The organism is Paenibacillus sp. RUD330, assembly GCF_002243345.2.
Taxonomy (GTDB): domain Bacteria; phylum Bacillota; class Bacilli; order Paenibacillales; family Paenibacillaceae; genus Paenibacillus_O.
This window is the reverse complement of record NZ_CP022655.2, coordinates 1402165-1517507: the sequence shown is the minus strand read 5'-3', so window position 1 is coordinate 1517507 and position 115343 is coordinate 1402165. Positions and strand designations below refer to the sequence as shown.

The following is a 115343-nucleotide window of genomic DNA, read 5'->3' as shown; positions in this document are numbered from 1 at the left end:
GAACTTCGGTTACGGCTCCACCATAGCGATCTATATCGTCATTTTCGGGGTCATCCTGTCCTTGATTACGAACCGTCTCCTCAAGAGAGAAGAAGTCACATATTAAGTTGCAATGGGGTGGAAAGTGAATGCAGCAAGTCAATCCTGCCAATACCGTACCTGTGACGAGAGGCCGCGCCGGCAAGCGATTCCCGTTCGGGATGGCCTTCGTTTATCTATGCCTTTCCTTATGGGCGCTCACGACGATCTATCCGCTCATCTGGATCATCAACAATTCGTTCAAGTCGTCCGACGAGGTCATGGACAATTCGTTCAAGCTCGCGATTCCTCCGGATAAGCTGAACTACACGAACGCTTTCGAGAGCATCAGCATCGGCCGGGCCTATGCCAACAGCTTGATCATGTCCGTCTCCGTCGTCGTGCTCGTCTTGATTGTCGCCGGGCTCGCAGCCTATATTCTGTCGCGCTTCAAGTTCCGCGGACGCAACCTCATCAACTCGCTGCTGGTCGCGACGCTGCTCATACCGACCTTCGCCACCGTCGTGCCCGTGTACGAGCTGCTGATCAAGTGGAAGGTGGTCAACACCTACTTCGGCCTCATTCTGCCTCAGACGGCAGGCAATCTGTCCTTCGCCATCCTCGTCATCGCCGGGTATCTGGCTACAATCCCCAAGGAGCTGGAGGAAGCCGCCTTCATCGACGGCTGCAACCGGTTCAACATGTTCACGAAAATCTTCCTGCCCGTAGGAAGGCCGGTCTTCGCTTCGACGAGCATCTTCGTCTTCCTGTGGTCCTACAATGACCTGTTCTCCGCCATCATCTTCGTCAACAAGGATTCGGTGCGGCCGATCGTAGCGCTGCTCGCCCAGATCAGCTCCCAGTACGGCACCGACTTCGGCCTCATGGCCGCCGCAGTCGTGCTCACTGTCATCCCTGTCCTGATCGTGTACCTCTTCATTCAGAAGTACATTGAAAAAGGAATGACCGAAGGCGCGATCAAAGGCTGATTCCATCGCAAATACAACTAACCTCGCGGTCGAGACCGCGAGGTTAGTTCGTCTTTAAGGTCCTCCATGAAATCATGAGGCTTGCTGCTAGCTCGATCCGTCTTCCGTGACCTCATCGTCCCCGGAAGGAGCGGACTTGGGTCGATTCTCCGCAGCCTGGGGAGGGAGGCCCTTGAGCCTTCCGTTTTTCTTCAGCGATTCGCGGAGCAGATACTCGATATGCGCGTTTACGCTGCGGAATTCGTCGCCGGCCCATTTCTCCACGGCCTGGTACAGCTCCAGGTCCAGGCGCAGCGGAAACGCCTTGCGTTCTTTGGCCATTAGGCGGCTGCCCTAATTGTAAAGCGTACCGGTATTGATGACCGGCGTCGTTCCCCGTTCGGAGACGATGGCAACCATAAGATTGTTGATCATCGCCGCACGCCGTTCGTCATCCAGTACGATTCCGTGGTGCTTCAGCTGCTGCAGGGCCGACTCCACCATGCCGACAGCACCATCTACGATTTTTTGCCGGGCCGCTACGATGGCTTCCGCCTGCTGGCGCTGAAGCATCGCCCCGGCGATCTCGGCTGCGTAAGCGAGGTGGGAGAGACGGGTTTCCAGCACCTCCACGCCGGCAACGCTGAGGCGGTCCTGCAGCTCGGAGAGCAGCCGGCCGGAGATTTCGTCCGCATTGCCCCGGAGCGAGATGACGGAGTTGTCCTCGTACGTGTCATACGGATATTGCGCCGCGATATGGCGGATCGCCGTCTCGCTCTGGATTTCCACGAACGTCTCGTAATCGTCGACGTCGAATGCCGCTCTGGCCGTATCCGTCACCTTGAACACGACCACCGCGGCGATCTCGACCGGGTTGCCGGATGCATCGTTGACCTTGAGCTTCTGGCTGTTGAAGTTTCTGACTTTGAGCGACATCCTGGATTTGACCGTGAACGGAACGACGATCCACAGCCCGCTATCCGACACCGTTCCTTTGTAACGTCCGAAAAACGTGATGATCTTCGCCTGATTCGGCTGAACGACCGTAAGCGAGCTGAACGCCACGAGCGCCAGCAGCAGCAGGACGACGCCCAGCACATTCATGCCCGTCGATCCATCCTCGGCATTGCCCGACACAAAGCACCAGATTGCTGCCGCAAGCGCTGCGATAGCAGCCAGCGTCGCCAGGAAACCGTTCGCATGCCAAGCCTGATGTTCCTTCATCCCCATCACACTCCATATCAACTTGATATAATTATGATATCACTTTTTCTTTAAAATGGAAATATAAAAATCCTTCCATATCGGAAGGATTTTTACCGCACCAGCGGAAGGATTTCTATCGCACCAGCGAAGGGATCTGATGCTGCTTCCATCGCCCCTCTTCCATCAAGAGGGCTGTGTGCCGTCCGTCTGATGAGCCGGATCCTTCGGCGCGGGAAACTTCAGCTTGCCTTGCTCATGCAGGCTTTTCAACTCGTCGCGAAGCTGCTGCTCGGACTTGCCCTCGACTTTGATGCCTTGCTTGGCGGCGAATTCCTTCATTCTCGCGAAGCGCTTTTCTTTCATGCTCGCTTTGAAGGCCGTCCATTTCTCCGGCTGCTTTTCTTTGGCCGCATGAACTTCCTGGCGAAGCTGCGCCTCCGTCTTGCCGTCGGCCTTGATGCCGAAATAGGCCGCGGCTTCCTTCAGCATGGCGAGCTTCCGGGCTTCGCGGTAACGGTCATGATGCGGATGGCCCTTCGGATTCCGCAGATCTCCTTGATGGTTGTAGCGATCCGGAGCGCCCATATCCTGCGATGCATGCGGAGATGCCTGCGGAGATGCCGGAGATGCCTGCGGCGCGGCGCAAGCGGCGGCTGGCAGGGCAAGAGCGGCAAGCAGCAAGGCAGCCGCTGTCCAGGTTGATTTCATCGATGCTGTCATCCTTTCGGTCTTGGATTCCTTCCTTTTGTATGCTCCCCTATTATTGTTTAATTATTCCAACCTTTCTTAAATTCAAAAAAGCGTCCCCGGAGGGACGCCCGCTGCTGTATGAAAAGGAATGGATCTTATACGGACTGGCTCTGGAGCCGCTCGCTGAACTGCTGCTCCGTCAGATTGTCCTCCAGCACTTCCGCCACGGGAATTTCCGGACAATCCGCCTTCGTGAACGATTTGCCTTTGAGATAGTAACCGCTCTTCCTTGCAAGGGAGTAGAAGCTGCACAGCTGATCTGCAATCTTGACCGCCGCTTCTTCCGAAGTGGCGCTGGCCAGGTTGTTGCCGAAGCTGAGCGGATTTTTGGAGCTTTGAATATTGACTCGGTACGGAGCAACAGAGTCCGACTCTTCATGCTTGACCAGAATCTCGATGTCGGAGCAAGTATTTCGATATTTGATGGTCATCATCAACACCGCCTGTTAAGACCTCATTCGAGGTAGATTCGGTCAGTGCATTCCAGCGCTGCCGTACTAGCTATTACACGGCTCAGGCAGCTGTTAAACAGCGTGCCCAAGCCTCCCGCCAACATTTCCGGCCGCATGCCGTCACAGCCGCTCCCTGCGGTTGTCCTCCCGGAGAAGGTCTCCCATCCAGCCTTTCGTCCGCATCCAGAAATATACGCCGACCGTAGCCGCCAGAATGACGGCAAGCCCGAATACATAGCCGAGCTTCCATTTCAGCTCCGGCATCTGCTCGAAATTCATTCCCCAGATAGCGCCGATCGCCATCATGGGCGTGCAAAGAATCGTGAATACGGTGAGCGTCTTCATGATTTCGTTGCCGCGGTAGTTCGAGATATTGTCCTCGAGCAGAAGCAGCGACTCCACCTCCTGCCGGTACTCCTCCTGCAGCATGATCATTCTCTGCAGACGCGAGTTGAACGCCTGGTGGATGAGGCTCTCCTTCATCTCTTCGGGAAACGCCTCTTCAAGAGCGAACCGGATTTCGCGGACCGGCCTCGTCAGTCCGGTCCAGTGGAGCAGGCCGTAGCGGAGCTCCAAAATGCGGTGGAACATGTATCCGCCGTTGCGGTCCCGGATATTCTCCTCCATCTCGCGCAGCTTCTGCTCGAAGTTGTCCATCCCGTCGAAGAAAGGCTCCATGATGCCGGCAAGCAGCTTGATGAATCCGTCCAGAGCCGTCTCCGTCTGCTCGACTTCCGCAAAAAAATGAGCCGCTCCTTCGCAGCCGTCGACAATATTCTCTTCTTGAAAGCCGATCGTATATAGATTGCGGTGCCCCAAATAGAAATGCATCGTGCAATTGCTTCCCTGATCGTCATCCGCTTTTCCGACGACGAGCGTCCCGAACACCGCATTGCGTTTGCCTTGGAAGGAAACAGCCGCAAGATGGTTCACCTCCCGGTCCCTGCTCCTGTCGATCCATTTCCGGACAGCCTCGTCCTGCCGCCACATCTCCGCAGCCTGCGCGCTGTCGTCGCTTCGATGCCATGTCCAGCCCGAGCTTTCCGCCGCCGGACGCTTCTCCTCGTTCCCCATCCTGATCCCACTCCTGACTAGCTGCATCTTGACCTGACTATCCTTCCTTTACCCTGCCCCGCCGCTCCCGGAATCAGTTGGAGGGATGGCAATGATTGAAAAAAAAAGCCCCGCAAGCGGGGCTTCGATTCTCAGCCGATAATGATTCGGCCTTCCGGATATCGGAACGGCTCTTTTTTGGATTTGGAGCGGATCGCGAACGCCAAGGTCAGCAGTCCGAGCCTGCCGGCAAACATCAGGATGATGATCACACCCTTGCCGACGGGGGTAAGATCCAGGGTGGCTCCGAGGCTGAACCCGACCGTGCCGAACGCGGACACGGCCTCGAAGAGAAGCACAAGGAAGGAGGCATTTTCCACGGTCGTCAGAATCATCGTGGAGGCGACGATAATGATGACCCCCATGAGCGTGACCGTGATGGCCCGATACAGCTCCTTGGCGGCAATCCGGTACCGGAAGATAACCGCATCCTCGCGGCCGCGCAGAATCGCATGGATGCCGGCAAGCAGCACGACGAAGGTGGTCAGCTTGATTCCTCCCCCTGTAGAGCCCGGCGCGGCTCCGATGAACATGAGGATGATCATCAGAAGCTGGGTCGCCTGACGCAGCTCCTCGATCGGCACGGTGTTGATTCCTGCGGAGCGCAAGCTGAACGATTGGAAGAAGCTGGCCCAGATCTTGCCGTTGAGCCCCAGATCGCCGAAGCTCCTTGTATTCGTAAATTCAAAGATGAAGAAAAGAATGGCGCCGCCCAATGTGAGGACGACAGAAGCCCATAACACGACCTTGCTGTGCAGGGAAATTTTGCGCCTCTCGGGAAACCGGATCAGATCCGCCATGACAATGAAGCCGATGCTGCCGAAGAAGATGAGCGTCATCGTAATCAGGTTGATGGCGGGATCGCTGACGAACTGGCTCCAGCCCCCGATAATTTCAAAGCCGGCATTGTTGAACACGGAAACGGCATGGAATACGCCGAAGTAAGCCGCTTTGGACAGCGGCATGGAGTCCATCCAGATGAACGTGTACAGCAGCGCTCCGACTCCTTCGATAGCGGCGGAGAACAAAAAGATCCTTATTACGAGCTGAACGATTCCGCTCATCTCCGTCTGATTGAGGGACTCCTTGAGCACGAGACGGTCACGGAGCGATATTTTGCGGCCGAACGCCAGGGCGAACCAGGTGGCGGCCGTCATGAAGCCCGTCCCTCCCAGCTGGAACAGCACGAGCAGCACGATTTGTCCGAACAAGGAGTATTCGGTGCCTGTGTTCATAATGGTCAGCCCCGTCACGCATGTGGCCGATGTCGCCGTGAACAGCGCATCCAGAACAGGGATCCGCACCCCGTCAGCCGAAGCGGCAGGGGTGGCGAGAAGGATCGTGCCCAGCACGATCAGAGAAAGGAATCCGCCCGCAAGCACCCTCGGAGGGGTAAGGTAGGCAGAGCGGATATAACGATTGGACAGCACGGCTCGAAGCCCCTTTCCGCTTCATTTCTAAAGCTTGCGCTGCAAAGCCGTCACAAGCTGTTCGGCCAGGGCATGCAAAAAGCAGCCCACATCAATGCGTGGACTGCCTGCCCATGGTCCAGTCAAAATCCAAATATCGGCCGATGATCGCTTCAAGCATCTCCAGCCGGATCGGCTTGCTGATATAATCGGTCATTCCGGCTTCCAGGCAGCGCTGCCTGTCTCCCGGCAGCACGTTGGCCGTCATCGCCACGATGACCGGCTGCTTGCCGGCACGCGCATCCCCGTTGATCAGCCTCGTCGCCTCAAGTCCGTCCATGACCGGCATTTTCATATCCATGAAGATCATATCATAGAATCGTTTTTTTGCCATCGCCACGGCCGCTTCCCCGTTCTCCGCCACATCCGCTTCGATGCCGAGCCGGTCGAGGAGCTTGAGGATCAGCTTCTGGTTCACGTCGTTGTCCTCGGCGACGAGAACCCGGGAACGCTCGCTCGGCGCCGGCACGCCTCGATCTCCAGTGCCGAGCGTGAACGGCAGGACGTTGGCCTTCAAGACAAGGCGGCTGTCGACGCCCGTCTCGCTGGCCGCCGTAGTCTCGGTATAGGTCTGGCTGAGCATGGCGGAGAAAGAAAAGGAATCCGAATGAGGAGGAGCTTCCCATGGACGGGAGCCGGGCAGCGGATTGTCGTCGGCTTGATCTCCCTCCAAAGCGGGATAACATTCCTCCATTTGCTTGAGACGCACGGTAAAGGTGAAGCAGGCTCCTTTGGGCTCATTGGCGCACGCCTCGATCGTCCCGCCCATCAGCTCCACCAGATTTTTGCAGATGGCTAAGCCAAGTCCGGTTCCACCGTACTTGCGGGTCATGGAGGAATCCAGCTGGGAGAACGGCTGGAACAAGAGCGGGAGCTTATCCTCGGGAATGCCTACCCCGGTATCGCTCACCCTGAACTGGACAGCGATGCCATCTTCCTGGCGGTCGGCATGACCGAACGACTCCTCGGCGAGGCGCACGTCGACATCAATATGCCCTTCATGCGTGAATTTGATCGCATTGCTGATCAGGTTCATCAGAATCTGGCGCAGCTTGGTCACGTCTCCATACAGATACTCCGGCAAATCCGGGGATATCGAACAAAGAATATCGAGATTGCTCTCGCGCGACTTGGCGATGAACAGATCCAGCGATTCGTCCACGCAGCTCTTCAGATCGAAAGGAACCATCTCCAGCTCCAGCTTGCCGGCTTCGATCTTGGCGTAGTCCAGAATGTCGTTGATGACGCTGAGCAGGCTGTCGCCGCTCTTCAGGATGATTTCGGCGAAATCCTTCTGCTCCTCGTTCATCTCCGTCTCCATCAGGAGATTGGTCATGCCGAGAATGCCGTTCATAGGCGTGCGGATCTCGTGGCTGACCATCGCCAGGAACTCCGTTTTGGCTCTGTCGGCCACTTCCGCCGCTTCCTTGGCCGCAAGAATTTCCGCCTCCGACTTCTTGCGCTCGCTGATGTCGCTGACCGTGCAGGCGAAGATGACTTCCTCATCCACCAGCGTGCTGCCCAGCTTGATCTCCGCATGGAAGACGCTGGCGTCCTTGCGGCGCGGCATGACCTCGATCAGGCGCCCGGAAGAGGTGCCGTCCATCGCGGCTTCGCCCATGATGTCCAGCTGCCTGACGCATATGCCCGGGATAAGCTCGTCGATCTGCTTGCCGATCACTTCTCTTTCCTGATACTTGAACATCGGAAATACCGACGGATTCACCGTCAGAATGATCCCGTTCTTGTCGAACGTGATCATCGTGTCCATGGAAGTCGAGCTGATGACGCTCTTGACGGCTTCCGACTTGGTCAGCTGGTAGGCCGTCCGCATCAGCTCCTTGTTCATGCGCTCAAGCTCCTGCGTCTGCTGCTGGAGCAGGACGGCTTGCTGCTGCAAGGTTTTGTTGCTGACGTACATCCGGACAAAGCCTTCGATTTTGGAGCGGAAAATCTGGGGAACGAAGGGCTTCAGCATATAGTCGATCGCCCCGACGGCGTAGCCGGCGAACATATGCTGGGCTTCCTTGCTCGTCGCCGACACGAAAATGATCGGAATCTCCTTGGTCTTGTCCCTGGATTTGATCATTCGAGCGGTTTCGAAACCATCCATGCCGGGCATCTGGACATCCATGACGATGACGGCAAAATCATCCTTCAGAAGCGCCCGCAGCGCCTCCTCGCCGGAAAGGCATTTGACGAGGTTGTAGTTGAGATCGCCAAGGACGGCTTCGATGGCCAGCAAATTTTCGGGGTAGTCATCGACCAGCAGGATATTGATAGGCCCGTCATAAGAGATCATGGTTTCCCCCCTCCCTTGTCTGTGGCTTTACTTGACTTTGCGGTAGATCCGGTTGATCAGGTCCAGGTCGTCGAACTGGTCCGCATGCCGCGTGAAGTTGATGCTTTCCTTGGTGCCCAGCAGCAGCACGCCGAACATGCTGAGACTGTCGTAGAGCAGCCCATGCACATGGTTCTGGAGATCCTTGTTGAAGTAGATCATGACATTGCGGCACAGGATGACATGAAATTCGTTGAAGGAGCCGTCCGTGACCAGATTGTGCTGGGCAAACACGATGTTTTTCTTCAGGAAGCTTTGGAAAATAACCGATTCGTACTTGGCCGTGTAATAGTCCGAGAAGGACTCCTTGCCGCCGCCGTCCTGGTAATTGCGCGTATACTGCTGCATCCGCTCGATCGGGAATACGCCCTGCCTCGCGACGTCGAGAACGGTCGAGCTCATATCCGTGGCGTAGATTCTCGTACGATCGTAAAGCCCTTCCTCATGCAGCAGGATCGCCATGGAGTAGACTTCTTCGCCGGTCGAGCAGCCGGCATGCCAGATCCGAATGAACGGATACGTCTTGAGCAGCGGAACGACATGTTTGCGGAACGACTTGAACACTTCCGGATCGCGGAACATCTCGGTGACATGGATCGTGAGGTCCGACAGGAGCCTTTCCATGCAGCCGCGGTCGTGGATCACCCGGTCCGTAAGCGCCGTGATCGTCGTCAGCCGTTCCGCATGCACCCGATGCCATATTCTTCTGCGGATCGAGGCATAGGCATAGTTCCTGAAATCATAGCCATAGAGCCTGAACATGGCCACGAGCAGCATCTCGATCTCCAGCTGTTCTCTTTCGTCCGAATCGCTCGGACGAGGTTTGACGCTATTTATACAACCACACCCTCATTAATGAAAGAAGTTGATCCACGTTGACCGGCTTGGCGATGTAATCGCTGGCCCCGGCTTCGATGCATTTGTCGCGGTCGCCCTTCATCGCCTTGGCGGTGACGGCGATGATCGGCAGCTTGTCGTAGCGGGAGTCGGCGCGGATGAGCCTCATCGCTTCATATCCGTCCATTTCCGGCATCATGATGTCCATGAGGACGAGATCAAGATCGGGATTCTTCTCGATCTGCTCGATGGCCTCCCGGCCGTTCTCGGCATAGGTAATGTTCATCTTATACCCTTCCAGGACATTGGACAAGGCGAACACGTTGCGGATATCGTCGTCGACGATGAGAACGTCCCTGTTTTCGAAAATGGTCTCCACGCTGTGAAGCTTGCGCAGCACGCTGCGCTTGTCTTCCGGCAGCTCGGCTTCCACCCTGTGCAGGAAGAGCGTCGTCTCGTCAAGCAGCCGCTCCGGCGACTTGACGTCCTTGACGATGATCGTCTCGGCGTATTTCTTGAGCATCATTTCCTCGCGCTTCTCGAGATCGCGCCCGGTGTAGATGATGATCGGCAGATCATGCAGCTCCTCGTTGCGCCTGATCTGGTCCAGCAGCTCGAAGCCGGTGATGTCCGGCAGGCCGAGATCGAGGACCATGCAGTCGTAATGATGCTCGCTCAGCTCCTTGAGCGCGTCGCGTCCGGACGATACTCCCGTAATGACCAGATCGTCGTGGCCGATGAGCTCCTCGATGGCGTGGCGCTGGATCTCGTCGTCCTCCACCACGAGCAGGCGTTTCATGTTGCGCTCCATGAACAATCCGATCTGCGTGAACAGATTGTCGAGATGCTCCTTGGAGACCGGCTTCTTGAGATAGGCGATCGCTCCGAGCGCGAGGCCCTGCTGGACCTCGTCGATAACCGAGATCAGATGGACCGGAATATGGCGAGTGTTGGAATCGTTCTTCAGATGATGGAGGACGGACCAGCCGTCCATGACCGGCATCTGGATATCCAGAAGGATCGCATCCGGCAGATACGTCCGCGCATAAGACAAGCCTTTGTCTCCCTGTCCGGCCACGATGGCCTTGAAGCCGCGCGAGCGGGCGATATCGACGAGAACTTTGGCGAAAGCGACGTCGTCCTCGACGATCAGGACGACCTTGTCCCCGTCCTTCAATTCCTTGAGGTCGTCCTCCACATCGAACGCATGGCGGGTAAGCTCCGGCTTCATCGGCTTCCGTTCCGCCGGGATGACCGGCGACGGAAGGGCTGCCGCCGCTTCGTCCATGCCGCTGAACGAGCTTCTTGAGACTTCGAAATCGGTTCCCTCGTTCATTTTGACGAGATGGAATTCCGGCAGCGTGAGCACGAAGACGCTTCCCTCTCCCGGCTTGCTCGTCAGATGGATGTCTCCGCCAAGCAGTCTGGCCAGATCGCGGCTGATCGCCAGGCCAAGTCCGGTGCCGCCGTATTTGCGGCTCGTCGTCCCGTCGACCTGCTGGAAGGCTTCAAAGATGATCGCTTGCTTGTCTTCGGGGATACCGATGCCCGTATCCTTCACTTCGAACGAAATCCAGCTGCCCTGGGCGCCTTCCGGCATCTCGTCCGGAGTGGACTTGCGGATCAGCATGCTGATGGAGCCCTGGGTCGTGAACTTGAACGCGTTGGACAGCAGATTGCGCAGGATCTGCTTGACGCGGTGGCTGTCCGTAAACATTTCCGCGGGCACGTTTTCCTCGGTGTTCGTATGGAACGGCAGCTCCTTCTGGATGCTGAGCGGCTGGAAGCTGCGCATGGCGTATTGCTCGAGATCCCGCAGAGGCACATGCTCGGTTACGACATCCATCTTGCCTGCGCCGATCTTCGACAGGTCGAGAATTTCGTCGATCAGCTTGAGCAGGTCGCTGCCCGAAGTATGAATCGTCGTTGCGAATTCAATCTGCTTCTGAGTGAGATTACCGTCCTTGTTGTCCGACAGCATTTGGGACAGAATAAGCAGGCTGTTGAGCGGTGTCCGCAGCTCATGCGACATGTTGGCGAGAAACTCGGATTTGTATTTGGAAGCGAGGCCGAGCTGAACCGTCTGCTTCTCGAGCGCATCCCTCGTCTGCTCGATCTGCTGGCTGTGCCTTTTCGTCTCCTTCATCTGAAGCTCCAGCAAATGGGTCTTCTGCAGCAGCTCCTCGTTCGTCTGCTCCAGCTCTTCCTGCTGGCTCTGCAGCTGCTCCTCGGAAGCCTTGAGCGCTCTCGTCTGCTCTTCGAGACGGTCGTTGGAGCTGCGCAGCTCCTCCTGCTGGCTGATGAGCTCTTCGGATTGGGATTGGAGCTCCTCGCTCATCGTCTGCGACTCGCGCAGCAGCTCCTCGATCCGGATCCTTCCGAACAGGTTGTGGAGCACCATGCCGGCAGATTCGCCGATCTGCTCCAGCAGCTCGTGGTGCAGGCCGGTGAACGACTGCAGGCTTCCGAGCTCAAGCACGGCCACGACGGAATGCTGATAGTGGACCGGCAGCAGATAGAGCTCCCGGATCTGAGTCTGCCCGATGCCCGAGCGGATGTTGAGATATCCTTCCGGCACTTCCGTCAGATGCATCGACTTGTTGTCCGCCGCGCTCTGGCCTACGAGTCCTTCTCCGAACCGGAAAGAAGAGGCCGTTTCGAGGCCTTCCGTTCCTGCATAAGAAGCGCGCAGCGTAAATGTCCTGCCTTCTCCCAGATGATCGCGGATATAGAGCGCTCCGTAGGACGCTCCCGTAAGCGGGGCGACGGCGGAGATGAATCTCTCCGCCAGATTTTCCAGTTCGGTGATGCTCTGAACGCCAACGATGACGTTGGCCAGGCTCGTTTTGAGCCAGGTCTGGTCCTGCATCGTCTGATTGTATATTTTCTCCGCCCGCGTCTTTTCATCCAGATCGTCCGCGAGCTTGTAGAAGGAATCGGCGACCTCCTTGAACTCTCCCTCTTGCACGATCGCATCCAGGCGCGTCTCCCGGGTCGATTCTCCCCGAGAGAACCCGACGATAGCGGAGGAGAGGAACCGGAAGCCGCGGTTGAGCGTCTTCGTATTCCAGATGATGATGAATAGGCCGAGCAGGACGCCGGCAATCGTGACGGCAATCATGATGTTGGTCGTCGATTTGTTGTCGTTCCTCGTCTGCTCGACCAGCTGATCAAGCGCCCGCTGATGGTAGGCGACCATATCGTCGGCATTGTTGACTAGCGTCTCCTGGTAGCGGAGACCTTCGCTTTCCCGCAGCGCCACGGCCGCAGCGCCGTTGCCGTCCTCCACCAGCCTCATGGCCCGGTCGACATAGGAGAAGAAGTCCGCCGTGCTGGATTCCATCTTGTCCAGCATCTGATATTCGGAATCGGAAGAGGCGATGCCTTCGAGGCTTTTGATGGCGGCCTGGACCGACTCTTTGTTTTTTTGAATGTTGTCGCGGTTTCGCTCGACCGTTTCCTTCGTGGGCACGGTCAGAATGTTGACCATGTATTTGGCCACATTGTTCACGTTGCCGCGCATGCTCGTGGTCGTAGCAACCTTGGTGTATCTTTGGTCGTAGATTTCGTTCAGCTGATTGCTGAGATTGAACAGGTTGCGTATTCCCGCGCTGCTGAGGACAATCATGATGGCAAGCAGGATGACAAACCCCAGTTGAACTTTTGTCCGTATTTTCATGTTGACCGATCACCGAATCCTCTCTGGGCAATTGTGGATGAGCTGTATATGCAGAGAACCTCAATCTTTCACTCTATGAATATATGAATGCATTTTCTCTATGAACGCATTCACTCTAATACAATTGTACAAATAATAGAGCCGGGAGTCATCCTCTCTCGACGTATTGGCAGCATTTCCTGGTCAACACACGAATCGGCCGCCTCCCTCAAGGGTTGCGACCGGACGTTGAATCAAAGTTTTCTATTCTTTACCCTGACGAAATGGGATTGAATCACCTTTTCGACAGAAATCTATGTTTTTTTCATCGGCGATTCTTCTATTCCATGTCCGCCCAGAAGAAGTCGACGGATAGGACCTGCCCCGTCTGCTGATTCAGGAACAGCTTGGCGGCAAAACCGTTGGCATCCACATATCCGACGCCATCCTCGGCCTTGTACTGAGGCTCTCCATAGCGGCTTGCCCAGCCTTCCAGAGTGACGGGAAGCTCTTCCTCCCCTACCCGAACGGATCCGTTCGAGGAGGGCACGCTCACATAATCCACTTCCGTGCCGGTGAAAGCGATGTTCATATCGGGATAAGTCCAGCGAGTCTGCTCGGCGAGAAGCTCATCCTGAGCCGCTTCGAGCGGAAGTCCAAGCTCGGAGACGATCTGCTCCTTGTCGTCGGTCAGGCGGACTCCGTTGATCGTGCCGAAATCCATCGTCTCCGGAACGGCATTCGCCGAGGCGGACGATTCCTCTTTCAGCAAAGCGATCACAGCGGGAGGAGCAGGCTGGCCGGCTGCCGTTTCCGTCTCCTTGGCCGGCGCGGCGGCAGACGGCAACGATGCGGCGGGACGGGTCAAGGAAATCGCCATTCCTATAACCAGAAACAGGCAGGCAACCGAAGCCGTAATGATCGTCTTTTTCACATTGCTTCCTCCCTTTCCACAAGCTGCTGATCCAATAGTATCCATTAACCAGCCGCCTCAGCGCGCGAAACAGCAAATAAGCCTGCCGGAAGCCGGCAGGCTGGTGATCCTCTTACTCGGCTTTTCCTGTATGTCCCGCCTCCAGGGCGGCAAGCCGCTCCAGCACTTCGGCGCGCGAGAAATGCTCTCCGATGAACACGATGGCGTCGCGCGCGCTCTCGGCCGGAGATAGAGGCATGAAATCCGTCTCCCTGTACGCGAATTGAAAATGGTACCGGCTGGCGGTGTCGGCGAACGTGACGATTCCTTTCGCCCGATAAACGTTGTCGGGCAGCGACAGAAGCATGCTTTCGAAATCCATGCTGTCGTAGGGCCGCTGCGGATAATAAGTCACTGCCATCAGATGCTCATGGGCATGCTCGCGGCCGTGCTCCTTCCTGGCGTCGGATGCATCCCCTGTGCCTCCATGCGCCCTCGTGGCGACCTCCTCCGGCTTCAGGGCAGCTCCGGGATCAGCCGACAGCACGCTCTCGATCCATTCCGCATCTGCCCCGCCATGCCGGACGGTGACGAGCGTAGCATGGAAATTGAGCTCCCCGATCCGCTGCTGAACCTCGACCAGCTCCTCGGGATGAAGCAGATCGGCTTTGTTCAGCACCAGCTTTGTCGCGCAGCGGATCCCGTCCTCCATCAGCTTCATCGTGCGCCGGCTCCCCTTGAGGCGAAGCATGCCCGGACCATCGACGACGGTCACGACAGCGGACAGGTAGAGAGCTTCATGCAAGGCGGCGTCCATTACGCCTTCCACCAGCTCCAGCGGATTCGCCGCTCCGGTAGCTTCGATGAGAATGATATCAGGCCGCTCCTTCCTCGCCAGCAGCACCAGCTCTCCGGCCAGATCGCCCTTCATCGTGCAGCAGATGCAGCCGTTCAGCATTTCCTTGAGCGGAACGCCGGAATCGAATCTCGCTCCCTCCAGATGAAGGTCTCCCAGCTCGTTCAGAACGACGGCCGGCTTGATGCCGGCTTCCCGGCAGCCGTCCAGCAGGCGTGTCAGCAAGCTCGTCTTGCCGCTGCCCAGAAATCCGGCCAGAACGACGACCGGTACAGGAGTGACTTGTTCTTCCATTCGCTTCCCCATCCTCTTCCGCTAATCGTCTTTGAACCTATCCAGTATACCGGATTCCGTTCCGAAGGCACAAAAAAACGTCCGGCCGGATCGAATCGATCCAGCCGGACGTCCCCGCTTCGCGGGCGGCTCAGTGAGGCTTGGCGATGACCAGGATTTTCCCTTGGTCGAGAACTTCCTCGTAACGTTCGGCTTCCATTTCGGTCAAGCCTACCGACTCCAGCTTGGAGCGCAGCGCGTCGCCGCGGGAGCGGAACATATTCGCCATCGAGTCGAATACGCCTTCCTCCTGCATCCCGATGCTGTTCGCATCGGAATTTTCGGCCAGGCGGTCCGTCTGGTCTTTATCATGGGCAAGCACATAAATCTCGTCCTTGTCATATCCGCGGCGGTTAAGCTCGCGTACTGCCGACATAGCGTCCATTCCGCTCTCTACAACTTGAATGCTTGGTTTCATGTGTCTATCCCTCCAATGGTATGGTTGTCGGTTCGGCCCCGCCGTGGCAGGGCGTTCAAGCTTACAGGTTTGTACCCCTGCCCCGATGCACATGAAACATTCCGCTTGGCGCCGCCAAGGAGGCCATTCGGACTCCTTTCAGATTAAAATGCCTGCGGAAAAACTCAGAAAAAGGATATCATTGGAATTTTCTCATCTTGGTTTCAAAGATTTTCTGGCCGTTTACTTATACCGTATAAAGAATTCGAACGAGACAACGGAGGTAACACAGATGAATGTGAACAACGAATGCATGGCAATGCTCCTCGCGGGAGGAGAAGGAAAACGGCTGGCGCCGCTGACGAACCGGCTGGCGAAGCCGGCTGTTCATTTTGGCGGCCGCTACCGCATCATCGATTTCCCGTTGAGCAATTGCGTTAACTCCGGAATCGGCAGCGTGGGCATCCTCGCTCAATACATGAAGCAATCCATCAGCGGCCACGTCGGCGATGGCTCCGCTTGGGACAACACCGACATCACGATCCTCAATTCCGAGGATCAGAAGACCGGCTACAAGGGAACGGCAGACGCCATTTTCCAGCACATCGATTTCATCGATTCCCATCAACCGGAGCATCTGCTCGTCATCTCCGGCGACCATATCTACCAAATGGACTATAAGGAAATGCTCAGCTTCCATAAAGCCCGCGGCGCGGCCGCCACGATCGCCGTCAAGGAGGTTCCTTGGGCGGAGGCTTCCCGCTTCGGACTCATGAATACGGATGACCGGCTGAACATTACGTCCTTTGAAGAAAAGCCGGCCAAGCCTCAGAGCAACCTGGCTTCGATGGGCGTTTATATTTTCCGGTGGGCCGATCTGCGCGAAGCGCTCATTCTGGATGCCATGCGCGCCGATTCTTCCCATGATTTCGGCAAGGACATCATCCCTTCCCTCCTGGCCTCGGAGGAAAAAATCATCGCCTTCCCATTCAAAGGCTACTGGAAAGATGTCGGTACGCCGGGCAGCCTGTGGGAAGCCCATATGGATCTGCTTCAAGGCACGATCGACCTCAATCGTCCCGAGTGGCCGATGTATACCCCTTCCCTTTCGGTCAGCCCAGCCATCTACGTGGAAGGCAAAGGGGAAGTGAGCAATTCCATCGTCCAGCGGGGCTGCCGGATTCAAGGAGATGTGGAAGGGTCCATCCTCTTCCACAGCGTCCAGATCGGAGAGGGCAGCACGGTGACGGACAGCATCATCATGCCGGGAGCGAGAATCGGCCGCAATGTGAGCATCCACCGCGCTATCATCGGCGAAGGCGCTTATGTCGCGGACGGTTCCTCCATCGAGAGCAGCGATGACAACCTGACCGTCATCGGCGCCGGCGAATTCCGCTACAGCCGCTCCCCGCTCCGCAGAACCCGCCCGTCGGCTATGCTGGGAGACGTCCGGACTGGTTCTTGATTTTCAACCCCTACGAAAAAGACGAAAAAGTCTGCCTTTACGGGCAGACTTTTTGTCGTCGGCGTCAAAATATATCCATGCTGAGGTATCTCTCTCCGCTATCGGGGGCCATGCACAGAATTCGCTTCCCCTTGCCGATCCGGCGCGCCTCCTGAACCGCCGCCCAGACGGAGGCTCCACCCGATGGACCGAGCAGGATGCCTTCCTTGGCTGCAAGCTCCCTGCATGCGGTGATGGCCGCATCGTCCCCGACCTGCACGATGTCGTCGTAGACATCTGTATTCAGGATCGGAGGCACGAAGCCTGGACTCGTACCGACCAGCTTATGGGGTCCGGGCTGGCCTCCAGAGAGGACGGGAGATCCTTGCGGCTCCACGACAAGAATGCGCAATTCCGGCAGCAGCCTGCGAAGCTCTTCTCCCGTTCCGGTAATCGTCCCTCCGGTGCCGCTGGAGGCGACGAACACATCCATACGGCCTTCCATCTGCTCCATGATCTCCAGCGCCGTCGTCCCCCGATGGGCATCCGGATTCGCGGGATTCTCGAATTGAAGCGGAATGTAACTGCCTTCGATTCCTTGCGCCAGCTCCTTCGCCTTGGAGATCGCTCCCGGCATCCTCTCCGCCGCCGGCGTCAGCACGACCTCGGCTCCGTAAGCGCGCAGAATGCCGATCCTTTCCTTGCTCATATTGTCCGGCATGACGAGAATGGACTTGTATCCTCTTGCCGCCGCATTCATGGCGATGCCGATGCCGGTGTTGCCGCTGGTCGGCTCGATGATCGTTCCCCCCGGCTTCAGGAGACCGTCCCTCTCCGCTTGCAGCACCATATTGGCGGCGGCCCGGTCCTTCACGCTTCCGCTCGGATTGAACTTTTCCAGCTTCACGTACACCTCGGCGTCCTCGGGACCGACAAGCCGATTCAGCCTGACTGCCGGGGTATCTCCGATCAGCTCGGTGACGGAATTCACGATTCTGGGAGGCATTGGCATCTTCCTTTTGTTCAGATTCAAGTGGATTTATTATGAATGGTACAGGAATGGCCACGGATTCTCAAACGCCGGTCAAACCCTACGGACAACGGTGGTCATCTAGCAATCAACCCAACAAAAACGGGACCCCGAAGGGTCCCGCAATTTTTGCCGCATCATGCTTGGTGGCCGGGCACTTACATCATGCCGCCCATGCCGCCCATTCCGCCCATGTCAGGCATGGCCGGTTTGTCTTTTTCCGGTTTGTCGACGACAACCGCTTCAGTCGTCAGAACGACAGCCGCAACGGAAGCGGCGTTCTGCAGCGCGGAACGCGTTACCTTCGTCGGGTCGACAATTCCGGCTTCGAACATGTTCACCCAGTCGCCGGTAGCGGCGTTGTAGCCGATGCCGATGGCTTCTTTTTTCAGACGCTCGACGATGACGGAGCCTTCGACGCCTGCGTTGGTCGCGATCGTGCGGACCGGCTCTTCCAGAGCGCGCAGGATGATGTTGACGCCGGTTTTCTCTTCGCCCGTCACGTCCAGAGCTGCAACAGCTCCGTATACGTTCACGAGTGCCGTGCCGCCGCCGGATACGATGCCTTCTTCCACTGCTGCACGCGTGGAGTTCAGGGCGTCCTCAATGCGGAGCTTGCGCTCTTTGAGTTCCGTTTCGGTCGCTGCGCCGACTTTGATGACAGCAACGCCGCCGGACAGCTTGGCCAGGCGCTCTTGCAGCTTCTCGCGGTCGAAGTCGGAAGTCGTTTCTTCCAGCTGCGTGCGGATCTGCTTCACGCGCACATCGATGTCGGTTTTGTCGCCGGCGCCGTCAACGATGATCGTGTTTTCTTTGGTTACGCGGATTTGGCGAGCGGAACCGAGCTGCTCGACCGTCGTGGACTTGAGGTCCAGACCGAGCTCTTCGGTGATTACTTGGCCGCCCGTCAGAGCGGCGATATCGCCCAGCATCGCCTTGCGGCGGTCGCCGAAGCCAGGAGCTTTGACGGCTACGCAAGTGAAGGTGCCGCGCAGGCGGTTGACGATCAGCGTAGCTTGAGCTTCGCCTTCAACGTCTTCAGCGATGATCAGCAGCTGTTTGCCGGATTGAACGACTTTCTCCAGTACAGGCAGGATCTCCTGGATGTTGGAGATTTTTTTGTCGGTGATCAGGATGTACGGGCTGTCGAGGACAGCTTCCATCTTGTCCGTATCCGTGATCATGTATGGAGATACGTAGCCGCGGTCGAACTGCATGCCTTCAACCACTTCGAGCTCCGTGTAGAAGCCTTTGGATTCTTCAACCGTGATGACGCCGTCGTTGCCGACTTTTTCCATCGCTTCAGCGATCAGCTGGCCGACTTCGTCGTCGCCGGAGGAGATGGCCGCAACCTGTGCGATGGAATGCTTGCCTTCGATCGGCTTAGAGATGTTCTTCAGCTCTTCCACAGCGGCGCGGACAGCTTTCTCGATGCCTTTGCGAAGAACGATCGGGTTCGCGCCGGCCGTTACGTTCTTGAGGCCTTCGCGGATGATCGCTTGAGCCAGAACCGTAGCGGTCGTCGTGCCGTCGCCGGCAACGTCGTTCGTTTTCGTTGCGACTTCTTTGACCAGCTGGGCGCCGGCATTTTCGAACGGGTCTTCCAGTTCGATTTCTTTGGCGATGGATACGCCGTCATTCGTGATCAGCGGGCTTCCGAATTTCTTCTCGAGCACCACATTGCGGCCTTTAGGACCGAGCGTTACTTTTACTGCATTTGCAAGAGCGTCGACTCCGCGCAGCATGCCGCGGCGTGCGTCTTCGCTGAACTTGATTTCTTTTGCCATCGTCCATTACCTCCCGGTATATAGTTGTGGATGGAATGCGTTAAGTATGAAAATCCGATGTATAGCGAAGCTTCGCTGCAAAACCTTGAAGGTCTTAGCCGAAGATCGCGTGGATGTCGCTTTCTTTCATAATCAAATACTCTTTGCCCTCGTATTTGATCTCCGTTCCTGCATATTTGGAGAAGAGCACGCGGTCGCCGACTTTCACTTCCAGCTCGACGCGCACGCCGTCCTTCAGCGCTCCGCTTCCTACAGCAACGATTTTGCCTTCTTGCGGCTTTTCTTTCGCCGTGTCCGGCAGCACGATACCGCTGGCGGTAGTCTCTTCTTTAGCGATCGGTTCTACCAATACGCGTTCACCCAAAGGTCTGATCATGAAAAAATAGCCTCCTTAATTAGAATTTGTCGTTTTTTGTTAGCACTCGTAAGCCCTTAGTGCTAATAACATGTTTTATGATACTCAACTTGGGACCGGATTTCAAGTGGGAGGCATCGATTTTATGTGAAGTTTACCTCCCTTTTCACGCAAACAAATAGCCGCCGGCTGGGCCGACGGCTAACAGAGGGGAATGAACGTCATTTGTTGGAGGAATCTTCGAGAGCTTCAAGCTTCTCCGTGACGAGATGAAGCGCCGCTCCGGAGGTGTAAATGAAGACGCTGCCGATAAGGAATCCGATGCCGACCATCAGGGTCATATTCGTGTCGCTGAAGTGAGTGATGTCCCACAGGCAAGCCACAACGCCGATCAACAAGCAGGTCCAAGCCATTATATTCATGAATTGGAAGAGACGATCGACCGCGGTTTTGCTTTGCTCGATTGGCTTGACAGAAATCATCTTGGCCATGAATGTCACATCCCGTTCAAAGTTGTAAGTGGTTTCATATCTATACTATACCACATTCCGCCTAAATATGTTCAAATATTTTTCACTTTTTGATCAAATATTGGACATCGATTCGTCTCATATGGCATGAAAGGCGCATTCATCAGGCTTGACTAGCTCGAAGTCAATCCTTATCCCCTCTTTATCTTGTCCGATTCTTGTCCGAATGATGACGTTTCGGAAAGCGGGCAACAAAAAAAGCCTGCCGCATGGGCAGGCTTGATGCAGGCTTTCTATTTGCTTGCAGCGACAGCGTATTCCTGTTCGAACCGCGCGTCCTTCTCCTGCTGGCGCTTGTAGATCCGGGCGCACATCAGGATGCTCAGCTCGTAGAGCAGGATGAGCGGAATCGCCACCAGCGTATCGGAGACGACATCGGGCGGAGTGACCGTGACGCCGATGAACACCATGATGAAGTAGGCGACTCTCCTCATCTTCCGCAGACCGCCCGGCGTCAGAATCCGGATCGCGGTCAGGAACATGAGCAGGAGCGGCAGCTCGAACAGAAGCGAGATCGGCACGATGATGTTCACCATGAACGTCAGATACTGCACGATGCCGTACGTTTCTTCGAGTCCGAGGCTTCGGGCGACCTTGGAGGTGAAGTGGAATGCCATCGGGAACACGACGTAATAGGAGAACGCCAAGCCGAGCAGCAGCATGAACAGCGCATAGGGAACGTACCGGAGCGCGGCACGCTGCTCATGCACGCGAAGAGCCGGCTTGACAAAGGACCAGAGCTGGAAAAAAGCGACCGGTACCGCAGGAACGAGCGCGATGATGAAAGCGAACTTCATGTAGATTCCGATGCCGTCCCAGAGGGAGAAGGTATGGAAGCCTCCGATCTCCTTGGCCTGTTCCGTGGACGTCAAGTAGTTGTACATCGGTTCGGCGAAAAAGAGGCCCAGCATCAATCCCGCTATGAGCACCAGCAAAATCACGAAGATCCGCTTGCGCAGCTCTCCCAGATGGTCCATGAGGGACATCAGGCCTTCTTCCCGCAGCCGCGAGCGCTGCCCTGCCTTATTCCCCGTGGGGCTGGCCATACGTGATCCTCCTTACATGTACATGTTGAATCATGCCGGCTGTCCGCCGGTTATTCCGGAAGACGCTTCGAATCCGCGCGGACAGGCTCGCTGCCGGATACTTCTCCGTCCACTTCGATGCGTGACGCGGCGTCGCGGCGCGCAGGCTGCTGCTGGTTGTCGTCTTCCATCAGATCGCGGGCGCCGGCCTTGAACTCCTTCAGCGTGCGGCCGAAAGCGCGGCCGAGCTCCGGGAGCTTGTTGGGTCCGAACAGCAGCAGGGCGATAACGGCGAGCAGCAGGAAGCCTGTAGCTCCAATTCCACTAAACATGATGAATGATTCCTCCTCTGGATTTCGCGAGAATCTCGCTGGATGTCTGGCGTCTCCAGTCATCCTTCCTTCCAGGAGCCATCACGCCTGAAGGGAAGGATGCTGAAGACGGTCGGGATTGCGCGCCGCGGAAGCTTCAGCAGCCGTAAAGCCCGCCGTAGCCCATCGCGGCAATATCTTCCTTGACGATCTTCTCCCCGGCCAATATCCGGGGAAGCAGCACATCGAATGATGTATAGGGGTCGTGCATGACGCAGCCCGGAAGGCCCAGCACAGGCGTATCTCCAAGATAGCCGATGAGCAGCATCGATCCCGGCAGCATCGGCGTTCCGTAGCTGACGATGTCGGTGCCGGCCGAGCTAATGGCGCCCGGCGTGCGGTCGTCGGGGTCGACGGACATGCCGCCTGTAAGCAGTATCATATCATACTCTTTATTTTTGTACTCAAGGATTTTCCTTGCGATGGCGTCCTTGTCATCCGGCAGGATCGACTGCTCGGCGACCGCCGAGCCGAGCGCCTCGAGCTTCGCCCGAACGGCAGGTCCGAACCGGTCCTGAATCCGTCCGCTGTGCACTTCTCCGCCCGTCGTGATCAATCCGGCCCGCATCGGACGAAGCGGCTTCACCTCAATCGGAGCCCTGCCGGTAGCGGAACGATATTCGGCGGCGAGGCTTTCCACGGCCTCGATCCTGCTTTGGGACACGACGAGCGGAATGACGCGCGTCGCCGCGAGCTGCCCGCCCGCTTCGACAAGGCGGTTGCCTCGGATGGTGGCGAGGGCGATTTCACCGAGCGCATTGACGGCGTTCACATAATCGGAATCGATCTTGGCGAGTCCCTGCACCAAGGACTTGACCGCCACCTTCCCCTCATGCGGCTCGCCGATCCGCGTCCCTTCTCCCTGAAGAGCCCTGGCCATCCTCAGCGCCGCATCGTCCTCGTGCAGCTCGTCCTCGGCCAGCTCCATGACATAGATATGGGCTTTGCCGATATCCAGCAAGGCCGGTATATCCTCCGCTTCAATGACATGGCCTTTCTTGAACAGCCTGCCCTTGAAGCTTCCGGGAACGATCCGCGTCAGATCATGGGCCAGCCGAAGGCCGAGAGCCTGCTCGACAGGCACTTCGCGCAGCTTGGTCCTCATGGTCATCCTTCATGCTCCCCTTCCCGGCCCGATACGATGCCGAGAGCATGAGGCAGCTGGTCGATGACCGCCATCAGGCATTCATGGACGCCTTTGGGGTTGCCCGGCAGATTGATGACCAGCGTCCGGCCCCGGATGCCGCTGACGCCTCGAGACAGCATCGCCCTGCGGGTACGCGACATCGTGCTGCTGCGCATCACTTCCGATAGGCCGGGAACCAGCCTCTCGACGACCTTGAGCGTCGCCTCCGGCGTCACATCCCGCGGTCCGAGCCCCGTGCCGCCGGTCGTAAGCACCAGGTCGGCCTGATAATAATCCGTCATTTCGATCATGGCCGCCATGATTTCGTCCTGCTCGTCGGGCACGATCCGGTAATCCACGATATCCCCGTGCAGCTCCTCCTCGACCAGCTCGCGGATGACCTGCGCGCTCGTATCCTCCCGCTCTCCCCTGAAGCCCTTGTCGCTTGCTGTGAGAACCGCTACCTTCCAACGCATCTGACGTTCCTCCCGTCCCCTGTCGCCGTTCTTATCCTCGCATGAAATCCCCGTTTTTGCCGCCTGACTTGGATACAAGCTCGGTCGGACCGATCGCCATATCCTTCTGCATCGCCTTGCACATGTCGTACACGGTGAGCGCAGCGGCGGATACCGCCGTCAGAGCTTCCATCTCCACACCGGTCACGCCCTTGGTCTTCACTGTCGCTTCGATGAAGAGCTTGTCCCTGCCATTGTCCGAGAAGGCGATGTCGATGCCCGTGAGCGGGAGCGGATGGCACATCGGAATCCATGAAGACGTGTTCTTGGCGGCCATGATTCCGGCCACCTGAGCCACGGCCAGCACATCTCCCTTGGCGATGCCGCCGGACTTGATCCTGGCGAGCGTATCCTCCGCCATCTGCACGGTAGTCCGCGCCGCAGCCGTTCTTGACGTCGTCTCCTTGCCCGTCACGTCCACCATCCGGGCCCGTCCCTGTCCATTGAAATGGCTCAGGCTGTCCGCCCTGCCTCCATCCCCGCCAGCCGGCAGCCTGTCATCTGCAGTCGTCATCCGTTTCCCCAGCTCCCTTCAACTGCCCGATATCCGCCGTCAAGCGAACCATTGAATGCCCTCTTCCGTAATGAGGCCGTCCAGCCTGGCGTCATGCGGCTCCATCGGTACGGCATCGACGATCTGAAAAGCGAATCCGATGCCGATCCACGGAGGAGGCTCTCTCCCGGCCGACCGGGCTGCATGCTCGAGCTTGATTCGGTAGCGGTCGTAATAACCGCCGCCGTAACCGAGCCGCCCCCCCTTGCCGTCGAAGCCGGATCCCGGCACCAGCACCGCATCCGGCAGAAACCCTTCCGGCAGCGCCGGCGCGGCGGCCGGGTCGGGCTCCATGATTCCATAGGCTCCGGGCTTCAGCTCCTCCCAGGAAGCAAGGCGATGCAGCGTCATCGACCGATCCGGCCGCGAGACGCGGGGAACGAGGACATCGATTCCGGCTCGCCAAGCCCATTCGATCAGCGGAGACAGGTCCAGCTCGGAGCGGAAAGCCGCATAGGCCGCCAAGCTCGTGCAGCTGCGTTCCTGCAGCCATTCCGCCGCCCGCAAGCATGCAGCCGCCGATGCGGCGCTTCTTGCTTCGGGTGAGGCGGAATCCCGGATGTGGAGAAGCCGTGCCCTTGCCGATGATTTGTCGTCTGTGTTAGTGCCCATCGTTCGAAGTAACCCCTCGCAGGCTCTTGGTCATAATTGTCTATAGTTTACCACTGAGACCTTTGTTTCGCCAATAAGGGTCGATTATGGCAATCAATTGCGTTATTCTTAATAGAAGAAGAACGATTGAAAGGAACTAGGGTTCTATGCTGCTGCAAGTAAACGATCTGACCAAAAGCTACGGCATCACAACCATACTCACCCGGATCTCCCTGCAGATCCAGGAGCGCGAGCGCATCGGACTTGTCGGGGTGAACGGCGCCGGCAAGTCGACGCTGCTCCAGATTCTGGCCGGCGTCCAATCGGCCGACAGCGGCGTCATTCACCGCGCCAAGGAAACCCGCATCGGCTATCTCGCCCAGAACAGCGGCCTGCAGTCGGGCAAGAGCATCGGCGAGGAGATGCGCCTGGTTTTCGCCCATCTCGTGGAAGCCGAACAGGAGCTGCGCAGGCTCGAGCATGAAATCGCCGATCCTTCCCTTCACGGGGATGAAAAAAAATACAACGACACCCTCGAGCGCTACGCCCGCAGATCCGACTGGTACCGGGACCAGGGCGGCTTCGAGATGGAGACCCGCATCAAAAGCGTGCTCCATGGCATGGGTTTCGGGGACACGGATCCCGCTACTCCGGTCTCGACGCTGAGCGGAGGACAGAAAACCCGTCTCGCGCTTGCCCGGATCCTGCTTCAGGCCCCCGACCTGCTGCTGCTGGACGAGCCGACCAACCATCTGGACATCGCGACTCTGACCTGGCTGGAGGATTATTTGCGCAGCTATTCGGGCGCCATTCTCATCGTCTCCCATGACCGCTACTTCCTGGATGCTACGGTCGGCACGATCATCGAGATCGAGCGGCACCAAGCCCGCCGTTATGCGGGCAATTACTCCCGCTATGTCGATCTCAAGGCGGCGGAATACGAATCGGCCATGAAGCAGTACGAGAAGCAGCAGGACGAGATCGCCCGCATGGAAGAATTCGTCCGCCGCAACATCGTGCGGGCATCCACGACCAAGCGCGCGCAGAGCCGCCGCAAGGCGCTTGACCGGATGGAGAGGATCGACCGCCCCGCGGGCGATCTCAAGCGGGCCAGCTTCCGCTTCGAGATCGAGCGCGCGACAGGCCGCGACGTGCTGGAGGCGCTGGATCTGTCCGTCGGCTTCGGCGACAGCGTCGAGCCGGTCTTCCGCGACGTCACGCTGCGCCTCGAGCGCGGGGAGACCGTCGCCCTCGTCGGCCCGAACGGCATCGGCAAGTCCACCCTGCTCAAGGCGCTGATAGGCAAGCAGGAGGTGCTCTCCGGCACGGTCCGTTGGGGCACCCATGTGAAGCTCGGCTACTACGATCAGGAGCAGACGGAGCTGAGCGGGACCAATACCGTCCTTGAAGAGGTATGGAGCGCCTTTCCCGGCGTGGAGGAAGCCAGGATCCGGACGATCCTCGGCAACTTCCTGTTCAGCGGCGACGATGTCAAGAAGCGGGTCGGCGCCCTCAGCGGCGGCGAGAAAGCCCGCGTCGCGCTCGCCAAGCTGATGCTTCAGCAAGCGAATGTCCTTATATTGGACGAGCCGACCAACCATTTGGATCTATTCAGCAAGGAAGTGCTGGAATCGGCGCTGCTCGACTATGAGGGCACGCTCCTGTTCATCTCCCATGACCGGTATTTCCTGAACAAAATCGCGGAACGCATGGTGGAGATGAGCCCGTCCGGTACGGTCGACTACCTCGGGAATTACGACGACATGATGGAGAAAAAGAAGGAGATCGCGGAGCTCCTGCTTGAAGCTCGCGAGGCCGCGCGCCCCGCAGCCGGCGCCTCTGCCGAAGGCGGCTCGACGGCTCCGGCCGGCAGCGCCTCCTCTTACGAGGCCGACAAGCAAGCTCGCCGCGACGAGCGGGCGAGGCAGCGCCGGATCGAGCAGCTTGAAGCCGACATCGCCTCGCTGGAGGCCGAATCCGAACGCCACGAGGAACAGCTGGCGGATCCTGGAGTTTATCAGGACTACATCCGCCTTCAGGAAGTTCAATCCAGTCTGGACGCCGTCCGGATCCGCCTGCAGGCCGCATACGAGGAGTGGGAAGGACTTCTTGCCTGAGCGAAAGCCAGGCGGCGATATGCCGGTTCCTTCCGCTCTGATCAGCAAAAGAACCTTTCCGCCTCGGAGCCGAAGGGTTCTTTTGCACTGGAATTTGCAGCAGGCACAGAAAACAGTTTCAGTCCAGCCCTTGCAATCTGCTCATTTCAGGCGTATAATAAGTCCTATTGATTAACCCGCCTATTCCCCTTCTTTAGGAATCGACCATAACCCCCGATTCCGCCGTTTCTTGTTTCCCTTTTGATGAGACTGGCCTTAAAGAAATTCTGATTCACGCTGGCGCGGTCATTGGAGCCGCAAGGACGGAAGAGAGGTAGGGCTTCCGTTGTTTTGGAATGCGCAGTACGTAGAGAGCAGGACCAAACAAGCAGTTGCAGATGGAAAAGAAGCAGGAATGCAGTCGTTCTTCCGGGCCAAGCGCCGATCACCCGGTTGAATGGGTCAATCATAGACACGGACGCAGCAAGCTCCGTACATCAGGAACCGGCATGCCGGTAAGCCGCATGAGGCGCACGCAATTTAAATAGAAGGCCCTCCGCCTGAGCCCGCAAGGGGCCGGGAAGAGGGCCTTCGTCCATTTCCGGCTGCCGCTTCCAGTTATGCACAGCGTTATCCACAACCCTGAATAAGTTGTCAGGCAATTCTGTTTTGAAATTCAATTCAGACTCCGCTTTGGACATGGATCTCCAGATCGGCATCCATCGAAGAACGAAGCCCCAACGAAATTATCCTCACTATCCACATTGTCCACAAGGCAGCATTGAAAAAAATATCCCCATTTTCTGCACAGCGTTGTTCCAGCAGGCCGCAGCGCAATTGTCCACAAAATAAAGTTGGGCAGCAGCATCTTTCAGCGGCCGGAAGGCAGGCCGCCGCCTATCCTGCCTTCCCCATTTCTAGCCGCTTCTGGCCGCGCATCGTTCCGAAGCTAATTCACGCCCGCTTGCCTTTTCGCCGCTCCGCTCCGGCTCATCACGGCTGCATTGCATGCCGAGACGTAAGCCTGCGCCGCAGCCAGGACGATGTCGTCATGAACCGCCGTGCCGCGATAACGCTCTCCGTCCATCAGGACCGACACGACGGCTTCTCCATGGGCATCCTCTCCTGTAGAGAGGGAATGCAGCTCCAGGTCCTCCAGCTCCGAGGCGGCGGGAATGCCTTGGCGGATGCAGGCGATGACAGCTTCGAGAGGGCCGTTTCCGGCCGACGTATACGTATGCTCGCGTCCATCCTGCTCCCTCAGCGTGACCGTCGCCATGCGCGTGCGCTGGCTGCCTGCCAGCACCTGCAGATCGACAAGCACATAGGGATCCGGCTGGGTTTCGGTCTGCTCCCCGGCGATCCGGATCAGCTGCTCGTCGGTGACGATTTTCTGGGCGTCGGCCTTGGCCTTGAACGCTTCGTACACCTGCTCCAGCTGCCCGCTGTCCAGCTCGATGCCGAACTCCGCGAGCCGATGCTTGATCGCATGCCGTCCGGAATGCTTGCCGAGCACGATCATGCTGCGCGGAATGCCCATCGTCTCGGGGTCCATGATTTCATAGGTGTTCCGGTTTTTGAGCAGGCCGTCCTGGTGGATGCCCGACTCATGCTGGAAGGCGTTGCGGCCGACGATTGGCTTGTTGAACGCGATCGGAAAATGCATCATCCGGCTGACGACGCGTGAAGTCTCGAAAATTTCCGCGCGGTTGATGTTGGTGCCGACTCCAATGACCGGACCCCTCGTGTCCAAAATCATCGCCAGCTCCTCGACGGAGCAGTTGCCGGCCCGCTCGCCGATTCCGTTCACGGTCACCTCCACCTGGGAAGCGCCCGCCCGGATCGCCGCCAGGCTGTTCGCTGCGGCGAGGCCGAGGTCGTCATGGCAATGGGCGCTGTAGCGGACGCCTTCTCCGCCCCTTGCTCCCTGCCGTACGACGGTGAACATCTTGGTGATTTCTTCGGGAAGCGCGTATCCGAGCGTATCCGGCAGATTGATGATGGTGGCGCCGGACTCGATCGCCGCTTCGACCAGCTCGGTCAGAAAAGCCAGGTCCGTGCGGGTCGCATCCATCGCCGAAAATTCGATCTCCTCGACGAATTGCTTGCCGTACGCCAGCACCTCCCGGGTCCGCGCGACGACCTGCTCCCTCGTCATCCGCAGCTGATGCTGCAGGTGGATGTCCGAGGAGCTGATGAAGATATGCAGACGGCGCCTTGCGGCATCGGCGGTCGCCTTGACGGCCGCATCGATGTCGCCGCGCACCGCGCGCGCGAAGCCTGCGATCTCCACCTGCTGCAGCTCCCTCGAGATCTGCTGGACGGCCGCGAATTCGCCGAGACTGGATACCGGGAAGCCCGGCTCGATGATATCGACGCCAAGCTTCGCCAGCTGCCGGGCGATGATGATCTTCTTCTCCGGGGCGATCGCGGCACCCGGCGATTGCTCCCCGTCTCTCAGCGTCGTGTCGAATATGTGGATCGTTCTGTTTCCGGCTGCGTTCATCATTTGGAATCCCTCCGAGTTTGGTTTGGTTGAACGAAAAAAAGCCCGCCGTCCCTCGCGGAAGACAAAACCTTAACGTTCTGTCTTCCGCAAGAGACGACGGGCTGAAAAATCGGCCACGCCGCGGTACCACTCTTGTTGTCCGTCCTTGCCGAGGCAGCCTGATCAGGCGCGGCGGCAGGAGCGGACCCGCTCATGCTCGCCCGCGCGCCGGGCTTCATGACGAAGCGCAGCCGCAGGCGGCTTCCCGATGACGGGGGACAGCCGTAACCGGGTACCGGCTCGGCCGCAGCGGCCTTGCCCTCCCCGATTCCGCTCCCAGGCGAGTTCGGATCGGCCCTTCGGCTGCGTCGCACCTTGCCGCAGCTCTCTGAAGGTTCCGGACCGGTCCTACTGCTCCTGATCCTAGCGTTTGGATATGAAGTGAAGTTGTCGATCAGCTGTACCCTGCCAGATGGATGCAAAAAAAGCCTGCCGCCTCTATGCAAGAGACGACAGGCTATGCCCGCGCGGTACCACTCTCGTTGACGCCGCCATGAACGGCGTCCCCTTGATTGCGATTGAGCGCCGTCCGGACGGCGCTCAATCGCAAAGCCGATGACGGGGCCAGCCGTAATGCCCTGCGGCCGCGTCGCAAGCTCCTCCGCCTCGAGGGCGTCCGGCTTGCGAACGTTGCGTTTCCGTTCAGGCATTCCGCTCCCAGGAGAGCTTCGGAAGTCCTTCGGCTGCGTCGCACCTACCCGCAGCTCTCTGCCGGCATCCCTCTCGGGCATGCCCTTCCAGGACGTTCCTACTGTTCCTGTTCACAGCGTTTACACTCTATGGCTGCTCAGCAGCAGCATCCAACTGTTGAAATTGAGTATATCGACGGCGGCGCCAGCTGTCAAGCCTGGGATCGGAACATGGGCAGCATCGTTCTTTTCGCGGCTTTGATAGATGCCCGGGAAATCATTTGGATCCGCTCGATTTCCGGCATCGGCATGGCATCCCCATGCCCGATCCGCCGCCGGAAGAGCATGGCGTCCCTCCTGTCCGGGGTGACCGGGCAGGGAGGCTATGGTAGAATAGGACCCACACCGGAAATGGATGCAACATGTTCCAGTCTTTTGCCGTCATAGACTCCGTTGAGCAATACCGCAATGATCAAGAGGTGATTCCAGCATGAACCAAGACACGCCGGCCGTCTATTCGCGAATGGAAGCGGCCGTTCCCCGACGCACTGCCCGCAGGTCCCCCGTTCCGTTCCTAATCGCCTGGCTCCTCATCACGGCTGCAGGCATAGCCGGAGCCTGGTTCTATACGCAGCACTTGCAGCAGCAGATGTCCATGCAGATCCAGCAGCAGACCGACATGCAGATCGCCGAGCTCCAAGCCAGGTACGACGAGAAGCTGGACAAGCTGGAATCGGGCTACCAGACCGAGCTCGCCGCCTTGAACAGCAAGGTGCAGAGCCTCAATGAGCTGCTCGCCTTCACCCGCGACAACGCCAGCGACAAGACCGACAACAGCAACAAGCTGTTCACCCAGCTGAGCGAAGTCCAAAAACGGCTCGACGAGCTGAAGAAAAACCTGGATGTGCTGAAATAATGCGGGGCATCGACGTGCGCGTCGTCAATCGGCGCATGCTGCTCATGACCGCCCCTTTCCTTGGCGCGCTTCTGCTCCTGCTTCTGCATCAGCCTGAGGTGAGGCTTCCCGGCTCGACGGCCTCCGTTCCCGCAGCGCCCAAGGATACGTCCGGACAAGTCCAGGCCATCGGGACCGGCTTCGAGCAGGCCAAGACCAGCGCCGTCCACACGGCCGGCTCCATCCAGAAAGCCGCTGCGCTGTACAGCCAGACCAGCCAGAGGATGAACGCCATTGCGGGCATGGCTCGTTCCCAGAGCGGCCGTCCGCTCGCCGTCTATGACCGCCGCATCAGCATTCCGCTCGGAAGTCCTTCGGAGACGGTCCAGACGGACAAGCTTACCGCACAGCTGTATTTCATCAAAGCCCAGAACTTCAACGGCTACGCGCTCAAAGTGAGGCTCAAGCAGGAGGGAGCGATGAAGCTGGCGATCGGCGGAGACAAGCCGGGCCGGGCGGAAACGACGCTCGCAGCCGTCAAGCGCTACAATGCCGTCGCCGGCATCAATGCCGGCGGATTCGCCGACGACGGCTCCGGCCGCCGGTACCCGCTGAGCACAACCGTCATGGAAGGCAAATACATCGGCGGATTCGAGCCGTCCTACAAGGATCTGTTCTTCGTCGGCCTGAACAAGGAGCGCAAGCTGATCGGCGGAAAGTATTCGAGCCGCGAACAGCTGGACCGGGAAAACCCCGACTTCGGCGTCTCGTTCGTCCCGGTCCTGATGAAAGGCGGCATCGCCCAGCCGATTCCGCTGAAGTGGCAGCTGAGCCCGCTGCGGGCGCCCCGAACCGTCGTCGCCAACTACAAGGACGACCAGCTCCTGTTCATCGTCGTGGACGGCTACAACGAAACCGGCAGCTCCGGGGCGACGCTCGGCGAGATGCAGATCCTGCTTTCCCGGTTCAAGGCCGTGGACGGCTACAATCTGGACGGCGGCGGCTCCTCGACGCTCGTATTCAACGGCCGCATCGTCAACCATCCGTCGGACAAGAAGCTTCGTCCGCTTGCGACGAATTTCCTTTTCTTCTCTTGAACCGCCAAGGGGCGGCCGGCCAAGTCATTCCACCGGCTTGGGTTGCTGCCCCTTTTATCCGGAAAGCAAAGAGGCTGGCGCCTTCATGGCGCCAGCCTCTTTGCTTGAAAGAAAGTTATTCGGCCGCCATCGCGGACCTGGCCTCGCGGACGGACCACTCCTCGAGCGACAGGCCGGGATCGGCCTTCAGGTCGAAGCCGGTGAACTGGCTCCGCGTCCACTTCAGATGGGCGGCGGCGCCGATCATCGCGGCGTTGTCCGTGCACAGCGAATGCGGAGGAATGAGCAGCGGCAGCCCCTCCGCCGCGCACAGCTCTTCAAGCCGGCTGCGCAGGCCGCGGTTGGCGGCGACGCCGCCGCACAAGAGCAGCTGCCGCGCGCCGAACTCCTTGGCGGCACGGATCGCCTTCACCGTCAGCACTTCGATGACGGATTCCTGGAAGCCGCGCGCAAGCGCAGGCACGTCGAGCTCCAGCCCTTTCATCCTGGACTGGTTGATGGCTGACAGCACGGCGGACTTCAAGCCGCTGAAGCTGAAATCGTAGGAGCCCGGCTCCAGCCAGGAGCGCGGCAGCTCGGCTGCATGCTCCGCCGCCGCTGCCTGCCGGTCGATATGGGGACCGCCCGGATAAGGGAACTTCAACGCCCGGGCGACCTTGTCGTAAGCCTCGCCGACCGCGTCGTCCCGCGTGCGGCCGACAATGCGGAAGACGCCCTCCTCCTCCAGCATCACGAGCTCGGTATGGCCGCCGGATACGACAAGCGCCAGGCATGGATATTGGATCTCGTGCACGAGCGCATTGGCGTAGATATGTCCGGCGATATGGTGGGTGCCGATCAGCGGCACGTCGAGCGCCATCGCCAGGCTCATTCCGGACACGATGCCGACGAGCAGCGCGCCGACAAGTCCCGGGCCCTGGGTGACGGCAATGGCGGACAGATCCTTCGCCTCGATGCCGGCTTCGGAGATCGCCTGCTCGATGATCAGCGTGATGACTTCGACATGCTTGCGGGAGGCGACCTCCGGCACGACGCCGCCGAACTGGCGATGCGTCTCGATCTGGCTGGAGACGATGTTGGAGAGGATCTCGCGTCCGCCGCGGATGACCGCTGCGGACGTCTCGTCGCAGCTGGTCTCGATGGCTAGAATAAGTTCGTTTTCCCTGTTCCGCTGTGCGCTCATTGGGCTTGTCCCTCCGCTTGCGGCTGCCCAAGCTCCGCCCACATGATCAGGGCGTCCTCGTTGTTGTCGGAATAATAGCCCGGACGGATGCCGGACGGTTCGAAGCCGAATTTGCGGTACAGCGACTGCGCCACCTCGTTGGTTACGCGGACCTCCAGCGTCATCCGGACGGCTCCGAAAAAGACCGCGAGCTTCTTCAGCTCGGACAGCAGCCGCGCCCCCAGCTTGCGTCCCCGAAACTCCCGGCTCACCGCGATGTTGGTCACATGGGCCTCGTCCATGATCAGCCACATGCCGCCGTAACCGATGATTTCACCATGCAGCGTCATGACCATGTACCGCGCGAAATGGTTATGGGTAAGCTCGTTCACGAAAGCATCGGAGGTCCACGGAGAAGTGAACGCTTCATGCTCGATGGCGATGATGGACGGGATGTCGTCGAGCTTCATCGACCGGAACACCAGGTCATCCTCGCCGGATGCAGCGTGAAGCTGCATGACGTCGTAATCCGCCATCGTTTTACGCCTCCCCGGGTTTCTCCAATAATTTAGCTTCCGCTTCAGCCAATTGCGTGTAGTTTGGAACAAATGCGTGCGCGTCATCTGCTTCACCTCCGGCTAACCGCCTGCTTCCCAGCCAGGCTGCGCTGCGGCCTTCCATGACATGAGGCTGCCTTGCGACGGCAGGAGCTCCGCCGGGCAAGCCCGCAAGGAGGGACTCCAGCATCGAGATGGATTCCTCATGCTTTTCCAGGTCTCCCGTAAAGACAATCCGCTCCGGTCTCCCGCCGGCATCCGTATCCTCCAGCCGTTCATAGAGCCTGCGCGCCCAATCCGATGCGAGCCGGATGGCGTCCGTTTCCAGACGCAGCCACCCATCCCTATCGGAAGCGGCAAACAGAGCCGTATAGGCTTGTCCTCTCCGGGCGTCGATCAGGGGAACGGTCCATGCCGATTCAACCGCATCTGCGCTCTCCTGCACTGCGCTGTGCCGATTCCTGTCCGCAGCCGGCTCAGCAGCGCCGCGCCGCGCTCTCTCGGTGCCCGCTTGCACGCTGGACTCCGCGGGCTCCGCCGAACCGGCGACAGCTGACATCGCCCCATCCGCCGCATCGCCATGGCTGGCAGCAGCCTCCGAGCGTCGGCCGGCATGCTCGCGCCATGCCCCGACGGCCATCGCCTCCAGCGTCGACACGCCGACGATCGGCAGCTTCCAGGCCCAGGCCAGCGTCTTCGCGACGGATGCCGCGATGCGGACGCCCGTATAGGAGCCCGGGCCGATGCCCGCAGCGATGCCGTCCAGCTGCCCGGGGGAGATGCCGGCATCGGCGAGCAGCTTCTGCACGGCCGGCACGACATGCGCCGAATGGTTGCGCTCGGCCGGCGACTGGACGCTGGCGAGCACTTCGCCGCCCCGCATCAAGGCGGCGGCAAGCACCGCCGTCGACGTGTCCAGCGCCAGGACGAGCAGCTCTTCCCTCGGCTTGGCCTGCTGCAAGCCCGTCTCCGCTGCGCCTTCAACATGCGGAAGGCTCTCCGCGCCGGCCTCTGCGGCCGGATCATGCTCCTTCATTGCCCTGCTCCTCCCTCTCGGCGATTAGCCTGCACCATTCCGCATAAGGGAGTCCGCGGCCTTCCAGCCGTATCCGCCGATCGCTGCCTCCCAGATGCTCGATGTACAGCTCCAGCCTGGATTCCGGAAGCAGCTCCGGAATCAGGCTCGCCCACTCCACGAGGGAGACGCCGCTTCCGTAGAAATACTCGTCCAATCCGAGCTCGTCGGCCTCTTCCTGCGACAGCCGATAGACATCCATATGGTACAGCGGCATCGTTCCGCTGGCATACTCTTTTATAATCGTAAAGGTCGGGCTGTTAACCACGCCCTGCACCCCGATCGCGGCGGCGAACGCCTGCGAGAACCGGGTTTTGCCCGCGCCAAGATCGCCATCCAGCGCGATCACCGTTCCGGGAGCGGCCCATGCGGCCAGCATTTCCGCGAGCCGGACCGTGTCCGACTCCTCCCGCGCGCGCCAACTGGCTGTTGCTGCGGCCTCTGTCATCTGTGTATCCCACCTTGCTTATGTTCCGCTTTCATCCGCTTCCGGAATCTTGTTCTCATTATATCGGCCCCCTTCTTCTGCCGCAACCGCGGCCGGGCGGGCCCGCACGGACATCCCACCGCCATGGCGGACAGCAGCATGCCGTCCTTCGCGCCCGAGCCGTCGATGCTTGAGCCTGCATGACGGCTGCGCGCAGAAAAAAACTCCGCAGGCAGTGTCTGCCTTGCGGAGCATGCGTCCTGCCGCCGAGCGCGCTAATGTATGTCGCGCTTCTTGAAGCGGCCGCCCTTGACGTCGTGGATATTGCCGACGGCCAGGAAGGCGCCGGGGTCCATGTCGGTCACGATCGACTTGAGCTTGGCTTCCTCGAGGCGCGTCACGACGACGAACAGCACTTTCTTGTCGCCGCCGGTGAAGCCGCCTTCGCCGTTGAGATAAGTGACGCCGCGGCCCAGACGGCTCATGATGGCTTCGCCGATCTCGCGGTACTCGTCGCTGATGATCCAGACGGCCTTGGATTCGTCGAAGCCCTCGATGACGATGTCGATCATCTTGTAGGCGATATAGTAGGCGATGAGCGAGTACATCGCCCGGTCCCATGAGAACACGAAGCCCGCGCTCGACAGGATGAACAGATTCGCGAACATGACGATCTCGCCGACCGAGAAAGGCAGCTTCTTGGAGAGGAGGATCGCGACGATCTCCGTCCCGTCGAGCGAGCCGCCGAAGCGGATGACGAGGCCGACCCCGACTCCGAGCACCATGCCTCCGAAGATCGAGGCGAGGAACTCGTCGATCGTGAGCGGATCGACTTCATGCAGCAGGTAAGTCGTCAGCGACATGACGGCTACTCCGTACAGAGTCGACAGCGCGAAGGTCTTGCCGATCTGCTTATACCCCAGGAAGAGGAACGGAAGGTTGAGGAGGAAGAGGAACAGTCCGAGAGGAACGTCCGTCAAATAAGAAAGCATGATGGAAATGCCGGTGATGCCTCCGTCGATGATGTTGTTCGGCACCAGGAAAATCTCCAGGCCTACCCCCATCAGGACGGCTCCGACGGTGATGAACAAGACCCGCTTGAACACTTCAAAGAATGGCAGCTTGAGATGCTGCCCCTGCGCTGTTACCATGCCCCCACACCCTTTCAATCTGTCTTGCTTATGACCTTTATACTAATTATAAAGTATTTTCGCTCTAAATTAAAGGAAAAGGGTGGATTTAGCTAATTTTTAACGTATTTCCCCACAAAAAGACTCGTTATCTCCGGTTATCGATGGTTATCTTTCTTTATCTTGATTTTAACCCTGACATGAACGTCTAAGGCTTGTATCCCCATCTATCTATATGTATTTTCGCCCCTTCCCGTTATTCCGATCATTTGGTATCGTTGGGAATGCCGGACATTTCCGGCGAAAGGGGAAACAGCCATGTCAGCAGACCGTCACAAGCCGTCATCACCGCCATCGGCTCGCGACCAGCACGAGGTCGACCTCGCGAGGGGAACCTGGTCCCGCAAGCCGGCTACGCAAGTGCAGCCGAACCGCAAAAAAGAACAGCGCCGCTCCTGGTGCCGCAAAGGCAACGGGAACGACGCTGTTTTTTTGTGTCCGCAAACTCATCGCGGACCTCAGTTTTCTCTGTGCGGCTGTCCTTCATGAAGCTGGTCGACCGATACGGTCTGCGTGTTCTGAGGGGTCGTGCCGACCTGCACGGTCGCCATGCCGTTCGCCTCGTCCACATTCTCGATCCAGACCGAGTGCCCGCCCAAGTGGACGGCCACCATATCCTTGGAGCCGTAGATTTCCATCGCTCTTTTTACATCCACCGCGAATTCCCTCCTATTCTCCGTCCTCTGCTTCTTCCTTCAGCATCATCGTATCCGTCGTCGATTCTCCGATATGGCCGTTGTGGATCGTGACCTGACCGCCACCAAGACCTTCGCCCACCATCCGGTCGATATCCATCTCGTAATCGACCCTGCCGCCATGGTCGGCCGTCCGGCCGACGCCGGCATCCGTCATCGTGCGCGCTCCGCCTTCCTCCAGCGAGCCGTCCAGCTCCGTGCTCATTTCGGCAGCCAGATCCGGAAGGCTCTTCTCGTCGCGGCTGCTGGCCAGCATATGGCGGCTGTCCAGCCTGCGCTCGAGATGGCGGCGTATTTCCTGCTCGTCCATTCGCCTCACGCCTCCTTCCCGGGGCTGTCGTCAGCCTTAATGAGAAATATGCCCGCAGCAGCCGGGCTTCATGCATGGGAACCCCCTCCGGATGGGCACACTGGTAGGAAATAATAATGCCGGAGCTCCGGCTGCAAGGAGGCGCGACAGCTATGCATACCGTATGGAAGGGCGCGATCAGCTTCGGACTGGTGCATGTGCCCGTCAAGATGTTCTCCGCCACAGAGGACAAGGACATCTCGCTGCGCATGCTGCATTCCGTCTGCGGCAGTCCCATCGCTTATGTGAAGGAATGCCCCGTATGCGACAGGCGGATCGAAACGAATGAAATCGTCAAAGGTTACGAATACGAGAAGGGCCGCTTTGTCACCTTTGAAAAGGAAGAGTTGGACCAGCTCGGCGGAGAGAAGTCCAAAACGATTCAGATCATCGATTTTGTCGCCCTGGAGGAGATCGATCCGATCTATTTCCAGAAAACCTATTACCTCTCGCCCGATCAGGCGGGGGGAGGAGCCTACTCGCTGCTGATGGAAGCGATGAAGGAATCCGGCAAGATCGGCATCGCCAAAATTTCCATCCGCTCCAAGTCAAGCCTCGCCGCGATCCGCGTGCTCGACGGCTGCCTCGCGATCGAGACGATCTTCTATCCCGATGAAATTCGGCCGATCCAGCAGGTTCCGAACCTGCCCGGAGCGGTAGCGCTGAATGACAAGGAGCTGTCGATGGCCAAGCTCCTCATCGATCAGTTGACGACGCCGTTCGAGCCCGAAAAATACACCGACGATTACCGGAGCGCCATGCATGATCTGATCCAAGGCAAGATCGCCGGCGAGGAAGTCCGCATCGCGCCGCAGCAGGAGCCCGCACATGTGCTGGATCTGATGGCCGCCCTGCAGGCAAGCCTGGAATCGGTGAAAGGTCCTGCCGCAGCCCCCGTGCTCGATACCGGTGCCGCGGACAAGCCCAAGAAGAAAGGCGCGAAAACGCCGGCAGCCGGCCTAGCGGACTCCGGAGAAGCCGACAAGCCCGCGAAGAAACCCGCCAAGCCGCGCGCCAAGAAAACCAAGGAATCCGGCGCTTCCTGATGCGCGCCGCGAAAGGCGGCCTCCCCCTTGGCCTGACGGCGCCGATGGCGCCCATAACGAGAGCCGATCTTCCGCAGGGAGAAGACTGGGGCTACCAGATCAAATGGGACGGCGTCAGGCTGCTGGCCGACATCGGCCCGGACGGCAAGGTTCTGCTGTATTCGCGCCAAGGATTGATCAAGAACAACATTTACCCCGAAGTTGTCGTCCTAATAGAGAAGGCCGCTCTCGGCCGCTGCATCCTGGACGGAGAGCTGATCGCCTGGACGGGCAGCAGGCCCAGCTTTCAGAGGGTGCTGCAGCGCGAGCGCATGCGCGGCAAACAGGGCGGAACCCGGCTGACGCCGCTCCGCAATCCGGAGGTGCCGGCAGCGGCAATGGCGATGGCCGGCGGCGATGGCGGCAAGCAGCTCGCCCCCGGCGGCCTGTCCGGCGATGGCGGCAGTCTGCTGCGGCCGCAGGCTTCGCAAGAGCAGCCGGTTTCCGGCAGCCTTGCCGATTATGCCGGTCTTCCGCAGCGTTCCCGACAGCAGCCCGACTTAGGCAGCGAGGCCGATTCCGCACATCAGGCGCAGCCTCACGCCGGACTCGCCTACGTGCTGTTCGATGTGCTGGCGGCGGGAGACCGCGATCTCAGAGGCCTGCCCTACCTGCAAAGGCATGAAGTTCTCCATCGCATCTCTCCGGGGCTGCCGGACGGCATGCTGGTCACGGAGCTATACCGCGACGGAGAAGCACTGTGGCATTGGGTCGCGGAAGCCGGCTGGGAAGGCGTCGTCAGCAAACGCCTGAATTCTCTTTATAAGGAAGGCAAGCAGCACAAGGACTGGTTCAAGAAAAAAACCGCCCTGCTGCTCGATGTCGACATCGTCGGACTGAAGATTCGGGATGGAATGGCCGCAAGCCTCGTCATGAGCGCCGACGGGCTGTATTTCGGCAGCGTATCGCTTGGACTGACCGGCGAGATGCGCGCGCTCCTGACGAGCCAGCTTGTGCCGGAAGGCGCATTCGCCGGCGGCTCCCTGCAGGCCGGAGCTGCCCTCCCCTTCGCCGCTCTGCCTGATGACCTGAAAAAGGAACGGGTCGTCTGGCTTCATAATCCCTTTCCTTGCACAGTGACCGGGCTGGAGATCACCGAGGCCGGACAGCTTCGCCATCCCAAGATCGCCGGATTCGGCCGCCGGAGAGGAGAGTAGAAGTCATGCCAGCATCCAAGGGCTATCGCAGCGAAAAGGGAAGCATCACGCTTGACGGCCACCAGCTGACGATTACGAACCCGTCCAAGCCGCTGTGGCCGGAGATGGGCATCACCAAGCTCATGTATTTGGAGAAGCTGGTTCAGCTCTCTCCCTTCCTGATCTCGCATTGCCGCGACCGTCATTTGACGACGATCCGTTATCCGCACGGCATCCATGACAAGTCCTTTTACCAGAAAAATTGCCCCGAGCCGCGCCCCGAGTTCGTCCGGACCCGGTCCGACGGCAGCATCGATTATGTCGTTCTCGACTCGCTGCCGACCTTGATCTGGCTCGGGAATCTGGCTTGTCTGGAATTCCACGCTTCCTTCGACCTGGCGGACGACCCTCAGCATCCGACCGAATGGGTCATCGATCTCGATCCTTCCGTGGAAGAGGAGCCGAGAATCATGGAGGCGGCATGGTTGGTCGGCGAGCAGCTGAGGGGCCTTGGCATCGAATCGATCGCCAAGACGAGCGGCGCTACCGGCGTGCAGCTCATCGTGCCGCTGGCGGACCGGCTGAGCTTCGACGAGCTGCGCTCGATCGGGCTGTTCGTCGGGGGCTATATGACCCAGAAGCATCCCAAGCTGTTCACGGTGGAGCGGCTCAAGAAGAACCGCGGCGATCTGATCTATTTCGATTACCTGCAGCATTATCAAGGCAAGACGATTGCCGCTCCCTACACGCCGAGGGCCAGAGCCGGGGCGACCGTCTCCACTCCGCTGGAATGGGACGAGATCAGGCAGGGAGCGCAGCCGCGCGACTTTCACCTGCTCAATATCCACGATCGGCTCCAGCAGCGCGGAGATCTTCTGGCGCATGCTCCCAAGCAGGCGCTGCAGCCTATTTTGGATTTTTTGAAAAGCAGGACACCATAACCAAAATATGCTATAATGTGCTACATTATGTATCATTTAATGAAAACATACGAGGTGAACGGGCTTGAGTCTGGCTGTCGTCAAAGTGATCTGCTATAGCTGCGGGAATGCGGATTCTTGCCCTTCCCTTGAGGACAAGCTCGGCTTATCCGACCCGGCTTCGAGAGAGCAAATAGCCGCCGGCTTGGAACGGAAAGCCTTGTTCCACACCTGCAGCCTCTGCGGCACGCTGTTTAGAATCATAGAAGCGGATCTTGCTCCTCGGCCGCCTGCGCTCTGAAGCTTCGAGCCGCCTGCTTGCCGGCCGCGCCATGCCTTCTTTTCGGCCGGCTCCTCCCGGGACGGCTTATGCCGGTTGTTAAGCCGGCATCCTACAATAGCGGCGACAGCATATGCGCCGCCACTTCCGCCGCCTTCTGCGTCCACGGACGCGCCTCGAATTCGCCGAGCTTCAGCTCGTAGCAGTCCTTCAAGTCAAGCATGAAGTCCTCCTCCAGCCTTCCGATCGCCTTGCTTCCGAACAGATTCGCATTGATCTCGAAATTGCTGAAGAAGCTTCTCATATCCATATTCGCCGTTCCGACCGACGCCATGAGCCTGTCCACAATCATGACCTTCGCGTGGATGAAGCCTTTGCGGTAGCGATAGATGCGGACGCCCGCCTCAAGCAGGTCCTGGACATAGGAGAGCGAAGAATAGAGCACCAGCCTGGAATCCGACTTGTGGGGGAGGATGATCCGGACATCCACGCCGCTCAGCGCCGCGGTCCGCAGTCCCATCAGGACGCTCGGGTCGGGAATGAAGTACGGCGTTGCGATGTAGAGCTTCTCCTTGGCGGCGCTGATGGCGGAGAATACGCTCTCCAGAATGGAGTCCGCGCTCGTATTCGGCCCGCTGGCGACGATCTGGACCTGCTCGCTGCCGCTGCAGCCATGCTCGGGAAGATAGGCGGGATGTTCCAGCTTCTCCCGCGCCGTGAACCACCAGTCCCGCATGAACACCAGCTGCAGGTAATAGACCGCGTCCCCTTCAATCCGCACATGCGTGTCGCGCCAGAAGCCCAGCTTCGGGTTTTTGCCGAGATATTCGTCCCCGATGTTGATTCCTCCTACGAACCCGATCTTCCCGTCGACGACGACAATCTTCCTGTGGTTCCGGAAGTTGACGCGCTTGTCGAAAAAGGCGATGCGCGGGGCAAGGAAGCATTGCATCTTCACGCCTCCGTCCAGCAGCTCCTGCACATAGGCGTTGCGGAGCTCCAAACTGCCGATTCCGTCGTAAATGACTCTGACCTCGACGCCTTCGGCGGCTTTGCGGAGCAGCATCTCCTTGAACCGGCAGCCGATCTCGTCATGGCGGATCGTATAATAATCGAGATGAATATGATGGCGGGCCGAATCCAGCGCCTGCAGGATCGAGGCATAGGTCGGCTCCGCGTTGGTGAGGATCTCCGTCCGGTTGCAGCCGGTGACCGGCAGCATCGAGAAGCTGCCGAGCAGGTTGAACAGCCGCACCTCATGCTTGAAATCCGGATTCTCCATGTCTCCGGGCCGATGGACGAGAGCGCTCTGCCGCAGCGCCTTGAGCTGGACCTCATGGGCGATGACGCCCCTTCGCCGGACCGTCCGCCTCGTCTGGTACTCGCGCGCGACGAAGTAGTACATAACAAAGCCGATGACGGGCAGCACGAACAGGATGAGCAGCCAGGCGACGGTCTTGCTCGGCTGGCGGTACTCGAGAATGAGGATCGTCATGATTTGAAAAAGAAAGATGAGCAAGGCAAGCACGAGCCAGAACATGAGGCACCTCTTTTGCGGATTGGCGGATTGGCGGAATCGGATCGGACTCATCCGTCATTCGTTATTTTACCTGATGGAGGGAGCCCTTTTCTATCGCAGAGTATATAGATGGCGCATGAACTATCCATTGTACGTAGTATCAACGGCAGGCAGGATTTTCAAGCATTCGGCGCAAGATAATGCAAGGCTGGGGATGTCTCCTTTCTTCGGGAAATGGAATGAAGGACTCCCTAAAGGAATACATACTACATAGCATGAATTCATCCAAGGGAGGCGGATATCGATGTTCAAGGAAAACAAGCGCTGGTCGGCTTCGGACACGTTGATCGGCCAGGGAACGCGTGCGGAAGGCACCTTATCCTGCCAGGCAAGCCTGAGAATCGAAGGCGAATACCGCGGAGACATCAATTGCAAGGAAGATGTCATTATCGGAGAAAGCGGCGTGGTCCGCTCCAACATTTCGGCCAAGGACGTTACGATATCCGGCAAAGTGTACGGCGACGTCGCGACGACCGGACGACTGACGATCATGTCCAGCGGCCAGCTCCACGGCAGCGCGACAGCCGCCTCGCTCATCGTCCAGGACGGCGGCATTCTCAGCGGCAGCTGCCGCATGGAGCGGCAGGCTGAACCGGCCGCTCCGGCCGTCCGCGATCCTGCCGAGCCTTCGGACGAGGCCGGGCGCGATATCCGCGAAGTGCGCGAGGCCGCCCGGGAAAGCTCCGTGAAGGAGCGGCGCCAGGCTGGATGATGACAAAAAAAGCCCAGCATCGGCTCATCGGCCGATGCTGGGCTTTTTTGAATCAGCCTTTCATCATGTCGCTCATCAGGTCTCGGCCTGCGTCCAATTCCTCGTTGTATTTCTGGCGGTATTCCTGGATGATTGTCGTGCTGTAGCCGTACTTGTTCAATTCGGCTTCCACTTGGGAGACAAGGGAATCAAACTGCGAGCTGAAGCTGGCCAGCGATGCTTCGCCCTGCTTCTTCAAAGCGGCTCTCCTCGCTTTGTCCGAGGTGTCCACGTATTGCTGCCCGAGCTTGAGGAAAGTCGTTTTGGCGTTCATATACAGGGTCTGAAGCTTGGCGTCCGCCCGGAATTTGACATCCTCGTAAGTCGGGGCAGAAGGCATCACGATGCCGCCGCCTGCCGACCCTCCCGAAGCGTTGCCTGTCGAACCGGAACTGCCGCTGCCAGCGTCATTGCCGGAAGCAGGATCCTCCGGCTTAGGCTCCTCCGGCTTTTCGGCGGCCGGTGCCGGGGAAGTGATCGTGATCCGCTTGCTGGAGCTGTCCCATTTCACATTCATGCCCGTGCTCTCGCTCATGAAGCGGATGGGAACATACAGGCTGTTGTTCAGCATATAAGCGGTTTGGCCGGCGGGGAGCTGTTTTTGGGCTCCGTAGAAGACAAAGGACGCTTTAGCCGGCGAAATCGACAGCTTTTGATTTCCGATTGAAGCCGGCGCTCCGGAAGCACCGATCGCATTCAGAAAATACTCCCTCAGCACGACCAGCTCTTTGTCTGTAGGCTTGGATACCGTTACTGTGGATGTCGAGGCATTCCATTGAACGGATTGGAGCAGTCCGTAAGCGATATACCGGATAGGAACATAGGAAGTGCCCTGGTAGGTGAACAGATATTGATCGCTGTGCATCTGCAGCGTTCTGCCGTCAAAAATCGTCTCATAAGCAACAGATTGCGTTTTTACCGTAGACGCGGCGGCTTGCGCAGAGAGCGGTTGCGCGATGAAGGCGAGCAATGCCGCCAGAACTCCGATTTTCAATCGATTCCACATCATAAATCCCCATTTCTATTATTAAATCCAAATCCTTGGTCATTCTCCCCAGTGCGAAGCTCTGAGCTCCGTCCTCTCTGCTGGAGAGAGCGTTTGATAATGCTTCAGGAAGCGCTCATACTCTGCGGCGACCTCATCGATAACTCCGTATTTCTTCAGCTCGCCGTCATGAAGCCAGAGCCCTTTGTCGCAGAAGCTTTTGACTTGCGACAGAGAATGGCTGATAAAAAAGATCGTTTTGCCCCGTTCCTTGAACTCATTGATTTTGGCCAGACATTTGTCGCTGAACGTCTGGTCCCCTACGGAAAGAGCCTCGTCGATGACGAGAATGTCAGGATCGATATGAATGGATATCGCAAATCCCAATCTGGCCTTCATACCGCTGGAGTAGGCTTTGATCGGTTGATGAATGAATTTCCCCAGCTCGGCAAACTCGATCACGGCCGGCGTTATGGCTTTGATCTGCTGATGGGACAGCCCCATCATCAACCCTTTCAGCTCGATATTTTCAAGGCCGTTGAGCTGGTTGTTCAGACCGGAGGATATCGCGATTAGCGCGGCGTTCCCGTTGATATGAACCGAACCGCTGGAGGGAATCGTCACTCCGGCAATAAGGTTGGACAACGTGCTTTTGCCGGCGCCATTCAGCCCTATGATTCCGACTACATCGCCCTGGTCGACCGCAAAAGTCAGACTGCGCAGAGCCTGATGAACAGGGAAATCCTTCTTGATATAAAATAAATCCCGAATCTTTTCATTTATGCTGGAATGCAGACGAAAAGATTTGCTAACCTCTTGAAACCGGACTTGATGCACGCTTAGTCAACACCTCTATTGGTAATCCATGAAATGCTTGCGGAAACGAACATGTATGAATGCTCCCCATACAAACAACAGTGCTACTCCCAGCCAAAACCCGGCGGTGTAGGCCGTGGCGATATGAAATTGATTGAAAAGCATCGCGTTGCGGTATCCATCCACTAAGTAAGTGACGGGATTGTATCGGATTACTTTTTTCAGCAGCTCCGGCGTCTTGGAGTTTACCGTCCACATGATCGGAGTAATGAAGAACAGAGCTCTAGTAACCGCGCCGATCACAAACCTGAAGTCGCGGACAAATGCCGAAACGGTCGAGGTAAACAACGCCAATGCGGATAAAAGGGACACGGATGCGACCAGATAATAGAAGATTCCCAGATAAGATAATCCGAAAAAGCCGTATTTCATGATGACCGCAATCAAAACCATAACCAGCATGATCATATGAGAGATCAGCTGGGTAATGATGGTGATGGAAGGAAGCACGCTCAGGGGAAACTTCATTTTGGATACATGGCCTAATTGCGAGCTGACTGAATTCGCTCCCTGCACGATTCCTGAGCCGATAAACAACCAGGGAACAAGGCCGCAGCTCAGCCAGAGGACAAAAGGAACTCCCGCTACGGAAGCTCCCCCACGGATCCCCAATCCAAAAACGACCCAATAGACGGCCAATTGGCTGAGCGGATTCAAAAGCACCCAGAGCAAGCCTAATCGATTGGACATGTAAGTGGACTTCAGCTGAAACAAGGCGATTCTTACGATCATATAGCGGTTTTTAAAGTGTTCCTTTGCTACGATGTTCAAAAAACTCATGCAATCACGGTTTCAAGATGATTTACATACTGATACAAATTTCCGAAATTGATCGTTTGCATGCCTTGAGCATTCTCCGCCTTCACGCTGTTTCTCGTATCGAACAGCATCCGGTTCCTCATTCCCTTCACATACGGACTGAAGTCCATGGCCCGGAATTCGGTATGATCTGTCAGAAGAAGAATAAGATCGGCATCTCTCATCGCGTCCTCGGCCGAAACAAACCGCGGATCTATAGTCCTTACATGCGGATCATGAATCGACAAGCTGAAGCCAGCCTCCGACAGCAGCTCTACGATTTCCATAGCAGGACTTTCCCGGATGTCGTCCACATCCGCTTTATAGGTAACTCCCAACACCGCTATTTTCGGATTGTGGATTCCCCTGACCAGCTTCTCCGCATTTGCCGCCACGTAGTGAGGCATGGATGAATTGGTCTCTCTGGAAAGATGAATGATCTTGGCCAGATCCGGCGACTTGGCGACGATGAAATAAGGATCAACCGCCAAGCAATGTCCGCCTACACCCGGTCCTGGCTCTAAAATATTAACCCTAGGATGTTTGTTTGCCAGATCAATTACTTCTAGTACATTTAAATCAAGATAGTTGCATATTTTAGCAAGTTCATTCGCGAAGGCTATATTTACATCTCGAAACGTATTTTCAACTAACTTAGACATTTCAGCCGTTCTTACATCAGTTTGATGTATCTCGCCTTCACAAAAAATTTTATAAATTTCAGTAGCTTTCTGAGAGCATTTAGTTGTGACTCCGCCAATGATTCGATTGTTATTGACCATTTCTCCTAAAATATTACTAGGGAGAACTCTCTCGGGACAATGAGCTAAATAGAAATCCACACCAGGTTCATAATTATATTTCCTCATAAAGGGTATTACTATTTCATTTATTGTCCCTGGAGCAATAGTTGATTCTATTATTATAGTATTTCCTTTTTCCATTACAGATATAATACTCTGCAACGCATTTATAATATAGCTATAATCAAATAATCTTTTCTCATTTGAAATATATGGTGTTGGAACTGCGATTATAAACACGTCCGCTTTTTGTGGAATTACAGAAGCAATAAGACGTCTTGATTTATGAGCTTCGAGATAAGCTTCTTGAAGACCTGGTTCGTTTGTTAGCAAAGAACCTGAATTTATGTTTTGAATTAGCTCTTCCTGAATATCTATCCCTATTACTTTAATATTATTTTTTGCAAACATTAAAGCAGTAGGTAACCCGATGTACCCCAATCCATATACAGATATCTTCATTTTTACCCTTCCTTTATAAATCCATATAGCATTTCACAATTAGTCTTATTTACATTTTCAATATATTTAGACTTATCAATTTTTTTTACCGGCTTTCCATCATTGAAAATAATTTTTTTAACTTCACCTACTAATTCAGTAATAGATTGAACAGGTTTTCCAGGTATAACCTCATCTAATGTATTGGGATTCAACGGCATATTATTTTCAAAAAGATAATTAATAACAGGTTTATTTAAATAAATAAAATCATATGAAATACTTGAATAATCAGTTATGAGCATACAGCAGTCTTCTATATGTGCTCGTATATCAATATCATTGAAGCTATGGATATTAATCAAGGGAGATCTAGATAATTGCTCCTTCCAATTTATTTCTGTTTTTAACAAATCACAAGTTCTGGGGTGGAGGCATAAATCGATAGTGAATTTATATTTTTTTAATACCGATAAAAACTCATTATTATTTAACAATTCAATAATTGATTTTAAATATCTACTTTCTTTTAAATCAGTAACATTTTTGATGTTCTTTCTCCACGTAAATGAAACCATGATTCTTTTAAAAGAATTGCTATTATTATCTTTTAAAGAGTCAAATCTTGATAAACCAAAATTTAAAATATTACTCTCATTGAAACCAAAATGATTCTTCAATATATCTTTTTCAATCTTATTACTGGATATAATATAGTCTGCATAATCTTTTTTATAATGATATATTTCATCAACCTTGCTTTGTAAAATAACCCCATGCTGAATGAAAATTCTTTTAGGCTTTCTCCGTAGATGCTTAATATTCGAAGGCAATAAAATATTCACATTATCACTACTAAGAATAAATTTAGCATTCATTGATAATATAATATGCTTCAGACTATAATAATCAACTACGTTTCCAAGACCTTTAACTTTTTTAAAATCCGGGCTCTTTTTATTGATAACATAGTGCACTGGATATCCTTGATCTCTACAATGCTTGAAAAACCAGTATCCGGTATCATTTGCAGTATTACAGTTCTTCTCACCAATTAATATAATATTCTTTTTCCTAAAGAGAAATTTCGAGAATTCTTCTGTTAGTACAGCAAATCCTAATTTGAATTTTCTTTTAATATCAATTCCATTATTCATTTTTATTTGTTTTAAAGAGTATTGTTTGTTTCTAATATTAGAAATTATTTTTCTTTTTAATAAATTTATATCCTTTTTATATATAATACTTAATGCTCTTTTTTTATATAACGGTATTATCTCGCAATTTAATTTTTTAATTTTAAAATAAGAGTTCTTAAAATCATAAAGGACTTTTTTTCCATTAAAAATCAAATCGGTTTTTCTTTTGATATTTAAAAAAGTGGTTTCAATAGAAAATTTATAATGACCGTCATCCATATGTTCTGTAAATTCAAATTTAAATTTATATCCTCCATGACCATATTTTTCATTTGACGTCGATAGTAAATTATTAAAGAAATATTGAGCTTTCAATCTGTATTCTTTTTTTGTTTTTGTATGATATATAACAATTTCATGATTGATATCATTTTTAGAATTAATAGAGAAATTTTTATGGAATGCAAGTCCTTCGATACACATCATATTTTTATCAATTCTTATATCAGTGATTTCATTAACCAAATTACTTTTAGATAGGTATTCTGTAACATCGATACTTTGAACGCTATTTCCAAATATAAATTCTAAATAAATATTCTCATTTTTGGTTTTAAAAATAAAGTTACCATCAAAATCATAATCATATCGACGAGCATTAAATTCAAAATACTCCACAAAATAATAGAGTTCGTCTATTTTACCTTCCGACAGAAGCTTTAATTTCACGTAATTAATCATTGTATATACACGTATTATTTTCTTTGAATGATCTATTTTCTTATTCAAGATATTACTCAATAATAATAATATTCCTCTTCTATCTTCAATTGGATATTCCATAATTTGATTAATACGCAGTATAACATCCGCTATGTTTGATTTCACAATTTTCAATAAATAAGCTTCATAATTATTAATCCTAAATCTATTTAGATCGATAATATCATATATCCGTAATATTGAGGTATGCAATCCTGTAATATTTTTAAGAGATTTTTCTTGTGTAGTTGACAAATTATTTAAGTTCTGCCTAGTTCTATAGTTATAAACAAAGTCATTTACAAAGATAGTTTTTTTAGATTTAAATGAAGCATCTACAGCAAATAATCGATCTTCTCCATATTTTATTTTTTCAAACTTTATATTCCTTATCAATTCTGATTTAAATAATTTACCACAAGCACTGGGATAGTGATATAAAATTGGATGTGTGGTTATATGAATTTGTTTGGTATCGCTTATAGATTGTTCGAACTCATATCTTTCCTTATATTTAGCAGCGACTTTAGATGAGTCAGTAAATTGGTTATTTTTAAATGACAACATTTTTCCAATAACTTGATCTGCTGAATAATTTGTAGCATATAAATGAAGCAAATTCAATGCATTCTCTGATAGAGTATCATCCCCATCTAAAAATAAGATATATTCCGAGTCAGCTAATTCTAATCCTATGTTTCTTGGAATTGAAGGAGTACCGCTATTTTTAATGAATTTATAAGTGATGTTACTATATTTCCGAGATAAACTTTTAACTATTTTTTGAGTATTATCTAATGAACCATCATCCACAATTATAATTTGAAAACTTCCAGAAAAATTTTTTTGATTTATAACAGATAATACTGCTTCATTAATATATTCCTCTACATTATACGAAACAATTATTATAGCAATATCATATTTATTTTTCGACTCTTCATCTCTTATCATTTCTAATTCTTTAATAAAACGAGATATGTAACTCTTATTTTTCTTTGCTGGATTCAATGTTTCTATCTCATCAAAGTCTGTATAATTATCCTCTTTGATTTTAATATGTTGATAATATTCCAATTTTCCTTTTATATATTCATAGCAAGTTTTTAATAGTCTATTTTTCTTTTTTATATCAGATATATTCTTAGGAGTCTCAAGTTTATTATTCCTTAATATACGCTCGGATAAATACATCTCATGAAGAATAATATTTTTCCCGAAATTAATTTTAGCTTTTTCAATAAATTTATCCGCACAATTTTTCCAAAAATCAAAATCAATATCTTCTCGTTTAAAAAATGAAAAATTATTTTCTACTTTGAAATGTGTATCCTTTAATAACCAGCTGTCTAATAAAAATGTATTATTAATTGAAATCAAATCATATCGTTCATCTAACAAATCTATTAATAGATAATCGTTTTCGGAAGAAAGTTGTTCAATGCTATCTAAAAATGTTTTGTTTATTTCATTTTTCAATAATATGCTCTTTGAATAATTTTTGTAATCATGTTTATTTAATATTAGATCTGTTTTCGGAGAAGTTGCACTAACAATAGAATTTAGACTGTAGTCTATATTAGTGTATATTCGATCTATATTTATATTTTGAAATATCGACCCTGACTCATAACCTATTGTAATGATATTCATTTTGACCATCCTTCTAAATTCATAAACCACTAAGTTCTAGAATTATTTTTTTTGATATATCATGTTCATTTTTAATACTATACCTAGCAACATTGTTTTCGAGAGATTCTTTAATCTTATTTATTAACTCAGCTTCATTTTTACAGACTTGTTTCGATTCAATCTCAATTATACCTTTATTGTAATGTCTCGAGAAAAACTCATCGTAATCAAATTGATAAAACAAAACTTGCTTATTCATATAAGCAAAATCATAGGATACCGTTGAATAGTCCGTTATCAACAGCCGATGGCTTTTAAGGAGTTGTTGAACCGTTTCCTGACCCTGCCTGACGATTCTAATCCGCTCATGAATGAATGGGATATCTCCTAAGAGCTGCTGGACTTTGTAATGGGGATAGAAGGTCATGACAAGGTTCCTTCGTTCCAAAAGCTCATGAAGCTCTTTGCTTTTTAAAAAGGCCATATAGGTCTGAAAATAATTGGATGCCTTAAGTTGGCTCCCTGTTTTGATCCAATTACGCCAGGTAGGCATTAACAAGATCTCATTTCCTTGGCTTACATCCTCAAGCGCGTCCCATCTAGGCAAACCTGTTACAACTACTTCCTTGTCTTGATATCCAAATTCACTTAAGATATGATCTCGTTCGTTTTCTGAAGAGGTTACAAACAAAGAATAGCCGGTACGGTTTTTATGCAGGGAGTGGTTGACCCTGCTAACTCCAATTACTCCATGCTGCAAAAACACCTTTTTATTTTTCTGCCAATGAGGATAGTATTTCAAAATGTTTTTGTAGGCTGCAGTATACATATTGGCTGATTCAATATAACTGTTAAGAGTCATCGTACAGGCTAGCAAATATAAAGTATGCTTAAGTGAGCCGAAATGAATGATATTGCCGAATTCTTTTATTTTTTGATAATCTTTCGATCTTTTATCAATGACATAATAAATATTGATTTCCTTTTTGTATTTCCTTATATAACTAAACAAGTGGAAGGAATTATCCTGAGCAGTATCTCTTCTCTCACCGATCAGCCATATCCGTTGGCCTCTTAATAAACGGCCTAATAATTTTATTAGAGCAATGCTGAAAAATGTGTGGAAATCCCTTTTTTTCAGAAAGCTTATATCATATCGAAAGTCTTTCTTGAAACCGTTTATGAGCTGCCTGATATTCGTCCATTTGTTTACTCGCTGAATTTCAAGACACAAAAAGCTCCCCATCTTATATTTAGGGGAGATAAGAAATTCATTTGCTATAACGGGTTTTAGGGAATTCCTAAGCTGAGACAAAGGGATGTATACCGGAGATTCTATCCATTGATCATGCATCTGTACTCCAATGAAAAAATCCCACTCTCCATACCCAAGATCCTTCACGTTGATTTCCAGGGTTTCAAAGCCTGCCTCATTATAGTCGACTCGATTTTCCGCATGTAGAAAAGTTACATCGGTACGTAGAGCTGTCGTTAAAGGAATCCTCTTCTGAACCTCGTTGTTCCGGATGACCAGATATCTTTTATAGGCATCTGCTGGAATATGATGTATGAAAGCATAGCCTCCGATATATATTTTCATATCATCTTGTTTTACTATTTCAACTCGATGTATGAGTTTATGCTTCCAGATTTTCAAAATAGACTCGTATGATTGAAAATAAGTATAAAGGGGATGATAGTATGCGCCTTCATGTGCTATATAAGCTGTTTCAAACTTGTTATCTTGCATAACAATGAACAGTTTTTCTAGTGAACTTATATCCTTATTCAATATAATTTTCACAAGCAACTGTTCTTCTAGTTTCAGTTCATTCATTTGCATGCCAAATTTCAGGACTTGAATAAAAGTTTCAGTCAAGATAAAAAGGTGATGAGGATCCCTCTGTATCGTTGGCTTTTTCATTTCAAAAATCGAGTTCAAAAAATATTTAAACTGGCGAAGTTCAATGGTAGAAAGAAGATGACTTACATTCAAATCCTCATATAATAGCTTGATTTTCATCTGTAATACAATTAACCGATCAAATAGCGATGTCTCATTCACTCGGGATAAAGTGATCTCATCCTGAAAACGTCGGTAATGGAGGACTATAATCTCTTTGACTAATGTATTACGAGATAAATAAAGCGCTCTTTGACTGAACAGCAAATCTTCACCGAGCATCATGCTTTCGTCAAAAAAGATTTGATGTTTCAACAACAGACTACGTTTAAACAACTTATTACAAACGGATGGCGACAAGTTGAGTTCAGGATTCTTTGAGATATGCCTAATAATTTGCTTGTTATTCATACTGAACATTCGCTTTAAATAAGGAATTGTCTCCTGCAACTCCTCCTCATTGAAACGAATGATGCTTCCTATCGCAGTGTCAGCATCTTCTTTCTTGCACAACTCATACAAATGCATGAGACCTTCTAAGTCCATCCTGTCATCTGCATCCAAAAAGATGATGTAATGTCCATTCGCAGCTTTTATCCCTTGATTTCGGGCAGCGCTTACTCCACGATTCCGCTGAAGAATATACTTAAGCCTAGGATAACAATTCGCATATGGTCTGAGAATTTCAAGACTAGTATCCGTAGAGCCATCATCTACGATAATAATCTCTGCCCCTTGATTTAGACCCTCAATTACCGAATCAAGACACTCTGCCAGGTAGGAGCCTTTATTAAAGCTAGTAATAACAATACTCAGTTTTGCAGAATTCACACTGTTCATCCCCAGTTAATTTTAAACACGATACTTGTTCATTTGCTTAGCTTACGAGTGCATAAATCTCAATCAGCTTTTCCTTCTCGTTAAGCCAATTATATGTGGAGCGGGCTTGCAGGCAATTTAGTTGCATTTTTTTATGTTCATCTGGATTCCTCAACAGATGGTTCACACCTTCTGCTATTGATGCCGGGCTATGGGAGTCGACACAGACACCGACCTCTTCCTCCGTGACAACACGCTGAATTTCCGGAAAGCTGCAAGCAACGACCGGAACAGTGCTCATGATATATTCAAATAATTTGTTGGAAGAAGCTGAGTAATGATTAAAGCATATATTGTTCAACAATTGAAAACCTAAATATGCATTTTGAGTATAATGATGGAGATCAGACAATGGGACTTTAGGCAAGAACTTTACTCGGTCTTCTAAGTTCATTTTAGCCACCATTTTCACTAGATCAGGTTTTAGCCGGCCATCCCCTATCAACACCACTACGCCTCTATCCATTAGCGGTACAGCTTGAATAAGCTTGTCCAGCCCTCTTCCTATCTGAATACCGCCTTGATACAGCAGAATGGGTTCATCTACAGGCACATTAAGCATGGAATACAGATCAATTTTTCTTTTCGTTTCTGATTTGCTTGGAATAGGATAGTTGTGCAGCACTTTAGGATAGAACCCATATAATTGCTCAGAATATTGAGCTCTCGTGTGATTTTCAGTTATCATGACATCAACTTGCTTTACAAAGAATTTCTCCGCTATGCCGTATAGTGGGCTGTTATATCCGGTACGGCTCGTTTGTACTTCATGGGAATCATAAATCCACTTTCTCTTTTTCAAAATACGAGCGCATATATAGCCTTGCGGTAAGGTATTGAGATCATTGGAATGATAGATATCATACTTACGTGATATTCCTTTTGCAATCATCTGCAAGGCTATAAGCATCCTTAAATAAGCTGTTCTCAGCTTCTGTGGAAACATCAACAACCCCATAAGCAACAGCATAGCCATCCATAGTGGAAAAAAGAAAAGACCTGCAGCGAGAACTGTGCAGATCAGCAATTTACACACGAAGTGTTTGTTCCATATTTTTTTCAAATGAAAAGCCGTTCCACTGATAAGATTTAGATAGAGGAATCGATTTCGAACGCGAATAACTTTAAATCCTTCTGGCAGCATTTCTTCGTAAGGAAGACCATGAGTATGAATTGCAATTAAATCAACATCATATCCAAGCTCCGCCAGTGTACTGCATTCCCGCATAACTCGAGCATCATTTGTAAAGTGGTTCCAAACGAACATGCACACTCTCTTGTTCATACTTCTTCTCCAATACTTCTGTCAGTACCTGAATATTGCGACTCCACTTGAAATTTTTTTCTGCGTAGCGGAGACCGTTATTCCCTAACTGAAGCCTTAAATTTGAATTTGTTTTTAGTTGTAGAATATAATTCACCAGTTCATCAGAGCTGCTCTTTTCAGCAACATACCCACACTCCGCTGCTTTAATCGTATTCGCAGCATAGCCGCCTACTGATCCGATAATCGGTTTTCCAGCGCTCATATAATCAATGATCTTTCCAGGCAGCACTTTTTCAAACACTTTATTATCCGTTAAGCTCACAAAAGCAACATGTGCCGCTTTAATGATTTTCATCGTTTCAACTTTGCTAGCAGCCTTGAGTATTTGAACGTTGTCGAGCTTAAGATCCTCTATCTTTTTCTTTAGCTCTTCACATCGATAGCCATAGCCAATAATTTTAAATTTGATATCGCTATTCATTTGCAAATGTTGAGCGATCTCAAGCAAAATATCCAAATCTTGCGCCAATCCTATGTTGCCGCTATAAACGACCGTGAAGCTGTTATCATCAGCTATTTCATCACTCTCTAGGAGAAACTCCGAATCCGATAATGAATTAGGCATAAAACTGACCTTATCTTTTGAAACTCCTCGTTCCAACAAATCAGGAACAAATCCCTCGCTGTTTACAATAATATGTTCTGAATCTCGATACATTTTTTTTTCAATCAAATAAGCAATTGAAGCAAAAGGCTTAACGGATGATAAACCAATCCCTTTGATAGAATCTGACCAAATATCACGAATATCAAGAATAAGAGGACATTTAAGCATTTTTTTCGCGGCAATTCCTGCCAAGGCAACGAAAATCGCTGGCGTTGTTGCAAGAACAAAATCATATCCAACGGGTTTTAATCTTTTAAGCTCTCTTTGAAACTTATAATTCATTTCTGCATACAGAAGCAAGCGATTAAAAATATTATGAGTATACCTTCTGGCTCTTATTCCAACTCGTATAACCTCATGATTCCCGTTTTTTTTATTCCAATATTTAAAATCCTTATACATATTTCGATTGGGATAGCTTGGATCAGTAGTCAACACCGTTACATGATGTCCACTCAACCTCAACTCGCTTACGATATTTGTCATTCTATTTGCGGCACTACCGATTTCCGGGTAGTAATTTTGTGTTATGATCAATATTCTTTTCACCAACTACTACCCCCTTTTAATTGTTATCTCCGTTGAAGCACCAGCTATAAATTCTAGGATTAAACGAGTTAGAATACATAGCTGGGGCTTCACTAAAAAAATTTGGGCATTCAACCCGCCCTCACATCATGCCCTCGACGATGAACGTCTAAGGTCTCCTAACCCACAGCATGACCGAGTGTCTCCAGTGATAAAGGTACAGGAGGCATTACCTTACATTCCTTTACTTGCCGTTTTCCTGTTTGAGCAGCCGTTCTTCCTGCTTGATCACTTCTTCGTAATTCCGGCCTTGGCTGACGCCATATTTCTTGGCGATTGCGATGAGCTCGTCATACTGCTCCGGGGTGACTTTATCATGAATGATGGCGCGGGCTTCCCGTTTCTTCTCGCGGGTCAAGCCTCCTTGGGCCAGCTGCTGTAGCTTGCGGATGTCGCTCAGGCTCAGCTTTTTCAGGAGAATCGCCATGACGTCCATTTTGTCCGAAACCGAGACATCTTCCTTTATTTCCTTGATTTTTTCTCCGGTCAGATTGGCTGTATATCCTTTTGGATCTTTGGCCGCTTCTTTTTTCGCTGCAGGAGCTTTTTCCCCCGACGAAACGGTATCTTGGGCTGCTTTTTGCACGTTTCCGTCCGCCTGCTTCTCCTTTGAGCCTTCATCTGCGGAAGTTTCCGCTGGCGCAGTCGTTTCCCCTGATTTGCCGACGGCAGTCGCGACGACCTGCTCGGACATGGAATCAAGAAACTTATTCAAGAGATAATTTGTCGTTGCAATACCGCCGGAACCGAGAGCTGCAACAACGACTCCCGTCCACACCAGTACTTTTGTCTTTTTTCGCATGGGCTTTCCTTCCCTGTCGGAATGATAGCCAGCCGACAGCTAAAGTTTAAAAAGTCTTCCTCTTAGGAGAACAAACAAAAGAGGAAGACGGCGACTATTTTATGCTTCAACCAAAGTGAAGAACATTATTTGACTTGCAGTGCCCGGTAGATCATGACGGCCGCTTCGGCGCGGCTGGCATTAGCGTTCGGCTTGAAGTAGCCATTGTCCCCGATGACGATGTTGAGGCTGGCTGCCAGAGCAGCGCCTTCTCGGAGGGAAGCGTTGATGCTGGCGCCGTCTTTGAACGCAGCCAGATTCGTGTCCGTCCCTGCCGCGGCTTCCTTGCTGATCTTATTGCTTGCTTTCAGCGTGCGGGATACCATCGTTGCCATCTCGGCACGGGTGATCGGAGCGTTCGGCGCAAAGAGCGAAGCCGTCCGGCCATTGATGATTCCTTTGTTGACGGCGTACCCGACATACGGAGCAAACCAGGATTGGCTTGGAACATCGCTGAACGAGCCCGCTTCCGATTTGCCCTCCAGATTGAAGGCATGAATCAGCATCTTCGCAAACTCGGCCCGGGTAACGGTGCCCTTAGGATCGAAGCTTCCGTTTCCTCTGCCTTCAATCGCGCCTTTGGCGGCAAGAACCTCGATTTGCCTTCCAGCCCACGCTTTTACGGAGAGAACATCGTTGAAAGCGACTTTGTTCTCCAAGACAACATAAGAAGAGAAATGATTGCGCGGCTCAACCAAGTAGTCCCCGTTCAGCTCCCCGCCCTGGAATTTCAAGCTCCCGTTATCGATGCGGGCTGCGCTGAGCAGCTCCTTGTCCACTCCAGCCGAAGCTGCAACCGGAATCCACAGGCTGATCGGATGATCAAAGCTCTCCGTCGCAACTCCGCCAAGGGTAAGGCTGAAGTCATAAACGGGAGAAACGGCCTTGTACGCTTTCAGACTGGCTTGCTGAGAAGCATCCTGCTGCTTGATCGTGAAGGCAAACGATTTTTGGAACTCATCCGCACGAGGGAAGGATGCGGTCAAGCCATTCACGGTTACATCCAGAGAACCGAATGGAATCGCTCCCCACTTCTGCATGGATGCTTCCGGAATCTTGAGCGTGACCGTTTCCTGGGCTACATTCCCTAAATCAATCTTGAATGCGACGGATGGAAGGCTTTCCTTGGAGCCCGCTTTATTCAGGAAATCAGCAAGCTTGTCCAGAATAGCCTTTGCTTTGTCCAGCAGATCGTTCAGCTCAGGACCCAGCTCTACCAACGCCTCGCTGCCGGCAACTACGGCAAGCTTGGATGCATCCAAGGTTTGAACTTTCTTCAGCTCTTCATTGGCCAGCTGGACGGCTTGCTTCACAAGCTCCTGCTTCTCGGAATCCGATGCATTGGCCAGCTTTTGGAGAAGCTGGTTGAAGGTCGAATCCAAATCCGATGCAGGAGGCGTGACGATAACCGTTGGATAGGTAGGATTTACGGGTGGATCTACAGGATTTACGGGATCTACGGGATCTACAGGATCTACAGGAACTCCCGGATTTGCAGCATCCAGATCAAGAATTTTGAAATAAGCTTTGACCAGTGAATTGACGGCAGCGCTATATACAGGCTCGCCGATTGCATCCCTGATGTTGTTTTTTACTGCCTTCAGATCCTCGGAATTGATTCCGTAGTGATTGAACAGCTTGTTTACCGGGCTGTTTTCTTCTTTTCGAACGTCAGCCAGCAGCGATTCCAAAAACGCCTCCTGCTTGGACTCGTCCTTGGTCAGAGCAGAGAGTTCAACGGCGCTCAAGGCAAGCAGCTTGGTCTGAGCGAGGTCTTGGATATGTACGAAGTATTCGATTACAGCGTCTACACTTACACTTGTATCCAGTCCGGCTGCAGAGGAAAGTTCAACAAGAACCTTTCGGTACGCCTCATTGCTGCGCAGCTTTTCGAGGAATGCGCCTTCTGGATCATAGTTCAGGTAGAGGATTTCATTTGCCAGATCTCCGAGAACATGCTTCTGATCTTCCGTAAGATTGAATTTCCCCATTACCGGCCGGATCAGATCATGCTTGCTGTCGTCTGGAACCGCTTGGATAGCCTTTAACGCGGCCTCAAGATTTTCTTTCCCCGCAGCATCGAGAGCCTCGTGCAATTGCTTGATTTTCCCCAGCACATCCGTCTGTGTCGTACTGCTCGCTGCACGGACAACCGGGACACCGAGCAGTTGAGAAACTCCATTCGTAGAAAGAGGAATTCCTGAGAGACCGCCCGCCAGCACAGTAGCAGCTACTGTACATTTAATTATATTTTTTCCAACTTTATTTTTACTCATCTCTTCACCCCATTTGTTGTATATATGGAAAATTAATCTTAGGCCATACTAGCACCATATTTAGACAATGGTCAAGGAAAAATCCCGATTTATTATATTTCTTAAGTCCTAAAACGAGTCAGACAACTAGGGATTAACGCCTATATATCGCTATGTTATTATGTTTATTTCAATATTTGTATGGTCGAATTCTCCTATTTTTCGCATTCGTTCGAATCATTAAATACAAATAATTATTATATAAATTAATCTATATTTTTAGGATTTCAACATTTTCAGATTGATTATTTAACATTAATTCATGTTTTTTAAGGAATTGAAAATTTCATTCATTACTTCTTTAAAGCACCGAAAAAAGCCTCCAGGACGATGTCCGCCCCTCCTTAACAGGAGAAACCGACATATCCGGAGGCTCACTTATTTTTTTCCATAAAATTACTTAAGTTTATCGGTTAAACAAAGCCGTCAAGCGGCGACATCCCGTCTCGTGAACACGAACCATGACAACGCCATGAAGATGACATAATAGCCGGCAAGGACGGCGAGAGAGAAGCCCAGCGTCATGCCGTCGCTCGTCCCGCTGGAGCCCATGCCGATGTATCGGGTCAGATCGAGATGCTGGAACAGCACGTAATCGACCCATTTGCGGTCGATCAGCCCGAACAGCTGGCCGAGCGTCTTGCCCATCAGCACGACGAACAAGGAAAGTCCGATCGCCAGGGCGCCGCTGCGGAACACCGAGGAAATCATGAATGCCAGCGTGACGGTCACGATCAGGGAGATGAACTGCATGATGAAGGACTGATTGAAATACGACCAGGCCGACATCGCAGGGTCCGTAGCTCCGAACACTTCCGCCGCCTTGACGCCTTTCTCGTAGCCGAAGAAGATGATATTGACCAGCAGCAGCGCGGCATACAGCAGCGCCATGCTGAAAAATCCGAACAGAAGCGTCGCCGCGTACTTGGACAGCAGAATCTTCGAACGGGACCATGGGCGGATCAGCAGCAGCTTGATCGTTCCCGCCGTGAATTCTCCCGCGACGATGTCAGCGGCGACAATGACGGCGAAAATGCTGACCAGCGGCATCATCACGATCGTCTCGATGCTGAGCATCTGCCACATGGAAGGCGTATTCGTACTGGATGCATAGGCGATTCCCGATACGGCGGCAACCGCAAGTATCATGAGTCCCCACATGATCCATACCCGGGCGCGCCGGTAGATCTTCATGTTCTCGTTGAGCACGAGATTCCCGAAATCAAACAACCGACTCACCTCCCGTGACTTCCAGGAATTGATCCTCGAGCGACTTCGCCTTGGACCTGATTCCGTATACCCGGATGCCTGCCTTCACCAGAAGAGCGTTGAGCTCCGCTATATCCTCGCGCAACGCGTCGATGACCAGCAGGCCGTCCCTTACCGTTGCGTGGATCTCCCTGCCCCCGTCATCTCCGGCAGGACGGATCGACTGGCGGATGACCGCCAGCGCATCGTCCGGACGGTCGAGCTCGAACTGGACCGGTACGGGCACCGCTTCCTGAGTCCCCCCGCCGCTGCGCAGAGAGCGGATATCGATCAGCTTGCCTGCCTGGATGATGGCGACCTGATCGCACATCAGCTCCATCTCGGAGAGCAGATGGCTCGAGACGAACACCGTAATCCCTTCCTCTTCGGCGAGCCTCCGCAGGTAATCCCTCAGCTCCCGGATGCCGGCGGGATCAAGGCCGTTGGTCGGCTCGTCCAGGATCAGCAGCGACGGCTTGTGCAGCAGCGCCTGGGCGACGCCGAGCCTCTGCCTCATGCCCAGCGAGTAGGTCTTCACCTTGTCGTGGATCCGCTTGTCCAGCCCCGCAAGACGAATGACTTCGTCGATGCGGTTCCGCCCGACTCCCGGAATCATCCGAGCGAAGTGAAGCAGGTTCTGGTACCCCGTCAAGTATTTGTACATCTCCGGGTTCTCGACGATGGCCCCTACATGGCGGATCGCCTTCTCATAGTCCGTGGCGATGCTGGCTCCGCCGATGCGGATCTCGCCTTCCGTCATTCTCATCAGGCCCACCATCATCCGGATCGTCGTCGTCTTGCCCGATCCGTTCGGACCGAGAAAGCCGAATACTTCACCCCGCGGCAAATCCAGAGTGAGGCCGTCGATAATGGTCTTGCCGCCTATTTTCTTGGTCACGTTCCTGAATTGAACGATCGCGCTCGTCTCCAAACTTGCACCTCCTCATCGACCTTCCAGCCGTTTACATATCCTGTTGTATTATAGACCATCAAGCAGGGTAAGTGGAACCTGGACCTTGGTCGGGAAAGCATTCCCCAGGCTGCCGCACGCATGCAGGAGCGGATCCGGGCAAAAAAAAACCTGCCTTGCTCAGGCAGGATCAGCCTCTGAGTAAAGTCAGGCAGTCAGAATCTTGCCGCGCCCGATAAATCCGCTTCCCTCTCTCGTCCTGCGCTCCGCAGGCAAGGCCACGATCTCGATATGGGCAACGCCGCTGTCCGAATCATCCGCATCCTGGCTCAAGGCGCAGGAACGGCAGTAACCGAGACGGTAGGAACGGCGGTAGAAACCGGTTTTGAACAGCATCTCCGCTTCCTGGCGGGACATCAACTTCTCGCAGCATACGCAGTGGAATTGCTCAGTCAAGCTGCATCTCTCCTTGGAGTAAAAATAGGACGGCTTGGGTTACGAAATGTATCTGATTCCTGGGCCAATAGCTCAGGATTCGCGGGCGACTGCTTCTTCTCGGCTGTAACCCCGCCATGACTATGACCTCATCCGACGACATCAACGACAGGATTTTGCTGCATGACGGACAGCTGTATACGGCTCGTAATCAATCTCATTCATTGTTACGATTTGTATCATAGCTCCTTCTATAATTTATGACAAATCTCGATTCCCGTCAAGGGCTAAAACTCATTTTTTTGTCGAATGCCTCTATTGGATGAATACGCTTACATATTTGACGAAAATAGCCGGATTCCTTCTCGGGATAATAATATATCAAAAAGCCCCGTATGCAATACCGTTAGGCATTGCATACGAGGCTCTGCGGTTCATTTCTACAGGCTCCATTCTCGTCCTCAGCTGATCTTGCCCCACTGCTCCCGGCTGTTCCGATCCATCCGCTCCAGCCCGGACAGCTCGTACCGCCGCTCGTCGTCGTCCGTCACGATCCATCTGTCTTCGGACAGCTCATGGATGCCTTCATGGAGGATGCTCATGCGCAGCGTGCTCGGTCCATAATCCGTCTCGACCGACCAGATCCACTCGGAGCCTTTTTTGCGGATGGCCACGATCCGCTCGATCCTGGGAATGATGTAGCTTCGCTCCAGCTCCAGGACGGCGGCCTGGCGGCTCTCCTCCTCCAGCAGATCCAGCTCGGCCAGCAAAGCGATCTCCATGTTGTCCTCGCAGGATCGGATGGAGATGAGCCGATCCGGCAAGGAGTAGGGGAAGCAGCGGACCAGCTTCACCCTTCCCATCTGCTCGCCGCCGCGCACCGCCTTCAGATAGCCTTCGCGGTTGTGGTACAGCAGCACGTCGTCCGGCTTGGAGCGGTTCATATAAACGAGATTGTTCGTCATTCCTATCCCACCTCCGAAGGCGACTCGGTCATCTGCTTCTGCGACTCGACCAGCCTGTAATAGGTTCCTTTGCTCTTGTACAGCTCGTCATGCGTGCCTGTCTCGGCTATGCGGCCGTTATCCAGCACGATGAGCCGGTCCGCCCCGCGGAGCGTGGACAGCCTGTGCGCGATCGCGATCGTCGTCCTGCCGCGGATCAAGCGGGCAAGAGCTTCCTGAATCTCGCGCTCCGTCTCGGTATCGACCGAAGCTGTCGCCTCGTCGAGGATAAGGATCGCCGGATCGAGCAGCACGGCCCGCGCGATTGCGATCCGCTGCTTCTCCCCGCCCGACAGCCGGTGCCCGCGCTCCCCGACCCTCGTCTCGTAGCCTTCGGGAAAGCCGCAGATGAAGGAATGGGCGTTGGCGATCCGAGCCGCCTCGATGATCCGCTCGGGAGTCGCGTCCTTCATGCCGTAGGCGATATTCTGGGCGATCGTGCCGTCGAACAGAAAGGTTTCCTGCAGCACGACCCCGATATGGGAGCGCAGGCTCTCCTGCCGGATATCCCGCAGATCGACCCCGTCCAGGCAGATGCGGCCGTCATCGGGATCGTAGAAGCGGCAGACCATGTTGATCAGCGTCGTCTTGCCCGCTCCGGAATGGCCCACCAGGCCGACCATCTCGCCGGGCCGGATGGCGAGATCGATTCCCTTGAGGACCGTCCGCTGCTTGTCGTAGCCGTACCTCACGCCCTCGAACCGGATCTCGCCCTGGACGGCCGGCAGCGGGGAAGCATGCTCGCTGTCCGGAGTGTCGCTCGGCGCGTCCATGATCTCGAAGATCCGCTCCGCCGATCCCATGACGCGGTTGATCATCCCGAGCGAAGCGCCCATGAACTGCAGCGGGCCGAAGAACATGACGAGGTAGGAAGCATAGGCCGTCAGCGATCCCAGCGACATGCTGCCGTCGAGGACATGCCTGCCGCCCATATACCAGACGAGCAGCCCGAAGGCCGCAATGACGAGAGAGAAGACGGGCGAGATGCCGATCCACATATTGCCCATGGAAATCATCTTCTTGACGAGCAGATCGTTGGCTTTGCCGAAGCGCTCCTTCTCCCTCTTCTCCTGGGCGAACGCCTTGATGACCCGGATGCCTTGGAGCGTTTCCCCGATGACATTGTTGACTCCCATCGTGCCCATCCACTGCGAGTACCACATGACCTGCACGCGCGGCCACAGCCAGAGCATCCCGAGAGCGAGGAAGGGAAGCGGAATCAGGATCATCCAGGTCAGAGGCGCGTTGAGGTAGAACAGCAGGCCAAGCACCCCGACCGCCATCAGAACCTGCGACAGGATCTGGATGAATCCCTCCGTCAGGAACTGCTTGAGCTCCTCCGTATCGTTCTGGACGCGCCCGATGAACTGGGATACCTGCCTCCGGTCGAAAAATCCGAGCGACAGCCGCATCAGCGAGGCGAACGCATCCTTGCGGATATCGCCCATCAGCTTGCCGCCGAAGCGCAGGCCGATATAGCTTCTGGCCATGGACAAGCCGGTTCCGGCCAGATGGGCGCCGGCCATCGCGCCGATGAGCAGGAGAAGCGCCGATGCGTTTCCGCCCAAGGTGAAGTTGTCGATCAGGAGCTTCATGAGATAGGTGGGGAGCAGTTCGAGGAGAATGCTCAGCAGCAGCAGGATGCCGCTGGCCTTCATCAGCTTGCGGTGAGGCGATGCATAAGCGAGTATGCGCCGGAACATCTTGGCCTTGTTGCTGCAGCGCAGGCACTTGGTCCGCCGGTGCAGCAGGCGCCTGCCGCAGACGGCGCAGGCTCTGCCCTCCCGCTGACGGGCGTCCGCGCCAGGCTCGCGCTCGGCTTCGCCGCCGTGGCCATGCCGCCCGCTGACGGGCGGTGGCGCGGACGTCTCCAGCAACGCGGAGAAGCCCGGAACAGGCACCGGCTCGTCGAGCCAGGCCCGGATGGCCGGCATCGCCTTGGCGCATGCCTCCGCATGGCCGGAGGAGAAGCGGCCCGCCTCCCGCATGCCGTCCCTCGTCATCAGGATCAAAGCGCCGCCAGACAAAGCCTGGCGGAATTCGATATCGTCGATCGTCCCTTTGGGGTATCTGCGCTGCAGCTGCCCCCTGTCGTTCAGAACCGCGACCTCCCGGTCGGTGAACAGGATGAGATAAGACTCGAATTGGCGCGCCTCGTTGATGTCCCCGCTCAGCTTGAGCCAGGCTCCATCAAGCCTCTGCCTGAGAGCGGAGGCCGCTCCCGGCGCCTCGCCTTCGAGTGAAGCCTTCTGCTGCTTCGGTGTCCTTGCCATATTGCTACCGGCCTTTCCGCGCTCAGCTCCGGCGCACTAAGATGTGGAGCGGTAGAGAGGCTTCCTGGACATGCTCCAATTGCCCAGCCTGCGCAGCACCTTGCGCGTCAGCGGGATGCGAAGCACGAGCAGGCGCAGCGCCCGGGAGCGGAACCCGCTATCCAGCTTCCATCCCGAGCCGCTCCTGACTCCCGTCCACTTCGCCAGAATCGCTCCGGCAGGCACGGGATCATCCGGGATGAAGCTCGTATCCCCCCGGAACAGAAAAACATCGTCTCCGTCTTCGCTTCCTATGGCGACCAGCCTGTGTCCGGTCATGATTCCATAGGCGTTGACGAACAAGCATACATCCCCTACGGCCAGATCCGCGACATCCGTCGTGACGAACCGGCTGACATCGCCTTCCTGGATTAGGGGATACATGCTCATCCCGAAGGACGGCAGCTCGATGCTGCCGCGCTTGCGCAGCAAGGCGGCAACGATCGGAGCCATATCCTCTCCCCTGCTATCCATGCGTGACCAGTCCCACTTTGATCAGCTCCGCGATGAACGCCTCCGCATCCCTCCTGGCGACCTCGCGGTCCACATCGTACTCGGAGGCGATCCTGTCGATGAGCCGCTCAATCGTGTTGTGATGCTCCAGCTGCTCCCAGATATAACCGCCCAGCTCGTTGACCTTGGTAATGGAATGGCTGTCGAGATCAAGCAGCACCCATTCCCCGTCCATCTCCGCCGACTCGACGGATTCCTGCCGGCGCAGGATCCGGCCTGCCGATATCGTCATGAAATCTGCCCCCAGAACGCATCGTTTTTTTGAAAATAGAGATTGTACGCAGGCACCTTCTCGACGACCTCGCGGCATGCCGCGATCATCTTGCCCGTCTCCAGCTTGCTGTGCTTCCAATAGAACACCTTGTCCATAAGGCCGATCAAGGTGTCCACCTTGCCCAGCCGGACTCTTTGCACATCCGGCGACTGGATGAGGAAATGGATGCCGCCAAGCGGGCAGCTGCTCGCCTCGCCCCGCTCCTCGTTCTCGCTGCGCAGCGGCGAGTCCTGAATGACGATGCCGCCCTCGCCGTCGAACAGCAGCAGAGTCGCCTCGTCGGACAAGATCGGCCGCGGCGCCGACAGCTCGGCGACCGTGGACTTGCCGGCGCCGGAGTGGCCGACGAAGATCCATGCCTTGCCGTTCTCCACGACGCAGGAGGAATGGATCAGCAAGCCTTTGCGACGGTGGATCAGCCAGGCGCTGTACCAGGCGATGAGCGCATGCTTGAGCGCCAGATCGTCGAATACCTTCAGATCGACGCTGCCGTAATCGGCCGAGACTTCCATCCGGTAGTCGATCCGCTTGTACGTCACCGTCTCGCCGTTGTCTTCGATCTCCACGGGACCGTCATCGTACATGGAGCCGTAGAAATCCGTTATGTACAGATGGATCGATTCGACGGCTTGGCCGCTGCCGTCCGTCGGCTCATCCGTTTCTTCCGGGAACCGGCTGGCGATCCATTCCTTCAGATGCTCGGTCTGGACGGTGAAAACAAGCCGGTGATCCCTGATTCTCGACGTATACAGATACATATTGTATCACCCCATATGTGACAATTCGCCGCATCGATGCTCCGAGAGAGGGGAACGGCGGCTAGAAGCCCGTTCCCCCTCAGGATTGCCGGTGCGGTGGATTACTTCGGACCGTCGTAACGGTCCAGATACCCGAGCGGCTTGCTGCAGCCGCAAGGACTGCCCGGGTTCGAGCCGTAGAACAGCTTGCAGATGAACGGCTTCATTCCTTGGCTGACACACCATTTGTAGAACCAGTTGTTGCTGATATTGACGGTTCCGAACTCGACCGTCTGATGCATAAGTACAGCTGGAGCCATATACGGCTTCATCGACATCCACCTCATCCAGAAAGCTGATCAACCTATTTTTTCGGAATCCAGCCTTCTGGGAAATCAAGCGGAGTCGAGATGCCTGATGCTCCTTTGGGGCCGATATTGCCATAAAACAGCCTGCAAATGAACGGCTTGAAGTTGTAGCACTTGCACCATTCATAAAAGAAATTATTGCTGATATTGACGGTGCCGAACTCAACCGCCTGATGCATGATGATCCGGGGAGACTGATACGACTTCATGACACCCACCTCGCGTCCCACTCCTATTGGTTCGGCTCACTTAGGCGTTCCCTTCACACCGTCAAACGGTGTATGGATGCCGTTCGCTCCGCCGATGCTTCCGCTGCCGTAGAACAGTCTGCAAATAAACGGACGGAAGTTGAACTGCTTGCACCACTTGTAGAAAAAGTTGTTGCTGATGTTGATCGTTCCGAATTCAACGGATTGATGCAGGATGACCTTAGGAGGATTGTACGCCTTCATGATTCTCCACCTCCTTTCTCCAATTTACGATACATTTTGTATCACGTCAAGAGGATTCCTTCAAGGAATTCCCTTGATATGACCAGAGGATCTTCCATTCATCGCCTTCCTTCGCCGCGTAGACCGTCTGCTCGAGATCGAAAACGCCAAAACTGCTCTCGTACAGCATCGTCACCGGCACGGCATAGACCTCCGGCAGCGCCGGACTGTCCGCGCTCATCTGCCAGCCGTTCACCGTCTTGCCGCCTCCGAGCTTGAAGCTGAAGGTCTTGACGCCGAAGTCCTGCATGAATACATGGGCTCGCTTCTGGATGTAGCTGTCCTTGGTGAAATGCTCCTTCATCTGGGAATGGAACAGCTCCCAGGACCCTCCGAAGTTGCCCTCCCGCTCCATCGTATAGAAGCTCTCCACGACTTCACGGGCGTCCCCCGAACCGTTCCCCTCCGCCAGTCCCGATATGCCCCTGACCAGCATCCAGGCCATCAGCAGCCCGGCTGCCGCAAGCAGCAGCTTGAAGACCGGAAATCTCCTTCTTCTCCGGAACAACGACATGACCCCCTGTCCGCCAAAAGTGCCTTAGGATATGCGGCCGGACAGGGATCTAGACCAGCGGAGGCCGATCGAGATGCTATATAGAATGAAGACCCCGAGGCTGCCGCCGATCAGATCGATCAGCACATCCTCGGGGTTCGGGGTACGCATGGTTGCGAATTGCTGGTTCAACTCGTCGCCGCAAGCGACCAGCAAAGTGAGCGCGACGACGTTGAACAGAACAATCGGCGGATAGATGCGGTAGGACCGCTGCAGAGACCAGGCCATTCCTGCAAGCACCGCATAGACGAACAGATGCGCCGACTTGCGGAAGATGAACTCCAGGACGTCGTAAGGATCGGCGGCCGTGTCATACTCATGCCCGTTGTAGGTGAACCCGAGGTCGGGCAGGAACGCCGCCGCCTGCTCGGCTGTGAAGCTCCTCTCCAGCGCGGGCTTGATCGTCTGCGTCTGGTAGGACTGCGAAGAGAACAGGAAGATCAGGGCAATCCAGGCGGCCAAGGACAACCATAACACCGGCTTCAGCCATGCGGCGCCGGCAGCAGACGGTTTCTTGGCCATCGCTGGCGCGTAGGCTCCCTTCATCGGCTGAGATCCCCCTTTCGACAGGTGAACGTCCTAATTCAACGAAGGCTGTGCCTCCTGCTCCTGATGCTTCTTGAGCAGCTCGTGGATCTTGTCCCTCTCGCCTTGATCAACGATGTAATACCAGATTCCGTTCATCATCTTGCCTTGGCCGCTGATCTCCTGCTGCTGGATCTTCTCGATCTTGGGCCGGTAATTGATCAGCATCTCCTTCATCGTGTCGAACGAGATGTCCGTCTTCACGTTGCTGCCGATCTCCTCCAGCATGTCGCTGGCCTTCGTCAGGCTGCTGACCGTAAGGGCGTTCTTCATCACCTGCTGGATGATATCGCGCTGGCGGGCCGTGCGGCCGAAGTCGCCTCGAGGATCGTCGTAGCGCATGCGGGAGTATAGCAGCGCGGATTCACCATCCAGCTTCAATTTGCCCTTGTCGTACTTTTGCCCGTCAATGGTGAAGCTGAACGGATTATTGACTTCAACTCCGCCCAACAAATCGACGACTTTAACGAAGCCTTCCATGTTGACCTTCACGTAGTAGTCCACCGGGAAGTCCAGAAAGCTCTCTACTGTCTGCACGGACATGTTCACGCCTCCGAAGGCATAAGCGTGGTTGATCTTGTCCTCGACATCGCGGCCGACGATGGTCGTCCTCGTGTCCCGCGGAATGCTCACCATGAGCAGGTCGTTTTTCTGCGGATTAGCCGCGAGCAGCAGCATCGTATCGGAGCGGCCTTGATCGCCGGGACGTTGGTCCACCCCCATTACGAGAACGGTGAAGGGCAGATTATCCGAGCTCACGGTCTGCGCCGTTTTGGCCACACCCGGATCCTTGCTCACGTAATTCGTGCGGCTGGTCGGCTCATAGACCTTGTGGGCCGTCCCCTTCAAGTTGTTGTAGAGGTACCAGCCGAAGCCTGCGACGGCAAGCCCTGAAATTAGCAGGACGGAGAGAACGGAAATCAAAACCCTCTTCTGGATGGTGCTCATCAGGTGTCATACTCCTTTGTGCCGGCTTTGTGCGCCCCAGAACTAAAGAGATGCTTAAGCCGATTACGATAGATTCGCATGTACAAAACCATCAAATGGCCTTCTTTTTTTTCTCTTAACTGAGTCTGGGCATAATCTTTTGGAGGGAATACTAGAAACCGAAGATGTTTAAACATACTGAATACCGAGTCATACATTACAAATAAAGAAACGAACCGAAATAAAAAATAGCGTTTACTTTTGATGCCTAATCCTGCTTCTCTCATAAGTTGTTCATTCCATAACGGCCAATGTTTTTTCGTGGGAAGATGTTCGACCAGATTCAAAGATGGAAATAATTTGTATACTAATGTTAAAACTATTATGAGTTTTGATTCATTCCCATCTTGCTTCGATTTATTCAACAATGAACTATAATTAAACTTTCCTTTTGATTGAACGATTAGTTGTGCTACATCAATAATATATTTTAGTGATAACATTTGATGATTAAATCCATGTATACAAATATGATAAATACTATCTTCATAATTCAATTCTTTTACGTAATTTCTGGAATTGATAGCAATTGATCGTTCCCAAAAAGGTTCCATAACTGTTTTGGAATCGTGATAACGAAGTATATTCCAGTGAAGTTCTACAGATAAAAAAGGGAATAATGGATTTTCATAAGATTTATTAAATACTAAATGGAAGTGATCATTATCAGGTACTTGATCTTTTATGAAAGATAGATTTACTAGAAGATCTGTAGCTGTTTGTATATCATTTTCTCTCACCAAAATATCAACATCAGTGGTTGGCCTTGCAGCAAAATGACCAAAAAAGCGTTCTGCTAAGATAGTGCCTTTAAGCGGGATAACTTCAATTCCAACTTCTTCAAATGCCTTAAGCATTTTTTTTTGTTCAACTCTAATAAGCATATTCTGAAAAAGAATCCGTTCAGCCTCGTTTTTAAGCTCCTGTACAAACCAATCAGGTACTTCTTTCAGTCTTCCCCTAGTACGTAGCAAATGATAAATTTGACTACCTATAAAGGAGTTCTTAATGTCGATCCAAGCAGAATACCAACCCTCTTCACTAATACTTTCAAACGCGTGTTCTCCATAGATATCATCCAATATTTGGATTATCTCACTTCTACGCATGAGGCCTCCAACGAGTATATTGATTTTTTAACCTAAAATAAAAGTGCGGGGCTTTGCTCTTTTACGCCTTTGTTCAGATTCGGCCTGCCGACGGAATAATAGATGAAGGAAGTATCCGCGAGCTCTTCTTCCGTGAATTGATTTCTGCCATCGATAAGAACAGGCCGCTTGAGCAGCGTCTCCAGTCTCGAGAGCGGGAATTCTCGGAACTCGGCCCACTCCGTAAGCAAGCAGAGAGCATCCGCTCCGGAAGCGGCTTCTTCCGCCGAGGAGCAGTAGCTGACATCCGGTTCATCCAGCAGGCTGCGGAAGTTGTCTTGAGCGACAGGATCATAAGCACGGATTTTTGCCCCTTTGTTCAGCAGGGCCTGAATGATTTCGAAGGCCGGCGCATCGCGCACGTCATCCGTCTCCGGCTTGAAGGCCAGGCCCCAGATGGCGACCGTTCTGCCGCCCAGATCGCCCAGAGTCGCTTCCAGCTTCCGGATGACGTTGAACCGCTGATCGCGGTTCACATCCACGACCGACTTCAGCAGCTTGAATTCGTAATCCACATGTCCGGCGATCTGAATGAGAGCTTCGGTATCCTTGGGGAAGCAGGAGCCGCCATACCCGATGCCGGCCTTGAGGAAGGACGGCCCGATCCGATTGTCGTATCCCATGCCTTCCGCCACCAGCGTCACATCGGCTCCGACCTTCTCGCAGATGTTGGCGATTTCGTTGATGAAGCTGATCTTTGTCGCCAGGAAGGCATTGGAGGCGTACTTGATCATCTCCGCGCTGCGGATATCCGTGACCAGGATTTTGTCCGTAAGCGGTCGGTGAAGAGCCTTGAGCCGCTCCTTCGCCATGACGCTGTCAGCGCCGATGACGATTCGATCCGGGTTGAGCGTATCCCTTACTGCAGAGCCTTCGCGCAGGAACTCGGGGACCGAGGCGATATCGAAGTGATGGATCGAGTATTCAGCCAAAATGGAACCGATTTTTTCATTCGTCCCTACCGGAACCGTGCTCTTCGTGACCACGATTTTGTAGCCGTTCATCGCCATCGCGATTTCTTGCGCGGCTTGCTTGATATAGCTTAGATTCGCCTCGCCGTTCGGAAGAGACGGCGTGCCTACAGCCAGTATCACGATATCCGACTGCTGGACGGCAGCGACCAGATTCGTCGTGAAGCTGAGCCTCCCTGCCTCGGTGTTCCGTTCGATCAGCTGCTTCAGCCCCGGCTCGTAGATCGGCACCTCGCCCTGCTTCAGCATCTCGATTTTGGCCTCGATCTTATCGACGCAGACCACTTCGTTGCCGAGCTCGGAGAAGCATACTCCCGATACGAGGCCGACATAGCCCGTTCCAATGACAGCCAGTTTCATCTCTTTATCCGCTCCTTATCCGATATGCTGCACATACTGCAAAATGTCTTCCCAGCTCATGCACAGCCGGACGATATCCTCCTCGACCAGCTCCTGGCCGCTCTGGACTTCGATCATCTCCAGATTCGTGACGGCTCTGACGCTATGCATCATTCCTGCCGGAACGAGCACCACATCACCCGGAAGAAGCTCCCGATGCTTGCCGTCCAGGATGAGCTCGCCGCGGCCGGAGGTAATCGTCCACACTTCGCTGCGCCGGGTATGATACTGATAGCTGAGATTCTTCCCTTCCGCTATGCGGATCCGCTTGGTCAGCACCTCGCGGCCGTCGTCGTACTTGACGTAGTCGACCACCTTGTACAAGCCCCATCGCCGCTCTTCGAACATGGGACGCTGATCCTGGCCTCCGTTGACGTCCTTGATCCGCGAGCTCACAGACTTCTCCGATACGAGAATGCCGTCCGGGCTGGCCGCCACTACGATGCCGGAAAGGCCCATGACCGTGATGGGAATGTCCAGCTCGTTGATGAGATGGGTATCCTTGCAATCCTGCGTGACGATGCCCTTGCCGATTACGCGATCTTCCATCTCGTCGGTCAAGGTGTTCCAGGTACCCAAATCCCTCCACACGCCTTGATAAGGCGTCACGACCATGCGGTCCAGCTTCTCCACCACTTCATAGTCAAAGCTGTTCTTGGGCAGCTTGCGGTACTGCTTCACCATCTCGTCGTAAGAGATCGGGAGATTCAGCGAGATAAGCAGGTTGATGATCCGGTCCAGCCGAAATGCAAAAACCCCGCAGTTCCAAAGCGCTCCCTGCCCGATCAGAGCAGCGGCTTCTTCCCTTAGGGGTTTTTCCTTGAAGCTGTTCACCTGTTGATATTTATGCTCGGCATTTCCGGATTCACGAGGAACGATATAACCGAAGTTTTCGGAAGGGTGATCCGGTACGACACCGATCAAGGCGAGCTCGGCATCCGTTTCCTGAATCGCCTCTTCCAGCTTCCGTATGGATGCGTAAAAGGAGTCATCCACATAGGGATCGACCGGCATCACCGTGACGACTTCATGCAGAGATACGCCCACGACCGAATACAGGTAGACAGCAGCCAACGCGATAGCCGGGAAAGTATCCCTTCGCTCCGGTTCCACAATGATCGGAACGGCGGCTCCCAATTGGCTCTGCAGCACTTCGACTTGAGAGCGGCTGGTTGCGATATAGCTGTCTCCGGCCAGGCCTGCTTGTGCCAATTGCCTCCACACCCGCTGCACCATAGACTCATTCGCTCCGTCCTCCCGCTTGAGGAGAGGGAGAAATTGCTTGGAGCGCAGATCATTGGAGAGCGGCCATAACCGCTTACCCGATCCGCCCGACAGCAGTACCGTTTTCATCGTTGACCTCCTTTGATTCCAGCGCCAGGAATTCCTTCAAGCCTTCTCTCCAGTTCCTCATGGCCGGGAACCCGTTCTCCGACAAGGATTGGTGCCGCAGAACGGAATAGGCCGGCCGCTGAGCGGGACGAACGAATCGACTGCTGTCTACCGGAGCAAGCTCTACCTTCAAGCCGGCTTCCTCAAAGATCACTTGGGCGAATTCATACCATGAACAAGAACCGGAATTAGACACATGATAGGTTCCATAGCGATCGGTTTGAATCAATCTCCAGATACTCTCGGCCAAATCGACCGTAAATGTAGGGCTCCCGAACTGATCCTCAACGACGGTCAACGGTTTCCCTTGACGGCCCAGAGTCAGCATTGTCTTGACAAAGTTAGAGCCGTGAAGGCCGTATACCCATGAGGTGCGGACAATAAAATAACGTTTCGTCGCAGCCTTCACAAGCGTTTCCCCTAACAGCTTAGAAGCGCCGTATACGTTGATCGGGTTCGTCGCCGCAGATTCGGGAATCGGCTCGTCGGCAGTTCCGTCGAACACATAATCCGTACTCACGTACACCAGCTTCGCCCCAACGAGTTCAGCCGCTTCCGCCAGATATCCGGATCCGCGGCCATTCACTTGCTCAGCCAGCTCACGCTCCGTCTCGGCTTGATCCACCTTGGTATATGCACCGCAGTGGACAATAATGTCCGGCCGCAAGGCTTCCACAACCTCCAGAACTTCCCCGCGATTGGTGAAATCCAGCTTCTCTCGGCCGAAGGCGTGGACTTCATATCCCGCTTCCGACAAGAGAGAGGCCATATCCGTACCCAACTGGCCTCTGGCGCCTGTTACGATCACCCTGGTCTCAACCATGCGCAACGGGCTGCCTATACCGGATATCGTAGCTTTTGAGATATTGACCCGATTGGATATCCCTCCACCATTTCTCGTTAGCCAAGTACCAGTCGATCGTTTCCACAATTCCGGTCTCAAAGGTGTACTTAGGTTTCCAGCCAAGCTTCGTTTCCAGCTTCTCCGGATCGATGGCATAACGGCGGTCGTGGCCTAGACGGTCTTCCACGTAAGCGATCAGATCCTTGGATTTGCCCAGGCGCTCCAAAATCAGCTCCACGATCTGGAGGTTGGTCCGCTCGTTATGGCCGCCAATATTGTAGACCTCGCCTGGAACGCCCTGGTGCAGAACCAGATCGATAGCTGCCGCGTGATCCCTCACATGCAGCCAATCCCGGATATTGAGCCCATCCCCGTAGACAGGAAGCTGCATGTTGTCGAGAGCGCGGGTAATCATAAGCGGAATCAGCTTCTCCGGGAAATGATATGGCCCATAATTGTTGGAGCAGCGCGTAATATTGACATTCAAGCCATACGTTTCATGGTAGGCGCGGACAAGCAGATCGGCCCCTGCCTTGCTGGAGGAGTAAGGACTGTTCGGAGCGAGCGGCGTCTCCTCCGTGAAGTATCCTGTTTCCCCCAGGGAACCGTACACTTCATCCGTAGAGATCTGAATATACTTGCTTATTCCGTACGCTCTTGCGGCCTCCAACAGAACCTGTGTCCCGGAAATATTGGTCGTCACGAAAATTCCGGGATCGCTTATGCTCCTGTCCACGTGAGACTCGGCTGCAAAATTGACAATTGCGTCGATGCGGTGTTCTCGCAGCAGATGCCGGACAAGGGCTTCATTGCAGATATCGCCTTTCACAAAATAATAATTTCCGCTCTCATCGAGATCCGACAAGTTATCCAGATTGCCTGCGTAAGTAAGCTTGTCGATATTCACGATCCTGTACTCAGGATGTTCTTCATGCATATGGCGGATGAAATTGCTGCCGATAAAACCAGCGCCGCCTGTGACCAGTAGGTTCATCTCTCTACAACTCCCTAAAAGTTATGTTCAGCTTCGTGAATTCCAGGATGGATCTTATCCTTATCCGAGAGTACGACTCGATCGGTAGGCCAATCGATTCCAAGAGCCGGGTCATTCCACAGAATGCCGCGGTCATGCTCCTTGGAGTAGTATTCATCCACCTTATATACAACCTGTGTATTGGAGACGAGGGTACAGAAGCCATGAGCAAATCCGCGCGGCACGAGAAGCTGACGCTTATTCGCTTCGCTGAGAATGAACCCTTGCCATTGCCCATACGTAGCCGAACTCTTCCTCAGATCCACCACCACATCATAGATGGCTCCGCTGATCGCACGCACCAGCTTGGTTTGGGCCTTTGGATTCAGCTGATAATGAAGCCCGCGAAGCGTTCCCGCCTCTTGGGATAAGGAATGGTTGTCTTGGATGAAGTTATGCTCGATTCCCGCTGCCCTGAATTTCTCTTCATTGTAGCTTTCCGTAAAAAAGCCCCGATTGTCACCGAACACATCGGTCTCGACAATCAGGACTCCCTCGAGCTTGCTTGGTATGATTTTCATCTTGGGTCCGATCCTCTCTACACGGATGCCAGCTTGCGGCCGAAGTTCAGATCGAAGGTATGGTTGCGGACAAGCTCATTGGCATGGGCCCAGGACTCATGCGTACCCGCATCCGTCCACCATCCATCCAGTACATCGTAGGTGAGCGAGCCTTGCTGGATATAAGCATTGTTGACATCCGTGATCTCCAGCTCGCCGCGTCCGGATGGTTGAAGACCTTTTACGATCTCAAATACATCATTGTCGTACATGTAGATGCCGGTTACTGCCATCGAGCTCTTCGGCTGCTTCGGCTTTTCTTCGATAGACCGTATCAAGGTTCCGTCCAGCTCAGCAACGCCATAACGCTCCGGATCGTGAACTTCCTTGAGGAGAATCTTGGCCCCTCTGCCTTGACGCTTGAAGTTCTCCACAAATGGCTTCATGTCATCCTGGAAGACATTGTCGCCAAGAATAACCGCCATCGGCTCGCTTCCAATAAAGCTGCGCGCCAGTCCGAGAGCTTGCGCGATGCCTCCAGCCTGATCCTGCACTTTGTAGGAGAAGCTGACGCCGAATTCATATCCGCTCCCCAAAAGATTAACGACATCGCCCATATGGTCACGTCCCGTGACAATGAGGATGTCGTCGATTCCAGCTTCTTTCAGTTTGTAGATCGAGTGGTAGATCATCGGATATTGGCCAACCGGCAACAAATGCTTGTTGGTCACCTTGGTTAAGGGGTAAAGCCTGGATCCTGTTCCGCCTGCTAGGATGATGCCTTTCATAGAAATCCCTCCTAGAAATTCACTTGCTTCTTATTCTTCTTATTTAGTAGCAATTCATAAAATTCCATTGATATTTTTCTGTTAAATATTAAATTAAGGAAAAAGTAGAAGACTCCTGAAATGCAAATTGTAATAAATAAATTCAAAGTTTGATCGATTACAATATTATCAAAAAAGTATCCCACCAAAAACATACATATTGAAATTAAAAAAGGCTTTAATACAGAATAAATATATTCCTTTAAACAATCGCCAATTAATCGTTTTACAATGAAAAAGTAATTTAAAATAAATAATAGCCCTTGTCCAATTACCAATGACCAGCACATACCGATAATTCCATTAACGGAAGATCCGATATACAAAGAAGGCACAAGTGAACACATTGTGATTAACGTCCAATAAAATCCTAAATCTGCTCTCCCATTAGAAACAGTCAGTGTAGTATTAGGACTTATGGTTGAGCGCAACAGCCCCATTAAACTTAAGATCTGTATGATTTCAATAGCTGGAGACCATTTTTCTCCAAAGAAAAGAGGGATAAAAAGAGGTGCCACAAGTATAAAGCCAAAGTATATAGGAAAGTTAATTACGCTCAAATAATTAACAATACTTAAATATCCTTTCTTCAATTTATCTTTGTCATTTCTAACTCTCGAAAATAGTGAAACAGCAATATTTGTAACTATTGGATTTATTTTTAGAACAGGTATTATTATTAATTGATAAGCGAAACTATAAAAACCTAGAACTTCTGTACCATATATCTTTCCTATAATCATTTTATCAATATTAGTACTAAAGAAATGTACTGTTTTTTCTCCGATCTGAAAGGCTCCAAAAGCAAGATTTTCTTTTATATCATTAAAATTAAAATAGAACGCATGTCTCCATTTTCTCCCTCCATAAAAGCAAAGTAAAAGTGCTTTTATGACCGAAATGGTCATTTGCCCATAGACTAAAGACATAACATTAGGATTAATAACAGCAGTAATAATTGCAACAAAGAAACCGGAGAAGTTACTAATCATGTCTATTTTCGCTAAGAAATTAAAATGAAGATTTTTTTGAAAGAGGACTTGGAATTGCTGGCCAAACGGAATAATCAAAAAAACTATCGAAATCATAATCAACGGGAACGTCAACCGCGTCTCATTATAAAAGAATGAAATTATAGGAGCAGCAGCTATAAGAATAATGGTTACGATTAATCCCGAAAAAAGATTGGCAAAATATAAGCTAGATAGATTTTTGGAATTTAGGTCATCGCGTGCTAAAATGACGTTTGATATACCTGCATCGCTGTAAATATTGGCAAAACCAAGAACAACTTGAATGATCCCCATTATCCCAAAATCAACTGGACTTAATATTCTTGACAATATGACTAGCTGAAGAATTTGAATTGCTGAAACAGTCAAAGTAGATAGTGATGTCCATTTGGAACCTTTCATTCCTTCACTTTTTAAACTCATCACATCACCTTATTCAAGAATAACCCCATGCTGCTCTCACGGTTTATTACTTTAAGCCAAAGCTCTGCATTAATCTCATCAGTATAAATACTCTTGGTTTTTTGAAAAGATCTTTCTGCAAACAACTCAATTAGCTCTGGATTTACTATTAACTTCTTCAACTCAATAATATATGCTTCACTATCGTCTACAGGCTCGATTAGTATTCCATCTACATTATGAGAGATAATCATGCTTGGACCTACTGATCGAGATGCGATAGGCACACAACCACAAGCCATTGCTTCAATTAGTACAATTCCAAATAGTTCTTCCCACTTAGGATTATTAATTTGAGATGGTAAAATAAGTATATCATTCATCTTATACATTTTTGCCAATTCATTTTGATTGCTAAATTGACCAAAGTATTTAATGTTACTATTTCCAAGAGACTGATTTATAACTTCATCTCTTAATTCTCCCTCTCCAATTATATTCCAATTAATTTGCATTCCATTATAAACTTTGTAACGATTTGCTAGATCTAGAATAATGCGAATTCCTTTTTCTGGTATCAACCGACCTACATAAAGAATATTCAGTTTATTCTCTTCTCTTTTTAATCTGTCTGTAATATTGAAACACTCAGGATTAATACAGTGCGGAATAACGGTAATATTATTGGTATACTGCTGTAATCCTTTTTTCACTTCTTCGGTTACAGCTACAGCATTTATATTTGATAAAAAGATTCGCCAAGCTTTTAATTGGTTTTTTAAATAAATTTTCCTTGGATATCTAGATAAATCCCAATATGGCCAAGAAGAATAGTAAATTACATTATGATTAAACTTTATTAAGAGTAAGAAATAGATTGAAATATGATAAGGAGCTGCGCCAATTATCACATCCTTATTTCTTGTGAAAGACAAATAAAATAAGAACATCATGTTCCTAAATGTCCTTATTACATTTTCGATATTTTTATTTCTAATAGCTTTGTACATCATATTAAACACTGAGAATTCAATCGATATAATTTGATCAAACATTTTATTTTCTTTGTTCATATAATATAATGAATCAAAATGTCTTGGAGCACCAAATTCATGCAATATATATAGCTTTTTATTCATTTTATAAACCCGTCCCTAATACTAAAAATTTGACTTATTATAAATCGGATGTTTACCCATTTTGAATTCAAAACTATCTTTTAAGGCTTTAAATATGTACCAAACTCTTTCTTTTTTTCGATTTTGCCTCTTTATAAAAACTAATACTAATTTGTATAGAAACTTTAAGAGTAAGAAGAAAAAAGCTGTAAAAACTCTATAAGAAGGTTGGGTATTCTTTATTAAAGCAAATGCATTTCTAACAGTGTAATATGATATGAAAGGTGATGGATTTTTTTCTCCTCCAGATGATGCCGACACCTTATGAAAGACCACCGATTTAGGAATATATACCGTTTTCCAACCTGCTTTTTTAATTCTAATGTTCCAATCAGTTTCTTCGTAATATAAGAAGTAGTCTTCTTTCATTAACCCTACTGTATCTAATACTTTTCTTTGTACTAATAGACTACATCCTGTAATATACTGACTGTCTTTTTCAATGTTGAATTGATTATATATATCTTCTCTTCCCATTCCAACATGCCCAACTTTTCCGGTAAAGAGGTTTACCTTACCTCCGGCAAACCATATTTTATTAGTCCCGTAATATAATATTTTCGAACCAGTAATACCTATTTTATCGTCTTTTTTTAATGCTAAAAGTAATTCGCTTAATGCATCTTCCTTTACGACAGTATCAACGTTAAGTAACCAAAAATAATCATATCCCATCTTTAGTGCAGCATTAATTCCGATGTTGTTTCCACCAGCAAAACCAAGATTTTCAGGGGACTTAATTAATGTAATTTTTGAATCTGCAGTAAAAACATCATTGAGCAAACTCCAAGAGTTATCCATAGAATCATTATCAATTAAAAATATATGAAATTGTGAGTGTATCATCTTTTTAAGTGATTCTACACAGTCATAAGTATCCTTAAAGCTGTTCCAATTAAGCAGAATTATTGCTACATTATCTTGCATACACTTCATCCTTTTCGAAAGAAGGGTTAATATTTAATTGATGTTCTTTATATTCCTTCGTAATAATATTGTAGAATTCTTCTTTAAATCTCTCGACAGAGAATCTCTCTGCATTAACTCTGCAATTAATTGGATTAAATTTTGTTATATTCTTTTCAAAAACCCTCACTGCTTGGATTATTGATTCTGTATCGTGAGAATCAAAAAATATTCCAGTAGGATTCTTTTTCCCTAATTCAATAACTGTTTCTGTAGAACCGCCTTTCCCAAATGCAATAACAGGAGTTCCACAAGCTTGTGCTTCAACTGGAGTAATCCCAAAATCTTCTTCTGCTGCAAAAATAAAAGCTTTAGCTCTTTGCATGTGCTCTCGTAATATTTCAAAGCTTTGATAACCCAACATTTTTATATTGGAATATCCATTAACAATTCGAGCAATTTTTTTAAAATCTGGTCCATCACCAATAATGATTAACTTTTTATCAGCCATCTCAGTAAAAGCCTGTGCAATCAAATCCATTCTTTTATAAGGAACCATTCTGGAAGCTGTCAGATAAAAATCGCTTTTCTCCAAACACAACTCAAAATCCTCAACATTAACTGGTGGATATACAACTTGTGATTCACGGTTATATACTTTCTTTATTCTTCTTGAAATAAATCGAGAGTTAGAAATAAAAAAATCGACACCATTAGAGGTGCGATTGTCCCATAATCTAATTTTGTGCAACAAATATTTAATAACAATTGACTTGAATCCTTTATTATTTCCAGACTCTTTCAAGTATTGATGTTGTAAATCCCATGCGTATCTTATAGGCGAATGGACATATGAGATATGCAGTTGATCAGGCCCTGTAATTACTCCTTTAGAAACTGCGTAAGAACTAGAGATGATTAAATCATATCCAGATAGATCTAATTGCTCGATAGCAATAGGCATAAGCCCTATATAACTTCGGTAATATTTTTTCGAGAATGGTAGCTTTTGAATGAAAGTGGTAGTTACAATTTTATTTTTAATAAAAGTTCTATTCTCACCAAGAAAATCAATCGTACTAAATATATCGGAGTTCGGAAAAAGTTCCACGAATTGTTCTAAAACTTTTTCTGCCCCCGCATATGTTACAAGCCAATCATGGATGATTGCCACTTTCATTTAACTTCACTTCCTTTAAAGAGTATTGCAAGATTATTAGGGCCGTAATATGAAATCACTTTAGGTTTCTTTTCATAAAAATTTTTTTTCTTTCCGTTCATAGCTAATCCCAAAATCATAAATGTAATCATCCCCATTTGCTCCCAGTAAAGAAAATCAAATGTTAGTCCATTAAAAATTATTGCCATTAAAACAAAGTGAATCCATTTATTCTTTTCTTTAAAATTAATGATTATTGAATAGCCTAGAAGTATAAAGAACAACAATAAGCCTACTAATCCAAAATCAATTAGATTAGATAAGAAAACATTATCTATAACGGGGAAGCCATCTTTAGGGGAATTTTTATCTAATAAATCTAGTGATCCACCAAATCCATATCCAAATACAAAACTTTTTAAATCATTTGTAGAATTATCAATGGTCCAATTAACCATGTATGATCTATGACTGACCGAAAAGTCAGACGACGAGGTCTCAGAAAACCTATTTATAATATCATTTCCTATCGGGGAAACGACTAAAATAAAAATCAGTAGAGCTGCTGTAACTTCTTTAGTAAACACTTTTTTTGTTTTAACAAATAAGAGCATTATTAAAATGACAATTGCAGCAGAAATCCATGAGCCTCTTGAGTAAGTAAGGGTTAATGAAATAGCTGTTAAAATAAAACTCAACAAACTCAACACTATTTTTTCTTGTCTTAAGATATTAAAAAAACCACAAACTAGACAAATCAACAATAATGCTCCCAATACTACGGGATGCCCTATACTTCCACTTACTCGCCCATCTAATAAAGCTTCATTAAGACCATTAGAGCTTGTTTTAATTTCCTTAAATCCAGAAATGTCCAATTGAAATGGATTAATAAAAGTTGAGTATAATATGAACAAAGATTGAATCAGTCCTGATATCATTATTGTATTTTTTATGGTTTCAGTTTTCACTTCATTAAACAAATATGAGCCCATAATATAAGGTATTATAATAATAATAACTAAATTTGCTAACCACGAAATGGAAAAGAAATTTAACATTGAAAATAGTATAAATAAATAAAAGATAATATCAATTCTCTTTATACTAATTCTCCGACTTTTAATGATACTCATAGCAATGAGGATTATAAAAACAATTATTACAAGTGTTCTATTTACGGATAGCTCTCCATATTGAAATTTAAGCACTTTTATATTAGGGAAATTTGTTAAGAATAGAATGACGATAACACTTAGAAATGTTGATATTCTTCTATATGTTGATTTTTCAGACAACATTGGTTTCCACCTACCTCAATAAGCATCCTTTGAACCAAAAAGCAACCTTACTGTACGCAAGAGAATTTGTATATCAAATTTGCTGCTTCTTTCCTGTATGTACCGAATATCCAGTTCCACCATCTCTTTAAAGCTCAGCTGGTTCCGTCCGCTCACCTGCCACAGCCCTGTGCAGCCAGGCGTGACCTTCAGCCGCTGCTTGTCATAAGCCGTATACTCGGCAACTTCCCTTGGAAGAGGCGGCCGCGGCCCTACGAGCGACATATCCCCGCGCACGACATTCCACAATTGCGGAAGTTCATCGATGCTGGTCTTCCGGATGAATCTGCCGATTCTCGTAATTCGCGGATCATCCTTCATCTTGAACATGGCGCCTTGAATTTCGTTCTTCTCCAGCAGATCAACCAGCAGTTCCTCCGCATTGGATACCATCGAACGGAATTTATACATATGGAATGGCCGCTCTCCCTTGCCGACCCGCTTCTGGGAGAAGAATACCGGCCCCTTGGGATCCTCGATCTTGATCGCGATGGCGAGCAGAAGAAAGACCGGAGTCAGGAAGATCAAGCCAATCGAAGCGGCCACGATGTCCATCGCACGCTTCATCATCAGATAACCCGTCAAATTCCTTTTGTTTTCCGCTGCGTAGGAGGAGTAGTAGGCACTCGATTCCAAGACAGCTTCCGCTTCCTTGCGGTTCGGGTTCAAACTCATCTTCGATCACCCCAGCTTGATTGGATTGGTTTTATTGGAGTACTCTTCAATGAGCTCTTCAAGGGCGGTCAGCAGCGGATGCTTCAGCTCATCATTGCGCAGCGCGAAATCGATCGTCGTCAGGATAAACCCGAGCTTCTCTCCGACGTCATACCGTTTCCCGTCAAAATCGAAGGCATATACGCCTTGAGACTCGTTCAGCTTCTGGATCGCATCGGTCAGCTGGATCTCTCCGCCGGCTCCGATGTTGTGTTCGCCAAGATAATCGAAGATTTCAGGTGTAAATACATACCGGCCCATGATAGCCAGATTGGAAGGCGCTTGCCCCTTGGCAGGCTTCTCCACGAATCTCTTGACTTGAACGAGGCGGCCCATCGTTTCGAGCGGATCCACGATGCCGTACCGGTCCGTCTGGTCGATGCCCACTGTCTGCACGCCGATGACGGAACGGCCTGTTTCTTCGTATTGCTGCATCAGCTGTCTCGTGCAGGGAACCTCACCCTGTACGATGTCATCGCCGAGCAGGACGGCGAACGGCTCGTTGCCGATGAAGTTGCGCGCGCACCAGACCGCATGGCCGAGTCCCTTCGCTTCTTTTTGCCTTATGTAATGGATATCCACGTTGGAAGATTTCTGCACCTCGCTGAGCAGGCCGAGCTTGCCCTTCTCCATCAAGCTGTGCTCCAGCTCGAAGGCGATATCGAAGTGGTCTTCTATCGCTCTCTTGCCCTTGCCCGTGACGATGATGATGTCTTCGATGCCGGATTGAACCGCCTCCTCCACAATGTACTGGATGGTCGGCTTGTCGACGATCGGCAGCATTTCCTTCGGCATCGCCTTGGTCGCGGGCAGGAACCGGGTTCCCAGACCCGCAGCCGGAATAATCGCTTTTCGAACTTTTTTCATACCGTCACCTATCCTTATCCTTTTTCTCTCTGGCTCTTCTAGTCCTATCCTTGGGAAAATGCCAAAAAAACGGGTCATGTTCTCGTTGTAAGCGGAAACATAACCCGTTTTTCTGCCATTTAGTTTGTAAAACCGGGGCATTAAACCCCTCCTCACACCGTACCATCGACGATTCACGTCTAAGGCCCACTCATGAGCCCACAGCACGGCCGAGTGCCTGCAGTGATAAAGGTGCAGCAGGCCTTACCTGAAATTTGGAATTGGAAGGAATCCGCGTTACTTTGCTTCTTTGGTTCCGTAGTAGTAATAGGTGTACTTGTCGCCCTTCCGGCTCTTCATGTTGTTGAGGACGACACCGAGAATCCGGGCCTGCACATGCTCCAGGTTGCTTTTGGCTTTGCGGACAAGCTCGCTCTTGACCTTGCCGGCTTGGACGACGAGGATGACGCCTTGGCAGAGAGAGGAGATAATTAGCGAATCCGTCACTGCGAGCACGGGCGGCGTATCAAAGATGATGACGTCGTATTGAGCCTGCAGCTCCTGCAGGAGAGACTTCATGCTATGGGAGGCCAGCAGCTCGGATGGGTTGGGAGGGATCGGTCCGGATGGCAGCACATCGAGCTGCTCGACATGGGTGTCCTGGATCGCATCGGCCCAGCGGCATTGGCCGGACACGACCGTCGACAATCCGACCCGGTTGGATACCGAGAATACCTGGAACACCGATGGCTTGCGAAGATCGGCATCGATCAGCAGCGTTTTTTTGCCTTCTTGGGCATAAGTGACCGCGAGGTTGGAAGCCGTCGTGCTCTTGCCCTCGCCGGGATTGGCCGAAGCGACCATGATGACCTTGATCGGTTCATCGAAGGAAGAGAATTGAATGTTCGTGCGCAAGGTGCGGTAGGCTTCCGAGATCGGAGATTTCGGCTCGTAATAGGTGATGAGGCTGGATTCACTGGTTGAGCGTGGCATAGGAGCCCTCCTTGACCGGACTTGGCTTGGATGAAGACGGCTTGCGGGACTTCGAGCCGTACTTGTCGATCTTCGTAATCTGGGTCAGCATCGGCAGCTCGAGCTGAGTCTCTACATCCTTCTCCGTCTTGATCGTGTCGTCCAGGTAATGGATCAGGAAGACAAGTCCGACCGACAGCATGAACGAGACGACGAAGCTGATGAAGATCAGCACGATGGGACTGGTGTTGATGCTCATGGCCGCCGCATCCGGATTGGCCTTGTTGAGAATGTTCACGTTGTCGACTTTCATGATGGAAGGATTCGTTTCTTTGAAGGTTTGGGCGATGGCGTTGACGGCCTTGGCCGCCTGAGGATAGGAAGTGCCGGTGAAGGAAAGATCCATGACTTGCGATTCTGCCGAGGAGCCTACGCCAAGCCCGCCTCTCAGTTCATCTGCCGACATCTTGAGATCGGGGTACTTCTCCACGACTTTGTCGAGTATGGCCGCAGACTGAATGATTTCCTTGTAGGAGTTGATGACGGTGATATTGGTCTGCATCGTGCTGAGATCCAGCATCGACATTCCCTGGTATTCGAATGCCTGATTGACGATCAGCTTGGCGGATGCGGAATAGACTGGAGTTGTATAGAAGAAGCTTTTGAATCCTGTCGCCAGGCAGGCGACGAGGACGATGGCGGTGATCAGCCACTTGCGCTTGCCCATGATTGTCAAGTATTCTTTAAGTTCCACGTTGTCGAGCCTCCGTCATATAGAAATGGTTCACTTCCGATAAATATAGTGGACTTTATAAGGATGCCGGGCCGGCTGGCCGCGCAGCAGCCAATCATTCAATCCGCGGATCCATTCGAGACGGCTGACGGATCGGCCGGTAATGTCCAGCTCGTAATGATACAGATTGCCGGACTTGGCTCTGGATCCAACCGTGCCGGTGATGAGGTACATTTGCCGGTTGAGCATGAGGGTGAGGGTGAGCCGGTAACCGTTCTGGACGGGGAACAGCAGCGTGGTGGAGAATTCCATCCGATCCGGGCTCATAGTATGTAACAAGACTTTGCGCGATCGGGATTGAACCGCCCTTCCCCGAACTTCGGAGATGCGGATATCCCCAAGAAGCTTGCGGCCCATGCGCGCCTGACTTAATATGTCAGATCCGGGCTCCAAATTACGACGGACGACCATCCTTCACCTCCGACAAAATGCTGCTGGCCAGCATGAATAAAGGGGATTTGATTCGGGAATCATGGCATATATATGATACAGAATGTATCTTTAACATCTCCAACTTTACGATACAATTCGTAACATGTCAAGCGATTTTCCATCCCTGATTTCAAAAATGCGACTATTCGTAGCAAATCATCCATAACGCTCATTTCCGTATTAAACTGGGTTATATAGAGATCTAGGAGGTACCTAATGGACATTGGAACTCGGATCGCGAGACTAAGAGAAGAACGAGGCTGGACTCAGGAACAGACCTCTGTAACGCTCGGAATTTCCCGCGCGGCCTTGTCTCATTATGAAAAAAACCGGCGGGAGCCGGATACCGATACGCTGGCGAAATTTGCGGATTTATACCATGTATCCATCGACTATCTGGTCGGAAGAACCGACAATCCCGCCGGTGTTCTCGATGCGGGGGTTGGAGAATTCGTCTCCAGCCTGGAGCTGTCCGATCAGGAAATGCTGGAGAAATTCGCCTTTTCCATCGACGGCCGCAAGCTGACCGCTGAAGAAGCGAAGAGATTCATCGCCTTTATCCGCGCCGAACGCTCCATGAGGTGAAAATGCCCGCTGAAATGCTGAAGCCCGCCTGTATGCAGGCGGGTTTATTTTTTGATTTGACCCGGTTGTCCGCTGCGTTAGGTTTAAAGTAGCGACAATTCCATGACCCTAAGGTCCCTGTTTCGACAATTATCAACCAAAATTATCCAAACTTGTCCTTCAGATTCCGACAGCTTTTGCGTCATGCGTCATTTATACTATCTACTATGTTCCCAAGTAGAGATAATAAATGAGAGAAATGGGAGTGGGTTGAACAATATGGTAACCAATCATCAAGACGGCAATAAGCTACCTCCTCGGGTAGAGCTGGATGTCAGGCTCATTCTGGAACAGCTCGGTATCGACAGCGAACTCGCCATTCAGCGCATCTTCAAGGACCATTCCGCCCCCACGTCGCAAGAGGAGAAGAACAAATAGCAAGCTCTTCCGCGCCTGTCGGCCCTTCTTGCCCAGCCTCTCCCATCAGCCCAGCCCCCCAGCTGAAAGAGCCAAATAGGCCTGAATGATACATATGAGCGTTACAGCATGTATAGTTACAATAGGTATCATAACCTGCAAAAAAGGGTAAAAAAAGAACCGGCATCCTCCAATTGGAGGATGCCGGTTCCTGCTTTTGCTTCGGATCAGTTGCCGCCTACACGGGCAAGCTCGCGCATGTTGGCTTCAAACGCCGCCAGAAGAGCATGCTCGCCCTCCAGGCCGTCTTCCTCTTCCGCCTTGCGGATCTGCTCCAGCATGCGCTTGTAGTCCTTGGGAATGACGCGGACGAAGCTGTCCAGAGACTGCTCCCAATCCGCAAGCAGGCGCTCGCCTACGGCGCTGCCGGTGTACGAGACATGGGCTTCGATCAGGGAGCGGAGCTCCGCGATGTCTTCCTCCGCCTCGACTCTCTCCAGCAGGACCATCTCCATGTTCACTTGCTTGTAGAAGGTGCGCTGCTCATCGAGCACATACGCCACGCCGCCTGACATGCCGGCCGCGAAGTTCCGTCCCGTGCCCCCCAGCACGACGACGCGTCCGCCTGTCATGTATTCGCATCCGTGGTCGCCTGTACCCTCGATAACGACCTTCACGCCGCTGTTCCGTACCGCGAAGCGCTCTCCGGCGATGCCGCGGATGTAAGCCTCGCCGCCGGTAGCGCCGTAGAAGGCGGTGTTGCCGATAATGACGTTGTCCTCCGCCTTGAAGGTCGCCTTCGGCGACGGAGCGACGATGATCTTGCCGCCCGAGAGGCCTTTGCCGACGTAGTCGTTGGAGTCCCCTTCAAGCGTAAGCGTAATGCCCTTCGGCACGAAGGCGCCGAAGCTCTGGCCGGCTGAGCCGGTGAAGCGAAGGCTGATCGTGTCTTCCGGCAGTCCCTTGGCTCCGTAGCGGCGGGTGACCTCGCTGCCCAGAATCGTGCCGATGACTCGGTTCGTATTGCCGACCTGGAACGAGGCTTCCACACGCTCGCCGCGCTCAAGGGCCGGCGCCGCCGCCGGCAGCAGGCTCTGCATGTCGAGCGTCTCTTCGAGCCCGTGGTTCTGCTGCTGCACGTTGTGGCGGGATGCGCCATGCGGCACTTCCGGGATATGCAGGAGCGGCGTCAAGTCGATGCCGCGCAGCTTGTAATGATGGATCAGTTCCTTGGACTCCAGCAGATCCACGCGGCCGACCATCTCGTTGACCGTGCGGAAGCCGAGCTCCGCCATGTACTCGCGCATTTCCTGGGCGACGAACGTCATGTAGTTCACGACATGGGACGGATCGCCCATGAACTTGCTGCGCAGCTCCGGATTCTGCGTCGCAACGCCGACCGGGCATGTATCCAGCTGGCAGACGCGCATCATGACGCAGCCGAGCACGACGAGCGGAGCGGTCGAGAAGCCGAACTCCTCGGCGCCCAGCAGAGCGGCGATCGCGAGGTCGCGGCCGTTCATGATCTTGCCGTCGGTCTCCACGACGACGCGGTCGCGCAGGTTGTTGAGCATGAGCGTCTGATGGGTCTCGGCAAGGCCGAGCTCCCATGGCAGGCCCGCGTGGCGCATGGAGTTCATCGGAGAAGCTCCCGTGCCTCCGTCGTAGCCGCTGACGAGAATGACGTCCGCGCGGCCCTTGGCGACGCCGGCCGCGATCGTGCCGACGCCGACCTCGGATACGAGCTTGACGTTGATGCGGGCGCGCGGATTGGCGTTCTTGAGGTCATGGATCAGCTCCGCAAGATCCTCGATGGAGTAGATGTCATGATGCGGCGGCGGCGAGATGAGGCCGACTCCGGGAGTGGAGCCGCGAACCTCGGCGACCCAAGGATAGACCTTGCGTCCCGGAAGCTGTCCGCCCTCGCCCGGCTTGGCGCCCTGCGCCATCTTGATCTGGATCTCGTCGGCGTTGACCAGGTAGTTGCTCGTGACGCCGAAGCGGCCCGAAGCGACCTGCTTGATCGCGCTTCGCCGGGAATCGCCGTTGGCATCCGGTATGAAGCGCGCCGGATCCTCGCCGCCCTCGCCCGTATTGGACTTGCCGCCGATGCGGTTCATCGCGATGGCCAGGCTCTCATGCGCTTCCTTGCTGATGGAGCCGAAGGACATCGCGCCGGATTTGAAGCGGCTCATGATCTTCTCCACGGAATCGACTTCCTCGATCGGCACCGGGGTGCGGTCCTTCTTGAAGTCGAGCAGCGAGCGCAGCGTCAGGAACTTGCGGTCCTCGCCCTGAACGAGCTCCGAGAACTTCTTGTACAGCTTGTAGTCGTTCGAGCGGGAAGCCATCTGCAGCGTATGGATCGTCTGCGGGCTGAACAGATGGTCCTCCCCGTCCTTGCGCCACTGGTACTCGCCGCCGGAGTCAAGCTCCTTCTCGGCGCCTTCCTGCTCGGCGTAGGCGCGGTTGTGGTGCTTCAGCGTCTCCTCGGCGATGATGTCCAGGCCGATGCCGCCGATGCGCGACGGCGTCCAGGTGAAGTATTTGTCGACGAGATCTTCCTTCAGGCCGACCGCTTCGAAGATCTGGGCTCCGCGGTAGGATTGGATCGTGGAAATGCCCATCTTGGACAAAATCTTCAGCACGCCCTTGGTGGCGGCCTTGATGAAGTTCTTCACGGCCTTCTCGTGCGTGACGCCGCGCAGCATGCCCTGGCGGATCATGTCGTCGAGCGTCTCGAACGCCAGGTACGGATTGATCGCGCTCACGCCGTAGCCGAGCAGCAGCGCGAAGTGATGCACCTCGCGCGGCTCTCCGGATTCCAGCAGGAGGCTGACGCGGGTCCGCGTTTCGTTGCGGATGAGATGGTGATGCAGGCAAGACACCGCGAGCAGCGCCGGAATCGGGCAGTTGTCGCGATCTGAGCCGAAGTCGGACAGAATGAGGACGTTGTGGCCCTTGGCGATGACGCGGTCAGCCGCCTCGCACATCGTGTCCAGCGCCTTGCGCAGCCCTTCCTCTCCGCCGTCGGCAGGGAAGAAGATCGGCAGCGTGATCGACTTGAAGCCCGGGCGGCGCACATGGCGCAGCTTGGCGAAGTCCTCGTTCGAGAGAATAGGCGACTCCAGACGGATCTGGCGCGCGCTCTCCGGCTCCGGCTTCAGCAGGTTGCGCTCCGGACCGAGCGAGGTGCCGGTCGCGGTGATGATCTCCTCGCGGATGGCGTCGATCGGCGGATTGGTGACCTGGGCGAACAATTGCTTGAAGTAATTGTAGAGACGCTGCGGCCGTTCGGACAGGACGGCCAGCGGTGCGTCGTAGCCCATCGAGCCGATCGGCTCCACGCCGCTCGAAGCCATCGGCTCCAGAACCTTGCGAAGATCCTCGAACGTATAGCCGAACGATTGCTGGCGCTGCTGCACCGTCGCATGCTCGAGCTCCGGCAGCTCCGGGGCGTCCGGCAGATCGGCGAGGCTGATGAGGTTCTCGTCGAGCCATTCGCGGTAAGGGTTCTCCGCGATGATGCTCGCCTTGACCTCTTCGTCGGAGACGATGCGGCCCTCCTTGGTGTCGACGAGCAGCATCCGGCCCGGACGAAGGCGGTCCTTATAAAGGATGTTCTCCGGCTCGACGTGCACGGTGCCCGCTTCGGAGCCGAGGATGATGACATCGTCCTTGGTCACGTAGTAGCGCGCCGGGCGAAGGCCGTTGCGGTCGAGGATCGCTCCGATCTGCGTGCCGTCCGTGAATCCCATCGCGGCTGGGCCGTCCCACGGCTCCATCAGGCAGCTGTGGTATTCGTAGAACGCTTTTTTCTCGTCGCTCATGTCCTCGTGGTTGGACCAAGGCTCCGGCACCATCATCATCGCCGCATGCGGCAGGGATCGGCCGGCCAGGTACAGGAACTCCAGCGTATTGTCGAACATGGCCGTATCGGAGCCGTCCGGATTGATGATCGGCTTGATCTTGTCCAGATCCTCTCCGAACAGCTCGGAGGCGAACAGCGACTGGCGGGCATGCATCCAGTTGACGTTGCCGCGCAGCGTGTTGATCTCGCCGTTGTGGATCAGGTAGCGGTACGGGTGGGCGCGCTCCCAGCTCGGGAACGTGTTCGTGCTGAAGCGGGAGTGGACGAGCGCAAGCGCCGTCTCCATCGCTTCGTCATTGAGCTCCACATAGAAGGAGCGGACCTGCTCCGTCGTCAGCATGCCCTTGTACACGATCTTCTTGCTGGAGAGGGACGGGAAATAGAACATGTCTCCGCCTTCTTCGCCGGCATAGCGGATCGCAAGCTCGGCGCGCTTGCGGATCACATAGAGCTTGCGCTCGAATGCCAGCTCTTCCGAGAGCTCCGCGCTGCGAGCGATGAACACCTGGCGGACGAACGGCATCGCCTTGCGGGCCGATTCTCCGAGCTTCTCGTCGTTGGTCGGCACGGTGCGCCAGCCGATCAGCGACTGGCCTTCCTCGGCGATGATCGTCTCCAGCTTGTTCTCAAGCCGTTCCCGCACGGACGGGTCCTGCGGCAGGAAGAGCATGCCGACCGCATAAGCGCCTTCAGCCGGGAGCTGGATGCCTTGGGCGGACAGCTCGCGCTTGAAGAAGCCGTGCGGGATCTGCAGAAGGATGCCTGCGCCGTCGCCGGTGTTGGGCTCGCTGCCCTGGCCGCCGCGGTGTTCCATGTTCTCCAGGACGGTGAGCGCCTGGCGTATGATGGTATGGGATGGTACTCCCTTGATGTTCGCCACAAATCCCATGCCGCAAGCGTCTTTTTCGAACTGCGGATCGTAGAGGCCTTGTTTCGGCGGCAATCCAGTCATTTTCCTGTTCATCGGATGCAACCTTTCTGTCGGAGGATAGATATAAGAACGGACAGCAGGCAGAAGGTCCTCCGTATACGGTTCGGATGAAGGCGGCCGAAATGTATAAAAATGCATACGAATTCATATTCAAGCTTGGCTGTCCAGTTGTTAACTTGGCAGAAATAATCGGTCACGGCATGGAGCTCAGGAAGCGGAAATACACTCCGGAAACGATAGTTATTCGTTGATTTTATCATCCTGAACGGGGCTTATCAATGTAATTCTTTTTATAAACCTGATTATTAATATCGTTCATTATCGCCCGCACGCCTTATCAGGCAAGGGTTTGGGAGCGCCGGACGGCCGCTTTGGCACAGTACAGCGTCGATTCTGCAATCATCGTATCACATCGCCGGTCCAGTTGGGTACAACAACTTTGAGGCAAGCCGCTTCCTCCCAATAAGATTACTTGGCATGTTAACTTCGAGTAAACAAAGACATGTATAGACATGCAAATTGTCCGAATCGGCGCCCTTTTGCGACAAATGAAAACGCTCTACCCTGACGCAGCCAGGAAAGAAGATCATTTTTATTCGCTTTATGCATGTGCATGGAGCTTAAAAAGCCTTCCGCCGCATTAGGCGAAAGGCTTCGGGGAAAAGGATATTCCTTCCCGTGGAAATCGGCTGGCCGCTTCCTAAAGAGTGTAGTCCTTCGCCACATCCTGCAGCGTCTCCCGCGCGCGGGCCGACCAGCGCTCCAGACGCTCCAGCTCGCCGAGCGAGAGGCGCACCGCTGCAGCCAGAGATTCCTTGTAATCCGGAATTCCGCTTCCCCGGAACGGCTCCATATCCCGCAGCAGGACAAGCGCCTTCTCCCGATGCGACAAGGCGCGGCGCTCATGGAACATAGGCACGTCCGGATCGTAGGGGTGATGCAGATCTCCCTGATCGGGATGGCGCAGCACGGCAAGCGTCTCCACCACGCAGCGAGGCGATCCGGTCTCGGCCACCCTGCCGGCGTAGGTTCCCGTTTTGTACGTGAATCGGACCAGATCTCCTTCGGAGACGGGCTGTCGTTGTTCGTTCATTTGAAATTATCCTTCCTTATATAGGGTTTCTGGATGGCGTCAAAGGCGGATTCAGCGGCTCGTTCCGTCATGCCAAGAATATCGGAGAAGCGGGGCTGGATGCAACTCCCAACTCCCATGCTTGTCTTTCCTACCGCGCTCGTCGTAATATTGGGATAGAGAAAAGTAGGTGAGTGCATGCGCAAGAAAAGGGTGCTGTTGCTCTCAGAGGGGTTCGGATCCGGTCATACGCAAGCGGCTTACGCGCTCGCTGCCGGACTCAGGCAGCTGTCTCCGGATGTCCAGACACGGGTGCTCGAGCTGGGTAAATTCCTTAATCCGGTCTTGGCCCCGCTGATCATGTCCGCATACCGCAAAACCGTAGGCAAGCAGCCTAAGCTGGTCGGCATGATGTACCGCACCAATTATAAGCGTTCCTTCAACCGGTTCACGCAGCTGGCCATTCACCGGATCTTCTATACGCAGACCGAGCAGGTCATCCAGCAGCTCAAGCCGGAGATCGTCGTCTGCACCCATCCGGGTCCCAATGCGGCTGTCGCACGGCTCAAAAGGCTCGGACTCGATGTGCCTTTATATACGCTGATCACCGATTACGACGCCCATGGCACCTGGGCCAGCCCGGAAGTGAACCATTATCTGGTCTCTACGCCCGTCGTCAAGCGCAAGCTGATGGAGCGGGGAATCCCGCCGGCCCGAATTGAGGTCACCGGAATACCGGTTCATCCCCAGTTCTGGCAAGCCCAGAACCAAGCGGAAGCGCAGCAGGAGCTTGGACTCAAGATCATGCCGACCGTCCTGGTCATGGGCGGCGGATGGGGCCTGATGGAGGAAGAGGACGAGTTCATCACGTACATGACGAGATGGCGCGAGGAGGTCCAGCTGATCTTCTGCACGGGCACGAACGGAAAATCCCGCGAAGCCATGCTGGAGGATCCCCGATTCGTCCATCCCAACATCCGCGTGCTCGGCTTCACGAAGGAGATATCCAAGCTCATGGACGCCTCCGATCTGCTCGTGACCAAGCCGGGAGGCATGACCTGCACCGAAGGCATGAGCAAAGGCATCCCGATGCTCTTCCACAAGCCGATACCCGGCCAGGAGGAAGAGAATCTGGAGTACTTCATCCGCAGCGGCTTCGGGGAACTGCTGCAATCGTCCGGCACGATCGACAAGTGGTTCCGGATGATCCAGCAGCCCTACAGCTCCGGAGAGTACAGGCAGACTCTCATGAGCAAGCGCAATCAGCAGTACGACCCCCTGGAATGCCCGACCGCCGTCTTGCGGCTGATGCATTGACGGCTCCGGCTTTCTGGCGGAACATTAGCTGCACACCGTTCAGGCCTTCTGCCTAAACATTCAAAACACACGCCTCCCGCTGCGGCGGAGAGGCTCACCTGAGGAGATGAGCGCATGGATAACAAAGCGTTGGATGGAAAAACAGTCATTGTCAGGCTCGAAATTGAGAGCGGTACCAATTTCAGCTCCGTCGTATCGGCGATCGAAGCCGCGGGCGGCGACGTGATCGCCATCGACGTCATTTCGACGAGCAAGGGCAGCACGACTCGCGACTTGACGGTCAAGGTCAAAGATACCGGAACGACGGAGAGACTGGGCAAATCGCTCGGCTTGATCAACGGAATCCGCGTCATCAACACCTCCGACCGCACCTTCCTGCTCCATCTTGGCGGCAAGATCACGATCCAGCCGAAGACGCCGATCCAAAACCGCGACGACCTGTCGAGGGTGTACACGCCTGAAGTCGCCCGCGTCTGCACGGCTATCCATGAGGATCCTTCCAAAGCGTTCTCTCTGACGATCAAGCGCAACACGGTCGCCGTCGTCTCCGACGGCAGCGCTGTGCTCGGCCTCGGCAACATCGGTCCTGAAGCGGCCATGCCGGTCATGGAGGGCAAGGCGATGCTGTTCAAGCAATTCGCAGACGTCGACGCCTTCCCGATCTGCCTGGACACGCAGGATACGGAAGAGATCATCGCTGCGGTCAAAGCCATCGCTCCAGGCTTCGGCGGCATCAACCTGGAGGACATCTCGGCCCCTCGCTGCTTCGAGATCGAAGAGCGGCTGCGCGAAGAGCTGAACATTCCGGTGTTCCACGATGACCAGCACGGCACGGCTGTCGTCCTGTACGCTGGGCTGCTCAACGCCCTGCGCCTGACGGGCAAGCGGATCGAGGACGCCAAGATCGTCGTCTGCGGCATCGGCGCGGCAGGAACGGCCTGCACCAAGATGCTGCTGGCCGGCGGAGCCCGCAACGTGCTCGGCGTCGACCGCGAGGGCATTCTGACAGCGGACAAGGAGTACGCGCATCCGATGTGGAACTGGTACGCGGGCAACACCAATCCGGATCGCGTGAGCGGCGGACTGACCGAAGCGATTGCCGGAGCGGATGTGTTCATCGGGCTGTCGGCCGGCGGCATCCTCAAGCGCCATATGGTCCAGACGATGAACGAGCAGCCGATCGTGTTCGCGATGGCCAATCCGGAGCCGGAGATTCGTCCGGAGGAAGCGGAGGACATCGTCGCCGTCTTCGCGACGGGCCGCTCCGACTATCCGAACCAGATCAACAACGTCCTGTGCTTCCCCGGCATCTTCCGCGGCGCTCTCGATTGCCGCGCCAATACGATCAACGAAGAGATGAAGCTTGCCGCAGCCGAAGCGATCGCCTCCACGGTAGGCGAGGACGAGCTGAGCCGCAGCTACATCATCCCGAGCGTGTTCAACGCCAAGGTCGTCGAGGAAGTCCGCCGCCGCGTCGTCCAGGCGGCACGCGCCAGCGGCGTCGCCCGCCGGAATCCGAAGGACGCTCTGTAAGCCATACCGAAGCCCCGCCGGGCCGGACGGAAGGTTGTCCAGCCCGGCGGGGCTTCGTCGGTTCAGCGAAGCTGGCCGGTGGGCGGAGCTGGCCGGTGGGCGGAGCTGGCCGGTGGGCGGAATGAGGCGGATTGTTCGGCTTATTCCGCTCGGGGGCTCCCGATCGGGCGGAGATAAATAAAAACAAGGAGGGCGCCATCCCGTGGGATGGCGCCCTCCTTGTTCGTTTAGACCGCGCTGCCGCCAAAAAGGAAGCGGAACTGCCAGTTGGATGTCGGGGATACCGTCGTGACTTGCACGCCCCCGGATTCCTTGGAGTAAGTCTGCAGGATCTTGTTGTCACCGAGATACATGCCTACATGGGTGATGATCGAGGAATCCAAAGGACCGGAGTTGTTCACCTTGGTCCCGGACGACACGAAGAACATGAGATCCCCTCTCTTGAGGGAGTTCCAGTCCGTCGTATAGGCGCCTCGATCCAACACATATTGCCCTTGTCCCCTGGAATCGACCGGCAGCTGCAGGCTGAGCGCGTCCAGGAAGGCTTGCCGGACAAAGTCCGAACAGTCGAACGTAGACGTGTCGCTGCGGCTGGAGCCGTACTCATAGGGCGTTCCCAGATACTTCAGTCCGGCATTGATGACAGCCTCGATCTGCTCGGAGGCCTGCGGGCTCAAGCTTGTCCCGGCCGAAGGCGGGGAAGGCTGCGGAGTCGGCGCTGGAGTCGGAGTCGGGACGGACGGCTGCGGGCTTGGAGCGCCTCCGCCGGGGAGCGTTCCCGTAACGGAAATATATTTGGCATCGGAGCTGACGTAGCCCGTGACACCGGCCGCATCCTTGACCATGTACCAGTAGCTGTTCGGCACCGCTGTCACCTGGATCGACTCTCCGCTCTTCAGGTTGCGGATCTGGTCGTAGGATGACGACGGCCCCTTGCGCAGCGTCACGGCCGCAACAGCCACGGCGTTCGGAGCGAATGCGGCGGTGCTGACGCTGCCTGCTCCGGCGGCGGTGCTGCCGCTGCCCGCTCCGGCGGCGGTGCTGACGCTGCCCGCTACGGCGGCGCTGCTGACGCTGCCTGCTCCGGCGGCGGTGCTGACGCTGCCCGCTCCGGCGGCGGTGCTGCCGCTGCCTGCTCCGGCGGCGGTGCTGACGCTGCCCGCTCCGGCGGCGGTGCTGCCGCTGCCCGCTCCGGCGGCGGTGCTGCCGCTGCCCGCTCCGGCGGCGGTGCTGCCGCTGCCCACTCCGGCGGCGGTGCTGCCGCTGCCCGCTCCGGCGGCGGTGCTGCCGCTCTTAGCGCCAGGCAGCGTTCCTGTTACGGTTATGTATTTGGCATCCGAACTCACGTAACCCGTCTTGCCGCTGGCATCCACGATCTGATACCAGTAAGAGCTGGGAATCGATTTGACCTCGATCTGCTCGTCCTTTTTCAAATACCTGACCAGGGTGCTCGCCGTGGAAGGGCCGACACGCAGCGCTACCGTCGAAGCGGCTTTCGCGTTGCTCGCGAATTTGCTGCTCGCTGCAGAAGCCGCCGGCTTGCCGGCGGAAGCGTCGGATACGGTCTCGGCAGCTGCGGCGTCCAACATCGTAATATAGGAGCTGGAAGCGGACACATATCCGACCGTGCCGGACTTGTCCTGCACCTTGAGCCAGTAGTTGTCCACTCGCTGCAGGACGGATATCTGCTCCCCCTTGGGCAGAGTGCGGAGAACCTTCCCAGCTGTAGCCGGTTCGGCGCGCAGGTTTACGTTGCCTTGTGTCTGGGCTTTTTGCGTCGCCGCCGACACGGCGGATGGAGCGGCAATTCCCAGCGCCAAGCTTGCGGCCAAAACGGCGGCTGCCAATGATTTGTTCATGCGTCGATCACGACTCCCTTCATCTGTCAAATGTCGATTGTCTAATCAGGACCCGGCCTCGCCAACCCAAACGGATTGCAACAGCCGGCCGCCTATCCCGCCAGCTGCAGTACATCAAAAATAGACAAACCTGTATCTGATCTATCGGCAAATGAAGGGAGGAACTTTAGCTGCCTCTGCCATCTATTGTAGATTCTTGTCCGCAAAAGGAACATCGTACCTTGTTCCCAAAAATAGCTCGACCAGCTCCCGCACACGGCGAATAAGACCCATTTCGGTCCTTATTTCCGGCATATCCACTCTCTCCACGCCCATTAAGGTTCATTTCGGTCCTTATTTCCGGCATATCCACTCTCTCCACGCCCATTAAGCTCCATTTCAAGCCTTATTCCCGGCATGTCCACCCTCTCCACGCCCATTAAGGTTCATTTCAGACCTTATTTCCGGCTAGTCCACCCTCCCCGCGCCCATTAAGGTTCATTTCGGTACTTATTTCCGGCATATCCACTCTCTCCACGCCCATTAAAGTTCATTTCAGACCTTATTTCCGGCTATCCACTCTCTCCACGCCCATTAAGCTCCATTTCGGTCCTTATTTCCGGCATATCCACCCTCTCCAAGCCCATTAAGCTCCATTTCGGTCCTTATTTCCGGCTAGTCCACCCTCTCCACACCCATTAAGCTCCATTTCGGTCCTTATTTCCGGCATATCCACTCTCTCCACGCCCATTAAGGTCCATTTCGGTCCTTATTTCCGGCTAGTCCACCCTCTCCACGCCCATTAAGCTCCATTTCAACCCTTATTCCCGGCAAGTCCACCCTCTCCGCCAGTAAGCTCCATCCCAATCCCTATTTCCGGCATGACAGCCTACAGGAACAGCTTGCCGCGCCGAAGACGGGCACAGTCTGTCCCGATTCCCGCTCTATACGCTTCGCAAACAAAAATAAACCCCCGAGGAACGGATTCCTCAGGGGTCTATCCTTGCCATACCGAAGCCGTTCATGCCGGCTCGTAAGGCTCGACATGCACATGAACGCTCATGATATTGTGCTTGCGCTCCATCCGGGTCTCGATCTCGTCGCTGATCCGATGGCTTTCCACCAGCGTAAGCCGGGAATCCACCAGCACAATGACATCGACCAGGACATGGCTGCCATGCACGCGAGCCTTGAGATCCTTGATCGACTTCACGCCGTCCACCTTCTCGATCGAGGACCGGAGCGTCAGCAGCTCGCTGTCGTCGAAGCCGTCCGTAAGGGCGTGCGTCGAGCTGTAAAAGATCTCCCATGCCGTCTTGCAGATGATGACGCCGACGGCGATCGCCGCCAGCGGGTCGAGCCATGCCCAGCCCAGCGCCGCTCCCCCGATGCCGACGGCGGCGCCGATGCTGACGAGGGCATCGGACAGATTGTCCTTCGCCGCCGCATTCAAGGCGCTGCTGTTGATCTGCCGGGACAGCCTGCGGTTGTAGAGGTAGACGCCGTACATGATGACGGCGGAGGCGACGGCTACTGCGGCCGACAAGGCATTAGGCGGCTCTCCAGCGCTTCGGAACAAGGACTTGACCGAATTGATCAGCACCTGCAGGCCGACCGTCGCCATGATGAAGGAAGCGATCAGCGAGGCGATCGTCTCCGCCCGGAAGTGGCCGTAGGGGTGGTCCTTGTCCGGCGGCTTCTGCGAGATCCGCAGGCCGATCAGCACGGCGAAGGAAGCCACGATATCGGTCAGGTTGTTGTAGCCGTCCGCGGAGAGCGCCTTCGACGCGAAGTAGTATCCGGCGACGATCTTGGCGGTGGACAGAACGAGATACGCGGCGATGCTGACCCAAGCGCCCCTTTCTCCCTTGCGGATATCGGCATACTGCTGTTCGGTAGACACGAATGGTTTTGCCCCTCTCCTCGCGATACGACCATAATACGCGCTCCGGCTCCAGTGGGCCTAGAGAAACATTGTTGTTCAAGGCCTTTCTTTTGTCGAAACAAAACGCTGTCCATGCCGTCTCCAACGCTGATAGCATACCCTGAATTTTCCTTTTTCAATCGCCCCATCCTCGCCCGCCCGGCAAAAAGACCGCCTGGCCAGGCAGGCCAAGCGGTCGCAACCCATCCTAGAAATCGGTTGAATAAAAGGCTTCATTCTCCAAGGACAAATAGCCCGAACCGTCCCGGCACATGGAACCACGGCTTGCCTGTCGGGCTCCACGCCTGCAGCTCGGGCTCTCTTCCGGGCGCATGGTCGATTCGGTAGGCATTGACTCTCCACTTCAAGCCTTTGCGGAGCGGGGAGCGGAATTCGGCAGCCGGCAAAAACAGCTCGTACGCCCTGCTGCCCTCTGCAGGCGTCTCCACCTTCACGGCGAGGCCGACCGCATCCCAGCCGGTGTCGGCTTGGATCCCTTGCGGCATGCCGCTGCCGTTATTGGAGATCCGGGCGTCGAATACGATTCCCCGCGGGCTGATCTCCAGCTCCATGTATTCTCTGCCATCGCCTTCTTCGTCGATGAACAGCTCCACGACGTCCTGCTCGTATAGAGGCTCGTCCCTCCGGGTAAAATCGGAAAGGATATAGCAATCCTCGCAATCGAAGCGCACGAGCAGCCCCAGGTCGTTCCAGCAAGCCTGCATCGACGTCTTCTCCCGGACAGTCCCTCCCGTCACCGTGTCGCGGAGACGGACAGCCGGAACTCCGGACCAGTCGGCCTGCGGCATTGCGTTGCGGAGCGGATCGTCCATGGCTTGTTCTCCGGATGCATCATGGGGAAATGAGAATTCCCGGTACGGACATTCGTATGCGGGCATGGCAGACTGTTCCTTCCGAACGCCCTCTTCTCCTACGCCCATGAGCCCAGCTCCTTCCCGCAGGAAACGCAGCGGCGGGCGTCGAGCGCGTTCTCGGTCTTGCAGCTGCCGCACAGCACCCGGACCTCGCCCTCCAGCTGGAGAGATTCCGCGGCGGCCACCTGGGGGAAGACATGCCCGCAGCCGGTGCAAACGCCAGCCCCGAGCTCTACTTCGCGTCCGCAGGACGGGCAAGCCTTGACCGTCTTCAGCATGCGGATCTTGTCCTGCAGCTCGGCGATGTCATGCTCCGCCGTCACGATGCCTTGGCACAAGCGGAACGCCGCCTCATGCGAGGAGGCGATATCCTCTCTGCGGTAAGCCTCGTAGACCGCGTCTCCGATCGCTTTTTTCTGCTTGCCGATGTCCCGCTGCTTCAGGACGATCAGCGATTTCAACCTGGCGATCTCCATCGTCTGCTGCGCCGCCTTGGCCGCTTCCGCGGCTCCCTGCTTCATTTTATCGAATAACGACATCATCATCTCTCCCCGCTGCAGGCTTCGGAAGCCCGCCGCATTTCTTCCTCAAGGCTACACCAAGCAGGCTTGTCCGTTCAACCGTCCGATCCTCTCCCTCGACTTCCGCGTCTTGAACTATCTGGGCGGAACCATGACAAATGTCACCCTCTGTCATTACGCCTGTGACTGCTAAGCCCATTGCCTCAGCGGATATAATGGAATCTCCAAGACTGCGCCACTTCAGCCACATTCAGGAGGTTTCGGGATGTCTCCACTAAAACAACTGCGCCAAATGATAGCGCCCTACGAAAAATCGGATTCCGCCGCCAGCGTCTGGCAGCTGCTCAATACGCTGCCCCCTCTGGCCTTGCTCTGGTACGCCGCCTATCTCAGCCTGAACGTCTCCTACGCGCTGACGCTGCTGTTCAGCGTCGCCGCCGCCGGCTTCGTCATCCGCAGCTTCATCATCTTCCACGACTGCTGCCACGGATCGTTCTTCAAAAGCAAGCGCGCCAACAATCTGCTTGGTTATCTGCTCGGAGTGCTGACCATGTTCCCGTATGAACAATGGAAGCATGCCCACAATATCCATCATGCGGGCAGCGGCAATCTCGAGAAGCGCGGCATCGGCGACATGTGGATCCTGACCGTGCAGGAGTATGCCGAAGCATCCCGGTGGCGCAAGCTGAGCTACCGGATCTACCGCAATCCGCTCGTGCTGTTCGGACTCGGGCCGATCGTCCTGATCCTCTTCGCCTACCGCTTCAACGAAAAGGGCGCTCGCCGCAAGGAGCGGCTGAACACGTACGCGACCAATGCCGGCATCGTCGTCCTGTACGCGCTGCTCGCTTGGGCAGCCGGCTGGCAGTCGTTCCTGCTCGTGCAGCTGCCGATCTTCTGGATCTCCGGCGCCGCCGGCATCTGGCTGTTCTATGTGCAGCATCAGTTCGAGGACTCCTACTTCGAGCATGATCCGGAATGGGAATACCTCAAGGCCGCCGTCGACGGCAGCTCGTATTACAAGCTCCCGGCGTGGCTGCAATGGCTGACCGGCAACATCGGCTTCCACCATGTCCATCATCTCAGCCCGCGGATTCCGAACTACCGCCTCCAAGGCGCCCATGAAGCGGCTCCGTCGCTGCAGCATGCGACGACCATCACGCTCCGCACCAGCCTGAAGTCGCTGCGCTTCAACCTCTGGGACGACGTGAACAGATGCTTCGTCTCCTTCCGGGACGGCAAGCGGCTGATAGCGCAGCGGCCGGGCGGCGGATTCGAGAGCAAGCATCAGGCGGAGCTACGCCCCTTCCCCGTCGCCCGTGTCGCTGCGGCGCCGGTCAAAGCAAGAACCGGGACCAGCGGGGAATAAGCCCATTATGCTACACTGGTAGCATCAGGACTTCACGCAAGGAGCGGCATCGATGCAGAAATGGTACCGGATCTTTCCCCGCAGCAGCGGATTCAGCTTATATGTATGGCTGGCATTCATCATCTTGCCTTTCTATTTCATCTTCCGGTTCCCCGAGACCCGCCATATGCTGTTCGGCGGGTTTCTCGTCGCTCTGTTCTTCCTGTGCTTCCGGCTGACCTCTTCCGACAGAGGCTGGAGGCTCTATACGGGCATCTCCATCCAGATGGCCGTGTCGGCTGCGATGACGATCTACTTCCATTACCCGTACTTCAGCTTCTTTCTGGCCGTATTCATCGGCAATACGAGAAGCTGGGCGGGTTTTCTCAGCCTGTATATCGTCCACCTGGTCGTCACGCTCGGAGCCGTCTATACGGGGTTCGCGATCGGGAACGAATTTTTCATCTCCCAGTGGCCCTTCGTCCTTGTCTGCCTGATCGGCGTGGCGGTGCTTCCGTTCAACCGCTACAATACGCTCAAGCAGGTCAAGCTGCAGGGGCAGCTGGAGGATGCCAACCGCCGGATCGCGGATCTGCTCGTCCATGAGGAGAGGCAGCGCATCGCGCTCGACCTGCACGACACTCTCGGCCAGCAGCTGTCGCTGATCCGCCTCAAAAGCGATCTCGCCGGCAAGCTGCTGGACAAGGACCCGGAGCGGGCTCGCGGCGAGATGGCCGATGTGCATCAGACGGCGAGGATCGCCCTGCAGGAAGTCAGGGAAATGGTCTCCCATATGCGCGGCGCGCGGCTGGAGGACGAGATCCAGAGGATCCGGCAGATTCTCGGCGCCGCGGAGATTTCCTTCGAGATGGAGGGAGACCCCCGCTTGGCTCATACATCGAGGCTCACGGAGAACGTGCTGAGCATGTGCATCAAGGAAGCTGTCACCAATGTCGTCAAGCACAGCCACGCCGCCTCCTGCTCCCTCTCCATCACCCAGCTTCCGGAGCTGCTCATCGTCAAGGTCAAGGATGACGGCAACGGGATCCGGAACGTGCGGAAGCTCGAGCGCGGCAATGGATTGCAGGGAATGAAGGAGCGGCTGGAATTCCTCAACGGAACATTGGAAATATCCGGCGCGCCGGGGACGGAAATTACGATGACCGTTCCCCATAACGTCAGCCGGGTGGAGAAGGAGGTGGAAGCATGATACGGATCGTCATCGCCGAGGATCAGCGGCTGCTGCTCGGCGCGCTGGGATCGCTGATCGACCTCGAGGAAGACATGCAGGTCGTCGGCCAGGCCGGCAACGGCCAGATCGCGGTCGAGCTGGTGCGCCAGCATAAGCCCGACGTCTGCATCATGGATATCGAGATGCCCGTCATGAACGGGCTCGAAGCCGCCGAGCTGCTGAAGGGCGACGGCTGCAAAGTGATCATTCTGACCACCTTCGCCCGTTCGGGATTTTTTGAGCGGGCGCTCAAGGCAGGCGTCCAGGGCTATCTGCTCAAGGACAGCTCCAGCGACGAGCTCGCCGACTCCATCCGCAGCGTCATGACCGGCAGGCGGCTGTATGCTCCCGAGCTGGTCGACGAGGTGTACAACGTGGAGGAGAATCCCCTCACCGAACGCGAACGCGAAGTGATGGAGCTCGTCGCCGTAGGGAAGAACACCAAGGACATCGCCAAGGAGCTCTTCCTGTCCAGCGGCACGGTGCGCAACTACATCTCCGTCATTCTCGACAAGCTCGGCGTCAGCAACCGGATCGAGGCCATCTCCAGGTTCAAGGAGAAAGGCTGGTTCAAATGAAAAAGGCGATTTCCTCCAGGCCGCGGCCTGCGGGGAAATCGCCTTTTGTCATGGCGGCCTTGGGAGACCGCCCTTGTTCATTGCGCCCGCGCCTCAGCCCCACAAAGCCACGGTCACGATCGCCGCGGCCATGACCGCAGATGATACGATCCGGCGGAAGCCTTGGCTTTCCTTGAGCAGCAGCACGCCGAAGATGGCGGCGAAGACGGTGCCGCATTCGCGAATCGGCGAAATGAGTCCGATCGGCGCGTAAGGAATCGCGAGCAGGAACAGCAGATAGGAGCCCGGGCTCAGCACGGCGCCGGCCAGCGTCTGCTTCCAGCGTCCGCTCCACTCTGCGCGCAGCTTGCCTTTGCGCATCGCGGCAGGAGTGAGCGCAGCCATGACGCCAAGATTGCCGAGCGCAAGCAGCGACAGCGCGGACAGATGCTGCAGATTGAATTTGTCCATCGTTACGTAGCCCGCCGTGCACAGGCCGACGCCGAGCGCAAGCAGGACGGGCCGCATGGCGACCCGCTTGCCTGGAGCGGGCCACCCGCTGAGCGAGAAGAAGCAGAGCAGCATGATGAGCAGCGCCAGCCAGCCCCAGATGCTGAGCGATTCATGCCAGATCAGCATCCCCAGCAGCGGCACGAGGAACATGCCGGTTCCTCTCATGATGGGATAAACCTGCGACATGTCCCCTTCCTTATAGCTGAGGGAGAGGAGCAGGCCGTACGCGGCCTGAAAGGCGAAGGACAGGACAAGCGTAACCCAGCCCCCGTGGAGGTGGATGAGCTCCCATACGAGGTAGGGCAGCAGAGGAATGGTCGTGAAACTGAAGATGAGCCAGAGAAAGACGGCTTTGTCCCGGCTTTTTTTGGCCAGGAGATTCCACACCGAATGAGCCAGACCCGATGCGGTTACGAGCAGGATTGCCAAAGATGTCACAGGATCACCACTTTGTAGAATATGGCGGCAGAGTGGAAAGGAACGGGCCGGGAGCCGTCGATCCCGGTTCGCTGGTCATCGGGCGCAGCTTCGGCCGGCAGGAGCTGAACCCCTGCTCTCCGATTGAATGTAGGATGTTGCCATCGGCTTGTCAAGCTTAAAAAGCCTGCTGCCGCAGACTGTCTAGGCTCAGGGACCGATCAGCCAATCCGCCTGGCTGCATGGCCCCCCGCTGCGTCGGACAGTCATAGGCTCAGGGACGGGCGTCCCGCTGCCGTCAGACGGCGGCGTAAGCCTGCAGCGAGCGGATCAACGGCTCGCCTTCGCTCTTCAACACTCTCAGCCGCACGGCTTCCGCGGCGACGGGAGTCAACGCCTCGATCCGCTTGTGGCCTACCGAGAAGCCCGATGCCAGCTCGCGCCATTCGCCGTCGATCCGGATGTCGGCCGCATACTCGCGGATCCGCTCGCCCCGGGAGATATCCTCCATGATGACGAGATGGCCGATCTCCGTCGGAGCGCCCAGCTCCAGCGTCAGCTCGCTGCCTTCGCCGGATGTCTCGGCGGCCGGCGTCCCCAGCCTGCGGCGGATCTCTGCGCCAAGCTCCTGAAGGCGGGCCGCATCGAGCTCCGGCAGCAATCCCCTTCGGTCCGGCGACAGATTCAGCAGCAGATTGCAGCCATGGCCGACGGAGCGGTAGTAGATGTCCATCAGATGGTCGAGATCATGCAGGCGATCCTCGGAATCCGGATGCCAGAACCATTGATGGCGGCGGATCGGCACGTCGCATTCGGCCGGCACCCACTTGGGCGTGGACGGCAGCCAGGTCGCGCTCTCGGCGGCAAACATGCTGAGAGGAGCCGACTCGGCCGTATTCCAGCAAGGATATGGCGCGACTCCGTCCTCGTTGCCGACCCAGCGGATCGTCGGCTCGCCCATGTTGAACACCATCGCGCCGGGCTGATGCCGGCGGACGAGCTCGATGATGCGCGGCCAGTCATAGACGCGTCCCTCCGAGCCCGCGCCGTCGAACCATACTTCCATCAGCTCGCCGTAGCCGGTGAGCAGCTCCGTCAGCTGGGCGCAGTAGAAATCGTCATAGGCTTCCTTATCTCCATATTTCGGCTCGTGCCGATCCCATGGGGACAGATAGAGCCCGAAGCCGATGCCCTCCTCGCGGCATGCGTCCGCGCATTCCCGCACGACATCTCCTTGGCCGTCCCTCCAAGGGCTGGAGGCGACGGAATAATCCGTCTGCGCGCTCGGCCAAAGGCAGAAGCCGTCATGATGCTTGGCGGTGAGAATGAGATATTTCATTCCCGCTTGCCGCGCTTCGCGCGCCCATTGCCGGGCATCGAGCTCCTCAGGATGGAACAGTAGAGCCGAATCCCCGCCTTCTCCCCATTCCTGGTCGCAAAACGTATTCATGCCGAAGTGGATGAACATCCCCATCTCCATGTCCTGCCAGATCAGCTGATGCTTCGAGGGCACAGCCCCCGTGTAGGTCTCGTTCATGTTCTGGTCTCCTTCGTCCTGGCTCCGCCCGTTCGGTCGGAGCCGATATAAGCTGGGTCCGCCCGCGAAACAGGCCGTATAGCTCCGGCGGCACTGCTCCAGCGGTTGAATTCCGCTCCAGCGGTTGAGTTCCGTTCCAGCGGTTGAATTCCGCTCCAGCGGTTGAGTTCCGTTCCAGCGGTTCCATCGCGGTGCCGGCCGCCCAAGCTCGTTTCAGCTGTTGCCGCATCATGCCCGAACGGCCGCAAGCCTGAGCACGTCCCCCGCTCTGGCATCGAATCGGTACCGTCCGTCCTCGAAAATGAATTGCTTGAGCAGGCCGGCGCCGTCCACGGCCGTCAGCTCCCCGCCATGCCGGATGAAGAAGCTTCCGCCATGCGTGAAGCGCAGCTCGGCCTCGGTCAGCCTTCCTCCCGCCCATGACAGGTCGCATTCCGCTCCGCCTCTGGCGCGCAGTCCCGTCACTCGTCCCTCGGGCCACTCCGGCGGCAGCGCCGGCAGCAGCTTCAGCTCGCCGCCATGGGACTGCAGGAGCATCTCGGCGACGCCTGCCGTGCCGCCGAAGTTGGCGTCGATCTGGAACGGCGGGTGATCGCCGAACAGATTGGGATGGACCGCATGGCGCAGCAGCTCCATCAGATGCTCATGCGCCTCGCCGCCTTCGCCCAGCCGGGCCCAGAAGTTGAGAATCCACGCCCGGCTCCAGCCGGTATGGCCCCCGCCATGGGCGAGCCGGCTCTCCAGCGTCTTTCGGGCCGCTTGGGCGAGCTGCGGCGTCCGCTCCGGCGTAATCTGCTCGCCGGGATGCAGCGCGAACAGATGGGAGATATGCCGGTGTCCGGGCTCAGGCTCCCCGTATTCCTCCGACCATTCCAGCAGCTGTCCGCGGCTGCCGATCTCCGGCTCGGGCAGCCGGCGGCGCGCCGCCTCCAGCTTCCCGGCAAGCTCCGCGTCCACGCCGAGCTCCGCCGCCGCTTCCCCGCAGGCCGAGAACAGCGCATGGAGGATCTGCGAGTCCATGGACGGACCGATGCACAGCGCGCCACGCTTGCCGTTAGGGAGCTCGTACGTATTTTCCGGCGACACGGAAGGTCCGGTGACGAGCCTTCCTCTGCTGTCCTCAAGCAGGGTGTCGAGGAAGAATCGCGCCGCGTCCTTCAGCATCGGGTAAGCCCGATCCTCAAGGAACCGGCGATCCGGCTGATAGCGGTAATGCTCCCACAGATGCAGGGAAAGCCAGGCGCCTCCCGTCGGCCAGATGACCGCGGGCACCCAGACTCCGACAATGCCGGTATCTCCCCACATATTGGTCGCGTGATGGGCGACGAAGCCCTCGGCTCCGTACATTTCCCGTGCCGTGACGACGCCGTTTTCGCGCAGGCGGTCGAGCAGATCGAATACGGGCTCGTGGGTTTCCGCCAGATTGCAAACCTCGGCCGGCCAATAGTTCATCTGCAGATTGATGTTGAGGTGATAGTCGCTTTCCCACGGCGGGGTGAAGCTTTCGTTCCAGATGCCCTGCAGGTTCGCCGGCAGCGATCCCGGGCGCGAGCTCGAGAGCAGCAGGTATCGGCCGTAGAGGAAAAAGAGGCGGACCAATCCGGGATCGCTTCCTCCTTCCCGCAGCAGCCGCAGCCGCACATCGGTCGGCAGACAGTCAAGCGTCGGGCCGGATTCCTGTCCCGGTACGGATTCTTGTCCTGATGCGGATTCCTGTCCTGATGCGGATTCCTGTCCTGATGCGGATTCCTGTCCCGGTACGGTTTGCCGTCCCTGAACGGACTCCTGCCCGCGAGCAGGCTCATGCTCCCTGCCCGGTCCCTGTCCCGGTCCCTGTCCCGCATCCGCTCCTGCTCCCAGCTCCAGCGTCACGCGGTCGTACAAGGCGCGATGAGCGAGCAGATGCCGCTCCCGGATCTCGTCGTAGCCCGCGTCCAGCGCCGCCTGCACCCGCGCCAGGCTCTCCGCCAGCGGATCCCCGCTGCGGAAGGTCGTGGCCGCGGCGATGTACAGCGTCGCCGAATCCGCCCCGTCGATGAGGATCGCATCGCCGAGCAGTCGGCAGCTGCCGCCCTCCGCTTCAGCCCGCAGCACGGCGGCGTAGCGGACGCCATCCGGTCCGCACTGCCCCTCCATGGCGACGCCCCGCTCCAGCTGCGTCATGCGGCCTTCGAACGGACGGCGCGTCATGCCTGCCCGCAACGACAAGCCGCCTGGCTCGCTGCCCTCGATCCGGACCGCGATCACGGCATGCGGCTCGCTCGCGAAGACGGTCCGGGTGCGCTCCACGGCTCCCCAGCCGAAGCGGGTCACAGCCGCCGCCTCATCGAGGCGCAGCTCGCGAATATATCGCTCCGCAGCAGCAGGCTCGCCGGGGAAGCGGATAAGCAGCTCGCCCAGAGTCTGGTAGGGAGCGAGATGGCCGGACTGCGTCATCACGGCCGTCATCGCCAGCTCCTCCGCCTGCTCCGGCTCGCCGGCGAGCAGCAGCTGGCGGATGCGCGGCAGCTGCTCCGCCGCATCCGGGCTCGATCCGATTCCAGGGCCGCCGTACCAGAGGGAATCCTCGTTGAGCTGGATCCGCTCCTCGCCGAGCCGGCCGAACACCATCGCTCCAAGCCGGCCGCTGCCGATCGGAAGAGCTTCGGTCCAAGCGCCCGCAGGGGCTTCATACCAGAGCGCATCCCGCGAGGCGGGCTCCAGCTTCTCTCCATTTGTCCGAACTGCTGTCTTGCCTTGCACTTGTTCCGTCGTCATGATTTCAGGGACTCCTTTATCCGGTAGTGACGCATCCCGTTCGCTGTTCCCGCAGGGAGCTTGGCTGCGAAGAGCGCAAGAATGCATTTGAAGAGCGATATATAGACCTCTTCTTTAAGCGGAAAATCACTCGAGCGGAACATGGAACCTACCTAGACTGTCAGCCGGCTTCGCGGTTTGATTGCTAATCTCGATCCTGACTTTGATTTTGGCAAAAACGGCGGTGGCCTGCGCAACCTATCGGACATACGATCCGTTATTGGGTCCATTTAGAGCGATTTCTCATTTTATCGGACATACGATCCGTTATTCCTAAGAAAATGGCCATGGATGACAGGTTTTTGAGGAAATAACGGATCTGATGTCCGATAGAGTCCACAATGGAGCTGATTTCCACGAATAACGGATCTGATGTCCGATCAGAGTCCACAATGGAGCTGATATCCACGAATAACGGATCTGATGTCCGATCGGAGTCCACAATGGAGCTGATTCCACGAATAACGGATCTGATGTCCGATCGGAGTCCTATCTGGAGCTGATATCCACGAATAACGGATCTGATGTCCGATCGGAGTCCTTTCTGGAAGCGGCGTTGTCGATAACGGACAGGTTCCGGCCAATCGGTGCAGCCTAGGGGAGTTCCAGACCATCGAGCTTGCATTGCTCCGCTTAAAGAGCCTGAATAGGTCATTCGGGACGCCCCGGCTCAGTCCTGCCTGATCGGAGAAACCTCTACCGGAAATCCTCCGCCGCGCATCGAGGCGGCAGCGGCGACGCCGGCAGCCACGCTCATGCGTCCCGCCTCCGGCGTGGCGACAGGCTCACGGCCGTCCAGAATCATGTCCACGAAATCGCGGCAGATCTCCGGATCGGCCCCGCCGTGTCCGCCGGTCGCCTCCTTGATTTCATAGACGATATCGGAATGCTCCTGCCACTCTCCGGATTTCCGGGTCTGGACGTACACCTTGTTGTCCGGCTCGGAATTCTCCATCCTTCCCTTGGTCCCGATGAAGACATAGTTGCGCTGATAATCAGGCGTGAAGTGGCATTGCAGGTAGGAGGCCTTGATGCCGCCCTCCAGCTCCAGCATGACCATGCTGTTGTCCTCGACATCGATTTCCTTGCGGAACGCGCAGCGGTCCATGCCGGGAATGAACTGCGCCTCCGGACAGGTCTGCTTCAGCTCGCACTGCGGGCAGGTCAGCGTATCCGGATAGGAGCCGCCGTAATAATCAAGCCCGCCCATGGCGGATACCCGCTTCGTATACCTGCCGGTGATCCAATGGATGATGTCGATGTCATGGGAACCTTTTTGCAGCAGCAGCGACGTTGTATTGGCCGAGCTGCCGTGCCAGTCGTGATAGTAATAGCTGCCGCCCCGCCCGACGAAATGCCGCACCCAGACCGCCTTGATATCGCCCAGCACGCCGGAATCGGCGATTCCCTTCATCGTGCGGAACATGTTCATGTAGCGCATGTTGTGGCCGGCCATGAGTCGCTTGCCCGCTTCCCGGGCCGCCTTCAGAATCCGGTCGCAGCCCTCCGTAGTGATGGCCAGCGGCTTCTCGCAGAACACATGCTTGCCCGCCTTCAGCGCGGCTATGGCGAACTCCTCGTGATACCGGTCAGGAGCCGTGACGGCGATAGCGTCGACATCCTCCCGCGCCAGCAGCTCGCGGTAATCGGTCGTCACGAACGCGTCCGGATTGACCTTGCTCCTGAACTCCTCCAGACGCTCCATGCTGATATCCGCTCCAGCCGTCACGACGGACCGCCCGTCCGGCTGATGCCAATAGCCCGCCAGATATCCTCTTCCTCCTACGCCGATCATGCCGATACGAACCTGCTTCATGGTGGATGGCCTCCCAGCCGAAAATAGGTAAGGCCAAGACGGAAGTAGACTTCCGCCTCAGCCTGCTTGCTCCTTGAAAAGGGTTGATGCCTGAATCTTGAATACGACCGATGATCAGGCTTTCCATGCCTGGCTCTTGAATACGACCGATGTTCAGGCTTTCTATGCCTGGCTCTTGAATACGACCGATGTTCAGGCTTTCCATGCCTGGCTCTTGAATACGACCGATGTTCAGGCTTTCCATGCCTGGCTCTTGAATACGACCGATGTTCAGGCTTTCTATGCCTGGCTCTTGAGTACGACCGATGATCAGGCTTTCTATGCCTGGCTCTTGAATACAATCGATGATCACAGGCTTTCTATGCCTGGCTCTTGAATAGATCTGTCCAGGAAAAGGGCTGTCTATGTCCCTCTCTTGAATAGACGGATGTACGGAGCTGTCTATCCGGCTCTTGAAAAAACGGTTCGGGGCATTCTGCCTGGCCTTGCAGCAAGCCGTCTTGCCGGGCTCCCGGATGCCTTCCGGCGGCTGTCAGCTGGACGCCGTCAATACGATGCGGGAAATCTGCTTCTCCCAGCTGTCGGAGCCGCTCAGCTCCACCTTCAGATATTGGGTGCCGGCGGGGAGAAGGCTCTGGGCGCTGTACTGCTTGCCGTACCACTTGCTGCCCGTATACACTCCTGCCGTGCTGACATGGACGACCGGAGTCCAGCTGACGCCGTCGGGAGAGGAGTAGAACGCGACTCCGTCCCAGATGCTGAACTGATAAAGGGATGCGTTGAAGCCCGTCATTCCCGGCAGCTTGTAGACGAGGCTTTCCGTCGTGCCGGCCGTGCGCTTGACGCGCGAGGCGTCTCCGTTGTAATAGATTGTGTTGGCCGAATCGAAGGCCAGGCCGGCCGTATGCGAGAACGTCTTCGACCAGTCGTTCAGCTCGTCGGCCACCGTCGTGACGGCGGGAGCAGGCGACCCGTTCTGGCCGGTGAACGTGACGACGCTCTTCGCCGGGATGCGGGTCTGGTATTGTCCTCCCGAGAGCGGGATCGCTTGCCCTTGCGCGAGGCTGAGGCTGTCATTGGTCGTATAAGGCGTAATGGAGCCTGCGCTGAAGCCGGTCGGAGACAGGTTCAGCTCCGCCGTGGCGTCGCTGTCGTTGACGGCCACGATGACGAATTTGCCTGTGGCGGGATCCTTGTAGGCCGATGTGTACAAGCCCGACTGCGGGCTGTCCGGCATGCCGATGCGGACGTAGCCCGGACGGATGAACTTGCTGTAGTTGCCGATCGTATAAAAGCGCTTGGTCAGCTTGTAGGTGCCGGCGGCGAGGTCGACGTTGATGAGCCCCTCGTCGTTGTCGCCTGGAATCGCTCCCGTCCAGTACAGCCAGGCGTTGACGCCCGTCTTCGTCATGAAGGTGTGGAGCTGCTTGGCGAACTTCAGTCCCGAGCCCATTCCGGGATCGTAGCCGTCGACCTTGGACACCTCCGTCATCCATACCTTTTTCCCTTTGGACTGGGCGGTGGCGAACGGATCGGAAGGCAGCTCGGCGTTCACGACCGGAACGGGATAGTTGTGTCCGGCCACGATGTCCAGCCTCTCGGCCGACAGCGGATCGTTCAGCGAATCCTTGACGAGATCCTCGGACCACCAGGAAGACTCGCCCACGATGACCTTGGTGTTCTGCACGCCTGCCGCGACCATCGCCTGCTTGAGATGATCCTTGAGAAACACCTGGAAGTTGGTGGAGTTCCACTGGCTGGAGTCCCAGCTGAGGAAGGTCATGGAGTTCGGTTCATTGGCCACGGATACTCCATACATGTCGATGTTGTACAGAGCCTTGTACTGCTTAACGAACTGCGAGAGCAGCGCGGCGAAGTCGCCGTAATTCTCCTGCTTGAGGTAACCGCCGTTCGTCGTCTGTCCGTTGGTCTTCATATAGGCCGGAGGGCTCCAGGTGCTGGCGACGATCTTGTCCACTCCCCGCGCCTTGGCCTGCTGCATGACCCATACCTGATCCTGATGCAGGCCGAAGTTGTACTGGCCCGGCGCCGTGCTGTAGTCGGAGAATACCGCTCCGCGCAAGATCGACAGCCCGATGCCGCTGTCCTGCCGGAACAGCAGATCCATCACTTGGCTGCGCTGGGGCTCCGGCAGGTCATAGACCGCATTGGACCATCCCGCCTGCGAGGCTCCGATTCCGTCGATCGACTGTTTGACGTCGGTCCAGTTGATCGAGGCGCTGGCCGCCGCCTCCGCTCTCGGCCCAGCCGTCCCCATCAGCAGCGTGCCGGCGACTACGGCCGCCAAAGCCGTTCTCCCCGCCTTTTTCCTCCACCGTTCTCTCATCATTCCTACCGCCTTCCATTGAATTGGTAGATTGCAGATTATGCGATGCGAGCTTGTGCATGCGGCCTTGAAAGCCGCATCTACATTGTAGGAAGGACGGGGCGCCGCCCTCTACCTCGATCGTGACTTTATGCTGACAGCCGCATGACTACTTATGGAGAAGCGGGGTTGGCCTGGGGATTTACAATTTCCCGCAGCCATGCTGAATGAGGATCAATTCGCAAGTTGGCATTCACTACCATTCAGGGCTGACAAAAGAAAGGAGGAGCCGCATGGAGACGGATCATGCACGCGGGGACCTGCGCAGCACCAAGGAAAGGCTGCTGTACGCAGCCGTCGACCTGATCGCCGAACAGGGATACAAGGGCATTACGACAAAGGTGATCGCGGCTGCCGCCGGCATGAGCGAGATGACGCTGTTCCGCCACTTCGCAGCAAGCAGAGTCTGCTTGAAGAAGCGCTGGACCGCTTCCACTATGCCGGGCAGATGCGCTCGATCTTCGCTTCGCGGAACAGTTGAAGGGCGATCACTATGCCGACCTTCTGCTCGTCGGCGCCTCCTATCATGAGATCATGAACCGCAACCGCAAGATCCTGAATCGTCATGAAGGAAGGCAAGCAGATTCCGGGCTTCGCCGAGCGCGCGCACTTTTTAGGCCTCGATGTTAGTGAATGCTAACAACCACTCCCATTTAACGAAAGAAGGAAGGATACTCGCATGGAAAACGAATCGGCTTCCCGACGAGCCGCTCAGGGTGAAGCTGGCCTAGCAGAACGGGACGCTTCCTCAGCAGATGACGGCAATGCCGGCAAGCTCGTCCGTCTGCTGTGCGTCATTCTCCTCTTCTCCGTGACGAACGTCACGATGTTCAATATGGCGCTGCCGGAAATCTCGCGCGCGTTCGCCCTTCTTCCGTCGGAAGCCGGCTGGGTCGTCACCGGCTATTCCATCGTCTACGCGGTCAGCGGAACAAGCACCGCCAGGATCGGCCTCATCCTGTTCCCCGCGGCGATGAGCGCCGCGCTGCTCGGCCGGTACGGAGGCAGGATGGCCGAACGGAAGGGAAGTCTGCCGGTCATCGTCAGCGCCCTCCTCCTTGGACAGCGCTGTGGACGGAGCCGCAATCGGCAGCCCGATCAACCCGATGGCCTTGCCGGAAGCTGAACGATGAAGGATAACGGATCGCTGTCTGTCTGCCCGTCAGCAAGCGGATGACAACCAACAAAAAGGCAGCCCTTCGAGGAGAAGAGCTGCCTTTTGCTGCGTCAAGCCCCGCGGCGGCGAGCACTACCCGCATCGCATCCGTCCAGACCCGCATGGCGGTTTGCATAAGGCCCTGAATTGCAGGGAGTCCTCAAGTGCGGCAAACCTATGGGACCTCGTCCTCTCCGCTCTAGGGAGCGGCGGCACGGAAGGCAGGACTGTCGCTTCCCCGGACCGCCGCTTGGCGGCCCCCCGATCCATAAAAGAACGAGGAGCAGAGAAGGATAGCCGCGATGAGGCTGAATGCAGCGGCTCCGGTCGTTGTATCGATCAGCCAGCCTCCCAGCAGCGGCCCCAGGAAAGCGCCGAAGTTGCCGAAGGTCTGGGCGCCGAAGTACGCCCCGCGCAGATGCTCGGGAG

103 protein-coding genes and 1 pseudogene (2 of these 104 only partly in view) are annotated in these 115343 nt (G+C 54.4%); 20 read left to right on the top strand and 84 right to left on the bottom strand.

All coding sequences use genetic code 11. The features are described from left to right. Nucleotides 1-106 carry the 3' end of a carbohydrate ABC transporter permease gene (locus CIC07_RS06605; RefSeq protein ID WP_076359477.1) on the top strand. Its footprint begins 752 nt before the window's first position, so only the last 106 of its 858 coding nucleotides appear in the window; its start codon lies off the left edge, out of view; its stop codon occupies nt 104-106. A gap of 22 nt (nt 107-128) precedes the next feature. After that, the gene (locus CIC07_RS06600; protein WP_076359476.1) at nt 129-1007 is read left to right on the top strand and encodes a carbohydrate ABC transporter permease; all 879 of its coding nucleotides are present in this window, start codon (nt 129-131) and stop codon (nt 1005-1007) included. 87 nt (nt 1008-1094) lie between these two features. Here CIC07_RS06600 and CIC07_RS06595 read toward each other — a convergent pair whose 3' ends face one another. From CIC07_RS06595 to CIC07_RS06540, 12 genes are all read right to left on the bottom strand, one after another. Continuing rightward, nucleotides 1095-1328 carry a type II toxin-antitoxin system antitoxin gene (locus CIC07_RS06595; RefSeq protein ID WP_076359475.1) on the bottom strand — a complete coding sequence of 78 codons (234 nt, stop codon included), beginning with the start codon at nt 1326-1328 and terminating at the stop codon, nt 1095-1097. A gap of 12 nt (nt 1329-1340) precedes the next feature. Continuing rightward, nucleotides 1341-2210: an SPFH domain-containing protein gene (locus CIC07_RS06590; RefSeq protein ID WP_076359474.1), complete on the bottom strand. Its 870-nt coding sequence runs from the start codon at nt 2208-2210 to the stop codon at nt 1341-1343. A gap of 165 nt (nt 2211-2375) precedes the next feature. After that, nucleotides 2376-2900 (bottom strand): hypothetical protein, encoded by a 525-nt coding sequence (locus CIC07_RS06585; RefSeq protein WP_076359473.1) that lies wholly within the window; start codon nt 2898-2900, stop codon nt 2376-2378. 137 nt (nt 2901-3037) lie between these two features. Then, nucleotides 3038-3376 (bottom strand): hypothetical protein, encoded by a 339-nt coding sequence (locus CIC07_RS06580; protein ID WP_139334461.1) that lies wholly within the window; start codon nt 3374-3376, stop codon nt 3038-3040. A 138-nt stretch (nt 3377-3514) separates the two neighbouring features. Further along, on the bottom strand, nt 3515-4468 hold the full coding sequence (locus tag CIC07_RS06575) for a magnesium transporter CorA family protein (protein WP_076359471.1): 954 nt from the start codon (nt 4466-4468) through the stop codon (nt 3515-3517). A 131-nt stretch (nt 4469-4599) separates the two neighbouring features. Beyond that, the gene (locus tag CIC07_RS06570; protein WP_076359470.1) at nt 4600-5937 is read right to left on the bottom strand and encodes a TrkH family potassium uptake protein; all 1338 of its coding nucleotides are present in this window, start codon (nt 5935-5937) and stop codon (nt 4600-4602) included. 91 nt (nt 5938-6028) lie between these two features. After that, nucleotides 6029-8278, bottom strand: coding sequence for a response regulator (locus CIC07_RS06565; protein ID WP_076359469.1), 2250 nt, complete (start codon nt 8276-8278; stop codon nt 6029-6031). Nucleotides 8279-8305: 27 nt separating this feature from the next. Continuing rightward, a complete protein-coding gene (locus CIC07_RS06560) occupies nt 8306-9094 on the bottom strand; it encodes a CheR family methyltransferase (protein ID WP_083688687.1) in 789 nt (262 codons plus the stop codon). Between the two features lie 52 nt (nt 9095-9146). Next, nucleotides 9147-12833, bottom strand: a complete 3687-nt coding sequence (locus CIC07_RS06555; RefSeq protein WP_076359467.1) for a response regulator — start codon at nt 12831-12833, stop codon at nt 9147-9149. A 319-nt stretch (nt 12834-13152) separates the two neighbouring features. Next, the gene (locus CIC07_RS06550; protein ID WP_076359466.1) at nt 13153-13746 is read right to left on the bottom strand and encodes a hypothetical protein; all 594 of its coding nucleotides are present in this window, start codon (nt 13744-13746) and stop codon (nt 13153-13155) included. A gap of 112 nt (nt 13747-13858) precedes the next feature. After that, nucleotides 13859-14875 (bottom strand): CobW family GTP-binding protein, encoded by a 1017-nt coding sequence (locus CIC07_RS06545; RefSeq protein WP_076359465.1) that lies wholly within the window; start codon nt 14873-14875, stop codon nt 13859-13861. Between the two features lie 130 nt (nt 14876-15005). Then, the gene (locus tag CIC07_RS06540) at nt 15006-15332 is read right to left on the bottom strand and encodes a YflT domain-containing protein (RefSeq protein ID WP_076359464.1); all 327 of its coding nucleotides are present in this window, start codon (nt 15330-15332) and stop codon (nt 15006-15008) included. A 271-nt stretch (nt 15333-15603) separates the two neighbouring features. On the opposite strand from CIC07_RS06540, the gene CIC07_RS06535 reads away from it, so the two are divergent. Next, nucleotides 15604-16776 (top strand): glucose-1-phosphate adenylyltransferase, encoded by a 1173-nt coding sequence (locus tag CIC07_RS06535; RefSeq protein ID WP_076359463.1) that lies wholly within the window; start codon nt 15604-15606, stop codon nt 16774-16776. Between the two features lie 64 nt (nt 16777-16840). Here the strand turns inward: CIC07_RS06535 and cysK are convergent, their stop codons facing one another. The 10 genes from cysK to CIC07_RS06485 all read right to left on the bottom strand — a co-directional run bounded on the left by cysK (nt 16841) and on the right by CIC07_RS06485 (nt 24659). Further along, nucleotides 16841-17761, bottom strand: a complete 921-nt coding sequence (gene cysK, locus CIC07_RS06530; RefSeq protein WP_076359462.1) for a cysteine synthase A — start codon at nt 17759-17761, stop codon at nt 16841-16843. 182 nt (nt 17762-17943) lie between these two features. After that, nucleotides 17944-19572: a chaperonin GroEL gene (groL, locus tag CIC07_RS06525; protein ID WP_021878822.1), complete on the bottom strand. Its 1629-nt coding sequence runs from the start codon at nt 19570-19572 to the stop codon at nt 17944-17946. Between the two features lie 94 nt (nt 19573-19666). Beyond that, nucleotides 19667-19948 (bottom strand): co-chaperone GroES, encoded by a 282-nt coding sequence (gene groES, locus CIC07_RS06520; protein WP_021878821.1) that lies wholly within the window; start codon nt 19946-19948, stop codon nt 19667-19669. A gap of 200 nt (nt 19949-20148) precedes the next feature. Continuing rightward, nucleotides 20149-20418 (bottom strand): hypothetical protein, encoded by a 270-nt coding sequence (locus tag CIC07_RS06515; RefSeq protein WP_076359461.1) that lies wholly within the window; start codon nt 20416-20418, stop codon nt 20149-20151. Between the two features lie 272 nt (nt 20419-20690). Next, complete coding sequence (gene tatC, locus CIC07_RS06510) at nt 20691-21503, bottom strand: twin-arginine translocase subunit TatC (RefSeq protein WP_175619219.1); 813 nt, start codon at nt 21501-21503, stop codon at nt 20691-20693. Nucleotides 21504-21553: 50 nt separating this feature from the next. Beyond that, nucleotides 21554-21814: a twin-arginine translocase TatA/TatE family subunit gene (locus CIC07_RS06505; protein WP_076359460.1), complete on the bottom strand. Its 261-nt coding sequence runs from the start codon at nt 21812-21814 to the stop codon at nt 21554-21556. 136 nt (nt 21815-21950) lie between these two features. Next, nucleotides 21951-22964, bottom strand: a complete 1014-nt coding sequence (locus CIC07_RS06500) for a molybdopterin-binding protein (RefSeq protein ID WP_076359459.1) — start codon at nt 22962-22964, stop codon at nt 21951-21953. Next, on the bottom strand, nt 22961-23455 hold the full coding sequence (locus CIC07_RS06495; protein ID WP_076359458.1) for a MogA/MoaB family molybdenum cofactor biosynthesis protein: 495 nt from the start codon (nt 23453-23455) through the stop codon (nt 22961-22963). The genes CIC07_RS06500 and CIC07_RS06495 overlap by 4 nt, the downstream gene beginning before the upstream one ends. A gap of 31 nt (nt 23456-23486) precedes the next feature. Then, a complete protein-coding gene (gene moaC / locus CIC07_RS06490; protein ID WP_076359457.1) occupies nt 23487-24008 on the bottom strand; it encodes a cyclic pyranopterin monophosphate synthase MoaC in 522 nt (173 codons plus the stop codon). Nucleotides 24009-24047: 39 nt separating this feature from the next. After that, nucleotides 24048-24659 (bottom strand): 5-formyltetrahydrofolate cyclo-ligase, encoded by a 612-nt coding sequence (locus CIC07_RS06485; RefSeq protein ID WP_076359456.1) that lies wholly within the window; start codon nt 24657-24659, stop codon nt 24048-24050. Between the two features lie 146 nt (nt 24660-24805). Between CIC07_RS06485 and CIC07_RS06480 the strand changes: the two genes are divergently transcribed. Next, a complete protein-coding gene (locus CIC07_RS06480) occupies nt 24806-26755 on the top strand; it encodes an ABC-F family ATP-binding cassette domain-containing protein (protein ID WP_076359455.1) in 1950 nt (649 codons plus the stop codon). 928 nt (nt 26756-27683) lie between these two features. Here CIC07_RS06480 and CIC07_RS06475 read toward each other — a convergent pair. After that, complete coding sequence (locus CIC07_RS06475) at nt 27684-29240, bottom strand: 2-isopropylmalate synthase (RefSeq protein ID WP_076359514.1); 1557 nt, start codon at nt 29238-29240, stop codon at nt 27684-27686. 1161 nt (nt 29241-30401) lie between these two features. On the opposite strand from CIC07_RS06475, the gene CIC07_RS06470 reads away from it, so the two are divergent. Both CIC07_RS06470 and CIC07_RS06465 read left to right on the top strand, forming a co-directional pair. Then, nucleotides 30402-30827, top strand: a complete 426-nt coding sequence (locus tag CIC07_RS06470) for a hypothetical protein (protein ID WP_076359453.1) — start codon at nt 30402-30404, stop codon at nt 30825-30827. Next, nucleotides 30827-31903, top strand: coding sequence for a phosphodiester glycosidase family protein (locus CIC07_RS06465; protein WP_076359452.1), 1077 nt, complete (start codon nt 30827-30829; stop codon nt 31901-31903). Before CIC07_RS06470 ends, CIC07_RS06465 begins: the two co-directional genes overlap by 1 nt. A gap of 115 nt (nt 31904-32018) precedes the next feature. Here CIC07_RS06465 and tsaD read toward each other — a convergent pair whose 3' ends face one another. From tsaD to CIC07_RS25745, 7 genes are all read right to left on the bottom strand, one after another. Further along, entirely contained in the window at nt 32019-33086 is a 1068-nt protein-coding gene (tsaD, locus tag CIC07_RS06460; RefSeq protein WP_076359451.1) for a tRNA (adenosine(37)-N6)-threonylcarbamoyltransferase complex transferase subunit TsaD, read from the bottom strand. Beyond that, nucleotides 33083-33601, bottom strand: a complete 519-nt coding sequence (gene rimI / locus CIC07_RS06455; protein WP_234993094.1) for a ribosomal protein S18-alanine N-acetyltransferase — start codon at nt 33599-33601, stop codon at nt 33083-33085. The genes tsaD and rimI overlap by 4 nt, the downstream gene beginning before the upstream one ends. A gap of 4 nt (nt 33602-33605) precedes the next feature. Beyond that, nucleotides 33606-34658 carry a tRNA (adenosine(37)-N6)-threonylcarbamoyltransferase complex dimerization subunit type 1 TsaB gene (gene tsaB / locus CIC07_RS06450; RefSeq protein WP_083688686.1) on the bottom strand — a complete coding sequence of 351 codons (1053 nt, stop codon included), beginning with the start codon at nt 34656-34658 and terminating at the stop codon, nt 33606-33608. Next, nucleotides 34645-35145: a tRNA (adenosine(37)-N6)-threonylcarbamoyltransferase complex ATPase subunit type 1 TsaE gene (tsaE, locus tag CIC07_RS06445; protein WP_076359450.1), complete on the bottom strand. Its 501-nt coding sequence runs from the start codon at nt 35143-35145 to the stop codon at nt 34645-34647. The genes tsaB and tsaE overlap by 14 nt, the downstream gene beginning before the upstream one ends. Nucleotides 35146-35399: 254 nt before the next feature. Then, nucleotides 35400-36275 carry a YitT family protein gene (locus tag CIC07_RS06440; protein ID WP_076359449.1) on the bottom strand — a complete coding sequence of 292 codons (876 nt, stop codon included), beginning with the start codon at nt 36273-36275 and terminating at the stop codon, nt 35400-35402. Between the two features lie 497 nt (nt 36276-36772). Next, entirely contained in the window at nt 36773-36970 is a 198-nt protein-coding gene (locus tag CIC07_RS06435; protein ID WP_049869267.1) for an H-type small acid-soluble spore protein, read from the bottom strand. A gap of 13 nt (nt 36971-36983) precedes the next feature. After that, nucleotides 36984-37319, bottom strand: coding sequence for a hypothetical protein (locus tag CIC07_RS25745; protein ID WP_346775657.1), 336 nt, complete (start codon nt 37317-37319; stop codon nt 36984-36986). A gap of 152 nt (nt 37320-37471) precedes the next feature. Here CIC07_RS25745 and ku point away from each other — a divergent pair, with 152 nt between their 5' ends. From ku to ligD, 3 genes are read left to right on the top strand one after another with little or no spacing between them, the layout of a single operon-like run. Further along, entirely contained in the window at nt 37472-38404 is a 933-nt protein-coding gene (gene ku / locus CIC07_RS06425) for a non-homologous end joining protein Ku (RefSeq protein ID WP_076359511.1), read from the top strand. Further along, nucleotides 38404-39600: an ATP-dependent DNA ligase gene (locus CIC07_RS06420; RefSeq protein ID WP_076359448.1), complete on the top strand. Its 1197-nt coding sequence runs from the start codon at nt 38404-38406 to the stop codon at nt 39598-39600. The genes ku and CIC07_RS06420 overlap by 1 nt, the downstream gene beginning before the upstream one ends. Before the next feature lie 5 nt (nt 39601-39605). Further along, entirely contained in the window at nt 39606-40520 is a 915-nt protein-coding gene (gene ligD / locus CIC07_RS06415; protein ID WP_076359447.1) for a non-homologous end-joining DNA ligase, read from the top strand. Between the two features lie 371 nt (nt 40521-40891). On the opposite strand, the gene cls is transcribed toward ligD, so the two are convergent. Continuing rightward, entirely contained in the window at nt 40892-42319 is a 1428-nt protein-coding gene (cls, locus tag CIC07_RS06410; RefSeq protein WP_076359446.1) for a cardiolipin synthase, read from the bottom strand. 283 nt (nt 42320-42602) lie between these two features. On the opposite strand from cls, the gene CIC07_RS06405 reads away from it, so the two are divergent. Beyond that, the gene (locus tag CIC07_RS06405) at nt 42603-43070 is read left to right on the top strand and encodes a bactofilin family protein (protein WP_076359445.1); all 468 of its coding nucleotides are present in this window, start codon (nt 42603-42605) and stop codon (nt 43068-43070) included. A 52-nt stretch (nt 43071-43122) separates the two neighbouring features. Here CIC07_RS06405 and CIC07_RS06400 read toward each other — a convergent pair whose 3' ends face one another. From CIC07_RS06400 to CIC07_RS06200, 41 genes and pseudogenes are all read right to left on the bottom strand, one after another. Then, complete coding sequence (locus CIC07_RS06400) at nt 43123-44103, bottom strand: copper amine oxidase N-terminal domain-containing protein (protein ID WP_076359444.1); 981 nt, start codon at nt 44101-44103, stop codon at nt 43123-43125. Nucleotides 44104-44175: 72 nt separating this feature from the next. Beyond that, nucleotides 44176-44931 (bottom strand): annotated as a pseudogene (locus tag CIC07_RS06395) (ATP-binding cassette domain-containing protein); the annotation flags it as partial. A 15-nt stretch (nt 44932-44946) separates the two neighbouring features. After that, on the bottom strand, nt 44947-45750 hold the full coding sequence (locus CIC07_RS06390; protein ID WP_076359442.1) for an ABC transporter permease: 804 nt from the start codon (nt 45748-45750) through the stop codon (nt 44947-44949). Beyond that, nucleotides 45747-47033: a nucleotide sugar dehydrogenase gene (locus CIC07_RS06385; protein ID WP_076359441.1), complete on the bottom strand. Its 1287-nt coding sequence runs from the start codon at nt 47031-47033 to the stop codon at nt 45747-45749. The genes CIC07_RS06390 and CIC07_RS06385 overlap by 4 nt, the downstream gene beginning before the upstream one ends. Before the next feature lie 2 nt (nt 47034-47035). Further along, nucleotides 47036-50566, bottom strand: coding sequence for a glycosyltransferase (locus CIC07_RS06380; RefSeq protein WP_165895314.1), 3531 nt, complete (start codon nt 50564-50566; stop codon nt 47036-47038). A gap of 19 nt (nt 50567-50585) precedes the next feature. Next, nucleotides 50586-53282 (bottom strand): bifunctional glycosyltransferase/CDP-glycerol:glycerophosphate glycerophosphotransferase, encoded by a 2697-nt coding sequence (locus tag CIC07_RS06375; RefSeq protein WP_159442457.1) that lies wholly within the window; start codon nt 53280-53282, stop codon nt 50586-50588. A gap of 46 nt (nt 53283-53328) precedes the next feature. Further along, on the bottom strand, nt 53329-54615 hold the full coding sequence (locus tag CIC07_RS06370) for a glycosyltransferase (RefSeq protein ID WP_076359438.1): 1287 nt from the start codon (nt 54613-54615) through the stop codon (nt 53329-53331). After that, nucleotides 54569-55813 (bottom strand): glycosyltransferase family 4 protein, encoded by a 1245-nt coding sequence (locus CIC07_RS06365; protein WP_076359510.1) that lies wholly within the window; start codon nt 55811-55813, stop codon nt 54569-54571. Before CIC07_RS06365 ends, CIC07_RS06370 begins: the two co-directional genes overlap by 47 nt. A gap of 223 nt (nt 55814-56036) precedes the next feature. Beyond that, nucleotides 56037-56654 carry a hypothetical protein gene (locus tag CIC07_RS06360; RefSeq protein WP_076359437.1) on the bottom strand — a complete coding sequence of 206 codons (618 nt, stop codon included), beginning with the start codon at nt 56652-56654 and terminating at the stop codon, nt 56037-56039. Nucleotides 56655-56779: 125 nt separating this feature from the next. Then, complete coding sequence (locus CIC07_RS06355) at nt 56780-58969, bottom strand: S-layer homology domain-containing protein (protein ID WP_083688681.1); 2190 nt, start codon at nt 58967-58969, stop codon at nt 56780-56782. 465 nt (nt 58970-59434) lie between these two features. Next, entirely contained in the window at nt 59435-60247 is an 813-nt protein-coding gene (locus tag CIC07_RS06350; RefSeq protein WP_234993093.1) for an ABC transporter permease, read from the bottom strand. After that, nucleotides 60231-61187 carry an ABC transporter ATP-binding protein gene (locus CIC07_RS06345; RefSeq protein WP_076359434.1) on the bottom strand — a complete coding sequence of 319 codons (957 nt, stop codon included), beginning with the start codon at nt 61185-61187 and terminating at the stop codon, nt 60231-60233. The genes CIC07_RS06350 and CIC07_RS06345 overlap by 17 nt, the downstream gene beginning before the upstream one ends. Before the next feature lie 186 nt (nt 61188-61373). Next, nucleotides 61374-61622 carry a hypothetical protein gene (locus tag CIC07_RS06340; RefSeq protein ID WP_076359433.1) on the bottom strand — a complete coding sequence of 83 codons (249 nt, stop codon included), beginning with the start codon at nt 61620-61622 and terminating at the stop codon, nt 61374-61376. Nucleotides 61623-62062: 440 nt separating this feature from the next. After that, on the bottom strand, nt 62063-62566 hold the full coding sequence (locus tag CIC07_RS06335) for a DUF1854 domain-containing protein (protein ID WP_076359432.1): 504 nt from the start codon (nt 62564-62566) through the stop codon (nt 62063-62065). Between the two features lie 2 nt (nt 62567-62568). After that, nucleotides 62569-64878 carry an ABC transporter ATP-binding protein gene (locus tag CIC07_RS06330; RefSeq protein ID WP_094248357.1) on the bottom strand — a complete coding sequence of 770 codons (2310 nt, stop codon included), beginning with the start codon at nt 64876-64878 and terminating at the stop codon, nt 62569-62571. Between the two features lie 36 nt (nt 64879-64914). After that, nucleotides 64915-65370 (bottom strand): S24/S26 family peptidase, encoded by a 456-nt coding sequence (locus CIC07_RS06325; protein ID WP_076359429.1) that lies wholly within the window; start codon nt 65368-65370, stop codon nt 64915-64917. Between the two features lie 13 nt (nt 65371-65383). Continuing rightward, a complete protein-coding gene (locus tag CIC07_RS06320) occupies nt 65384-65662 on the bottom strand; it encodes a PqqD family protein (RefSeq protein WP_076359428.1) in 279 nt (92 codons plus the stop codon). Continuing rightward, the gene (locus tag CIC07_RS06315; RefSeq protein ID WP_076359427.1) at nt 65659-66462 is read right to left on the bottom strand and encodes a hypothetical protein; all 804 of its coding nucleotides are present in this window, start codon (nt 66460-66462) and stop codon (nt 65659-65661) included. The genes CIC07_RS06320 and CIC07_RS06315 overlap by 4 nt, the downstream gene beginning before the upstream one ends. Nucleotides 66463-66563: 101 nt before the next feature. Further along, complete coding sequence (locus CIC07_RS06310; RefSeq protein WP_076359426.1) at nt 66564-66773, bottom strand: hypothetical protein; 210 nt, start codon at nt 66771-66773, stop codon at nt 66564-66566. Between the two features lie 32 nt (nt 66774-66805). Further along, the gene (locus tag CIC07_RS06305) at nt 66806-67027 is read right to left on the bottom strand and encodes a hypothetical protein (protein ID WP_157742030.1); all 222 of its coding nucleotides are present in this window, start codon (nt 67025-67027) and stop codon (nt 66806-66808) included. A gap of 27 nt (nt 67028-67054) precedes the next feature. Beyond that, entirely contained in the window at nt 67055-67261 is a 207-nt protein-coding gene (locus tag CIC07_RS06300) for a hypothetical protein (RefSeq protein ID WP_076359425.1), read from the bottom strand. A 46-nt stretch (nt 67262-67307) separates the two neighbouring features. Beyond that, on the bottom strand, nt 67308-67808 hold the full coding sequence (locus CIC07_RS06295; RefSeq protein ID WP_083688677.1) for a hypothetical protein: 501 nt from the start codon (nt 67806-67808) through the stop codon (nt 67308-67310). A 30-nt stretch (nt 67809-67838) separates the two neighbouring features. After that, complete coding sequence (locus CIC07_RS06290) at nt 67839-68399, bottom strand: VanZ family protein (RefSeq protein WP_076359423.1); 561 nt, start codon at nt 68397-68399, stop codon at nt 67839-67841. Between the two features lie 33 nt (nt 68400-68432). Then, nucleotides 68433-69386 (bottom strand): LCP family glycopolymer transferase, encoded by a 954-nt coding sequence (locus CIC07_RS06285; protein ID WP_175619217.1) that lies wholly within the window; start codon nt 69384-69386, stop codon nt 68433-68435. Beyond that, nucleotides 69386-70534: a nucleotidyltransferase domain-containing protein gene (locus CIC07_RS06280; protein ID WP_076359422.1), complete on the bottom strand. Its 1149-nt coding sequence runs from the start codon at nt 70532-70534 to the stop codon at nt 69386-69388. The genes CIC07_RS06285 and CIC07_RS06280 overlap by 1 nt, the downstream gene beginning before the upstream one ends. Before the next feature lie 32 nt (nt 70535-70566). After that, on the bottom strand, nt 70567-71904 hold the full coding sequence (locus CIC07_RS06275) for a UDP-glucose dehydrogenase family protein (protein WP_076359421.1): 1338 nt from the start codon (nt 71902-71904) through the stop codon (nt 70567-70569). Nucleotides 71905-71919: 15 nt separating this feature from the next. Next, nucleotides 71920-73296: a sugar phosphate nucleotidyltransferase gene (locus CIC07_RS06270; RefSeq protein ID WP_076359420.1), complete on the bottom strand. Its 1377-nt coding sequence runs from the start codon at nt 73294-73296 to the stop codon at nt 71920-71922. Then, nucleotides 73262-74158 carry a dTDP-4-dehydrorhamnose reductase gene (rfbD, locus tag CIC07_RS06265; RefSeq protein WP_076359419.1) on the bottom strand — a complete coding sequence of 299 codons (897 nt, stop codon included), beginning with the start codon at nt 74156-74158 and terminating at the stop codon, nt 73262-73264. Before rfbD ends, CIC07_RS06270 begins: the two co-directional genes overlap by 35 nt. Then, on the bottom strand, nt 74151-75173 hold the full coding sequence (gene rfbB, locus CIC07_RS06260) for a dTDP-glucose 4,6-dehydratase (protein ID WP_076359418.1): 1023 nt from the start codon (nt 75171-75173) through the stop codon (nt 74151-74153). Before rfbB ends, rfbD begins: the two co-directional genes overlap by 8 nt. A gap of 14 nt (nt 75174-75187) precedes the next feature. After that, nucleotides 75188-75733 (bottom strand): dTDP-4-dehydrorhamnose 3,5-epimerase, encoded by a 546-nt coding sequence (rfbC, locus tag CIC07_RS06255; RefSeq protein WP_076359417.1) that lies wholly within the window; start codon nt 75731-75733, stop codon nt 75188-75190. A gap of 17 nt (nt 75734-75750) precedes the next feature. Further along, nucleotides 75751-76500, bottom strand: coding sequence for a sugar phosphate nucleotidyltransferase (locus CIC07_RS06250; protein WP_076359416.1), 750 nt, complete (start codon nt 76498-76500; stop codon nt 75751-75753). A gap of 11 nt (nt 76501-76511) precedes the next feature. Beyond that, the gene (locus tag CIC07_RS06245) at nt 76512-77975 is read right to left on the bottom strand and encodes an MOP flippase family protein (RefSeq protein ID WP_076359415.1); all 1464 of its coding nucleotides are present in this window, start codon (nt 77973-77975) and stop codon (nt 76512-76514) included. Then, entirely contained in the window at nt 77975-79093 is a 1119-nt protein-coding gene (locus CIC07_RS06240) for a glycosyltransferase family 4 protein (protein ID WP_083688676.1), read from the bottom strand. Before CIC07_RS06240 ends, CIC07_RS06245 begins: the two co-directional genes overlap by 1 nt. Nucleotides 79094-79114: 21 nt before the next feature. Then, nucleotides 79115-80059, bottom strand: a complete 945-nt coding sequence (locus CIC07_RS06235) for a glycosyltransferase family 2 protein (protein ID WP_076359413.1) — start codon at nt 80057-80059, stop codon at nt 79115-79117. Further along, nucleotides 80049-81218, bottom strand: a complete 1170-nt coding sequence (locus tag CIC07_RS06230) for a glycosyltransferase family 4 protein (RefSeq protein ID WP_076359412.1) — start codon at nt 81216-81218, stop codon at nt 80049-80051. The genes CIC07_RS06235 and CIC07_RS06230 overlap by 11 nt, the downstream gene beginning before the upstream one ends. Next, nucleotides 81215-82498, bottom strand: coding sequence for an O-antigen ligase family protein (locus CIC07_RS06225; protein ID WP_083688674.1), 1284 nt, complete (start codon nt 82496-82498; stop codon nt 81215-81217). The genes CIC07_RS06230 and CIC07_RS06225 overlap by 4 nt, the downstream gene beginning before the upstream one ends. Nucleotides 82499-82513: 15 nt before the next feature. Beyond that, nucleotides 82514-83212 (bottom strand): sugar transferase, encoded by a 699-nt coding sequence (locus CIC07_RS06220; protein WP_076359410.1) that lies wholly within the window; start codon nt 83210-83212, stop codon nt 82514-82516. 6 nt (nt 83213-83218) lie between these two features. Next, on the bottom strand, nt 83219-84118 hold the full coding sequence (galU, locus tag CIC07_RS06215; protein WP_076359409.1) for a UTP--glucose-1-phosphate uridylyltransferase GalU: 900 nt from the start codon (nt 84116-84118) through the stop codon (nt 83219-83221). Between the two features lie 276 nt (nt 84119-84394). Further along, entirely contained in the window at nt 84395-85090 is a 696-nt protein-coding gene (locus CIC07_RS06210; RefSeq protein ID WP_076359408.1) for a CpsD/CapB family tyrosine-protein kinase, read from the bottom strand. After that, a complete protein-coding gene (locus tag CIC07_RS06205) occupies nt 85071-85823 on the bottom strand; it encodes a YveK family protein (RefSeq protein ID WP_076359407.1) in 753 nt (250 codons plus the stop codon). The genes CIC07_RS06210 and CIC07_RS06205 overlap by 20 nt, the downstream gene beginning before the upstream one ends. Before the next feature lie 30 nt (nt 85824-85853). Continuing rightward, a complete protein-coding gene (locus CIC07_RS06200) occupies nt 85854-86114 on the bottom strand; it encodes a hypothetical protein (RefSeq protein WP_076359406.1) in 261 nt (86 codons plus the stop codon). A gap of 396 nt (nt 86115-86510) precedes the next feature. On the opposite strand from CIC07_RS06200, the gene CIC07_RS06195 reads away from it, so the two are divergent. Both CIC07_RS06195 and CIC07_RS06190 read left to right on the top strand, forming a co-directional pair. Next, a complete protein-coding gene (locus CIC07_RS06195) occupies nt 86511-86879 on the top strand; it encodes a helix-turn-helix domain-containing protein (RefSeq protein WP_094248356.1) in 369 nt (122 codons plus the stop codon). A gap of 258 nt (nt 86880-87137) precedes the next feature. Then, a complete protein-coding gene (locus tag CIC07_RS06190) occupies nt 87138-87296 on the top strand; it encodes a hypothetical protein (RefSeq protein ID WP_157742028.1) in 159 nt (52 codons plus the stop codon). Nucleotides 87297-87502: 206 nt separating this feature from the next. On the opposite strand, the gene gltB is transcribed toward CIC07_RS06190, so the two are convergent. Then, on the bottom strand, nt 87503-92110 hold the full coding sequence (gene gltB / locus CIC07_RS06185; protein WP_094248355.1) for a glutamate synthase large subunit: 4608 nt from the start codon (nt 92108-92110) through the stop codon (nt 87503-87505). A 667-nt stretch (nt 92111-92777) separates the two neighbouring features. After that, complete coding sequence (kapB, locus tag CIC07_RS06180) at nt 92778-93170, bottom strand: sporulation phosphorelay system protein KapB (protein ID WP_076359403.1); 393 nt, start codon at nt 93168-93170, stop codon at nt 92778-92780. Between the two features lie 177 nt (nt 93171-93347). On the opposite strand from kapB, the gene CIC07_RS06175 reads away from it, so the two are divergent. Both CIC07_RS06175 and CIC07_RS06170 read left to right on the top strand, forming a co-directional pair. Further along, the gene (locus CIC07_RS06175) at nt 93348-94466 is read left to right on the top strand and encodes an MGDG synthase family glycosyltransferase (RefSeq protein WP_076359402.1); all 1119 of its coding nucleotides are present in this window, start codon (nt 93348-93350) and stop codon (nt 94464-94466) included. A gap of 114 nt (nt 94467-94580) precedes the next feature. Beyond that, nucleotides 94581-95999, top strand: a complete 1419-nt coding sequence (locus CIC07_RS06170; RefSeq protein WP_076359401.1) for an NAD-dependent malic enzyme — start codon at nt 94581-94583, stop codon at nt 95997-95999. Between the two features lie 227 nt (nt 96000-96226). On the opposite strand, the gene CIC07_RS06165 is transcribed toward CIC07_RS06170, so the two are convergent. The 4 genes from CIC07_RS06165 to CIC07_RS06150 all read right to left on the bottom strand — a co-directional run bounded on the left by CIC07_RS06165 (nt 96227) and on the right by CIC07_RS06150 (nt 101181). After that, on the bottom strand, nt 96227-97858 hold the full coding sequence (locus tag CIC07_RS06165) for an SH3 domain-containing C40 family peptidase (RefSeq protein ID WP_076359400.1): 1632 nt from the start codon (nt 97856-97858) through the stop codon (nt 96227-96229). Between the two features lie 1000 nt (nt 97859-98858). Next, entirely contained in the window at nt 98859-99740 is an 882-nt protein-coding gene (locus tag CIC07_RS06160; protein ID WP_076359399.1) for a cation diffusion facilitator family transporter, read from the bottom strand. Between the two features lie 254 nt (nt 99741-99994). Next, nucleotides 99995-100594, bottom strand: coding sequence for a carbohydrate-binding family 9-like protein (locus CIC07_RS06155; RefSeq protein WP_157742026.1), 600 nt, complete (start codon nt 100592-100594; stop codon nt 99995-99997). Between the two features lie 98 nt (nt 100595-100692). Continuing rightward, nucleotides 100693-101181 carry a zinc ribbon domain-containing protein gene (locus CIC07_RS06150; RefSeq protein ID WP_083688673.1) on the bottom strand — a complete coding sequence of 163 codons (489 nt, stop codon included), beginning with the start codon at nt 101179-101181 and terminating at the stop codon, nt 100693-100695. A 241-nt stretch (nt 101182-101422) separates the two neighbouring features. Here CIC07_RS06150 and desA point away from each other — a divergent pair, with 241 nt between their 5' ends. From desA to CIC07_RS06135, 3 genes are read left to right on the top strand one after another with little or no spacing between them, the layout of a single operon-like run. After that, nucleotides 101423-102526: a Delta(5) desaturase DesA gene (desA, locus tag CIC07_RS06145; RefSeq protein WP_076359396.1), complete on the top strand. Its 1104-nt coding sequence runs from the start codon at nt 101423-101425 to the stop codon at nt 102524-102526. A gap of 52 nt (nt 102527-102578) precedes the next feature. Then, nucleotides 102579-103715, top strand: a complete 1137-nt coding sequence (locus CIC07_RS06140; protein WP_076359395.1) for a sensor histidine kinase — start codon at nt 102579-102581, stop codon at nt 103713-103715. Then, nucleotides 103712-104314: a response regulator transcription factor gene (locus CIC07_RS06135; RefSeq protein WP_021880936.1), complete on the top strand. Its 603-nt coding sequence runs from the start codon at nt 103712-103714 to the stop codon at nt 104312-104314. Before CIC07_RS06140 ends, CIC07_RS06135 begins: the two co-directional genes overlap by 4 nt. A 93-nt stretch (nt 104315-104407) precedes the next feature. On the opposite strand, the gene CIC07_RS06130 is transcribed toward CIC07_RS06135, so the two are convergent. From CIC07_RS06130 to CIC07_RS06115, 4 genes are all read right to left on the bottom strand, one after another. Then, entirely contained in the window at nt 104408-105244 is an 837-nt protein-coding gene (locus CIC07_RS06130; protein WP_076359394.1) for a DMT family transporter, read from the bottom strand. Between the two features lie 277 nt (nt 105245-105521). Continuing rightward, nucleotides 105522-106760: an alpha-L-fucosidase gene (locus CIC07_RS06125; RefSeq protein ID WP_076359393.1), complete on the bottom strand. Its 1239-nt coding sequence runs from the start codon at nt 106758-106760 to the stop codon at nt 105522-105524. 228 nt (nt 106761-106988) lie between these two features. Further along, nucleotides 106989-109517 (bottom strand): glycoside hydrolase family 95 protein, encoded by a 2529-nt coding sequence (locus CIC07_RS06120; RefSeq protein WP_076359392.1) that lies wholly within the window; start codon nt 109515-109517, stop codon nt 106989-106991. 709 nt (nt 109518-110226) lie between these two features. Continuing rightward, the gene (locus tag CIC07_RS06115) at nt 110227-111372 is read right to left on the bottom strand and encodes a Gfo/Idh/MocA family protein (RefSeq protein ID WP_076359391.1); all 1146 of its coding nucleotides are present in this window, start codon (nt 111370-111372) and stop codon (nt 110227-110229) included. 97 nt (nt 111373-111469) lie between these two features. Here CIC07_RS06115 and CIC07_RS06110 point away from each other — a divergent pair, with 97 nt between their 5' ends. Continuing rightward, nucleotides 111470-111748 (top strand): hypothetical protein, encoded by a 279-nt coding sequence (locus CIC07_RS06110; protein ID WP_076359390.1) that lies wholly within the window; start codon nt 111470-111472, stop codon nt 111746-111748. A 156-nt stretch (nt 111749-111904) separates the two neighbouring features. Here the strand turns inward: CIC07_RS06110 and CIC07_RS06105 are convergent, their stop codons facing one another. Continuing rightward, entirely contained in the window at nt 111905-113722 is a 1818-nt protein-coding gene (locus tag CIC07_RS06105; RefSeq protein ID WP_083688671.1) for a glycoside hydrolase family 30 protein, read from the bottom strand. Nucleotides 113723-113991: 269 nt separating this feature from the next. On the opposite strand from CIC07_RS06105, the gene CIC07_RS06100 reads away from it, so the two are divergent. After that, complete coding sequence (locus CIC07_RS06100; RefSeq protein ID WP_076359388.1) at nt 113992-114288, top strand: TetR/AcrR family transcriptional regulator; 297 nt, start codon at nt 113992-113994, stop codon at nt 114286-114288. A 149-nt stretch (nt 114289-114437) separates the two neighbouring features. Continuing rightward, the gene (locus CIC07_RS06095) at nt 114438-114884 is read left to right on the top strand and encodes a hypothetical protein (RefSeq protein WP_076359387.1); all 447 of its coding nucleotides are present in this window, start codon (nt 114438-114440) and stop codon (nt 114882-114884) included. 229 nt (nt 114885-115113) lie between these two features. Here CIC07_RS06095 and CIC07_RS06090 read toward each other — a convergent pair whose 3' ends face one another. Then, nucleotides 115114-115343, bottom strand: partial view of an MDR family MFS transporter gene (locus CIC07_RS06090; RefSeq protein WP_076359386.1) — the final stretch only. Its footprint extends 1003 nt past the window's final position; the window shows 230 of its 1233 coding nt (coding positions 1004-1233); the start codon falls outside the window, past its right edge; its stop codon occupies nt 115114-115116.

Bases quoted from the DNA above. Each gene is read 5' to 3' on its own strand.
- CIC07_RS06600 (WP_076359476.1), top strand. From the start codon at position 129: ATGCAGCAAGTCAATCCTGCCAATACCGTACCTGTGACGAGAGGCCGC.
- CIC07_RS06595 (WP_076359475.1), bottom strand. From the start codon at position 1,328: ATGGCCAAAGAACGCAAGGCGTTTCCGCTGCGCCTGGACCTGGAGCTG.
- CIC07_RS06590 (WP_076359474.1), bottom strand. From the start codon at position 2,210: ATGAAGGAACATCAGGCTTGGCATGCGAACGGTTTCCTGGCGACGCTG.
- CIC07_RS06585 (WP_076359473.1), bottom strand. From the start codon at position 2,900: ATGAAATCAACCTGGACAGCGGCTGCCTTGCTGCTTGCCGCTCTTGCC.
- CIC07_RS06580 (WP_139334461.1), bottom strand. From the start codon at position 3,376: ATGATGACCATCAAATATCGAAATACTTGCTCCGACATCGAGATTCTG.
- CIC07_RS06575 (WP_076359471.1), bottom strand. From the start codon at position 4,468: ATGGGGAACGAGGAGAAGCGTCCGGCGGCGGAAAGCTCGGGCTGGACA.
- CIC07_RS06565 (WP_076359469.1), bottom strand. From the start codon at position 8,278: ATGATCTCTTATGACGGGCCTATCAATATCCTGCTGGTCGATGACTAC.
- CIC07_RS06560 (WP_083688687.1), bottom strand. From the start codon at position 9,094: ATGCTGCTCGTGGCCATGTTCAGGCTCTATGGCTATGATTTCAGGAAC.
- CIC07_RS06555 (WP_076359467.1), bottom strand. From the start codon at position 12,833: ATGAAAATACGGACAAAAGTTCAACTGGGGTTTGTCATCCTGCTTGCC.
- CIC07_RS06545 (WP_076359465.1), bottom strand. From the start codon at position 14,875: ATGGAAGAACAAGTCACTCCTGTACCGGTCGTCGTTCTGGCCGGATTT.
- CIC07_RS06540 (WP_076359464.1), bottom strand. From the start codon at position 15,332: ATGAAACCAAGCATTCAAGTTGTAGAGAGCGGAATGGACGCTATGTCG.
- CIC07_RS06535 (WP_076359463.1), top strand. From the start codon at position 15,604: ATGAATGTGAACAACGAATGCATGGCAATGCTCCTCGCGGGAGGAGAA.
- cysK (WP_076359462.1), bottom strand. From the start codon at position 17,761: ATGCCTCCCAGAATCGTGAATTCCGTCACCGAGCTGATCGGAGATACC.
- groL (WP_021878822.1), bottom strand. From the start codon at position 19,572: ATGGCAAAAGAAATCAAGTTCAGCGAAGACGCACGCCGCGGCATGCTG.
- groES (WP_021878821.1), bottom strand. From the start codon at position 19,948: ATGATCAGACCTTTGGGTGAACGCGTATTGGTAGAACCGATCGCTAAA.
- CIC07_RS06515 (WP_076359461.1), bottom strand. From the start codon at position 20,418: ATGGCCAAGATGATTTCTGTCAAGCCAATCGAGCAAAGCAAAACCGCG.
- tatC (WP_175619219.1), bottom strand. From the start codon at position 21,503: ATGGCCAGCCCCACGGGGAATAAGGCAGGGCAGCGCTCGCGGCTGCGG.
- CIC07_RS06505 (WP_076359460.1), bottom strand. From the start codon at position 21,814: ATGTTTAGTGGAATTGGAGCTACAGGCTTCCTGCTGCTCGCCGTTATC.
- CIC07_RS06500 (WP_076359459.1), bottom strand. From the start codon at position 22,964: ATGACCATGAGGACCAAGCTGCGCGAAGTGCCTGTCGAGCAGGCTCTC.
- CIC07_RS06495 (WP_076359458.1), bottom strand. From the start codon at position 23,455: ATGCGTTGGAAGGTAGCGGTTCTCACAGCAAGCGACAAGGGCTTCAGG.
- moaC (WP_076359457.1), bottom strand. From the start codon at position 24,008: ATGACGACTGCAGATGACAGGCTGCCGGCTGGCGGGGATGGAGGCAGG.
- CIC07_RS06485 (WP_076359456.1), bottom strand. From the start codon at position 24,659: ATGGGCACTAACACAGACGACAAATCATCGGCAAGGGCACGGCTTCTC.
- CIC07_RS06480 (WP_076359455.1), top strand. From the start codon at position 24,806: ATGCTGCTGCAAGTAAACGATCTGACCAAAAGCTACGGCATCACAACC.
- CIC07_RS06475 (WP_076359514.1), bottom strand. From the start codon at position 29,240: ATGAACGCAGCCGGAAACAGAACGATCCACATATTCGACACGACGCTG.
- CIC07_RS06470 (WP_076359453.1), top strand. From the start codon at position 30,402: ATGAACCAAGACACGCCGGCCGTCTATTCGCGAATGGAAGCGGCCGTT.
- CIC07_RS06465 (WP_076359452.1), top strand. From the start codon at position 30,827: ATGCGGGGCATCGACGTGCGCGTCGTCAATCGGCGCATGCTGCTCATG.
- tsaD (WP_076359451.1), bottom strand. From the start codon at position 33,086: ATGAGCGCACAGCGGAACAGGGAAAACGAACTTATTCTAGCCATCGAG.
- rimI (WP_234993094.1), bottom strand. From the start codon at position 33,601: ATGGCGGATTACGACGTCATGCAGCTTCACGCTGCATCCGGCGAGGAT.
- tsaB (WP_083688686.1), bottom strand. From the start codon at position 34,658: ATGAAGGAGCATGATCCGGCCGCAGAGGCCGGCGCGGAGAGCCTTCCG.
- tsaE (WP_076359450.1), bottom strand. From the start codon at position 35,145: ATGACAGAGGCCGCAGCAACAGCCAGTTGGCGCGCGCGGGAGGAGTCG.
- CIC07_RS06440 (WP_076359449.1), bottom strand. From the start codon at position 36,275: ATGGTAACAGCGCAGGGGCAGCATCTCAAGCTGCCATTCTTTGAAGTG.
- CIC07_RS25745 (WP_346775657.1), bottom strand. From the start codon at position 37,319: ATGGACGAGCAGGAAATACGCCGCCATCTCGAGCGCAGGCTGGACAGC.
- ku (WP_076359511.1), top strand. From the start codon at position 37,472: ATGCATACCGTATGGAAGGGCGCGATCAGCTTCGGACTGGTGCATGTG.
- CIC07_RS06420 (WP_076359448.1), top strand. From the start codon at position 38,404: ATGCGCGCCGCGAAAGGCGGCCTCCCCCTTGGCCTGACGGCGCCGATG.
- ligD (WP_076359447.1), top strand. From the start codon at position 39,606: ATGCCAGCATCCAAGGGCTATCGCAGCGAAAAGGGAAGCATCACGCTT.
- cls (WP_076359446.1), bottom strand. From the start codon at position 42,319: ATGTTCTGGCTCGTGCTTGCCTTGCTCATCTTTCTTTTTCAAATCATG.
- CIC07_RS06405 (WP_076359445.1), top strand. From the start codon at position 42,603: ATGTTCAAGGAAAACAAGCGCTGGTCGGCTTCGGACACGTTGATCGGC.
- CIC07_RS06390 (WP_076359442.1), bottom strand. From the start codon at position 45,750: ATGAGTTTTTTGAACATCGTAGCAAAGGAACACTTTAAAAACCGCTAT.
- CIC07_RS06385 (WP_076359441.1), bottom strand. From the start codon at position 47,033: ATGAAGATATCTGTATATGGATTGGGGTACATCGGGTTACCTACTGCT.
- CIC07_RS06380 (WP_165895314.1), bottom strand. From the start codon at position 50,566: ATGAATATCATTACAATAGGTTATGAGTCAGGGTCGATATTTCAAAAT.
- CIC07_RS06370 (WP_076359438.1), bottom strand. From the start codon at position 54,615: ATGAACAAGAGAGTGTGCATGTTCGTTTGGAACCACTTTACAAATGAT.
- CIC07_RS06360 (WP_076359437.1), bottom strand. From the start codon at position 56,654: ATGCGAAAAAAGACAAAAGTACTGGTGTGGACGGGAGTCGTTGTTGCA.
- CIC07_RS06355 (WP_083688681.1), bottom strand. From the start codon at position 58,969: ATGAGTAAAAATAAAGTTGGAAAAAATATAATTAAATGTACAGTAGCT.
- CIC07_RS06335 (WP_076359432.1), bottom strand. From the start codon at position 62,566: ATGACGAACAATCTCGTTTATATGAACCGCTCCAAGCCGGACGACGTG.
- CIC07_RS06330 (WP_094248357.1), bottom strand. From the start codon at position 64,878: ATGGCAAGGACACCGAAGCAGCAGAAGGCTTCACTCGAAGGCGAGGCG.
- CIC07_RS06325 (WP_076359429.1), bottom strand. From the start codon at position 65,370: ATGGCTCCGATCGTTGCCGCCTTGCTGCGCAAGCGCGGCAGCATCGAG.
- CIC07_RS06320 (WP_076359428.1), bottom strand. From the start codon at position 65,662: ATGACGATATCGGCAGGCCGGATCCTGCGCCGGCAGGAATCCGTCGAG.
- CIC07_RS06315 (WP_076359427.1), bottom strand. From the start codon at position 66,462: ATGTATCTGTATACGTCGAGAATCAGGGATCACCGGCTTGTTTTCACC.
- CIC07_RS06310 (WP_076359426.1), bottom strand. From the start codon at position 66,773: ATGAAGCCGTATATGGCTCCAGCTGTACTTATGCATCAGACGGTCGAG.
- CIC07_RS06300 (WP_076359425.1), bottom strand. From the start codon at position 67,261: ATGAAGGCGTACAATCCTCCTAAGGTCATCCTGCATCAATCCGTTGAA.
- CIC07_RS06290 (WP_076359423.1), bottom strand. From the start codon at position 68,399: ATGAAGGGAGCCTACGCGCCAGCGATGGCCAAGAAACCGTCTGCTGCC.
- CIC07_RS06285 (WP_175619217.1), bottom strand. From the start codon at position 69,386: ATGAGCACCATCCAGAAGAGGGTTTTGATTTCCGTTCTCTCCGTCCTG.
- CIC07_RS06280 (WP_076359422.1), bottom strand. From the start codon at position 70,534: ATGCGTAGAAGTGAGATAATCCAAATATTGGATGATATCTATGGAGAA.
- CIC07_RS06275 (WP_076359421.1), bottom strand. From the start codon at position 71,904: ATGAAACTGGCTGTCATTGGAACGGGCTATGTCGGCCTCGTATCGGGA.
- CIC07_RS06270 (WP_076359420.1), bottom strand. From the start codon at position 73,296: ATGAAAACGGTACTGCTGTCGGGCGGATCGGGTAAGCGGTTATGGCCG.
- rfbD (WP_076359419.1), bottom strand. From the start codon at position 74,158: ATGGTTGAGACCAGGGTGATCGTAACAGGCGCCAGAGGCCAGTTGGGT.
- rfbB (WP_076359418.1), bottom strand. From the start codon at position 75,173: ATGAACCTACTGGTCACAGGCGGCGCTGGTTTTATCGGCAGCAATTTC.
- rfbC (WP_076359417.1), bottom strand. From the start codon at position 75,733: ATGAAAATCATACCAAGCAAGCTCGAGGGAGTCCTGATTGTCGAGACC.
- CIC07_RS06250 (WP_076359416.1), bottom strand. From the start codon at position 76,500: ATGAAAGGCATCATCCTAGCAGGCGGAACAGGATCCAGGCTTTACCCC.
- CIC07_RS06245 (WP_076359415.1), bottom strand. From the start codon at position 77,975: ATGAGTTTAAAAAGTGAAGGAATGAAAGGTTCCAAATGGACATCACTA.
- CIC07_RS06240 (WP_083688676.1), bottom strand. From the start codon at position 79,093: ATGAATAAAAAGCTATATATATTGCATGAATTTGGTGCTCCAAGACAT.
- CIC07_RS06235 (WP_076359413.1), bottom strand. From the start codon at position 80,059: ATGCAAGATAATGTAGCAATAATTCTGCTTAATTGGAACAGCTTTAAG.
- CIC07_RS06230 (WP_076359412.1), bottom strand. From the start codon at position 81,218: ATGAAAGTGGCAATCATCCATGATTGGCTTGTAACATATGCGGGGGCA.
- CIC07_RS06225 (WP_083688674.1), bottom strand. From the start codon at position 82,498: ATGTTGTCTGAAAAATCAACATATAGAAGAATATCAACATTTCTAAGT.
- CIC07_RS06220 (WP_076359410.1), bottom strand. From the start codon at position 83,212: ATGAGTTTGAACCCGAACCGCAAGGAAGCGGAAGCTGTCTTGGAATCG.
- galU (WP_076359409.1), bottom strand. From the start codon at position 84,118: ATGAAAAAAGTTCGAAAAGCGATTATTCCGGCTGCGGGTCTGGGAACC.
- CIC07_RS06210 (WP_076359408.1), bottom strand. From the start codon at position 85,090: ATGCCACGCTCAACCAGTGAATCCAGCCTCATCACCTATTACGAGCCG.
- CIC07_RS06200 (WP_076359406.1), bottom strand. From the start codon at position 86,114: ATGGAATTCTCCACCACGCTGCTGTTCCCCGTCCAGAACGGTTACCGG.
- CIC07_RS06195 (WP_094248356.1), top strand. From the start codon at position 86,511: ATGGACATTGGAACTCGGATCGCGAGACTAAGAGAAGAACGAGGCTGG.
- CIC07_RS06190 (WP_157742028.1), top strand. From the start codon at position 87,138: ATGGTAACCAATCATCAAGACGGCAATAAGCTACCTCCTCGGGTAGAG.
- gltB (WP_094248355.1), bottom strand. From the start codon at position 92,110: ATGAACAGGAAAATGACTGGATTGCCGCCGAAACAAGGCCTCTACGAT.
- kapB (WP_076359403.1), bottom strand. From the start codon at position 93,170: ATGAACGAACAACGACAGCCCGTCTCCGAAGGAGATCTGGTCCGATTC.
- CIC07_RS06175 (WP_076359402.1), top strand. From the start codon at position 93,348: ATGCGCAAGAAAAGGGTGCTGTTGCTCTCAGAGGGGTTCGGATCCGGT.
- CIC07_RS06170 (WP_076359401.1), top strand. From the start codon at position 94,581: ATGGATAACAAAGCGTTGGATGGAAAAACAGTCATTGTCAGGCTCGAA.
- CIC07_RS06165 (WP_076359400.1), bottom strand. From the start codon at position 97,858: ATGAACAAATCATTGGCAGCCGCCGTTTTGGCCGCAAGCTTGGCGCTG.
- CIC07_RS06155 (WP_157742026.1), bottom strand. From the start codon at position 100,594: ATGGACGATCCGCTCCGCAACGCAATGCCGCAGGCCGACTGGTCCGGA.
- CIC07_RS06150 (WP_083688673.1), bottom strand. From the start codon at position 101,181: ATGATGATGTCGTTATTCGATAAAATGAAGCAGGGAGCCGCGGAAGCG.
- desA (WP_076359396.1), top strand. From the start codon at position 101,423: ATGTCTCCACTAAAACAACTGCGCCAAATGATAGCGCCCTACGAAAAA.
- CIC07_RS06140 (WP_076359395.1), top strand. From the start codon at position 102,579: ATGCAGAAATGGTACCGGATCTTTCCCCGCAGCAGCGGATTCAGCTTA.
- CIC07_RS06135 (WP_021880936.1), top strand. From the start codon at position 103,712: ATGATACGGATCGTCATCGCCGAGGATCAGCGGCTGCTGCTCGGCGCG.
- CIC07_RS06125 (WP_076359393.1), bottom strand. From the start codon at position 106,760: ATGAACGAGACCTACACGGGGGCTGTGCCCTCGAAGCATCAGCTGATC.
- CIC07_RS06120 (WP_076359392.1), bottom strand. From the start codon at position 109,517: ATGACGACGGAACAAGTGCAAGGCAAGACAGCAGTTCGGACAAATGGA.
- CIC07_RS06115 (WP_076359391.1), bottom strand. From the start codon at position 111,372: ATGAAGCAGGTTCGTATCGGCATGATCGGCGTAGGAGGAAGAGGATAT.
- CIC07_RS06105 (WP_083688671.1), bottom strand. From the start codon at position 113,722: ATGATGAGAGAACGGTGGAGGAAAAAGGCGGGGAGAACGGCTTTGGCG.
- CIC07_RS06100 (WP_076359388.1), top strand. From the start codon at position 113,992: ATGGAGACGGATCATGCACGCGGGGACCTGCGCAGCACCAAGGAAAGG.
- CIC07_RS06095 (WP_076359387.1), top strand. From the start codon at position 114,438: ATGGAAAACGAATCGGCTTCCCGACGAGCCGCTCAGGGTGAAGCTGGC.